General features: G+C 39.9%; 70 protein-coding genes and 3 pseudogenes (1 of these 73 cut by a window edge). 46 read left to right on the top strand and 27 right to left on the bottom strand.

Translation table 11 applies throughout. From position 1 onward, the window contains the following. Positions 1-429 precede the first annotated feature (429 nt). Both HCG69_RS03690 and HCG69_RS03685 read left to right on the top strand, forming a co-directional pair. A complete protein-coding gene (locus HCG69_RS03690; protein WP_221648899.1) occupies positions 430-720 on the top strand; it encodes a RyR domain-containing protein in 291 nt (96 codons plus the stop codon). Continuing rightward, the gene (locus HCG69_RS03685; RefSeq protein WP_221648898.1) at positions 721-2,805 is read left to right on the top strand and encodes a hypothetical protein; all 2,085 of its coding nucleotides are present in this window, start codon (positions 721-723) and stop codon (positions 2,803-2,805) included. Between the two features lie 101 nt (positions 2,806-2,906). On the opposite strand, the gene HCG69_RS03680 is transcribed toward HCG69_RS03685, so the two are convergent. The 8 genes from HCG69_RS03680 to HCG69_RS03645 all read right to left on the bottom strand — a co-directional run bounded on the left by HCG69_RS03680 (position 2,907) and on the right by HCG69_RS03645 (position 14,331). Further along, the gene (locus tag HCG69_RS03680) at positions 2,907-3,980 is read right to left on the bottom strand and encodes a carbohydrate porin (protein WP_221648897.1); all 1,074 of its coding nucleotides are present in this window, start codon (positions 3,978-3,980) and stop codon (positions 2,907-2,909) included. Between the two features lie 16 nt (positions 3,981-3,996). Next, positions 3,997-6,651 (bottom strand): magnesium-translocating P-type ATPase, encoded by a 2,655-nt coding sequence (gene mgtA, locus HCG69_RS03675; protein WP_221648896.1) that lies wholly within the window; start codon positions 6,649-6,651, stop codon positions 3,997-3,999. A gap of 122 nt (positions 6,652-6,773) precedes the next feature. Next, positions 6,774-8,141, bottom strand: coding sequence for an ATP-binding protein (locus tag HCG69_RS03670; RefSeq protein WP_221648895.1), 1,368 nt, complete (start codon positions 8,139-8,141; stop codon positions 6,774-6,776). Next, complete coding sequence (locus HCG69_RS03665; protein ID WP_221648894.1) at positions 8,138-8,824, bottom strand: response regulator transcription factor; 687 nt, start codon at positions 8,822-8,824, stop codon at positions 8,138-8,140. Before HCG69_RS03665 ends, HCG69_RS03670 begins: the two co-directional genes overlap by 4 nt. A 165-nt stretch (positions 8,825-8,989) precedes the next feature. Further along, positions 8,990-9,466: a copper resistance protein NlpE N-terminal domain-containing protein gene (locus tag HCG69_RS03660; RefSeq protein WP_007484795.1), complete on the bottom strand. Its 477-nt coding sequence runs from the start codon at positions 9,464-9,466 to the stop codon at positions 8,990-8,992. A 41-nt stretch (positions 9,467-9,507) separates the two neighbouring features. Then, positions 9,508-10,794 carry a hemolysin family protein gene (locus HCG69_RS03655; protein ID WP_221648893.1) on the bottom strand — a complete coding sequence of 429 codons (1,287 nt, stop codon included), beginning with the start codon at positions 10,792-10,794 and terminating at the stop codon, positions 9,508-9,510. A gap of 323 nt (positions 10,795-11,117) precedes the next feature. Beyond that, a complete protein-coding gene (locus HCG69_RS03650) occupies positions 11,118-11,912 on the bottom strand; it encodes a M48 family metallopeptidase (RefSeq protein ID WP_221648892.1) in 795 nt (264 codons plus the stop codon). Between the two features lie 43 nt (positions 11,913-11,955). Continuing rightward, positions 11,956-14,331, bottom strand: coding sequence for a TonB-dependent receptor (locus tag HCG69_RS03645; protein ID WP_221648891.1), 2,376 nt, complete (start codon positions 14,329-14,331; stop codon positions 11,956-11,958). 113 nt (positions 14,332-14,444) lie between these two features. Between HCG69_RS03645 and HCG69_RS03640 the strand changes: the two genes are divergently transcribed. Both HCG69_RS03640 and HCG69_RS03635 read left to right on the top strand, forming a co-directional pair. Next, complete coding sequence (locus HCG69_RS03640) at positions 14,445-14,876, top strand: DUF2007 domain-containing protein (RefSeq protein ID WP_221648890.1); 432 nt, start codon at positions 14,445-14,447, stop codon at positions 14,874-14,876. A gap of 30 nt (positions 14,877-14,906) precedes the next feature. Beyond that, positions 14,907-15,743, top strand: coding sequence for an alpha/beta hydrolase family protein (locus tag HCG69_RS03635; RefSeq protein WP_221648889.1), 837 nt, complete (start codon positions 14,907-14,909; stop codon positions 15,741-15,743). A gap of 336 nt (positions 15,744-16,079) precedes the next feature. On the opposite strand, the gene HCG69_RS03630 is transcribed toward HCG69_RS03635, so the two are convergent. Together HCG69_RS03630 and HCG69_RS03625 are read right to left on the bottom strand one after the other, a co-directional pair. After that, a complete protein-coding gene (locus HCG69_RS03630; protein WP_221648888.1) occupies positions 16,080-16,913 on the bottom strand; it encodes a DUF4595 domain-containing protein in 834 nt (277 codons plus the stop codon). A gap of 19 nt (positions 16,914-16,932) precedes the next feature. Continuing rightward, a complete protein-coding gene (locus HCG69_RS03625; protein ID WP_221648887.1) occupies positions 16,933-18,348 on the bottom strand; it encodes a S41 family peptidase in 1,416 nt (471 codons plus the stop codon). A gap of 123 nt (positions 18,349-18,471) precedes the next feature. Between HCG69_RS03625 and mnmA the strand changes: the two genes are divergently transcribed. Beyond that, positions 18,472-19,539 (top strand): tRNA 2-thiouridine(34) synthase MnmA, encoded by a 1,068-nt coding sequence (gene mnmA, locus HCG69_RS03620; protein ID WP_221648886.1) that lies wholly within the window; start codon positions 18,472-18,474, stop codon positions 19,537-19,539. Between the two features lie 81 nt (positions 19,540-19,620). On the opposite strand, the gene HCG69_RS03615 is transcribed toward mnmA, so the two are convergent. From HCG69_RS03615 to HCG69_RS03600, 4 genes are all read right to left on the bottom strand, one after another. Next, positions 19,621-20,286: a response regulator transcription factor gene (locus tag HCG69_RS03615; RefSeq protein WP_221648885.1), complete on the bottom strand. Its 666-nt coding sequence runs from the start codon at positions 20,284-20,286 to the stop codon at positions 19,621-19,623. A 13-nt stretch (positions 20,287-20,299) separates the two neighbouring features. After that, a complete protein-coding gene (locus HCG69_RS03610) occupies positions 20,300-21,859 on the bottom strand; it encodes an ATP-binding protein (RefSeq protein ID WP_221648884.1) in 1,560 nt (519 codons plus the stop codon). Between the two features lie 394 nt (positions 21,860-22,253). Next, positions 22,254-22,844 carry a DUF4251 domain-containing protein gene (locus HCG69_RS03605; protein WP_002561860.1) on the bottom strand — a complete coding sequence of 197 codons (591 nt, stop codon included), beginning with the start codon at positions 22,842-22,844 and terminating at the stop codon, positions 22,254-22,256. Positions 22,845-23,034: 190 nt separating this feature from the next. Beyond that, a complete protein-coding gene (locus HCG69_RS03600; protein ID WP_221648883.1) occupies positions 23,035-23,907 on the bottom strand; it encodes a VIT1/CCC1 transporter family protein in 873 nt (290 codons plus the stop codon). A 157-nt stretch (positions 23,908-24,064) separates the two neighbouring features. On the opposite strand from HCG69_RS03600, the gene HCG69_RS03595 reads away from it, so the two are divergent. Continuing rightward, the gene (locus HCG69_RS03595; protein WP_221648882.1) at positions 24,065-25,105 is read left to right on the top strand and encodes a sugar kinase; all 1,041 of its coding nucleotides are present in this window, start codon (positions 24,065-24,067) and stop codon (positions 25,103-25,105) included. Here HCG69_RS03595 and HCG69_RS03590 read toward each other — a convergent pair. The 5 genes from HCG69_RS03590 to HCG69_RS03570 all read right to left on the bottom strand — a co-directional run bounded on the left by HCG69_RS03590 (position 25,102) and on the right by HCG69_RS03570 (position 36,697). Further along, positions 25,102-25,536, bottom strand: a complete 435-nt coding sequence (locus HCG69_RS03590; protein ID WP_221648881.1) for a hypothetical protein — start codon at positions 25,534-25,536, stop codon at positions 25,102-25,104. The genes HCG69_RS03595 and HCG69_RS03590 overlap by 4 nt on opposite strands. A gap of 54 nt (positions 25,537-25,590) precedes the next feature. Next, positions 25,591-26,766 (bottom strand): MFS transporter, encoded by a 1,176-nt coding sequence (locus tag HCG69_RS03585; RefSeq protein WP_221648880.1) that lies wholly within the window; start codon positions 26,764-26,766, stop codon positions 25,591-25,593. A gap of 24 nt (positions 26,767-26,790) precedes the next feature. Next, a complete protein-coding gene (pbpC, locus tag HCG69_RS03580) occupies positions 26,791-29,073 on the bottom strand; it encodes a penicillin-binding protein 1C (protein ID WP_255585428.1) in 2,283 nt (760 codons plus the stop codon). A gap of 59 nt (positions 29,074-29,132) precedes the next feature. Then, complete coding sequence (locus HCG69_RS03575) at positions 29,133-34,739, bottom strand: alpha-2-macroglobulin (protein WP_221648878.1); 5,607 nt, start codon at positions 34,737-34,739, stop codon at positions 29,133-29,135. A gap of 209 nt (positions 34,740-34,948) precedes the next feature. Next, positions 34,949-36,697: a glycosyltransferase family 39 protein gene (locus HCG69_RS03570; RefSeq protein ID WP_221648877.1), complete on the bottom strand. Its 1,749-nt coding sequence runs from the start codon at positions 36,695-36,697 to the stop codon at positions 34,949-34,951. Between the two features lie 518 nt (positions 36,698-37,215). Between HCG69_RS03570 and HCG69_RS03565 the strand changes: the two genes are divergently transcribed. Further along, complete coding sequence (locus HCG69_RS03565; protein WP_255585409.1) at positions 37,216-40,197, top strand: hypothetical protein; 2,982 nt, start codon at positions 37,216-37,218, stop codon at positions 40,195-40,197. 628 nt (positions 40,198-40,825) lie between these two features. Here the strand turns inward: HCG69_RS03565 and HCG69_RS03560 are convergent. From HCG69_RS03560 to HCG69_RS03550, 3 genes and pseudogenes are all read right to left on the bottom strand, one after another. After that, positions 40,826-41,002: pseudogene (locus HCG69_RS03560) on the bottom strand (GGGtGRT protein); the annotation flags it as partial. 113 nt (positions 41,003-41,115) lie between these two features. After that, positions 41,116-41,748, bottom strand: coding sequence for a hypothetical protein (locus HCG69_RS03555; protein ID WP_221648875.1), 633 nt, complete (start codon positions 41,746-41,748; stop codon positions 41,116-41,118). A 114-nt stretch (positions 41,749-41,862) separates the two neighbouring features. Beyond that, positions 41,863-41,949, bottom strand: a pseudogene (locus HCG69_RS03550) (GGGtGRT protein); the annotation flags it as partial. A 609-nt stretch (positions 41,950-42,558) separates the two neighbouring features. On the opposite strand from HCG69_RS03550, the pseudogene HCG69_RS03545 reads away from it, so the two are divergent. The 8 genes and pseudogenes from HCG69_RS03545 to HCG69_RS03510 all read left to right on the top strand — a co-directional run. Further along, a pseudogene (locus HCG69_RS03545) lies at positions 42,559-42,836 on the top strand (UTRA domain-containing protein); the annotation flags it as partial. A gap of 325 nt (positions 42,837-43,161) precedes the next feature. After that, on the top strand, positions 43,162-45,267 hold the full coding sequence (locus HCG69_RS03540; protein WP_221648874.1) for an alpha-galactosidase: 2,106 nt from the start codon (positions 43,162-43,164) through the stop codon (positions 45,265-45,267). Positions 45,268-45,290: 23 nt separating this feature from the next. Further along, on the top strand, positions 45,291-47,675 hold the full coding sequence (locus HCG69_RS03535; protein WP_221648873.1) for a chondroitinase family polysaccharide lyase: 2,385 nt from the start codon (positions 45,291-45,293) through the stop codon (positions 47,673-47,675). Between the two features lie 56 nt (positions 47,676-47,731). Further along, complete coding sequence (locus tag HCG69_RS03530; RefSeq protein ID WP_221648872.1) at positions 47,732-50,467, top strand: glycoside hydrolase family 38 C-terminal domain-containing protein; 2,736 nt, start codon at positions 47,732-47,734, stop codon at positions 50,465-50,467. A gap of 186 nt (positions 50,468-50,653) precedes the next feature. After that, entirely contained in the window at positions 50,654-53,107 is a 2,454-nt protein-coding gene (locus HCG69_RS03525; protein ID WP_221648871.1) for a polysaccharide lyase family 8 super-sandwich domain-containing protein, read from the top strand. Between the two features lie 71 nt (positions 53,108-53,178). Further along, positions 53,179-56,214 carry a chondroitinase family polysaccharide lyase gene (locus tag HCG69_RS03520; protein ID WP_221648870.1) on the top strand — a complete coding sequence of 1,012 codons (3,036 nt, stop codon included), beginning with the start codon at positions 53,179-53,181 and terminating at the stop codon, positions 56,212-56,214. A gap of 26 nt (positions 56,215-56,240) precedes the next feature. Next, positions 56,241-58,727 carry a glycoside hydrolase N-terminal domain-containing protein gene (locus HCG69_RS03515; protein WP_221648869.1) on the top strand — a complete coding sequence of 829 codons (2,487 nt, stop codon included), beginning with the start codon at positions 56,241-56,243 and terminating at the stop codon, positions 58,725-58,727. A gap of 25 nt (positions 58,728-58,752) precedes the next feature. Continuing rightward, the gene (locus tag HCG69_RS03510; protein WP_370634115.1) at positions 58,753-60,909 is read left to right on the top strand and encodes a glycoside hydrolase family 31 protein; all 2,157 of its coding nucleotides are present in this window, start codon (positions 58,753-58,755) and stop codon (positions 60,907-60,909) included. 564 nt (positions 60,910-61,473) lie between these two features. Here HCG69_RS03510 and HCG69_RS03505 read toward each other — a convergent pair. Both HCG69_RS03505 and HCG69_RS03500 read right to left on the bottom strand, forming a co-directional pair. Further along, positions 61,474-62,484 carry a GGGtGRT protein gene (locus tag HCG69_RS03505; protein ID WP_221648868.1) on the bottom strand — a complete coding sequence of 337 codons (1,011 nt, stop codon included), beginning with the start codon at positions 62,482-62,484 and terminating at the stop codon, positions 61,474-61,476. 20 nt (positions 62,485-62,504) lie between these two features. Continuing rightward, positions 62,505-63,206, bottom strand: a complete 702-nt coding sequence (locus HCG69_RS03500) for an iron-sulfur cluster assembly scaffold protein (RefSeq protein ID WP_002561828.1) — start codon at positions 63,204-63,206, stop codon at positions 62,505-62,507. 223 nt (positions 63,207-63,429) lie between these two features. Between HCG69_RS03500 and HCG69_RS03495 the strand changes: the two genes are divergently transcribed. After that, complete coding sequence (locus HCG69_RS03495) at positions 63,430-63,834, top strand: HsmA family protein (RefSeq protein ID WP_221648867.1); 405 nt, start codon at positions 63,430-63,432, stop codon at positions 63,832-63,834. 395 nt (positions 63,835-64,229) lie between these two features. Here HCG69_RS03495 and HCG69_RS03490 read toward each other — a convergent pair whose 3' ends face one another. Further along, positions 64,230-65,960 carry a pectate lyase gene (locus tag HCG69_RS03490; protein WP_221648866.1) on the bottom strand — a complete coding sequence of 577 codons (1,731 nt, stop codon included), beginning with the start codon at positions 65,958-65,960 and terminating at the stop codon, positions 64,230-64,232. A gap of 408 nt (positions 65,961-66,368) precedes the next feature. Between HCG69_RS03490 and HCG69_RS03485 the strand changes: the two genes are divergently transcribed. From HCG69_RS03485 to HCG69_RS03460, 6 genes are all read left to right on the top strand, one after another. After that, positions 66,369-66,869, top strand: coding sequence for a DMP19 family protein (locus tag HCG69_RS03485; protein WP_221648865.1), 501 nt, complete (start codon positions 66,369-66,371; stop codon positions 66,867-66,869). Between the two features lie 81 nt (positions 66,870-66,950). Next, positions 66,951-67,784 carry a hypothetical protein gene (locus HCG69_RS03480; protein WP_195349217.1) on the top strand — a complete coding sequence of 278 codons (834 nt, stop codon included), beginning with the start codon at positions 66,951-66,953 and terminating at the stop codon, positions 67,782-67,784. A 32-nt stretch (positions 67,785-67,816) separates the two neighbouring features. Next, positions 67,817-68,362, top strand: coding sequence for a Yip1 family protein (locus tag HCG69_RS03475; RefSeq protein ID WP_221648864.1), 546 nt, complete (start codon positions 67,817-67,819; stop codon positions 68,360-68,362). Between the two features lie 7 nt (positions 68,363-68,369). Then, a complete protein-coding gene (gene smpB, locus HCG69_RS03470) occupies positions 68,370-68,822 on the top strand; it encodes an SsrA-binding protein (protein ID WP_002561821.1) in 453 nt (150 codons plus the stop codon). A 34-nt stretch (positions 68,823-68,856) separates the two neighbouring features. Then, positions 68,857-71,616 carry a methionine synthase gene (gene metH / locus HCG69_RS03465; protein ID WP_221648863.1) on the top strand — a complete coding sequence of 920 codons (2,760 nt, stop codon included), beginning with the start codon at positions 68,857-68,859 and terminating at the stop codon, positions 71,614-71,616. Between the two features lie 38 nt (positions 71,617-71,654). Continuing rightward, a complete protein-coding gene (locus HCG69_RS03460; RefSeq protein ID WP_370634114.1) occupies positions 71,655-72,227 on the top strand; it encodes a nitroreductase family protein in 573 nt (190 codons plus the stop codon). 76 nt (positions 72,228-72,303) lie between these two features. Here the strand turns inward: HCG69_RS03460 and HCG69_RS03455 are convergent, their stop codons facing one another. Next, complete coding sequence (locus HCG69_RS03455) at positions 72,304-73,701, bottom strand: transglycosylase SLT domain-containing protein (RefSeq protein ID WP_221648861.1); 1,398 nt, start codon at positions 73,699-73,701, stop codon at positions 72,304-72,306. A gap of 2 nt (positions 73,702-73,703) precedes the next feature. Beyond that, entirely contained in the window at positions 73,704-74,312 is a 609-nt protein-coding gene (udk, locus tag HCG69_RS03450; protein WP_221648860.1) for a uridine kinase, read from the bottom strand. Positions 74,313-74,420: 108 nt separating this feature from the next. On the opposite strand from udk, the gene HCG69_RS03445 reads away from it, so the two are divergent. The 24 genes from HCG69_RS03445 to HCG69_RS03330 all read left to right on the top strand — a co-directional run. Then, the gene (locus tag HCG69_RS03445; protein ID WP_221648859.1) at positions 74,421-74,717 is read left to right on the top strand and encodes a Dabb family protein; all 297 of its coding nucleotides are present in this window, start codon (positions 74,421-74,423) and stop codon (positions 74,715-74,717) included. Between the two features lie 55 nt (positions 74,718-74,772). Then, complete coding sequence (locus HCG69_RS03440) at positions 74,773-76,785, top strand: cytochrome c biogenesis protein CcdA (RefSeq protein WP_221648858.1); 2,013 nt, start codon at positions 74,773-74,775, stop codon at positions 76,783-76,785. A 293-nt stretch (positions 76,786-77,078) separates the two neighbouring features. Next, positions 77,079-77,681, top strand: coding sequence for an RNA polymerase sigma factor (locus HCG69_RS03435; protein WP_002561814.1), 603 nt, complete (start codon positions 77,079-77,081; stop codon positions 77,679-77,681). A gap of 189 nt (positions 77,682-77,870) precedes the next feature. Continuing rightward, positions 77,871-79,043: a FecR family protein gene (locus HCG69_RS03430; RefSeq protein WP_195349209.1), complete on the top strand. Its 1,173-nt coding sequence runs from the start codon at positions 77,871-77,873 to the stop codon at positions 79,041-79,043. Positions 79,044-79,174: 131 nt separating this feature from the next. Then, on the top strand, positions 79,175-82,687 hold the full coding sequence (locus tag HCG69_RS03425; protein WP_195349207.1) for a SusC/RagA family TonB-linked outer membrane protein: 3,513 nt from the start codon (positions 79,175-79,177) through the stop codon (positions 82,685-82,687). Positions 82,688-82,715: 28 nt separating this feature from the next. Then, positions 82,716-84,722 carry a RagB/SusD family nutrient uptake outer membrane protein gene (locus HCG69_RS03420; protein WP_221648857.1) on the top strand — a complete coding sequence of 669 codons (2,007 nt, stop codon included), beginning with the start codon at positions 82,716-82,718 and terminating at the stop codon, positions 84,720-84,722. A gap of 109 nt (positions 84,723-84,831) precedes the next feature. Beyond that, positions 84,832-86,094 (top strand): polysaccharide pyruvyl transferase family protein, encoded by a 1,263-nt coding sequence (locus tag HCG69_RS03415; protein ID WP_221648856.1) that lies wholly within the window; start codon positions 84,832-84,834, stop codon positions 86,092-86,094. 61 nt (positions 86,095-86,155) lie between these two features. Next, positions 86,156-89,254, top strand: coding sequence for an FAD-dependent oxidoreductase (locus tag HCG69_RS03410; RefSeq protein ID WP_221648855.1), 3,099 nt, complete (start codon positions 86,156-86,158; stop codon positions 89,252-89,254). Between the two features lie 19 nt (positions 89,255-89,273). After that, positions 89,274-91,286, top strand: a complete 2,013-nt coding sequence (locus HCG69_RS03405) for a glycoside hydrolase family 97 protein (RefSeq protein WP_221648854.1) — start codon at positions 89,274-89,276, stop codon at positions 91,284-91,286. An 8-nt stretch (positions 91,287-91,294) separates the two neighbouring features. Continuing rightward, on the top strand, positions 91,295-92,116 hold the full coding sequence (locus HCG69_RS03400) for a LamG domain-containing protein (RefSeq protein WP_195449802.1): 822 nt from the start codon (positions 91,295-91,297) through the stop codon (positions 92,114-92,116). Between the two features lie 5 nt (positions 92,117-92,121). Continuing rightward, positions 92,122-94,329 (top strand): glycoside hydrolase family 3 C-terminal domain-containing protein, encoded by a 2,208-nt coding sequence (locus HCG69_RS03395; protein ID WP_221648853.1) that lies wholly within the window; start codon positions 92,122-92,124, stop codon positions 94,327-94,329. Next, positions 94,326-95,654 (top strand): trehalase family glycosidase, encoded by a 1,329-nt coding sequence (locus HCG69_RS03390; RefSeq protein ID WP_221648852.1) that lies wholly within the window; start codon positions 94,326-94,328, stop codon positions 95,652-95,654. The genes HCG69_RS03395 and HCG69_RS03390 overlap by 4 nt, the downstream gene beginning before the upstream one ends. Before the next feature lie 92 nt (positions 95,655-95,746). Beyond that, on the top strand, positions 95,747-98,041 hold the full coding sequence (locus HCG69_RS03385) for a glycoside hydrolase family 3 N-terminal domain-containing protein (RefSeq protein WP_221648851.1): 2,295 nt from the start codon (positions 95,747-95,749) through the stop codon (positions 98,039-98,041). Positions 98,042-98,063: 22 nt separating this feature from the next. Then, positions 98,064-99,176 carry a glycoside hydrolase family 105 protein gene (locus tag HCG69_RS03380; RefSeq protein WP_221648850.1) on the top strand — a complete coding sequence of 371 codons (1,113 nt, stop codon included), beginning with the start codon at positions 98,064-98,066 and terminating at the stop codon, positions 99,174-99,176. A gap of 79 nt (positions 99,177-99,255) precedes the next feature. Further along, entirely contained in the window at positions 99,256-99,945 is a 690-nt protein-coding gene (locus HCG69_RS03375) for a polysaccharide lyase family 7 protein (RefSeq protein ID WP_221648849.1), read from the top strand. Between the two features lie 30 nt (positions 99,946-99,975). Then, positions 99,976-102,783 carry a glycosyl hydrolase 115 family protein gene (locus HCG69_RS03370; protein ID WP_221648848.1) on the top strand — a complete coding sequence of 936 codons (2,808 nt, stop codon included), beginning with the start codon at positions 99,976-99,978 and terminating at the stop codon, positions 102,781-102,783. Between the two features lie 31 nt (positions 102,784-102,814). Then, the gene (locus HCG69_RS03365; protein WP_221648847.1) at positions 102,815-103,990 is read left to right on the top strand and encodes a glycoside hydrolase family 5 protein; all 1,176 of its coding nucleotides are present in this window, start codon (positions 102,815-102,817) and stop codon (positions 103,988-103,990) included. 449 nt (positions 103,991-104,439) lie between these two features. Beyond that, positions 104,440-105,621, top strand: a complete 1,182-nt coding sequence (locus tag HCG69_RS03360; protein WP_221648846.1) for a leucine-rich repeat domain-containing protein — start codon at positions 104,440-104,442, stop codon at positions 105,619-105,621. A 109-nt stretch (positions 105,622-105,730) separates the two neighbouring features. Beyond that, positions 105,731-107,890: a cellulase family glycosylhydrolase gene (locus HCG69_RS03355; RefSeq protein WP_221648845.1), complete on the top strand. Its 2,160-nt coding sequence runs from the start codon at positions 105,731-105,733 to the stop codon at positions 107,888-107,890. Between the two features lie 7 nt (positions 107,891-107,897). After that, positions 107,898-109,628, top strand: a complete 1,731-nt coding sequence (locus HCG69_RS03350) for a hypothetical protein (RefSeq protein ID WP_221648844.1) — start codon at positions 107,898-107,900, stop codon at positions 109,626-109,628. 18 nt (positions 109,629-109,646) lie between these two features. Then, entirely contained in the window at positions 109,647-110,834 is a 1,188-nt protein-coding gene (locus HCG69_RS03345; RefSeq protein ID WP_221648843.1) for a glycoside hydrolase family 88 protein, read from the top strand. A 31-nt stretch (positions 110,835-110,865) separates the two neighbouring features. After that, on the top strand, positions 110,866-112,065 hold the full coding sequence (locus HCG69_RS03340) for an alginate lyase family protein (protein WP_221648842.1): 1,200 nt from the start codon (positions 110,866-110,868) through the stop codon (positions 112,063-112,065). Further along, positions 112,052-113,875, top strand: a complete 1,824-nt coding sequence (locus HCG69_RS03335; protein WP_221648841.1) for an FAD-dependent oxidoreductase — start codon at positions 112,052-112,054, stop codon at positions 113,873-113,875. Before HCG69_RS03340 ends, HCG69_RS03335 begins: the two co-directional genes overlap by 14 nt. A 43-nt stretch (positions 113,876-113,918) precedes the next feature. After that, on the top strand, positions 113,919-115,343 hold the 5' portion of the coding sequence (locus tag HCG69_RS03330; RefSeq protein ID WP_221648840.1) for a DUF4886 domain-containing protein. Its footprint extends 330 nt past the window's final position; only the first 1,425 of its 1,755 coding nucleotides appear in the window; it begins with the start codon at positions 113,919-113,921; the stop codon falls past the right edge of the window.

Genomic DNA, 115,343 nt, shown 5'->3' with positions numbered 1-115,343 from the left:
GAACTCACTAAATCCTTTAATAGGCTAACGACCTAAAATTCTAATTGGGACGATTCAACTGAAAAGGAAAGCAGGACTAATTCTGCGTATAGGACTTCTGCCTAGATAACGCAATAGGTCACCTGCTTTCCTTGGTTAACTTGTTTTAACTACAAAGATAATATTTCAACCTCTATTTATTATGATGCAAATCTAAAGGATTAACGCAGATTTTCACAAAAGGAAGCAAATGTATGATAAATAACTACAGTCTTTTAATCTGTGTTCATCTGTGTTAATCCGCGTTCCAACGAACCATCGCCTGTCGAACTTCCCTGTGCGGGAAGCACATTTTACGAGTGGGTTGGCAATATATCCTTCACATTAACGTTTTTTTATTAAGACACGAGAGATCAATACGATAATGATTGAATAAAAGATCTGTTAATTATGAAGAAACAAGAATACACACCGTCTCCTATAGATGTCAGCGATGTTCAGCTGCCGGAGGAATTGAAAAAACTATCCGAACTTTTAGCGAAGAATGTGCACGAAACCTGGTCTGAAGCCCGGATGAAGGAGGGATGGCGTTTTGGCCCGGAACGAAATGATGCCGCAAAAGAACATCCGTGTCTTATCCCTTTTGAAGAACTGCCGGATTCGGAAAAGGCTTATGACCGGATTACTGCCGAAGGAACACTTAAATTAATACTTTCACTGGGCTTTAAAATTACCAGGTAGATGGATGTTAAACGAAGAATCAGAGAAATTTTTTCCCAACAGGGAATAGATCGGATCATCTGTGGAGGTCTCTGGCCTCAGATTGGATTATTGGTATCTGTTATTGTTGTTGTCTTGTTCTTTGCCGGGCTTTGGGCTTTGTTGTTGAGGGTTAACCTGAACACCAGTGATGGATTCTGGGATAATATCTGGGCTATCTACAACAACTTTGTTGATTCGGGCAACCAGATTGTCGAAAATGAAGTCGGTAATCGTTTCTTTGCATTCTTTGTGAGTCTTTTTGGTTCCGTATTGATGGGCGGTGTTCTTATCTCTACCGTTTCAAATATTATTGAACGTCGGGTAGAGAGGGTTCGAAAAGGTGAGATGAATTATAAAGATATCAGGAATCATTATGTCGTTATAGGATATAGTGAAGTGACCTGTACGCTTATAAATAGATTATTGGAACGCACTACTGCCGGAGGAGAATGTCATACTGTTATTTTAATGACTTCACAACCCATTGATACTGTCCGGGCAAAGATCAATACCCGTCTGGATAGGTGTAAAGAGAAATTTTTGAAGCTCTACTTTGGGGAGTCGGATTCTATAGAAGATCTTTCCAGGCTAAACTTGGATGTAGTAAAGGAAGTGTATGTTTTGGGAGACCAGAATGATTTTGGGCGGGATTCAAAGAATATAACCAGCATCAAGCTCATTTGCCAATTACGTGGTGAGGGGCACGAGCTGCTTCCCGTTTATGTTCAGATAGACCGCATTCCCTCTTATTCTAATATTCAGAAGCTTTCTTTACCCAAAGAATACCTTTATTATACGAAGCAGCAAGAGAATAGGAAGAGGGATAGGCCGACGGAAGAAACAGGTGAAGCGGAAGCAGCAGGTAAGGTTGTTAGCAAACAGGTGATTGTATTCCGTCCTTTTAACTTCTATGAAAACTGGGCGCGTCGTCTGTGGAGCCTTTATGCACTTGAAGATACCGGAAGTCCGTATGCCCCTCTCGATTATGTTCCTATAACCAAAGAGAGTAAACAATATGTGCATTTGGTTATTGTTGGGTTCAATCGCATGGGGCGTGCTTTATTGCTCGAAGCCCTGCGTATTTGTCATTATCCCAATTACGATGAATCTTTGCCGGATGATCAACGTATTAAAACTAAAATAACGGTTGTTGATAAGAATATGCATTGTCTTCTGGATTATTTCCGGACTCAGTACCCCTACATCGAAAGTCAGATCAAGGATATCGATATTGATTTTCAGGACAGGGATATTTGCAATCCGGAGTTGCGGGAGCAATTGGCAAAGGCGGCATGTGATCCCAATCAGTTGCTGACCGTGGCCATTACTATTAAAGAACCGGATTTAAGTTTGTCTGTTGGATTGAACCTGCCTATCAATATGTATAAGTGTAAGGCACGGATTCTTATTCGTCAGGAGTTACTGCAGGGGCTGGGTGATTTGATTCGTTTTGACTCCGAAGTTAAATCGGTTGATGAAGAGAAAGGAGAAAAAAAGAACCGCTTTGAGTACGTACATATATTTGGCATGCTCGATAAAGGACTTAATATGGAAATGCTGAATGATACCATTCCGATGTTCATCAACGAAAACTACAATCGTAAAGGATTTATTTCAGATTTGTACCGGGCATATACCGGGAATAATGATGTGGAATACCGGGCATTGGAGGAGACGGCAAAGCAACACTGGTTTGAATTACAGGAAGTGATGCGTTGGTCCAATCGGTATCAGGTAGATATTTATCGTACTTACCTGCGTTCGATGGGGTATGATTTAAAGAAGAGTACCTCCAAAGTATATAAAGGATTTAAATTGTCTCTGTCTGAAGAGTGCATGAAAATATTTATGCAGACAGAGCACCTACGCTGGAATGCCGAACGTACAATTGCCGGATACAAGGCAGGTGAAGTAAGAGATTCGGTATATAAAATACATCCGCATATCCGCCCCTATTGTGAACTGTCGAAAGAGGTTCTGATGAATGATCAACGAGTGATAGATGCTTTGCCTAAACTGGTACAAATGGCAGGCTATGAGATTGTGGAGTTGCAATCGGTTTAATGTTACTGTCTCTTTTCTTAATTCGTCCTTTTAAAGAAAACAAACGCCCAACTGATTTACGGATTCCTCTCTTATCAGTTGGGCATATCACATTGGTGTGGTTAAAGTGGCAGACTGAATGCATATGAAGCTCGCAACATTCCAATAGAGAAAGTCCCTTCTCTGTTATTGATTAAATGGAAAGCCGGTTGCAGATTGAAATTTCTTTTCATACAGATCTTCCAGGTTAACTCGCAAGTAACTTCGCGTCCATATGTATATCGGGCACAATTGATAAACGTTCCCAATGCGTTCTCTTTAGAACTGAATACGATATTTGAGAGTGTTACTCCAAATCCTGTATATCGTTTGCATCCCATATTTATTGATAGGTTAGCGGAGTACTGTGCGAGGAGGTTTATCTCTTTTTGATTCTTTTTGAACAGGCATTGTTCAAGATAAAACCATCCGGAAAAGTTTATTTTCTTTTTTTCCAATGTTTGTTCTCCATTCTCATTATTATTATACAACCTATTATGTATAGTAAAACCACCAGAATACAAGCCATGATAAGTTCGGTTTTGTTGGTAAGAAAGTTCTGATATATTAAAAATACCTTCCCGAGAAGGACAGATAGAAAACACGCTGTTTCCTTTCTCAAATACTTTGTGAGCCACTCCGTTATAAAGACTGTACTGTAGCTGCCAGTGATTATTTATTTTATAATCCAGATGTATACACATTGCCGACAATGGATAATTTCCTAACGGATAATTGGCCGAAATAGTAGGGAAAATACCACAGGAACTGTTGGTAAACAGAGCTGTACAAGGTGACACGAAATAATCTTCATTGACATTGCGAATCCCGGTAAACAGTAATATATCTCTGATTTTTTGTGTATATCCTAAAATAGCTAATCCGTAAGCCATATTGGTCTCTTCTATATTAGAGAATGTCTGCCAGTTGTTGGCAATGGGCTGGGCACTGGTTTTAAATATATGGATTGAAGCATAATTAAATCTACCACTCTTTCCTATATCTATTGAAGTCTCAAATCTCAGGAGATTGACCCAGTTCGCCGAACTCTTGAAATTGTATTGTACCTCTGTCGTATATGTAGTACCAATTGTTTGAGCAGATATACAGGGAGTTATCCCTGTATATCCGGCCAATAACAGAATAATTTTTTTCATACTTTCGGGATAAGTTTTAGAGCCAACGTACAAATCGTTTAATATACCACACTTTTACAACTTGTGTCAATGCACAATAACTGAGCAGAATACCTATCAGCCAGGGAAAGTAGCTCAATGGCAGTGGCATAAGTCCTATTGAAGCACCAAACCTGGTGAAGGGTATCACGATACCTACAGCCATGATAAAGAAAGTGAGTCCCATTACCGGCCATGTTGCCCGGCTTTGGATAAAAGGAATTTTTCTTGTTCGTATCATGTGTACAATAAGGGTTTGTGAGAGTAATCCTTCAATGAACCAGCCGGACTGAAATAGGGTCTGGTGTTCAGGGCTATTACATCCAAAGGCATACCACATAACCAGATAGGTGATAATATCAAATATGGAGCTGATAGGTCCTATACATATCATGAAACGGCTTAGGTCAGAAGCATCCCATTTACGTGGCTTGCGTAGATATTCCGGGTCCATACGGTCAAATGGGATCGTTGTCTGTGATATATCGTATAGCAAATTCTGTATCAGTAAGTGAATGGGTAACATGGGTAGAAAAGGTAGGAAAGCGCTTGCTGCCAATACACTAAACATATTCCCAAAGTTAGAACTTGCTGTCATTTTGATATATTTGGTGATGTTGCCAAAAGTTTTCCGTCCTTCGAGTACCCCATCTTCCAATACCATCAGATCTTTTTCGAGCAGGATGATATCAGCACTTTCTTTTGCTATATCTACAGCTGTATCCACTGATATACCGACATCCGATTGTCTTAACGCTGCCGCATCATTAATTCCATCTCCCAGAAATCCTACTGTATTGTCTTGTTCTTGCAATAACAGGATGATTCTTGTTTTCTGTAGTGGCGTGAGCTTAGAAAACAGAGTTGTGTCCGGTAGATGCTCTTTCAGTTCATCGTCCGTCATTTTCTCAATATCCATTCCTGTCAGTGAATGAGATGTATTGATTCCTACTTGTCTTCCAATGGTTTTTACAATAGCTTCATTGTCACCCGACAGTACTTTTACTTCTACTCCATGTTCGTGCAGCTGCCTGATAGCGTTGGCTGCAGATGCTTTGGGAGGATCCAGAAAAGCCAGGTATCCGATAAGAACCATTTCCGTTTCGTCCCCGACCGCAAAGTCATGTTCTTTCTCGATAAAACTCTTTTGTGCTACTGCCAGTACCCGCATTCCTTCTTTATTCATCTGTTCGCTGATAGTGATTGCCTTTTGTCTGATTTCGTCCGTCATCCGGTGTACGGTTCCATCAAATTCGGCATATGAGCAGATGGCCAGTACTTCTTCCATGGCTCCTTTGGTTATGATCTGTCGTTTCTGCTGGTTATCTTCAATAACTACAGACATACGGCGGCGGGTGAAGTCGAAAGGTATTTCGTCTACTTTCTTGTAGGAATCTTTCAAGTGCTCCATTTGTAACTCTTTTACGTGTGACAAGATGGCTTTGTCCATCAGGTTCTTCAACCCTGTTTGGAAGTAACTGTTGAAGTAGACATGTCTCAGAATGCGTTTTTTTTCATCACTACTACCGTCAGCATTTATATATTTCTCTAATACGATGTTGTCACAGGTGAGCGTTCCTGTTTTGTCTGTACAAAGGATATTCATTGCTCCGAAATTCTGAATGGCATTTAGGTTCTTTACAATCGTTTTTTTCTTGGACATAGCAACTGCACCCTTAGATAGGTTGGCAGAGATAATCATAGGAAGCATTTCCGGTGTTAACCCTACTGCTACCGATACGGCGAAAATGAATGCACTAAACCAGTCTCCTTTTGTCACTCCGTTTATCAGAAAAACGAAAGGAACCATGACCAGCATAAAACGAATCAGCAGGAAACTCACTTTACTGACTCCTTTATCAAAAGCGGTTTGTGCCCGTACTCCTGTAATACTTTTGGCAATAGTACCCAGATAAGTGTTTATTCCTGTCTGGAAAACAATCCCCTTAGCCGATCCGCTTATTACAGTAGATCCCATATAGCAGATGTTATCCAGTTCCACCACACTTCCTTTGCGGTACTTGTTGTCTTTTGCTTCGGGATATTTTTCTATCGGCTCCGATTCTCCCGTCAGAGAAGATTGACTGATGAAGAGATCTTTGGATGCGATGATGCGTATATCTGCCGGAACCATATCTCCGGCGGCCAGGTATACAATATCTCCTGGTACCAGTTCTGTGATATCTATTTCTTCTTCGTCCGGTATGCCGATTCGTTTCACACTACAGGAATTCTTTACCATTTTCATTAGGGCATTGGTTGCTTCTCCGGCTTTCCATTCCTGCCAGAAACGTAGTACTGCACTGCATATTACCATAGAGGATATGATAATAATTCCGGTCCATTCTTGTTCTCCCGGTTCTGCCATCCATACGTCAATGACCAGTGAGATAACGACCAAGGCCGTTAATACTCCGATAAACGGATTGATGAACGCTTTGCAGAACACGATGATCGGACGTTTTTTCTGTTCATGAATCACCTCATTCTTACCATACAGTTGTTGCCGTACTTTTACTTCATCGTCCGTCAAGCCATACTTCGTAGTCTGGAAGTATGAATATGCCAATTTTACCGGTTGGGTAGCAGCCAGAAATACCTTCTCGGCATTAAACTGCAAATTCTGATTGTTCTTTTTCTTTCTCCGGATCATAATACTTTCTCTGTTTTAAACGGTTCATATTAAAGTTTTGACGGCACAAAAGTAGAAACGACTCCGTAAAGGAGCCGTTAGAGTATTATTAGAGTGGAATTAGAAAACTATTAGAGTTTTTCTCAGATGTGTGGTAATTCTACCGTATAAGTGGTGCCTTCTCCCAACTGGGAGTTTACTTCAATCTTACCATGATGCAGTGTTATTATTTTCTGAGTCAGTGACATGCCAATACCGTGTCCGTCAGTATAACTTCGGTTTGCTCCTCTGTAAAACGGAGTGAACAGGTGGGTTTTATCTTCGTCTGATATACCTATACCATTGTCTGAAAAACGGATAATGGAACTTGTTTGCCAGAAAGAAATCTGGATAAAAGAAGTCTGGTTCTTGGAGAACTTACAATTGTTCTCTATCAGGTTTACAAAAGCGGTCGTTAACAGATAACTGTTTCCGAGGACGGTAATCACTGAATCATCTTCAGCCTCCTGTTCAAAAATAAGTTCTACTTTATAGTTGGGATTAGCTTTCATAACCAACTCCCGTGCATCCAGCAATAATTCATCGAGGCGGCTATTTTCCATTTTTATCTGTTCGGGCAGATAGTCCGCCTTAGCCAGGTTTAATAATCCTTCTATGAGTTTCACAACACGATGAGAGTCATGTATAGCATTATTTATAGCCATTTCGTATTCTTGTGGTGTACGCTCTTTCAATAGGGCAAGCTCCAGTTCGGCTATCAGTGCTGCCATTGGTGTCCGGAGTTCGTGAGAGACATTGCTGACAAACATTTTCTGAGAACGAAAAGCCTTTTCCAGTCTGTCGAGCATTTGATTGAATGTGAGGCTTAGTTCTCCCAATTCATCTCTTTTCTTTTCAACCGGCAATCTTTTGTTGATTTGCTGGGCTGTTATACTTTCAACCTCCTTTACGATGTTAGATACGGGAGTCAACGCACTGCGTGCCAGCAGGTAACCTGCTGTTATGAGTATGCTGAGTCCCATTACCGAAAGGATAATCAGAATATCTTTTAGTGCTTTTTGATTTTCGTATCCGTAGCCGTCATAGGCAGCGGCTGTAATAATATAGGTTTGATCCTGAAAAATATACACCATCCCTATAGCCTGAAATTCACCCTGATAAAACTCTATTGACCTCTTTTTCAGAATTTGACTTATCATTTCCGGTGTTTCCTTTACGATGTCGTTTTGATAGGCGTCATGATATATCATCTCGAAAGAAGGGCTATAAACAGCTACCTCCACTTCATTGATAAACGCCGTGTTATTAATATAAATAGATTGCATCGTCCTTGCATCCACCTGATTTCTTAGAAATAGATGTGCTTTGGTTATACCCTCCTGCCTTAAATCACGAAAAAAGGTTTTACTGCGGCTATGCTCGCTGAAAAAATAAATAGCCAACATTGACAACAGAAAGATAGCTGCTGTCACGCTGGTGTATCGTAAGGTTAATTTGGTTCTGATTTTCATGTCTTATCAGTGAATATAAAGCCCATTCCTGCCTTGGTTTGAATTAACTTTATTTCAAAATTACGGTCTATCTTTTTACGTAAATAGTTGATGTACACATCTATAAAGTTGGTGCCTGTATCAAAATGAGTGTTCCATACCTTGTCTGCTATTTCTACACGGCTTAATACACGTTCTGCGTTTTCTACCATATAGACCAGTAAATTATACTCTTTAGGAGAGAGTTTTATTTCATACTCATTTCTGTATACGGTTTTACTTTTGAGATTAATCTTTAAATCGGCATAATTCAACTCTTCCGGTGCCTGCCGGACGTTTTCGGCAGAACGTTTTAGCAGTACATTGATACGTGCGTTCAGCTCTCTGAAATCGAAAGGTTTCACCATATAGTCATCTGCTCCGGCATCAAATCCTTCCAGTTTATCATCGGTAGAGCCCAGAGCAGTAAGCATGAGAATGGGGATTGACGGATTAATCTTTCTTATTTCTTTGGATAGTTCAAAGCCGTCTAGCTTGGGTAAAATTACATCCGAAATGACCAGATGAAATGTGTTTGACTTGAATATCCGTAACCCCATTATTCCATCAAACGCAACAACAACCTGATAGCCAGATTCTTCAAGTCCTCTTTTTAAGAGTTCGGCAACTCTCTGTTCGTCTTCAATAACCAATATCTGATACATAACTTCATGGATATTATTAAAGTATACAAAGTTAACTCATACTTTGCTGACTTTAATGCAACTTATTTATTATTTAACAGTTAGGGAGTAAATACTTTCTTGGGATAAAAATAAGGCTCCATGAGTATATACTCATGGAGCCTTTCTGGCTTTTATTTGTCTCTTTTATTTCACTCTTACGATGTCATAGTTCAAGTCGCTGACAGCTTCTTGCAGACTATCGTTTGATAATGTCAGAGTCGTATCATTGGCAATGACGAAGTATACGGGTTCGCTACCATCACTTGGGGTTAGTTTCAGAGCGGCTTTCTTTTTGTTTTTAACCGTTTTCTGAATCATCTGCGGCTTACCTTTTGAACTGAATGTTTTGTCTTTGCCCTGGCCTTCTGCATCCAGATAAGTCATATCCAGTGTGTAGGTAGTATCATTTGCATCGGCAAGCATATTGAGAGTCAATACGTAGCGAATACCCGGACCGTCAGCAGCAGGAAGGGTACCTTCATAAACTTCGGTTGCTTCTACTGTGGGTGACATTGCCTCAATGGCAAGACTGTCTGCTTCAGCCTCTGCGGCTTTGTTTGCTTTTGATTGGCATGATGCCAAAGCAGCTACGACGGCTGCCAACATAATTACTTTTTTCATTGTTAAGTGCTTTAAGTTAATATAAAAAGTGAGTTGCTTAATTACTCTTCTTCTTTTCGTATGACAAGCAGCTTATCAACTCGTCCGCGGTCCATATCTACTACTTCAAACAACAGATTTTTATAAGCGAAGGTATCTCCCGCCTTCGGAATACGTCCTATGAGGAACATTGCCAGTCCGCCTAAAGTGGTGAAGTCTTCCGAGTCTATATCGTCATAAGAGAGGATACCCATCTCTTCCATAAAATCACCTATATTCATCGAGGCTTCTACCAGCATAGAACCATCCTGTCTCCGCACAATCTCTTCTTCTTCCGTATCATCTTCTTCAAGAATGTCTCCAAAGATACTCTCGGTGAGGTCATGCAGGGTTATGATACCCTCTGTGCTGCCATACTCGTTAACAACAACTGCGAACTTGTTTTTGTTCTTCTTGAATAGCTCTAAAACTTTTTTAGCATACAAACTTTCGGGGATGAACAACGCCGGGCGGGCTATTTTACACAAGTCGAACTCCTGATGATTTCCTATCATCAGTATGATGTCTTTTACCGAAACAACGCCTATAATGTCATCCTTATTTTCGTTCACCAGCAGATATTTGCTGAAATGCTCATTGTCAATAATGCGCAATACTTCTTCTTTTGTTTCATTGGCAGACAAGACAACAATGTCACGGCGATGTGTCATTAGTTCATTGGCCCGTTTATCCGAGAAGCGGAACACATCTTTCAACATTTCTGTTTCATCTTTATCAATCACACCCTGTTCGGAGCTTTGGTGAAGAATCATTTTAAGCTCTTCTTGTGTCATCATGCGTTCTTCGCTTTTCAGTCCGATGAGCTTGTTGAGAAGGCGGGTTGAAATACTCAGCAACCATACAAAAGGGTAAGAGATTTTGGTGAGTAAAATCATGATGGGGCTTAACATCGTTGCATATCGTTCCGGATTACTCAGAGCGATAGATTTGGGTACCAGCTCACCGACAATCAATGAAAGATAAGTGATGACGGCTACAGTAGTAATCATTGCCAGGTTTTTAGCATAAAGTTCTGCTCCCGGAATCATAGCGAAGAGTGGCGCTACGTCATCGGCGATAGCTACACCACCGAAGGCACCGGATACAATACCGATTAATGTAATACCGATCTGAATAGTAGAAAGAAACTTTTCGGGTTCTTCCAATTGTTTCAAAACTCCGCGTGCAGATTTGTTCCCTTTTCCGGCAAGAGTTTCGAGACGTGCTTTACTTGAAGATACTAAGGCGATTTCGTACATGGCGAAGACGCCATTTAAGAGAAGTAAAAGAATAATAATTATAAATTCCATATAATATATGAATGATTTCTGTTCCGAAAATTACAAGAATCTATTGAATTAGTTTAGATATGGAATGTATATTAATGAATATTTAACTTTTACGGAGGGATTCGTCTAATTAAACAAAAAGAGTAGTCTCTACGACTACTCTTTTTAAGTAGTATTTCAAATTTAGTTCATACTATGACAGCGTTTTATTGAAACGCAAATGATCGCAAATTTTCGCAGATTAAATGGCTGCGCTATACTTGAGCGATGATATTCTTTGCGTGAATCTGCGATAATCTGCGTTTCAATAATAATATCATATAATTTAGAACGATTACTTACTTTTATTTCTTTGTATATTCATCAGCTTTAGCCTTCATACGTGCCACTCGTTTCTCTGTTTCGGGATGTGAAGAGAATAACTGGCGGAATTTAGAAGACTTAGGTGCATCTTCCGAAAGTTTGAGTAACTTACTCAAAGCATTGTACATGGCATACGGATCAATGTTATTTTTGATACAGAATTCAAAGCCATAATCATCAGCCTCATTTTCTTGTTTTTGTGAGAATTGTGCTCCTGCCAATGATTCGGCAAGTGCACCCAAATCAGAATCTGTCATTTTGGCTACCGTTTCACTGGCGGCACCCGCAGCATTCTTAGCTGCCGAACGTAAATAGGCGCTTTTCATAGCATCTTTAGAGTCGGTGTGGATGACGTGCCCTATTTCATGGCCAATTACAGACATTACCTCATCGTCTGTCATCAGGTCCATCAATCCGGCACAGATACGTACACTACCGTCACCACAGGCAAATGCATTTACATCTATTACTTCATAAACACCGAAGTTTACTTTCAGTCCGTCTACCTCTTTTATATTGCCTACCAGTTTTTCCAGTCTTTTGCCATATTCACTATCCGGTGCAGTCAACGGATTGTGGGTATCCATCCATTGCATATATTCCTTGCTCATAGCAGCTACGTCGGCATCCGACAGGGTGATGGCTTTTGCAGCATCGGTTCCGGCCTGTATAACTTTGCCTACATTGATCTTCTTTCCTCCGATCTTGAACTGAGCCGAAGCATTAAAACTTACTCCACAGATCAGTACAGCCATTAATACAAATCTCTTTTTCATATAATTTTCTGGTTTTTAATTAATAATATAGTTGATTTTCGTGTTAATATTCAAATGTAATGCCAAGTGTAGGCATCAGTGTACCGCTTTTTTGTTCGATATATTTCATTTTGTAACGTTGTTCGGGTATGGGTGCTGACGGGTTTTCAATGACTCCGGTACTCATATATATATCCGGTTGTTTGAAAGTACTCTTTGTCACATTTTGCAAATCGATGTAGAATCCCAACATACAGCGTTTAAGGTAGAATGTTTTATCTACCCGTACATCTATCTGTCCGAAAGCCGGTAAACGTCCCGTATTATATTTACTGTAATCATAGTAGGGTCTGCCTTGTGCATTCCATGCAGTGACTAAAGAAGATTTATCCGTATCATAAGGTGTATAAGGGGCACCTCCAATACAGCTTACTTTCATTCCGAAGCTCCAATGGTGTGGGAAGTTGTATGTTCCGCTCAGATTGAAGATGTAACGGTTGTCCCATGCTGAGGCGATGTATTCGTTTTCTTTATTGTTTCGGTATTCGCTCTTGAAGAGTGTGAAAGAGGAGGCTAAATTTAACTTTTTGGCAATGAGCCATCTCAATAATACTTCTACACCATATGAGCGACCCTGTGCGGTTGAAGCCAGTTCTTCGTTGCCTATCACTCCATAATCATTGCCTTTACAAGCAAGTGGGATACCGTCTGATACGGAGTAGGGGATACGGTCATATTCTTTATAGAATCCTTCGGCGGATAGTTCAAAATTACTACTTGTTTGCCAGCTTAGCCCTAAGCTACCCTGGCTGACGCTCATATAGCGAAGCCGTTTATTTATCAATTCTCCGCTGTTACCTTTGAAGCCAAGGCCGGTGTAAGGAGGCAACTGGTAGTATAATCCGGCACTACCACTGGCATATAACCCGTCTATAAGACGGTAGGAGAGAGACAAGCGGGGAGAAAGCTGCTCCGAAAGTTTGTTCATTCGTGACGAATAATTGTTGGCATCCGTACGTACGCCTAACGATGCGGTAAATCGTTCATCGGGTGATGCATAACTCATTGTTCCGAATATTCCCCAACGTACAAGCCCCAGTGCCGTATGATAGTCGAATGTTTCTCCTTTCTGAATATAGACACGCTGAAAACTGGTATTAGTATACTGGCTGTAGTCCAGATTCAGGCCCAAATTCACTTTCCATGCTCCAAAAGCAGAGCTATTCTCTAATCTTAATTTTGTCTCCTGCTCTACAGAACGGAGCCGGAGGGTAAGATTCTCTTCAGTGGATTCGTCATTGTGTAGATATTTGGTATTACGGTTGTTCAAATAGCTGTGACTGATAACCACTGACTGTACGTGTGCTCCTGCATAGTGGCGATAGACGGCTCCTAACGTGAATGTTTCCTGTTGTATTTTGGGGAGATAGCTTAATATGTATTCTGCTTTCTCGCCTTCCAGACTGGTGTTGAGTTTCATGTTATCAATACCGGCAAGCCCCAGCACTGTCAACTCATTGCGTTCATCAAAGCGGGTTTTCAGTTTAAATTGTGCATCCGTAAAAGTTGGGAGGAGAGGCAATCCCAGCATATCGAATAAGAATTGCAGATAGGACTGACGGACGGAAACCAGGTAAGAAGTCTTATTGCCCAGATGTCCGTTGGAGGCAAGCGATACTTCTGAAGCACCGAGGGTAGCTTTCAGAGAGTTCCGTTCCATATCTCCGTCGCGGAGTTTGAAATCGAGTACCGAACTGAGTGAATTACCCCGGTCGGCAGGAAAAGCCCCCGTATAGAAATTTACTTCCCTGATAAAATCGGCATTGATAATGCCTACAGGACCACCCGAGGCACCTTGTGTACTGAAATGATTGATGTTTGGTATTTCAACTCCATCCAGATAGAAACGGTTTTCGGAGGGCGAACCACCCCGTACGATGAGATCGTTACGGTATCCGGCAGGTGAAAAGGCTACACCGGGATACGACTGCACTACACGCGAGATGTCACGATTGGCTCCCGGACTTTTCTCTATCTCCTGCAATCCGATAATACGTAGTCCTACCGGACTTTCCAGGTCGCGCCGGAAGGGAGAGGCGGTAATAGTGACGCCCTCCAGCTCGGTCGGGTTTTCTTCTATCTCTATATCAATGTTGAGGTTTCTTGTAGAAAGGATATATTCGGAAGTTAGTGTGGTCTTATATCCTACGGCAGATGCTTGCAAACGATAGATACCGGGAGGGACCTCTTCGATGATGAAATGCCCGATGGAATCTGTAACGCTTCCCATACCTGTTCCTGTAATTAATACATTGATAAATTCCAACGGTTTACGACTGGTTTTATCAATGACCGTTCCCTTAATTTGGTGAACTGGTTGTGCTGTTATTGTAGCAAGAAGGCAGAAACAGAACAAGATAAATAGGAATCGTTTTTTCATTAGCTCGGGTTTGTTTTTTCTGATTGAAATGCAAAATTATATAAAAAATAGTTTGCTTCTTGTTTTTATCTGGTATTTTTGTTTCCTCTTAACTATTAAAGTCGGGTATAATTATGAAGACAGTCCGGTTAATTACATGCAATGATGCCATGCAAGCACATATCTTGCAGGGAGCTTTAGAGAACGAAGGAATAGATTCGTTGTTGCATAATGAGAACTTTTCGTCGTTGTTGAAGAGCTATGTAAGCAACATCTCCGGTGTTGATATATTTGTCAATGAAGAAGATTATGATCATGCTCTTCAGGTATTGCGTGACAATCAGAGTCTTCCAGAAGAATTGAAATATTGCCCGTTTTGCGGTTCGGCGGATATTGCATTTAAGTTACGAAAGGATGGATATGTGAAAGCGGCTTGTGCCGTTGTTTTCTCTTTGCTGGCCGCCACTCCTCCCGGAGATAATCATTGGACGTATGAATGCAGGCAGTGTAAAGCCTTTTTTGAGAGACCTGTTTCGGCTGCGTATAAACAAGATGAGGAATCATAACTTCAATTTAAATACAGAAATTTTAATACGATGAAAAGAAAAAGTTTATGGTTTGCCTGTTTGCTGTTACTGGCACTTCCGTTTTATGCAGCTCAGGTAGACACGGTGATGGTGCAAAGTCCTTCTATGAATAAGGGGGTACAGGTAGTGGTAGTTACTCCCGATGTTGCTTTGGGGAAGAAAGCTGTAGCGTGTCCGGTGGTTTATCTGCTTCATGGTTTTGGTGGCAATGCCAAGACATGGATTAATACGAAACCGGAGCTTCCGCAGATTGCCGATGAAAAAGGGATCATTTTCGTTTGCCCAGATGGTAAGAACAGTTGGTATTGGGACAGTCCGAAGAATAAAGATGTCCGTTATGAAACATTTATCTCCTCAGAGCTGGTCAGGTACATAGACGGGCATTACAAGACAGTAGCCGCACCTCGTGGACGGGCCATTACCGGACTTAGTATGGGTGGACATGGTGCGCTTTGGAATGCAATCCGCCATACCGATGTATTTGGTGCTGCCGGAAGTACCAGTGGTGGGGTAGACATCCGTCCCTTTCCGAAGAATTGGATGATGCCCGAACAATTGGGCGAAATGGAAACGAATAAAGAGGTGTGGGATCAACATACGGTTATTAATCAGGTTGATAAACTACAGAAGGATGATTTGGCAATGATAATAGATTGTGGAGAAGCCGATTTCTTTTTAGATGTGAATAAGAATTTGCACAAGCGTCTGTTGGAGTTGAAGATTGATCATGACTTTATCACTCGTCCGGGAGGACACAACGGGCAATACTGGAATAATTCTATTGATTATCAGATTCTCTTCTTTAGTAAATTCTTTAAGAAACAACTGCCGGCAGGGAAGAAATAATCACTGAAAAGCTTGACTTTTACATTTTAAAGCAGTATCTTTATAGATGTAATCATAAAGTAGATTCAGATAAACTGGATGTAAAGGAGGAAGCGAAGGCTTTCTCCTTTCTTTTTTATATACGCCTCTCAAACGGTGTGAGTAGGCTGTTGACAAGATTTTCCCCGATATTTATGTAATTTTTCCGGTATGTTACGGTTCATGACATACTATGTTATGATGCATATCATAGTATGTTGCGATGCATTTCATATTATGTTGTGACGTAACAGGTATTTTGTTGAGAAATAGCTACTTTTTAGTTAAGAATCAATAAATCTGCTCTTGACAAGAATTCTAATAAGACGTATATGCGTATTGAACGTAGCGGCTCCAACTACGACCGGATGATACGCTTGTTCTTCCTGTACAGTCAATAATGTATCCATTCTTATCTGCACTATAGCTGTACGTTGTGATTTCGTCACTACCCTCTATGTCTAAACGTCCCGGAAGTATAGGAAGAGGTGCTCCGAGAATATTGGCATATAAAGCTTCTGGGTGAAGAGATAGCGGATAACGTTCTGCTAAAAACAACCAGGGAAGCCGGCTCATCGTATTGGAGATACCGGGATAAGCACTATTAGTACTGGCGATAAATGTATTCTGATAATTGTTGGTACTTTCTGAGATGCTGATTGTTCCCTCCTGTAGAAATGTAATTGTGATCTCAGAATATGGTTTTCCATTAATATTTTCTTTAATTCCGGTGAGAACACCGTTTTCCGAGGTAGAATAACTAAATGTATAGGTACGGATATTTCCCCCGGGTTCGTTGCGGGTACAGCTCGTAGCGCGTCCTTCATCATCCATAATGTAAGTTGATTCGTTTCCTACTTCATCTGTAATGATTACTTTTCCTGCTTCATAACTAAGTTGTGTAGCTACAGTGTGTGTGTATTTTGCTTCCAACCACAAGTCTGTATAGGTTTGTGTGGTAGTGTGTTTCTGCAAGAGTTCGTTGCTAAAGGCAAATTCTTGTTTCGTGGTTACTTTTTCTGAACCACTGCCAGTGGTTTCCATTACAGTGAGAAGTTTTGTTCTGTTTTCAGTCTCTTCTTCGTCTTTATTGCAGGCAGCTACTAAAGATAGGAGAAACAATATAGACAAGTAGAGTCGTGTTTGTTTCATGGATTATTGGGTTCTGATTTTATTTTAGTTTTATTCCTCCTTTTACCCTGTAGCCTTGTGAGTGATATACATGTTTAAGCGTACGGGTTTCGGGCTTTTCTTCCGTTGTTCCTTCGTCCGGTTTTGGTTTCTCTTCTTCTTTGGGTGGATATGTGCCGTCAATAATGCCAAGGGCCATACTGAATAATGTCTCTTCTTTATCTCCTAAAGGCAAAAAAGTGACCAGATTCGTTAGGGAAGTTTCATCCACAGTATACTTAGCAGGGAAACTAACTCCACCATGCGATTTTCCGGCAATATTATAAACATCACATACTACCGGATTCAATGACCAACCATGCTTCGGATTAATAAAACTTTCTGTTGCTACTCCCGTGGAAGGTAAGGCTGCACCGAGGATCTCCCAATTGGCAACCGGATACAAACAGTCGTAGAATGTTCCTGCAACTCCGGTAGTAGTGCTACTGGTCAGTATATATCCTCCTTCAATGTTCATATTTACGCCACTACCTATTAAGTCCGGGTCGAAAAGCAGGCTAAAGTCTTTGTAGGACTGTTTGTTGTTATGCTTTAGTTCGGCAAAAATATGACCTACCGCCTCCTTTGGGGCCAGTAAAGAAGCTAATAACTGGGCACATTCCAATGAGCCTCCGGTATTATAACGCAGGTCGAGCACTACTTGGGTTACCCCTGCACTGGCAAATACGTGAGATATCTCACGAAGTTTATTATTGTATTTATCTTTCTCAGTAGCAGTACCTGCTGTGAAGTGGTTGTAGACTATATAGCCTACTGTTACCCCTGTGGCACTGGTTATTATTCTGTAGACAGGAATCGGGTCGTCTTCTACCATTCGTTCGGCTCCCATGTTTATGGTTCTGGTTTCTACCACTATTCCTTTATCCTTTTTAGTTTCGCTGTCTTTTTGTAATTCATACTTGCCCAAAGTGAGTTTCAAAGCATTACCCGATTGCAGGAGCAAGGTTTCATTCTTTTTGGTGATGTGTTTATCGTTTACTTTTATAATCCATTCACCACGTTGCAGTTTGGCATCTGCAGCTGGAGAACCGGGCAAAACATTTGTAACTAATGCATTGTAGAGTGTGTCTACATTTGAATTCTTTATTAGTGTATAGTCAAATCCATAATTGGGTAACTCCACTTTGTTCAATGTATCTATGTAGGAATAATTCTTATCGAGAGTGGTATAAATTAATTCCTTTAAGAATTGCGCGGGGGCAAGGAAGTATTTGTTGGGAGTCACTGTTGGTATTTCTTCGTACCAAAGATACTCTTGGCGCATCACGCTGTCTATCCAGGTATCCAGTTCTGTTTCGGCTGCATATTCCGGCCAGCGGTCTACTCCGCATGAAAACAGGGCAGAAGTCATCACGATGAACAGGGTAGGGGTGAACAGTATGTTTCTTATCTTCATATCTTTATCATCTTTAGAAGCTGCAAATGTAGGAAATACTTCGCTTATCTACCACATTTGTGGTATAAAAATGCCTTTAATGTGTGATAGCCTGTAAATGTTTTCGTCCCTATCTTTGCACGTATGAAGAATATAGCAGCTTTATTATCCGGTGGTGTAGACAGTTCGGTGGTTGTACACCTTCTTTGTGAGCAGGGTTACAAGCCGACTCTTTTTTATATAAAGATAGGTATGGACGGGGCAGAATATATGGATTGTTCTGCCGAGGAGGATATTGAACTTGCCACTGTCACTGCCCGTAAGTATGGTTTGCCTTTGGTTATAGTCGACCTGCATCGAGAGTATTGGGATAATGTGGCAGCCTATGCCATTGATAAAATAAAGAAAGGACAGACCCCCAATCCGGATGTGATGTGTAATAAACTGATTAAGTTTGGTTGCTTTGAGCAGCGCGTAGGCAAAGATTTTGATTTTACCGCTACCGGGCATTACGCTACAACCTTGCAAAGGGATGGTAAAACCTGGCTGGGTACAGCCAAAGATCCGGTAAAAGACCAGACCGATTTTCTTGCACAAATAGATTACCTGCAAGTGTCTAAGTTGATGTTTCCCATTGGGCATCTGATGAAAAATGAAGTTCGGGAGATAGCTCTGAAAGCCGGGCTTCCCAGTGCCCGTCGGAAAGATAGCCAGGGTATTTGCTTTTTGGGAAAGATAAATTACAATGATTTTGTGCGTCGCTTTCTCGGAGAGAAGGAGGGAGCTGTTATAGAATTGGAAACAGGTAAAAAGATTGGTACTCACCGAGGGTATTGGTTTCATACCATTGGGCAACGCAAGGGACTGGGCTTGAGTGGAGGTCCCTGGTTTGTGATAAAGAAAGATATACAGGATAACATTGTTTATGTGTCTCATGGCTATGGAGTGGAGACACAATTTGGTAATGAGTTTTCTTTAGGTGATTTTCATTATATAACCGATAATCCATGGCGGGAGAGTAAAGCCGAAGGAGTGGATATTACTTTCAAAATACGCCATACTCCGGAGTTTATTAAAGGAAAGCTTTTCAGGGAAGAGGGGCGTTATCGTATCCTTTCTTCCGAAAAGCTGCAAGGCATTGCTCCCGGACAATTTGGGGTGGTGTATGATGATGTGGCTGAGGTGTGTATCGGGAGCGGTGAAATTATTTAATTAATGGAAAATTGAAAGTTAGCTGCGCCACTATCACGCTGCATAGTAACTTTCAATTTTCAACTTTCAATTTTCCATTAATTAAATATAGTATTCTGCCAAATCCACAATTCCCGCCCGCATTGCATATTTGGTTGCTTCATGTACATTGTTTACGCCAAGTTTCCGGAATATATTCTTACGGTGACTATTGATGGTATGAAAACTCAGGTTCTTTTCGGTTGCAATCTCTTTGGTCGTTTTACCTGACGCTATTTCTTTAAGGATGTTTTTTTCTGTAATTGTCAGCAGATGATCTTCCTGCGTGTGAGTACCGGAAGAGGTCTGCTGGCTATTACCCGAAAGTAACAGATTGCTGACATGATTGCAGATGAAACGTTCTTTGCGCGAAGCACATTGCAGGGCAGTGAGTATTTCTTCTTTAGAATTATCCTTCATCACGACACCGAATGCCATGCTGCTAAACAGTATCTGACGAAGGAAACCGATACTTAATTCATCAGAGAACAATAACCAATCTACCTCTTTGAAACGTTCGCGGAGTACAATCAATTCATCTGCCCCGGCAAAATCAAATAAGGTATAATCTAAAATTACTACGGCCTGTGGATGCAGACGTAATTCTCTGATTAATTCTGCTTTATTATCTGCTGTCAGTAGCAGAGATACATCTTTCTGCTTGCTGAGCAGAAACATCATTCCTGCTTTGGTAATGTCTTGATTATCTGCAATGATATACTCTCTCATACTTCATTCCTTTTTATAAAGGTAACCATCGGCTGATATTTCTTTCGGTAGCACTAAACTCTACACCTATTTTTATCAGTTCACGTCCGTCTGCCTGGTATGGAATCAGATATCCTTTATCATCTATTTGCTGTAAGGCTTCTTCGGCTGTGCCATTGAGCTTGAATTCAAAAACATAGATGAATTTGGGAGTTTTTACTACAGCGTCTGCCCGTCCGCGTGCACTGCGTATTTCAACGTCAGTAAACTGGCCCATTAGTTTAAAGACAAGGTAGAACACTACTTGGTAATGACGCTCGGTTTTATCGTTCAATTCATAAGGGAAATCGGCAAAGAAGGCTTGCAGGCGGGTGAGGAAGGAGTTATAATTACCTGCACGTAACTCCTGGATAAATTTTCCGATGTAGAAACTTTGGTCATTGTTTGCCATAGAGGTGTAGAAGGGTACTAAAAAATTGATGAAGCCATATCGTACCTCATCATTCGGAAACTCCAACAGGTAGTTCCCAAATTCTTTATCATAGTCTTTTATCGTCAGATAGCCGCTCTGGTAAATCAATGGAATCGGGTTATTAGCATCTACTCTGTATTCTGTAAATGAAGAGGCAGAGGCTTCTACTCCGTCAATCAATGTACGCAGATCGTACTCACTTCTTTGCAACAGTTCCACAAGGAAAGTAGGAGTACCTGTCTGAAACCAGTAATTACTGAATTTATATCCGTCAAAAACGTTGAGAACGCTAAATGGATTGAATACTCCTTCTGTAAACTCGCAGAAATGATAGCCGTCATACAAAGCTTTCATCTTATGAAGTGTCTCTTCTGGAGTCAACTGATTCGTTTCTGCCAGTTTCTGTAGTTCCGGAGTAAAAGTATCGATTAGTTCTTGCTTAGTAATACCACATACTGTAGCATACTGAGGCTTCATGCTAATATCATTTAGTTGGTTCAGGTCACTGAATACACTTACTTGTGCAAACTTTGTCACTCCGGTGAGGAAAACAAAACGCAAATAGCGGTCGTAACTTTTTAGTACACCATAAAAGGCTTTTAGCGTCTGGCGATAATTATCCAGCAAAGACATATTGTCCAATGCTTGTAGCAAAGGCTTGTCATATTCGTCTACGAGTACCACTACGCTACATCCCGTTTGCTCACTGGCACGACTAATGACATAACCAAATCGTTCTTCGGGGCTACGATCTTTTTTCTCATTACCATACAGGCATTCCCATTTCTCCAAATGTTGGTTGAGTATAGCAATTAAATCGTCGGGTGTTTCATATTTCTTGGCATTTAAGTCCAGATGAAGTACCGGGTATTGTTTCCATTCTGTCTCTATTTGTTCAATAGCAAGCCCTTCAAACAATTCCTTTTTCCCTTTGAAGTAAGACTCAAAGGTAGAAAGCAACAAGCTTTTACCAAAGCGGCGGGGGCGGCTCAGAAAATAGGGCTTTCCTGTATTCGCTATTCTCCACACAAAAGCAGTCTTATCTACATATAGGTAATCATCTCTACGAATATCTTCAAAAGTCTGTATCCCGATAGGGAGTTTACGCAATACACTGTTCATGGTTATTTTTTTATTTATTGACCATTCAAAGATACTCATTATTTCCATAAACCATTTCCTGCTTGGGCTAAATTTAAAATACAATAGTAAGCATACAAAATTGGTTTATTGATAATCTGTGTTTGTAAATAGTGAGTGGGTTAAGGTAACGTGTTGATAATCAGTGTTTATAAAAGTGTACACTCTTGTACAACTAAAGTGTACATTCTTGTAGTACAAGGTTGTACACTTTTGCATAATATGATTGTACACTTTTGCAATCTCTCTTCATTTAATGAATGCAGATAGCTTAAATTACACAGATTTTAATAAAACAGAATAGGGTGATAAATAGAAACTATCTATTATCACCCTATAGTATTATTACTCTATAACTTTATGTTATATCATCTTCTTACCAAGAACGTCCTTTGAATACGTCTGACTGATCCAATGGTACAATATTACCGCTCAGTGTAATTGTATTGTTGTTAAAGTTCGGGTTTACAGTAACAGTGGCATTATTACCTCCATTGGTCAGTGAAATGAATATCTGAGCTGAAATTCCGATACCCTGTACACTGAATGAACAGTTAACATTACCTTTTTTGTCCGTTGTAATTTTCATATCCGATGCGTTACCGTCTACTGTTACACCACCAATTCCGTTAGGACCGGGGTATGGAGTATTGAAAGCAACTTGTACAGTAGATTTCTGACCATTCATCATCACAAAATTTGTAGTCGTTGATACAAAAGCACTCTGTCCGTTACGGAAGATCACCTGATCGGCTTCGAGCACGAACTGTTTGTTTTTCAGTGCTTGTACAGCCTGCTGATAAGCTACTGCGTCGGCTACTTGTTCTTCTGCTTTCAGTCTTGCTCTTTCTGCGTCTCTTTGTGCTTTACGATCGGCGCGACGTACGGCTCTTTCTGATTCCTGTGCATACATCATGGTAGATGCACTTACCAATACTAATGCTAATAATGCAATAAACTTTTTCATAACTTTTTTTTGTTTAGGTTTAATAACGTTGTTCGTTATTGCAAAAACAACATATATCAAAGATTGTTCATGAACATTTCACAATTTTATGAAGTAGTTAAGTTTGTCTATCAGTGGCAAGTAGTTTAGTGGTTATCACTTCATTAGTAGTTAAGTAGTGGATAACCTTGCCACTTGACTCCTGATTAATTCACACATCAATACCTGTGAATGTTTTCAGGGCATACCCTATAAGAAAGCTTATTCCGGCCACACTGAAACTGAGTACGGCCATTTCCATAAAACGTTTTCGGAAACTTTCACCACGTGCCACCGAGTAGTAATAATTGAACAATGCTATAATAATAAGTGCCATAGCCAACATTACTCCCAATGCTATCAGTACATTGCTGATTAGAATGAAAGGAGTTACCAGTGCAACTACCGTAATGATATAGGCAATACCTGTGTAGATAGCTGCTTTTGCCGGATGTTTGCTCTTATCGCCTTCCGATTTGGTAGACAGGTATTCCGATGATGCCATAGACAGTGCAGCAGCAATACCGGTAATACTTCCTGTTAGTGCTATCAGTTTATGGTCACTCAGTGCCAGGGTGAAACCTGCTAATGCTCCGGTAAACTCTACCAAAGCATCATTTAGTCCCAGTACCACAGAACCCATATACTCCAACCGTTCTTCGTTTATCAGCCCGATGAGCTTTTCTTCGTGTATCTCTTCTTCGCGTGACAAACGCTGCAAATCCTCACATTCCGTATACCGGGCATAGTCCTGATGGGCACTGTTTTCGCTGGATTCCATAAGTTTAATGGCAAATGTGATACCCAGGATACGCGCTAACCAGTAGTATTTGGTAATACGCCAGCGGTTGGGCTTCACTTCGGTATTCGTATACTTTTTGAGTGTATAGTAATGGGCTTTCTCTTCGGCAGAGATCAAGCGTAGTACCTTGCTGTTGGATGTATCTTTTTCAATAGAAGCCAGTCGGTCGTACACAATACTTTCAGTATACTCATTTCGCTGGAAACGAATAAACTTCTCGAGATCTTTTGAGGTTAAATTCATGTTATTTTATTTCTATATTTTAGCTTTCGGGCAAAGGTACTACAAATAGACTAAATGTATTCTCTATCTGTTAGTATAGCAATAAAATTTATTAAAAATTTGCGCTCTGTTGGATTTTTGATAGTACATTTGATCATTAATTGAAATTATTGATATCATGAAGAAGATAGTAACTTTTGGAGAGGTACTTTTGCGTCTTACCACTCCCGGTAATCTGCGTTTCTCACAATCCCGTGACTATGTAGCTACCTTTGGTGGCAGTGAAACGAATGTAGCGGTTTCTCTTGCCAACTTTGGGATACCGACCGAATTTGTAACCCGTTTACCCGATAATGATATAGCCCGTGCCTGTATCAGTGATCTTCGTTCACATGGACTCCGTACGGATGGTATTATTTATGGTGGCGATCGTATGGGAATTTATTTTCTTGAAAACGGGGCTTCTTTTCGTAACTCAAAAGTAGTATATGACCGATCGGGTTCTTCTTTCTCTACCCTTCGCCCGGGTATGATAGACTGGGAGGCTATTTTTGCTGATGCCGGATGGTTTCATTGGTCGGGAGTAGCCGCCGCTTTGTCACAGGACGGTGCCGATACTTGTCTGGAAGCTCTTCAGATGGCAGACCGGATGGGACTAACAATCTCTTGTGACTTGAACTACCGGAAGAACCTGTGGAAATATGGACGTACGGCAGCTGATGTGATGAAACCGTTAGTACAGTATAGTGATGTGATATTTGGTGCGGAACCTGAATATAAAGAGATATTAGGTATTGCTCCCGTAGGCTTTAAGGCTGTAAATACAGATTATCGACTCAATCTTGAAGGTTTTGAAGAGGTAGGAAAGCAAGTAGCAGAGCTGGTTCCCCGTTGCAGGAAGATGTTTCTTGAGCTACGCAATTCTTTATCTGCCAATCACAACTTGCTTGCCGCTGTGCTTTATTCCGATGGATCGTTAAAGCATACGGGGATTTATGACATTACTCACGAAGTAGATCGTGTAGGTACGGGAGATGCTTTTGTTGGCGGACTCATTTATGGTCTGCTCACTTATCCCGATGACGATCAGAAAGCATTGGATTTTGCGTTAGCAGCTTCCTGTCTGAAGAATACTTTCTATGGAGACTTCAACCTGGCAACTGTTGCCGAAGTAGAAGCGCTGATGAATGGTGACTCTTCTGGCAGGGTACAGCGTTAACTTCGGAGTAGATGGCGTCTTTGCCACCAGTAACGGATAAAGAGTACTCCGGTTGCGATCAGAGCCAATGACAATCCGGTATAAAATACGGATATGAAACTGGTGGGTAACAGGTGCAGACTTCGTATGCTGATGCCTAATGAAATCATGAAGATCATGACAATCCAGCTCTTTACATCGAAAAAAGAGAAGGGGCAATTCTTTTCCTGTTTCTTTTGGGTGATGCGTTCGGTATGTTTATAGTATAGTCTTCTGAATATAAGAATGAAGAATAGAAGGAACACTACTGTGGCTTCACCCATTTTGAACAGCCAGTATTGAGAATCATTAAGCCATGTCACGATTCCTATTCGCAGTATATTTGCTCCTGCCACTATCCATACGGTACCGGCAGTAATCAGTAAAACTTGTCTGTTGACTCCGTATTTCATACATTAAATTTATAGATTGATGCACTAAACAACAAATAGAACTACCATTTAGGTTCACTTACGTGAGAAAAAAGTGATAAATAATGAACAACTGGTCAACAAAACACCCGTACCTATAACTCCATACCAACCAAATGCCTGCCAGAAAGTACCTGCCAGAAAGGTACCCATTGAACCGCCAACAAAGTAAGTAGTCATGAAAATAGTATTGATGCGATTGGAAGCATTAGGACAAAGCTCAAAGATACTGGTCTGGTTGCTTAATTGAATGCATTGCATGCCAATGTCGATAATAATAATACCTGCTACGATGCCCAAATAGGTGTTTTCTCCTGCAAAGAGCAGAAACCATGCAAAAAGTATCAATCCACAACCGATAAAGTTGAACCGGCGGACGCCCACTCTTTTTACGTATTTACCTACCAGTGATGCTGATAATGCTCCGGCTATTCCACAGAGTCCTAACATACCGATAACATTGCTTCCGGCGTGGAAGGGAGCTTGCCCCATTTTGAATGCCAGGCATGACCACATGGCCAGAAAAGAGCCAAATGCCAGTGCTGCCCGTATGGAGTAGATTCGTAGCTGTGGGTATTCTTTCAGTAACAGAAACAGTGATTTCATTAATTCACCGTATTTCCCTTTGAATGTGGGTTTTATATCCGGCAGTACTTTAACAACTACAATTCCACATATCAGCATCAGGGCAGCAGCTATGTGGTACATTTCCCTCCATCCGAAGATTTCGCCGATGAACCCGCTGATTACCCGGGAAGCGAGAATGCCGGTCAGCAAGCCTGAAACGACAAGACCTACGTTTCGCCCTTTATTCTCAGGTCTGGAGAATTGCGAAGCTATCGGGATGAATATCTGTGGTATTACTGAACAAATACCCGTAAAAAGAGATGCTGTTAATATAACATGTATGTTCGGTGCCAGTGCAATAGTCAATAGCGAAACAATCAGTATTGCAAAGTTAATAATGATGATTTTCTTTCGTTGATACAGGTCGCCTAACGGGATGATAAATAAAAGCCCCAGTGCATATCCGATCTGTGTAATCATAGAGATCAGGTTTGTCTTAAACTCTGATACACCCATGTCGTGGCGTATCATGTTCAGTAAAGGCTGGTTGTAGTAAAGATTGGCTACTGATATACCGGCAACAATTGCCAACGTCCAAAGTATGGATGCCGGTAATCCTCCGTTTTCTTTTAAAGTCTGTTTCATGGGCGCAAAGATAGAGAATTGAGCCTACTCTACAAAGAAAGTCACCGAAACTGTATTTCCTTCATTGTCTACTGCCGTCATTGTGTGTTTTCCTGACGAGGGGAGTAGGGATATCTTGTGAAAATCCTGTGTCTCGGCCAGGTAGTTATTGTCTAAATGCCAATATACAGTAGCTTTGGGAACGCTATGCACCAGTTCAAAAGTCAGCTGGCTTTTGCTCCCGTCCATTTGTTTGGGCAGAAATATGCGGGCATTCATGGTGGGATAGACAAACTGCATCGGACGGAGAATATCTTCCCCGCATCCGGGTTTGAAGGGAGGCAGAGGTTTGTATTCCGGGTGGCGTTGTTTGTAATACCATTCCCAGACAGGCGGTAGGGTGAACCAATTCTTTTGAATGGTAGCCTCTGTATTGATGCAACTTTCGTAGATACGTTGAGTGCCGTCTGCCGATAGGTTGATTCGGTGGTGATAGGGACATGCTTCGGTTTTGAGTCCGGAAGGAAGTATCAGTATGGTGTCTGTCTCTTCACAGAAGCGTCCTTTCAGATGTCCGGACAGGTGACAAACTTCTGCGTCTACAAATCCTTCAGAAGGTCTGACGAACCAGGGAGACGATGGTAACAGATTGAATACGTCGAACATGACCGGCCCCGCAGTGCGTGCCCCGACAAGTCCCGGTTTACCTTCTCCGGTAGCATTACCCACCCATACACCTACGGCATAGCGAGGGGTGACTCCTACTGCCCATGCATCGCGAAAACCATAGCTGGTTCCCGTTTTCCATGCAATAGTTTGCATGGAAGGAATAGTGCGCCAATCAATTTCTTCCGGTCGGTTTACTTCTTTTATGGCATCAAAAGTCTGCCATACGGCACAGGGAGAAAAGGATGAGGTTGAAACTGCAGATGAGACATTGTAGGTAGAGTCGGAGAGTAATAAAGAGCAGCCGGTTTTATCCAATCCTTTCAGGCAGCGTGCCATGTCTGTATAGGCACAGGTGATATCCCACAAGGTTCCCTCGGCACCTCCCAGAATAAGGGAAAGCCCATAATGGGAAGCAGGGCGGGTAAGGGTACTGATTCCTGCTTGTTTCAGGAAGTTGTAAAACTTTGGGACACCGTAACGTTGCAACATTGTTACGGTAGGGATGTTGAGTGAACGTGCCAGTGCTTCGGAAGCAGGGACGGCTCCCTCAAACTGCTGGCTGAAGTTCTGTGGAGCAAAACCATTGATATTGATCGGGATATCAGGTAATAAAGTATGTGGAAGTATACTGCCTTCCTGTAACATAGCGTAATAAAGGAAAGGCTTGAGAATACTTCCCGTACTGCGGGGGGAACGGATGATGTCTACCTGATTGCCGCTGTTTGCTTTATTGAAATGTACATTACCGCAATAGGCTATGGGCTGATTCTTCTGAACATCAATGACCAGTATGGCTATGTTGCGGATATCACTACGGGAGAACTCACCATTCCAACGCTCTATCAGTTCTTCTATCTGCAGCTGTATTCCCCGGTCGATGGTGCTTACAGAATAGTTACCGTTTCTCGTCTGGTAGAAGTAGTCAGTGAGATGCGGAGCAATCTGTGGTAGTGGCTTGGGCTCTTGGGGCAATGGCTCGCTGAGGGCAAGTTCGTAGCTTGAATCATCCAGCACTCCTTTTGTGTGCAACCGTGTGAGGAGACGGTTACGTTTATCGAGCAATGCCTGCCGGCTTTTGGAAAGATGAATCATAGCAGGAGAATTGGGAAGTACGGCGAGCATAGCTGCTTCTGCCCATGACAGATCGTCTGCCGAATGGCCAAAATAACGCCAGGCAGCGGCATCCAATCCTACTACATTTCCTCCAAACGGAGCATGGGAGACATATAAAGAGAGTATCTTCTCTTTTGAATAACGGAACTCTAACCGGGTAGCCCATATCATTTCGATAAATTTCTCGCTGAAGGTACGGGGATTGTTGCGAGCCAGACGGATGGTCTGCATCGTAATTGTACTACCTCCACTGATAACTCGTCCGGCTTTTAGATTCTGATAAGCTGCTCTTCCTATTGACACTGGGTTTACTCCCCAATGGTGAAAAAAATGGTTATCTTCAAATTCAACGAAGCAGGCTTGTATCTTTGCCGGAGTCGTAGTACGGGGAGGAAAACGCCATTGCCCGTCCGGGGCAATACGTGCTCCGAGAAGCTCATTATTCCGGTCGGCCACAACAGTAGAGTAGGGTACATGGAATAGTTGCCGGGGAAGGCAAAAAATATACCCTATTAACAGGAGTGTAATAACCCCTCCCCCTATCATTTTACCCTTCTTCCTTCTCTTTCCTTCTCCCTTCTCCATTCTCCCTTCTCTTCCCCTCTCTATTCAACCATCGCTTTTCCGGCCTGAGTCCTTGCCTGTGCTCCGGAATCGTACATTGCTTCGCACTGGATAGCAGGTAATATGAAGGTTCCTGCATAGGTTGCCTGCAATCGTATGGTGAAGGTTTTAGACTGTCCCCGTTTCAGATTGAAATAGGTAAGTACACGGTCATCACGGATATCCCGATAGGTATAACTGTTGTTCGTATCAGTACTTGTGGCTTGTTCCGGGTAGTCTATCATACGTTCATTATATATCTCCCAACCCGATGGTATGATATGTGTCAGTGCCAGGTCGTTGTAGTCGGAAGTTCCACTGATGTTGGCTACCGTAACTACTGCCATAAAGTCTGTACCTTGTTTGATCGGATTTATGGAGATAGCTGTACCGTTCATATCAGTATATCTCACATCCAGACGTAAATTGTTTGCCATTGCAGGTAAAGTATCATTCAGTAATTGTGTCCGGGTGATAAGATCTACATTTAATGCTCCTTTTCCATTATTTTTCACTGTAACTTCACCTCCACCGGGAGCAGTGGCAAGTGTTTTCTCAAACACGGCTTTGGCAGATTTTACAGCGGGTTGTTGTTTACCATGCAGTGTCCACGAAAAGTCAAGTGTGCCTGATAGTTTTTCGGCCAATCTGCCCATTGCCATTAGAGCAAATGCTGTGGATTGGGTGTTGAACCACTCTTCACGGGATAAAGTTTGTGACACTCGTTGTGCCTGTGCAAACGCTTCCCGTTCGCGTCCCATTAATAGCAACGTTTCCAGTATCATAGATTCATCGCGGTCATAAGATCCGTATACATAACTTCCCGCAGAAGAGGAATAAGGCTCTACTGTAGTCTTGGCATTAAATACCAACTCATTAGCTGCTTTCATTTTTCCGTTTAAGGCGTATGCTGCCGCCAGTCTCCATTTAGCTTGTAAAGAGAGAATTTGTTCCATCTCCTTCAGGCGGTTCATGGCCCCGTGTTCCGGTGCTCCTGCCAATGCCAGTGTGTATAGTCTGAACGCTTGTTGCAAATCTGATTGCCAGTAATATCCGGTATCCTGTTGAGGTGTACGCCAGTTTTGTGCAGCCGAACGTTGGAAGCGCTTCCACTTATTGAGTACATTGGCATTTACGGCATATCCTTTTTCCTGTGCCATTACCAGGAACATTCCGGCGTAGGAGGTTATCCATTCGTTGGCAGAAGCACTTCCCGGCCAGTAAATAAATCCTCCGTTGGGTAACTGACGGGCATACAGTTGTTTGATTGCTTCCTGTACATTTGCCTTTATTTTTTGAGATTCGGCTTCGTCTACTGCTTTGAACTGACTGATAAACAGGAGTGGGAGAGCTTTGGAAGTTAGCTGCTCTGTACAGTAGTGCTGGTAATTATACAAGAAGTCGAATCTACGGCTGATATCTACCGACGGGATACGGGATACTTCTAACTTGACACTGTTTTCCGGTGAACGGCTGCCTAACCGATAAGAAAGCTCACAGCTTTGCCCGTTTTCTATCCATTTACTTTCGCGCAGTGTTACCGCCGGATTAGGATTGCGTACCTCTATCTCAATTGTTTCCGAAACTTTCTTTCCCGCTCCTTCGGCTGTTATGCGAAGGGCTGCTTTACCGGATTTAGTTCCGGTCTTTAGTTTGAAGAAAACTAACTGGTCACCCGGTTTTACGAATGAAACCGATTGTTGGGAGGCACCGCTGATTTGTGCACCACCCGATGCTGAAACGGATACTTTTACATTCTTCACTTCTTTCTCCATGGCAAATACATTGACCGGGAGTGATATCTCTTCTTGTGTACTGAGCACGCGGGGTAATGTTGAAAGAATCATGAGTGGGGTACGTACCGGAGTTGTCTTTTCTGCCCGTCCGTATGCTCCGTTTTCTCCTGCCACCACCATGGTACGTACTGAACCTACGTACATTGGAAGCGTGATTCGGTGTGTCTGGCTTTTACCCTTGCCAATACTGAACGGACCGATAAAACGTACTACCGGTTTGAAACGGTTTGCTTTGGTATCTGCCGGTTTTAATGTTTCATCACCTCCGGTACTGAACAGTGAATTGTAACTACCTGTATAGGCTCCCAACACATCGTCATACATGTCCCATGTACGGATGCCTAATGCTTCCCGTGCATAAAATTCATTCCACGGATCAGGTGTTTTGAAGTTGGTAAGGTCAAGTAGTCCATCGTCTACGATAGCCAGTGTATACGTCATTGGTTTACCTGTCTTTTCGCTTACCGTCACATTGAATTCCGTTTCGGGACGAAGTACATCGGGCATCTGAATTTGGGGTTGGAGTACGGTTTCTTTATTAGTCACAAATACCGGCATTACTCCGTACATGCGGATGGGTAAATCATTTACTGTTTGTGCATGTGGTTGCAGCAGGCTGATGTGCAGATAGACATTAGGTGCCATTTCCGGGGTCACTTTGAACTGATATTTGGTGTCTTCTTTACCAGATACATCCAACCATTCACGTTGTAATACCTCTGAGCCGTTTTCCAGAGCGATAAGTGCTCTGCCTCCTGCTGAGGCGGGGATGATGGCAGTTACCGTTTCACCTGGTTCGTAAGATTCTTTATCGAGAGAGAAAGCTAACATTTTGATACCACTCGGATCAGTCTTGCTGGAACGTCCACGCCATTCGGGCCAGTCTACGTAGACTGTACCTCCGGTAGCATGTCCGCTTTCTGTGTCTTTCACATACACCAGATAACGTCCCCAATCGGGATAGTTGATGCGGAATCTGAAACTGCTCTTTCCGTTTATGGTATTCAGCTTTCCGCTGGCCACAGGGGTATAAGAACTGCTGTTGACATAAGTCTCAAATGATTCTCTGGAACTTTCCCACCACCAGCTCCAACTGATGCGGTAAATCTTATATTCAAGTCCCGAACGATTCACTGGTTTTCCTTCCGGATTCACGGTGACGATGTCAAATACATGATCCTTATCTGTCTCGATATATTTACCTTTGGGCTGATTGAGATTGATACCTACGTACGAATTGAAAGGAGAAAACGGTACACTTGTTGTGTTGATACTTGCATCTCCGCCCGGTTCGAATACCCGGGTGGTAATATTGGCTTGTAGCATACCCGGTGCATTTCCCGATTCGGGTAGTTTGAGGGTGAACGATGCATTGCCGTTCGCATCCAGCATGCCGCTGAATACGTCCATGCGTGAAGAGGTGAACTCTGTTGCCGGATTATTGAATATATATTGCCCGTAATTCTTGAATTGCGTATTGACTTTGGAGAGTGACATTTCGACTTTTGTTTTCAGTCTTGAAGCCTGGGCACCTGTTAGCCATGCTGACGACAAAGTAGTACGTATCTCTCCATCCGTGGCTTTGAGTATCTCTCCCGGAAGCTGTAGATTGATTTTCAGACGGTTGGGCTTTACCGTTTCTATTCGTAGTGACTTGTGAAAGGCCGTTCCTCCAACCTTCACGTAAGCATTCCATAGTCCGGTAGGATCTTCTGCTCTTGTTGGTACGGCGAAAGTATACAGCCCGTTTACTCCGTTAGTGGAGATTAACTTATTGTAGAATTGTCCCCGCGGATTGTAAATTTCCAATGCTACGGGGTGTTTATCCGGTATCCGGTTGTTGCGGTCTTCAAGCATGAACGAAATGTGTAGTGTATCGCTGGGACGCCATACGCCTCTTTCGCCATATACAAATCCTTTTAATCCTTTCTGTATATCTTTACCGCCTACGTCAAAACGACTGACTGACTGTTCTTCCCCGTCTGCCACCCGTACATATGCTTTTTGCTTTCCGGCTTCTGCCACAACAATGAAAGGCACACCTTTAGTCTCAATGACAGTGAATCCGTTTTTGTCGGTTTCGGCTTTACCCACTGGCTGTAGCTGAAAATTGTAAGCTGTTACTATAGCTTTCTCTACTGGGGTAGTATCTAATATGTTATTTACAGTAATCCACAATTTGTTGACCGAGTTTCGCTTTACAATCATACCAAGATTGGATGCCAGAACATTACATGCAGCTGTTCGGTCTGCTCCCATATAGTAAGATATATGGCAGGGGTTGTCGCGCTCTTCCCAACGATATTGTCGCCAGTCCATTCCTTCGGAACCGTTGTAATAATAGTAGGTCTGCGGAGTATCCCACACAGCTTCATCTTCTTCTGACAGTTGTTCGGAGGATAGTTTTGTTAACTGGTCCGAACTTTCGGAGAATTGTAATTCTTTGTCATCTTCTCCGCATGGATAGGCCGAATAGGCTTGTTTGAACGAAAGGGTGATCCGGTAGATGGCTCCCGGTTCCTGATTGATCAGTCCGGAGAGGTCAATAGAATAATCTTCCCATTTGCGGATGTCTTTGGACGGGTCTTTATCCAGATGTAATGTCTTTTTATAAACCAACCGTCCGGACCGTCTCAATTCGTTGGAAGATGAAAGAGTGTTTGTCTGCATAAACATCAGTACATTGCTTTCAAATATACGGATCACATTCAAGTCAACAGCATGCAGGCTGACAGCCCGGAAAGGGATAATCAGATTTTTGGAGTCGGGCAAAATGGCAGCATCTGTACGTAGTTCCACTTGTGGTTTCAGGCTGGGTTGACTGAAGGAGATAGAATGGGAGGTGCCGAGTTTTTTTCCTTTCCTATTTTTTATGCCTTCATAGATTCTCAGTGTGAGTTTATTGGAGCGATTGGGCTCGAAGTATATGTTTACTTTGTCATTGATTACCTGAAATGTGTACGAAGAGAGTTCCGCGATTTCAATGAGTCCCTTTAGGTCCTGTGTGGTAGATACGGGATCGGAGAACGAAATTTGTATTCCGTTCTCTGGTTGCTCTATGCGTTGTGCAGACATGAAGCGGAAGATATCTTTTGCCGGAATGGTCACCTTCTCAACAATCTTCCGGTCTATACCTACCACTTTTCCGTTCAATGTTATTTCCAGATCGTAATCTTCCTGTGCTTTCGGTATACGGTTGATGTTGAAACTGTATCGCATCGGATTTCCTGTGCCTCCTACAGAAATGGCATAATCTGAAGAACCATTTCCATTAACTGAGATCATTTTCTCTACTTGTACGTTGTCAATCTTGTCGCTGAAACGTATTTCTCCTTTAACAGAAGCGTAATCGGGGGCAGCGGCAGTTATGTCGAGTGGTTCCATTGCCAATGAGAAATCCTTCTCTTGTACCCGAAATGAGAAATTAAACTCTTTCAGACGTTTGTCTACTTTTACAAAGTCTCCCAGTTGAAACGAAGCCTCATACATTGTTCCTGGTTTAAGCGCTCCTTCTTCGGGCAGGAATTCTATTGTATTATTGCTTATCCAATATGTTTTTCCTTTCAGTGAAGGCGAAAAGCGAAATGGATTCTCTTTGAGTTCGTTATTTAAATCTACTACGGGCTGATCTTGGGTCAGTTCTATTCGTATGGGTGAGGATTGCGATATTACCCCACCTGTATAGGCATTTACATAAGGTGTAAACTCCGAAGAAGGAACAAGTTCTTTCTGACTGCCTGCACATGAGCTCAGACTTATGATGATGAACAGAAGAACAGAATACGCGGCTGGAATCATTGTTGTTCGTTTCATGGTAAAGGTATTAAAAGTTTAGTGACCAAAGATAATGAAAATATGCTTTTTACTATATTGATTCATCTAAAAAAATGAAACAGTCTTTGATTGGGGGGATATCTTTTATCAGGGCAATCGCACCAATTTTAGGTTCAATTGACCATCGCTTGGCGTACCTCCCCGTGCGGGAAGCACTCAAAACTGATAAATAACTGAAGGATTTTTCTTTATTGCGGCAAGAATAAAATAAAATATTGATTTTCAAAAACTATTTTATAATTATTCTTTTCTATAAATTCATTTACCACCTGGCTCTTTTTATTACTTTTAAAAGTACCTGCTTCCACTCCGCAGTCAATCAGGTAGTTCTCATCCGGTGTTCCGAACTCTTTTCCTATGCTATCAAATTTTTGCCTTAATATAGCTGGGAGTGGACCTTTGTAATTGTTTAGTTTCTGTTTTAGTAGCGGTGCACTTAATAATTCCGGCCAGGAACATCCGATAAATGGTCTGGTTCGTGTCATATAATTAATGGCGGGTATACTGCCGTAAGCAAACAGGCAGTCATCTTCTTTAATATATGGTTTTATCCCTGCTAACAAGTCGTTCACTATCTCAGCTCTTTCATGGGAAGTATAAACATGTTTCGTTCTTTCGTTCCGGATCGAGAACCTCTTCTCGAAAAGTGGACCTCCGTCAAAGTATACTCCTTCAGTTATAGTTTTTACTCCGCATACCAGGATGTATATACCCAAAGTAAGCAATAGCGTTTTCCTTACCATTTGTACAGATAAAACGGGCGGAAGAATTTTGTTTTTTATGGAAAAGTAAAACGAGATGGCCATAGGTAATCCTAACCAATAGATAATACTTCCGTTATTGTACATTCCCCCATCACTGCCAAGTGGTATGATCAGGATCATAGAAAGTCCTGCCCATGATAACATCTTGATTGCTTTGTCATTATTCAAAAAGATATTTCCTGCTAACCCTATCAGACTGAAAGCACAGAGGATAATTACGGCATTTTCTCTATAGAAAAGAATGCCCAATACTATGAAAGCAATGATTCGGATAGGTAATTGTAACAGAGCATTTCTTACATATTTAAGAGACAATAGAAGAACAGCATAAAGTAAGAGTATTTTCGCTCCGAACTTGAAAACCAGATAGTAGATTCTCACCTGAGCAAATATCATATTGGCCAGGGTATGGGAACTTGTTCCGCTATCGTCTCCCGCAGCAGAGGTCAGTTCGTGCAAATTATGAATGAAATATTCATAATGCCCTAAAATTTTCATTAGTAAAATAACACCTATAATTCCTGTGATGAACGAAAGTGTAAAGATCAGGCATCTGCCGGCACAACGACGAGCACTTTCTTTATAATAAAGTTTATGCAGAATTATAAGCAGAATAATGCCATAATCGAGTATATTCGGAATACGTGCAAAGGTGTTTAATGCAACTATAATTCCACTGATAATGAACCATAGATTATTATTACTTCTTAGCCCTTTAAATAAATAAAACACAGCAAGTACATATAGAAGGCATGTCATCAGATCATTGTAGAAAGCCATAGGTAGACCTACATAAGAAATAATAACCAGTAAAACTCCAATGATTATAGCCGATACATGGATATGTTTACGGAGCAGTCTATATACCAGATAAACGGTAATCATATTGTTTACTACACCCAATAAACGTATATCGAATATCCCTGCATCAGGAAATAAAGCAATGAAAGTTCCTCCTACAACTCCGCTTAGATAGTACATGAAGTTATATTCCACACTTTCAGGAGCTTTGAAGATATGATCGTAGAAAGTCATATAGAATCCTGAATCACATAACTCGAAGCCCCAAAAGACAGATATTAATTGATAAACTATAAGGAGAAGACAAGTAATTCCGAAAGCTTTTCCCGGATTGTTTTCAATAAGATGATATAATTGAGAGATTGTTTTCATTAGAGAGAAGTTTATTATATATCCCTGATAAATGAGAACTCAGATTTAACTTTATACTTCTTTAATAAGAATCATATGCAAATATAGTCATTGTTGTTAACATAGCAACACAATGGAGAGTAGATTATCAGTGTATTGTTAATGTAGCTATGTATTGTTGGCAAAGAGAAATAACAGACATGATATACGTGAACTAGAGTTTGAAAAATTAGATATATGTTAAATAATAAAATATACTAATTGCATTTCTTAATGATTTTTTTGTTAATAAATTAGAGCTATGTGCCATCACTAATTTTACTTTTTATTTTTTTTTAACCATAAGCTACATTTGTTTTTTGTACATTTGAAATGATGCAGGATGATAAGATACATCTTTATGTTCGAATATTTTGGAAAAGAGAGAAACTCTTTTTTAGGTGTCATTGAGACAAAAACCAGTACATAGAAGAATTAAAACCAAGGATTATATGTTTATTAATAGACAAAGAATTTATTTGCCTCTATCTGTTCTATTTATGTTTTTATTGTTAACTTCTTGTTTTGACGAGAAGTTTGAAACGAATGCGAAGGAGGGTCATGTGACGATAACGGGTATTAATACCCGTAGTTATGAGGGCTCGAAGCCGGGAGATGGCATTGATGATAAAGTTGAAACGCTTCGTGTATTGGCATTTGATAAAGCTACTAATATATGTAAAAGTAATGTTTTTTATTATGGTGCTGTGTTGGCCGGAACTACCTTGCAGCATCCTATTAAACAAGGAGAATATAATTTTATTTTTCTGTGTAATGAACCTCTCTGTCAGGATATCCAAACATTACTTGATGGTATTAATCACTATGATGATGTAAAGTCAATTGCATATCCGGCAGAGTTTTTTAATTCGGATTATATTATTCCTATGATAGCAGAAAACGGAGGTGTAAAAGTGTTGGCCGGAGGAAAAATCGAAATAAACAGCGTTGTAAGTACAGAACTGGTTGTAAAATTAAGACGACTTGCTGCCCGTATTGATGTTGTCTTAAAATCTAAAATAGATTTGGGAGATTTCAATTCTACTGTATTCGAAGGGGTTACTCTCTCGAATCTTCCAGATCGCGTGTCGTTGGTACATGGCTTACCCAGTGATCCTGTATCTGGTTGGGTATATGATGATCCAACTTTAACTTACAATGGAACAGCGATAACCAGAAATGTAATACGTAAATTTACACTTAATGATAATGCCGGTTATTTTGAGATAAATCCGGCTTTTCTAACTTCTGCGGATAAAGCGAATGATTTGGTTTGGGCAGCCAGAATAAAAAGAGTAATCGTTCCTTCCAGTTATTTTGCGACAAAAACGATGGAAGCAAATGCAGTTGATTTTACAGTTAATATGATAAAAGATTATAGCCCTTCATGTAAATTGCAAATTTTATCTGATCCGGATTATAGATTACCGGCAAATGCCCGGCTCGATTTAACGGCTGTCATAAAAGCACCTTTGGAAGTAAATATAAAGCCTTCTCTATGGATTCCTGATGATAATGATTGGGAGATAGTGGATAATCGTATCTTAAATGTATCTCATAAAGAAGTTAAAATGACAGACTTGAACGGGGTTCGTATTTCTTTCTGGTCGAATATGCCGGTGGTACGAGTGTTGAATACTGTGCAAAAGCAGGGAGAGGCTACGAAGCGTATTACTAATGAGGTTTTTAACTGTTTGGCAATAGATGAAATCAATAATTCCAATCCTTACCGGTTTTATTTTGATCCGCTGACTGGTAGTGGTTATATGGATTTGTTGATTGATGGTACAAATACGGTTGTCGGTTCTCCACATATCAGAACTGAGAATATGACTGGTACGTATACGTTGACTTTGTCAGCGGAGGAACAAGATGGAAAAAATGCTTTGCAGCGGGAAATAAAAGTGGTGGTAACACAAGAAGGTTTACGCTTTGTTAATGATCCCACTAAAAACGGACAAGGTTTGTTTAATGGAGTCTTTTTTAAACACAATCAGAAAGGTGAACGTATCATTACTGGGCAACATGGTGTAAACTGGGACTGGTCAGTGGAGGTGCCTGCTGAGTTTCGGGATTGGCTGGTAGTAAGTGCAACCCCCAGTTTTGATCCGGGGGTAGGAACCGAATCACCGGAAGATGCTGAAAAATACCATGTAGTCCCAAATCAATATAAAGGGGAAACAGGTTATAATATTACAGGTCTTAAAGGTCGTATTTATTTCCGTATTGGCGTAAAAGAAAGCGCTAATTTTGTAGCAAATAAAGATGCAACTCCAAAGTTTGGATATGTTAATTTGAAATATCGCCTTTCTGCTACGTGGTCACCGACTATGATTATCTATGTCCGGCAGGGAGAAGCGCCACATTATATATATGGTCCGGATGATCCGATTCCGGGAGAAGTGTATAATGGCTGGAATGGTGGAACTTTGATAAGTTCAGAAGTCAGAGAGGATATGCGTCTTTTAGCTGCAGATTCGCGCAATCTTGGGGCTGCGGAGTTTTCACCTCTTAATTTAACAACGGAAGGATTGGCTGGAAATGGAAATCCTGCCCATGAAAATGTTGGTATAAGGGGGGCTCGTTTCGTTGATTTTCCTTCGCAGGCAGGTGCCTTTTTTCAGTGGGCGATAGATCTGGGATCTTCTACTGATTATAGTAGTTATTATCGTAGAGCTTATAATCCAACAAAATCATTGAATAGTACGGCTTTCCCGTGGGGATACGCTGAATTCCCTATTATGTGGGATGGAGCTACCGGCATATCAGTGTATAAAAGTCAATTTGAGGTCTGTCCTCCGGGATATCGTCGGCCTACAGATGGATATACGAATAAGATATCTACTAATGGATATTATCCTTATTTGCCGATTGCAGGCTCTTCTGCCACTGATTTTGAAAATCAGAAAGCGGATATAAAGTATTCTGAATTCAGAACTTCTTTATTCTTAGTGCCTTTTGCGGGGAATGCTTCTTCAAATGCTGATTATAAAACAACCTATGACAATGTTGTTTCAACCAATACAGGGCCGGGAACGTATCCTTATGGTAAAAGTGGAACAGCTCGTAAACAATTGAAAAACACATCTTTTACTTTTTATTCGGATGGTTTTTTTGACAGAAGACCTATAAAAGAAGCTTCTTCGGGTAACTATGGTGTGTCATTAAACAATAGTAGAGCTGCTTATCAGGGAGTACTATACTATAATTTTGATACTTCAAAGAAGATATATCGTTCTGTCTTTTTTCCGGCTACCGGTCGTTTGAATAATATGACAGGTAATCTGGAAAGTGCAGGTAGTACCGGTTATTATTGGTCGTCAAGTGTAGGACCTGGATACAATCGGAGTGAATTGATATCAGGAACAAGTGATAGAAGAATGCGTTATGGAGCCTGGTCACTTGAATCTTCCTATAATGCTCATAACATGAGACTTTCATATCAGGGATTTGCTCAGGCTATCCGTTGTGTGAGAGAGTAAAGTATATTCTATGATAAGTTTTTAATTAATAATATTCTGTGGAGAAGGCGTCGTTTTTATCTATGTCTTCTCTTTTATTTAAATAAATATTTATTTGATTCTTTATCAATTTTCAAAATAGTTTGTGTCAGTAATTCAATGGCATACTCTATATCTCTCCAGTCGCACATATCTGTATGCTCAATCAACCTCCTAAGGGGAGACTACTTTTGTGACAGAGATTGTTGATTGGTTTGTATTTAACGATAATTCAAGTTAATATATTGTATAACATTTTAGGGTGAAACTCTATAATTCTGTGGTCTTATGCAAGCCAAGTTTTAATAACTCTTTTCTTCTGTCTAATTTAATTATTGAAGATAAGTTGAGCTTGTTTCAATCACTTTTTTATCTATTTAATAATATTGTATATACTGGTATAGTCTAGTTTTCTGATGGTTCAATATTCAAACATAAACAGTATTTCTATTCTGATATCTTATAACGGTGCTAAAGTTCACAGTGGGTATATAAAGCTATTTTTATGCGGAATTGTACCTGTCAATATTCTGTTTCTTTTGCTTTATCGTCTTAAGTAATGGTTATCCTTGTTCAGTTACAGGGATTTAATCTATAGTAATTGCTTAAATTACTTGCCCAAAGCCTGAGCTACGTCAACCGCACAAGCCACAGTACAACCTACTATCAGATTGTTACCAATTCCTAAGAATCCCATCATTTCTACGTGAGCAGGAACCGATGAAGAACCAGCGAACTGAGCGTCTGAGTGCATACGGCCCATAGTGTCCGTCATGCCGTAAGAAGCAGCGACTCAGTATCTCTGCAAGGTTTAGCAATTAGCTATTAATCAATGCTATAATAGTCAAAGATAAACTCCTTGTTAATAAGTAAAAGAACGAATTATCAAAAAGGGCTGTATTATGGGCTAATTCCCTTTAGACGAGAGTAATCTTTATAGGATTGAGGCCTTAATCTGATTTGCGTATCAATGAAGTATAAGTCATTGTCTATTCCGTAAAGCACATTGTTAGGGACAGCATCAAACACTTCGTATTCTTCGTTATGGAATTCGTCTATGTAATCCATTTCAAAGCCAAGAGCTGTCATATATTCTACGATTTCATCTTCTGTAGCTTCACGCTCTGCTTGTATGTGAGGTTGGATTAGAACAGCACAAAACTCTTGCTGGCTATTATAGGCAAAGCCTATCATCTGATAGGGTACATTACTAAAGAACTTGTTATGTGCAGAGATGCGAATAAAGAAATTTCCTAAATCATCGCCTGCATATTCAAAGTTATTCAGCTTATATATGGTTGCTGCACCATCGTAAAAGACTTCATTCTCACCTCCTTTATCTAAATAGATGGTAGGGATGTGATTGAAGTCTATCCATAAATCATTTGAATTGGCGAATGAAATTAGTTCTTCGATTTGCCCTCTCTTATAGCTCTCTGTTGGTTCAAGCGTTCCTGCTGCTTCTTTGCTTCTTCTAACGATGCAGGCTGCTTGCTCCAAGATGCTATTGATTGGCGAGTACGCTCTATCCATTGCTTGTGAAATTCATTAATGTATTCCATAATTTGTTATGATTATGAGTTTATGCAAATGTAATCAATTTATGGTTATTGAACAACTTTACAAGTGATATGTTGAACGGGATTGCATCATTTCTACGTGAGCAGGAACCGATGAAGAACCAGCGAATTGAGCGTCTGAGTGCATACGGCCCATCGTATCTGTCATACTATGATAAATAATAGTATATTGCATCCCTGTAACCACTTACTAATCTATCATAGATCGTTATGTTATTGAATGGTCGTGAATAAGTCGCAAATAACTGACCACTAACCTTTGTTATTCAGTTGATTATTTTCTCTTATGGCTCTCTGATAGTCTAAGCGCTTCTACTGTTCGAGTACTAGAGTACTCCTGTGTTGACCATCTAAGATTACAAAGTAACCTTCTGCTTCTGTTAGAACTCTTGATTTACACCTGTGTAACTATTGCTATTTCCATATTTCCAGTATGTTAATCATCTCTCGATTGTATTTAATGAAACAGTTGTGAAACATTAAATTATCAAGTACAAAGGTAATTATTCTTGTAATACATCCCAACCCTGAACAAGCATCCCCGTCAACTTCGTAGAAGGAAATTTATCATAATTAGCTTTTCTCGTATTTATACTTGTTTTTAAATTTATATGTTCGCACATACTTTATATTGTGTAAATATATAGATTTTGTTTTTATATCAAAAAATTAGATTATTTTTTGATAAATCTTATATTTGCTGAAAATAAACCAATCCGGATAGATATGAAAATAGACCATAACAGCAATAAACCTCTTCATATTCAATCCAAATATTCCATTGACCGGGGAGGAAGATTATACACGCCAATTATACGATATGCTGGAAACTCAATATATATAGTGGCAAAGACCAGCAAGGAGGAGATTTCAGCGAGACTTGCAGGGGAATTTATTGCAGAAAAACTAGAGATCCAATCCAGTGATCCTATATTAATAAGGAAAAGATTTGTTTATGATGTGAACGGAGTACCTATTGAATATAACATCGGATATTACCGGGCGGATAGCTTTACTTACACAATAGAAGTGGAAAGGTAGAAAATATATTCATACATATTATTTATTATTGTTCAATACAAATGTACTTTTGTACAAAACTGGGTTCTAACTTACTTGTTATCAAAATCATTATTCTTTTGTAGCAGTAGTTTGTTACATTTGAAAGATATGCCGAAACAAGGAATATTCTTTTGTTCAAATAAAAAGAGTTATTTAAAGGAGTATACAATATTGTAATATTACTGAATAAAAAAGGTGTATTAAACGAGTTTCTTGTTTGTACATTTACAAAATGAAATGTAACCCCGGCTATATAGAATACACCGGTGTTGTAATGTAATTGTTTTTTTACTGTTTTTATGTCATGAGAATAACTAAAATATTTGCAGTACTAATTACTCTGTTTGCGACGGGAACGGTTGTACAGGGTAAAGAGAATATTTTCAAGCTTGAGAACCGCTTTCTTTCCAGACAGCTAAGTATTGAAGATGGTAAATTGAGAACTTTATTTATTGAAAACAAACTTGTTGGAGTAAAACTATCTCCTCTTTCGTGTAATGAATTTGCGTTACGCTTGTCTGATGGTACCGATAAAATCGGTACAGATCGTTTGGTCAATACTGAAGATTTTCGAGTAGAAAAGGTACAAAATTCATCTAATGATAAAGAAAAAAAACAGAGTTATCAGTTCGTATTATATAATAGTAAAGAAGATATGAAAATAATCTTGTATTACGAATTGAAAGAGGAGGAACCTTACTGTCGTAAGTTTATTCAAATTATACCAAACAAGGAGGTGACCATTGAGCAAGTTGATGTGGAATCTATAGCTTTGGAAGATGCTTTTCAGAATTATACAATAAAAAGTATTACTGCACAAGCCCCTTCGCAGTGGAAACCGGGGCTGGGACAACCGATTTACACATTGCAGACCGGTACATTTTGGGGGATGGAGTTTCCGGCGGCTTATAACACCGTAAGCAATAATCTTATATCTTGTAGCTATTTGATTGGAAAAACACTTCAAAAAGGAGAAATTTATACTTCATATAAAAGCGTGGTAGGTATGGCTGATGATGTCAAATATATAGACGATGCTTTCTATACTTATATTAAACGAATTAGGAAACGTCCTCTTCGCTTGCAGATTCAATATAACAGTTGGTTTGATTATGGAAATCGTGTAACAGAGAAACAGTTTATTTCAAGTATTGAGAAAATACAGAAAGAATTGGTGGTTGACCGTAAATGTCCTTCTCTTAGTGCGTATGTGATAGATGATGGATGGCAGGATATTAGTGCTACTGCTGACTGGTCAGATACCGTTTGGACAATAAATAAGACGAAATTTTCTCCTTATTTTTCCGAAAGTGTCAGTGCTGTACACAAAGCTAATTCTCGATTGGGTATTTGGTTAAGTCCGGCTTCCATATTAGGAGGACTTTCTATGGTTCCCAGAATGAAAGAATATGGATTTGAGTCACTTTCTTATGGCATGTCCATGACTGGAAAAACGTATATGGATAAGTTAGAACAGCGTGTGTGTCAATTGGCGGCAAAAGGAATTTCTTATTTCAAATTCGATGGACTTTTCGGACATCTCAACATCCGTGATTTTGAACTCAATGGTAGGGGGACTCCTGCTGTTCCTCAGCTTAACACGGAGGAATTTGCTTCTAACGATCGTAGGTTGAATACTTCCCGTTATGATGAAGTGAAATTATATTATATGACTGCTGCTACGGAAAGATTGATACACATGTTTGATCGTTTGTCTGAAATTAATCCTGAGATATTTATTGCCATTACGAATGGTGCTTATCTTAGTTCGTGGTGGCTGCAATATATTGATGTTGTGTGGCTTATTAATGCAGACGATGCGGCAGGAGGCAGTAACCGTACGGATGAATTAGTGTATAGAGACAATATTTACTATCAAATATGGACAGAAGAGAATACGAAGTTTCCTATAAATGCCATATTCAACCACGAACCTAAGAAAACTAAATTCGATGAAACGGCAGATTCATTTAAAAAATACTTATATATGAATTTGAGTCGTGGTACGGGATTTATTGAATTATATATTAAAACGCATCAATTGTCGTCAAGTGATTGGGATGTATTGGCGGAAGGATTGAAATGGAGTCATAAGTTCTTTCCAACATTCCAACATGTAAAGATGCACGGAGGTTCTCCAAAATATAAAGAAATATACGGATATAGCGGATGGAGTGACGAAATGGGGTATATCTCAATACACAATCCATCGGACAAAGCACAGAAGTATACATTTACATTGGATCGTGTCCTTGGGCTGAATCCGGATAACTCGACAGCTTTTCGTGTCTCTTCACCTATAAGCCAACTTAAAGAAAAAAATATGAAAGAGTTATATTGTTATGGAGAAACTGTTTCTATTGAATTGAATCCCGGAGAGATCGTATTGATAGACTTTGAAAGTAGATAATTGATTATTAAATAAATAGATTTATGAAACGTATACAGATAAATGGATGTTTTCTTTTACTTTGTTTTTGTTTTTTGTCTGTTTCCACAGTTTTTTCTTTTACATCTTCTTTGGAAAATGTACCGGAGGGAAAACGGGATTTATATCGATTGAGGAAACAGTTTCCATTGGTTTGCAACGAAGTAACAGATTTGGATTGGAAGGACTCTGAACGTATGGTTGGACTGATTAAGGTTCGTGCGACGGAAGTATTGGATAAGAAAGAGGCTATCCTTTTTTCGAAGTATGTACATGCCTGGGCTTCTGCCGCTATCTTAAAACATCCCGAAGGAGCTCATTTTAATGAATATATGGATGCTATTTTGGAAAATGGTGTTATTACCCGTATTCCCAAATTGGTATATAGCGACTATGGAATGGTGAGACAAATTCCTTTTCATTTGTTGGCAGCTTTGCCGGCTTGCAGTGACGAACAGAAAAGTCGGTTGATTGAAGTAATTAAACAAGTAGTGGAATTTGATCGTCTGCATCAAGGTGAGGCTATAATTAGGCAGAATGTGAATACGGATTATATGTATAATATGTTGCCACATTTGTTTTTTTGTGCATTGTATCAGCCTGATGAAAATCTGGCTGTCAGAGACATGAAGGCTTTCTCGGATTATTTGTCGGCCTGTACGCAATACACATGCGGTGATCGGGATGGGCTCAAAGTTGATGGGACTGGTTTTCATCATAGAACACATTATAATGGTTATATGTATGCTTATAAAACTTGGGTGGAATACATGTACCGATTAAGAGGAACGTCTTTTAAGATTCAGGTTGATGCTTATCGGAGGATGAAAAAGGCTGTAGTCAGTGAGTATTTGATGGCTACTTTACCAACGTCCGGTGATGCACATTACTTTGCTAATAGTATGGCAGGTCGTCATCCGTTTGCGGGCTTGAAAGTTGATTTTGGTGCTGAACTGTTCCGTAATTTGATAGAGATCGGAGGAGATTTGGAAGGAAAAGAGATAGATGAAGATTTGGCAGCTTATTACAATGCTTTTTTTGAAACGAATTATTATAAAGGAATTCGTCCTCATAAATTGGATGGATTTTATCAATTTAATTACAGCCCGGCAGCTGTTTATCGTTATGATAACTGGGTCGCTACTATGAGGTGTCCGACGACCCGCTTTTGGGGGGGTGAATTGTATAGTGGTACGAATCGTTTTGGTCGTTATCAAAGTCATGGTACCTTGGAAATTATGTACGACGGATCTTTGAAAAAGTCGGGATATCCGGATGGATGGGAACGGTTCAGTGGAGAACGAGGTGGTTGGGACTGGAACGTTATTCCTGGGGCGACAACGGTACATTATACCAATTGGAATGAGATGCTTCCCAATAAGGACAATACATCCCGTTTTGACCAGTGGGCTAAAACGACCAATTTTTCCGGTGCTTTGTCGTGGGGAGACTGCGGTATATTTGCCGCTTCATTCGACCAGGGTGATTATTGGGGAGGAAGACGGTTTGAGCCTACCAATTTGTCGTTCTGTAAATCGGTTTTTGCTTTTGATGGTATATTGGTAAGTATGGGGAGTGGGATCGGTTCATACGGAAATTATTCTGATGACTGGATTACTGCTACAAATCTGTTTCAGGCAATAGACTATAAAGAAAATAAAACTCCCGTTGTAAATGGAAAAAAATTGAAGAAGGGAGAAAGCTTGATTTTGTATAATGATAAGAATAACTGGCTGATAACTCCTTGTAGCACAGGATATATCATTCCTTCCGGAAATGATCCTTTGCAGGTTTCTTATAAAGATCAGTATACACCTGGTCCGGAAGGTATTACGGATTCGTCTTTTGGTACTCTTTGTGCAACTAAAGCATATTTTAATCATGGTATAAAGCCGATACGTAAAAAGTATTGTTTTGCCGTTGTTCCTACAGCGACTCCAAAGAGAATGTCAACCTATGCCAGGCAATTGTTTTGTAAAGAAAATGGTGCTTTTGACGTAAGGCAACATCAGGATTCGCTGCATGTGTTAAAGCATATCGCTTCTAATACGTTGGCCTATGCGTTATTTGCTCCTGCAAAATTTTTGCAGGAAGGCATGCTGTGTTCGGTAGATTCTCCACTTTTACTGATGGAGAGGGCAGAACCAGAAAATGAGATTTTAAAGCTTGCCGTGTGTAGTCCGGATTTGAGGCCTGAAATGACGGAAGACGGTAAGAAGTGGCATTCTGTTCCCACGGTTTCTACTTTGATTTTGAGGGGGGGATGGAAGTTAACCGGATCGTTCCCGAAGGGTGTTTCATCTTGTTCAAAGGTAGGGAATAATACCGAATTAGTCTTAATATTGAAAGACGGATTACCGCTTTACATTACATTGAAGTCTGAAGAGTAAATTTTAGAATTCTTGTTAATATAAATGTATGTGTATTGCTTAATTTATTGTATATTATGAGAAAAATAAAATGGTTTGTGTTTTTATTAACTTATTTTTGTGTCTATACTGGACATATAAATGCACAGGCAGACAATTACAAGAAACATGAAAATGACGATGTTGAACAAGTATCAACACAGGAAATGGACTTTTATTTAGTGTTCAAGAGTCATTTTGACATAGGATACTCGGCTTTAGCACGTGATGTAATTAATGAGTACCGTACATTCATGATCGACAAGGCAATGGATGTAATAGACAGGAATACCCATAAAATGAAAGACGAGCAGTTTGTGTGGACAATTCCCGGATGGCCATTAAAACAAATGCTTTGGGATAAACAAACTCCTGAGCGTAGATTGCGTATTGAAAAAGCTTTGAAAAATGGTAATTTGGTAACACATGCACTACCTTATACAACCCATACTGAAACTTTAGAGGTTGAAGACTTGGTTCGTGGACTGGGATATTCATCAATGTTGGCAAGGCAGTATGGGTTGGCACTTCCAATAGACGCAAAAATGACTGATGTGCCGGGGCATACATGGATTTTACCAACTATTTTGCATCATGCAGGTATCAAATTCTTTCACATGGGAGCTAATCCAACAAATCAGGAAATAAATGTTCCGACACTTTTTTGGTGGGAAGGACCGGATGGTTCGCGAGTGCTGACTATGTTTTCAAAAGGATATGGAGGAGGAATGTTCCCACCGGAAGGTTGGAAACATAAATCTTGGTTAACATTTGTACATGCAGGGGATAATGCTGGTCCACCGACTGCTGAAAAAGTGGAACAAACTATCAAACATATCAAAGAAAAATATCCGAAGGCCAAAATCCATATTGGGAAAATGGCGGATTTTGCAGAAGCCATCTTTACAGAAAATCCAACTCTTCCAATAATTAGAGGAGATATATCTGATAGTTGGGTACATGGAGTTATGTCCAGTCCCAATGCAACTCGTATAGCCCGTCGTGTCCGCCCTCTCATTCCGGCATTAGAAACATTGCATACTCAAGTAAAAGAATGGGGAATTATGTCCTATGAAATAGATGAAGAGTTAGCTTATGTTTATGACCAAAGCTTGATGTTCGGAGAACATACATGGGGATTGGCAAATCAGCATTTCGTACCGGGTATGATTGGAAAAGAGTGGAATAAAATGTATTTATCCGGTTTAAGTCCCACTTATGCACATATGGAGGAATCGTGGAGGGAACATGCTAATTACATCAATCATGCAGAACAAGTTCTACGCCCTGAACTGGAACGGGAATTATATACTTTGGCTGACAATGTGGCACAAGACGGTCTTCGCTTCGTGGTTTATAATCCTCTACCATGGCGAAGAAGTGGTATGGTCAATTTTGCAATGCCAACTCAAGGATCCATTCGGGCGGAGTATATAAAAGAAGTTGGTACAAATAAAATATACGAATTGAAAGTGTATGGAAATACGTCAAACCGCTTGGGTACATTTTTTGCAGAAGATATTCCCGCCAATGGTTATAAAACCTATGTCCTGACAGATAGAACTACCGAAAAGACATACAGTACACTGAAAGGTAATGAACGGGATAACTATATTGAAAATAAGTGGTATAAGATTACTTTTGATGTTCGCGAAGGGTGTATTAAAAGTGTATGGGACAAAATTAATCGTAGGGAACTGATCGATACTGAATCAACTAATAAATTCGGCTCATATATATATGAACGATATGATCAGAAACAGTCTTTACAATATCTGAAAGAGTATATTTTTGATGGTTATAAAAAATCGCATTATTCGATTACCGGTAAAGGCTCGTATTTGGACAAACAGGCAAAAGCATGTCACAAATCTCCACGACAGATGGAATTCTATGTGGAAAACCACAAATCATTCATTAAAGGTATGTTAATTCCTTCTTTATCCCTTGGTGAAGGACAGCATACGGCCGGTCTGGTAGTTACGTTGTATGAAAATCTTCCGTATATTGATTTAAAACTAAATGTGGTGAATAAACCTGCAACAGAAGAAGCTGAAGCCGGATGGTTGTCTTTGCCTTTCAAAATGGATAATCCGGAATATCGTATCGGACGGGTCGGGTCTGTCATTGATCCTACAAAAGACTTGATTGAAGGTAGTCAATTTAATTACATTTGGTCGAATTCCGGGATTATGATAAAAGATACGGATTATTCAGTCGGCATTTGTCCGTTGGACGCACCGGCCTTTGTAATGGGGAATTTGAATTTCATGCACTTTTCTCCCAAATATGAGAATCCCCAATCTCATATTTACTTAAACCTGTTTAATAATCGTTGGAATACCAATTTCACTTCTTTTTGGAGTGGAAATCTGACTTCGGAGGTTCGTATTTGGGTAAATTATGAACAGGATAACGATGAATCCGGCTTAATTACTCCAGCGTGGGAGGCTCGCTTACCGCTACAAATAGGAATTGCTACTACTCCTGGTGGAAAGTTACCTACAAGTAGAGAAGGAATAAAGGTTTCTCAAAAAGGAGTGTTAGTAACTGCATATGGCAAGAATCCAGATGGTAACGGAAAATTACTCCGCCTTTGGGAAAATGCAGGTAACTCAGGAGGATGTGAAGTAACTTTGCCGACTTTTGTTGATGGAATAGCGCAACCTGTCAATTTGAGAGGGGTGCCTGAAGGAATGCCTATTCCAATAAAACAAGGTACGTTTAAAATAAAATTGAATAAGTTTGCTCCTCATAGTTATCTAATCTGGTAAAACAATAAACGTATATTGTTTACTTAAGTACCGATACACCAATATACCGGTATATTACTTACCATGCAGCATATTGGTGTATTGTGTCAAATTGTCAATCTAAATTTTGGGATAAATATTAACCAATTTTATTATTTAACTTTGATATTTTTTAGTAAAAACAGAAATATTAGCAAAGATACGGAAATGAAAAAGGGATTTTTGATTTTATCGTTTTTGGTAATTAGCTTGACAGGCTATGGACAAAAAGCAGAAAAGCAAAGTGCTATTGATAATTGCCGTCGTTACTATAATGAAGGCTTGAGAGTAAGTGATAAAGAAAAGAAAGAAGCAATGAAAAAACTTCGTGTTGGTTTTGCAACGCACCCTTACCGTTATCACCAATTGGGGAAGTCTCTTACTGCTGAACAGTGTTTGGATATGATTGATACGAATGGATTTTTTGGAGATTTAAAGAAAAAGGAACAGGAATATCAGCAGAAAAGTGAGACCCAAAGACCTTTAAGAGAGGTGCAGAATATTGCTGCCGATGTAGTAGGTACAGCTTTGAGCCGCCTTTGGATAATCGGTGATGCTTATCGTAGAGGAGAATTATCCGCTGAAGTGGCTGCCTCGGATAAGGTATGGAAATCAATCATTCATTATACCGCTTTGGAGGCAGGACGACCTAATGAAACCACCCGTTTTCTTGATTCTTGTTTTGGCACTCCTACTATGGCTGTCAATATTTATTTTTGTTATCTTAATGAAATGGACAAAGCGGAAGCAGGAAAAGCAGGACGCTTGGTGACTGAAGCTTGTGAAATGTTAAAAACTGTAGGCCTGCAAGCTTGGACACAGCCTTATAGAAAAGATGAGACGGATAAGAATGTAGTGTCAGCAGAGCGCTTTCGTAACCATGTATGGTGGGTTGGAGGTAATGGCCTGGGATACCGTGCACTCTTGCCGGTAGCAGCTATGTTTAGTTCTATACCGATGGTTGACGTAGTGGCCGAGGTTTGTTTAGGTGCTATCAGCGTTACTTCACAGAACACTTATTATGAAGCATTTTGGAGAGAAGGGTTTACTGCTGACGGTGCAGGATGGGGACATGGTAATCAGTGCCTTATTTGGGGATATCCTATTGACGGGACAGGCTCTGCATTGAATATTTTGAATACCTTGAAAGGAACGCCATGGGAGAAGAAGTTAAAACCGGAGAATACGGCTGCACTAATGAACTTTTTCCGGGGAGGTAACTGGTACTATTATAAAGGATATCGTTTGCCATGCTTAGATCGATATTCAGCGGTTTATGATCCGAAAAGGAGGGCTATACCTTATGCTGGACTGCTGAATAATGTCGTGATGAATTGGAAAGACTCGTTTTCTCCTGAAGAACAACAGGAATTGTTACAGTTGAAACAGGAGGTGGACCGGAATGATATCAGGATGGGAAATTATTGTTCCGGTATGTATCAAGGTACAAGATGGTTCTTTAATAATGACGATTTGATAAAAAAAACACCGGATTACCATATCATGGTAAATATGGCTTCTATTCGTTGTGACGGTTTGGAGAGTGCTCCTTCTTTTGCTGATTGTTATAACTTCTATACAACAGACGGACTGACGTTATTCCAACGTTCCGGTGATGAGTATTTTAGAATTATGGGTGGTTGGGATGTGACAGGATATCCCGGAGTGACGGCCCGTGAAGGAATGGAAAAGCTGAATCCGGCTGAGAATTGGCGTGGATATTGCAGTAAACATAATTTTGCCGCCGGAGCTACAGATGGTGGAGATTACGCAGTGGGGGGATATATTTTCGAGAAAATGAATGCTTCAGACAAGGATGGAGTGAATGACCGTGGAAGTAGAGAAATCAAAAATTCTATTTTGTATGATTTCAAGGCCTATAAGGGGTATTTTATGTTTGGAGACTATTTTTTGGCCCTTGGAGCGGGAGTGACCAATGATAAACCGGAACTGGAGGGGAATATACGGACTACCATTGATCAGACCAGTCATCTGTCGGCAGTTTATCTTCTTGAGAATGGAATAAAGAAGAAGCTTGGTAAGGGGAGTAACTCTCTGAATGGAAATACGTGGATAATACAGGAAGGGCAGTTTGCTTACCGTATTTTACCGGAGTTTACGCAGAAAGCGTTTGTCACTTGTGAAAGTATAAAAGCCAGATGGGAACAGATGAATAATAATAATGAGAAAAAGAAAGGGCTTCCGAAGCGGATAGATATATTGCATGCGTGGGTAGATCACGGACAGACTCCGGTGAATGATACTTATGGATATGTTGTTTATGCCGGTAAAGGACAGCCGGAAGACAAACTCCCTTTCCGTGTATTACGGAACGATACATTGGTACAAGCGGCATGTTCTGTTGATGGGAAGATTATTGAAAGTATATTTTATCCGGGACACCGGGGACTGGAAGCTGATAATGTGTCTTTGACCGTTTCTGCGCCTTGTGCGGTATTGATAAAGGAAGAATCGGATAACTTTATTATAACAGTGACCGATGCTTGTATGAATACTGACTTGAATGAAATTGCGTTGTATTTTAATGGGCGCATTATTAATATTTCTGTTCCTCAGGGTGAACTCGGAGGGAAACCTTCAACGGTAATATGTAGTAAATAGAGTAGAAATATTGTTGTCAGGATTAAATGTTCGGCAGTGAACTTATTGTATAAAATAATATGTAGCAGATTATGAAAATAATCAATAAATATATTCAAGTGCTTATCTTTTTCTTGTGGGGGATGTCATTTATGGCTTCGGCACAGATTCTCAAACATGAGAGACTGTTTTCTTTTGAAGAACATACTGTGTCTGATTGTATTGAAAGCCGACAATCCACTTTCTCTATTTCTACTAAGCACAATAAAGACGGAAAGCAATCATTACGTTGGGAGTTTAAACCCAATGGAAGTTTATCTTTCAAAAAAAATCTCTGTTTTGAGAAAAAAGATCCCAAGGGAGAGGATTTATATTTATCTACTTTTATTGTATGGGTGTATAATGAACATGCGGTGGATAAGACTGTCCGGTTTGAGTTTTTGAAAGATGGGAAGGTCTGCACTTCTTTCCCTTTTTATATTAATTTCACCGGATGGAGAGCTGCGTGGGTAGCTTATGAGCGCGATATGCAAGGTACACCGGAAGAAGGTATGAATGAAATCCGTATAACGGCCCCTGATATGAAGGGTGAACTATATATCGACCATTTGATTACTGCAGCAAAAGTCGATCCTCGCCATCAGACACCGGATGTACAGGTTCCTTTTGTCAACAAGAAAACCATGAATCATTGGATGGTTCTGTATAATAAATCAAAATTACGGCCGGATATTGTACTCCGTCCCGTTACGGCAACGGATAAACAAGATTTTAAAGAGATTGAAAGCCGTTTTCGAAAGAAGATATATGAACCTCAGGATTTATCGGAACAAGAGATAATGGCTATCCGAAAAAAATATCAGGAATATGGAATTGAATATGTGGACGGATGTATTCATGGAGTACCTTTGTTTTTTAATGCTATTCAGGCTTTCGAGAGATTGTTTAATTTAACAGGAAAAGATGCTTCTCAAAAAGCAAGTGAATTGGGTGTTGCGATAAAAGATTATTTTAATTGGATGAAACGGGTTGCGGTTGCTTATAATAATGCTCCTGACAGTTTGATTAAAACTGAGATGAAAGATAAATTTCTGGCAATGTATGATCATGCTATAGATCAAGGGATAAACTATGGCAGTTGTTGGGGGAATATTCATCATTACGGGTATTCGATGCGGAATTTATATACTGCATGTTTCCTGATGAAGGAGGTGCTGCATGAGAACCAACGTCTGGACGAGGCTATGAAAATGCTTCAATGGTATGCCATTACGAATGATGTATTTCCTAAACCGGTTGGCAATGGTATCAATATTGACGTGCTCAATACACAGATTACCGGTCGTTTGGCAAGTATATTGATTATGAATGATACTCCCGAAAAGGTTCAATATCTGAAGTCATTTTCACGTTGGATGGATTATGCTTGTCGGCCATCAAATGGATTATCCGGTGGTTTTAAGGTGGATGGGAGCGCTTTCCATCACTGCAATAATTATCCGGCTTATGCCACAGGCGGATTAACCGGAGCTATCGATATGATTTATCTGTTAAGTCGTACTGGATTCGCCATTTCCGAACTGGCCCATCAGACTGTTAAAGAAGTACTTCTTACCATGCGTTTCTACTGTAACAAACGTAGCTTCCCTCTTTCCATGTCCGGACGCCATCCGAACGGGAAAGGGGAATTGATTCCTGAACATTATGCTATTATGGCGCTTGCGGGTTCTCCCGACCGTAAACAGGAAATAGATGCCGATATGGCCGGAGCTTATTTACGTCTGATAGAAAAGCCCTACGAATGTAGTAAACAAGAAAAGCAGTTCACAAGCTTATTGTCTGCTAAAGGATTTACCCCGGAGCAAGATCCCGAAGGTAACAAAGCAATGGGGTATGCATGTGTATCAGTGCAACGTCGGAACAATTGGTCGGCTGTAGCCCGTGGGCACTCCCGTTATTTATGGGCAGCCGAACAATATCTGGGAGCAAATCTTTTCGGACGTTACTTAGGGCATGGTAGCCTGCAAATCATGACAGCTCCCCAAGGAGAAGAAGTATCCTCTACCAGTGGCGATTGGCAGGAAGAGGGCTTTGATTGGGGACGTATTCCCGGAACTACAGCGATTCATCTTCCTGTAGACCAATTGGAAGCCAATGTTCTCAACGTAGACGTATTCTCAGGATATGAAGAAATGCTGTACTCGGACGAGGCTTTTGCCGGTGGTCTGTCACAGGAAGGGATGAACGGGAATTTCGGCATGAAACTTCACGAACATGACAAGTACAACGGTTCCCATCGTGCCCGTAAATCTTACCATTTTTTCGACGGCATAATCGTGTGTCTCGGTTCGGATATCGAAAATACCAACAATGATTATCCGACGGAAACCACCATCTTCCAGCTTGCCGTAAAGAATGATACCGACCGTAATTTCTGGAAAGCCTATGAAGGAAATGAAAAGTATTGGATAGACCCTGTCGGGACAGGTTATTATACGCCCGTAGCCACCAAATTCGAGAAAAATTTCCCACAATATTCCCGTATGCAGAATACTGGTAAAGAAAACTCCGGTGACTGGGTTACATTGACAGTAGACCATGGTAAAGCCCCTAAGGGAGCATCCTATGAATATGCCGTTCTTCCTCAAACCGACCAGGCGGTAATGGAAGCATTTATTAAAAAACCATCTTATAAGGTATTGCAGAAAGACCGTAATGCCCATATCGTATGTGATCTGAAGAGTAATACTACTTCTTATATCTTGTTTGAAACTCCGGATGTACTTCCGAAAGGCCTTGTACAAAAGGTCGATACTTCCTGTCTCGTTATGTTGCGTGAAAATAAAAAAGAAGCAATACTTACCGTATGCCAACCGGACTTGGCACTATATCGCGGTCCTTCAGACGATATATACGACGAACAGGGAAAACGTATCGAACGCAGTATTTACTCCCGTCCTTGGATTAATAATGAAAGTGCTGAAATTTCTGTTACCATTACGTTGAAAGGGCAGTGGAAAGTAACTGAAACACCTTATTGCAAGCTTGTTTCTGCTGATAAGAAACAGACTGTATTACGTTTTAGTTGTCGGAATGCAGCCGGTTTTGATGTGGTATTGCGAAAATAGAATTAGAAATTAGTTTCAAGTAAAGTATGAAAGTAAGAATTTTAATAGTCGTTTTATTTTGTTTACTGCCGGTTTTGGCAATGGCTGGAGACCGGTCGGTTGATTTTCATCGAAAGATTTATAAACTATGGTATGATTCACCGGCCCCGAACAATGGGGCGGTTTTTCGTCCGAATGAAAGTGACCGTCCTATTGACCTTGATTGGGAGAACTCCTCTTTACCTATCGGAAATGGGTATATGGGAGCATCCATCTTTGGGCGTATGGATACTGAAAGAATACAGATAACTGATAAGACCTTGCATATAAAGGGGTTGTGGGGAGTAGAGACACAGACGGCTTTTGCTGATTTGTATCTGGACTTTTTTCATACCACATATTCCCGGTACGAACGGAGTTTGACACTCAATGACGGAATTTGCAGGGTAAGTTATGAACATGATGGAGTTACTTATGAGCGTGAATATTTTGCGAGCTATCCGGATAATGTGTTGGCTATTAGGTTGACTGCGGATCAACCGGGAAAACTGACTTTTAATGTCCGTGCCCAGATACCTTATTTGGTACCTTTTGGAGTGCTTCAGCGTACCGATTCTGTAACTATAGGTTATTTGAGCGGGCCGACACAAACCCGTTTTAGTAATAACGGGCGTAGTGGGAAGGTTTGTGCGGAAGGAAACGGAATAACTTTGCGTGGGGAAACAGAGTATTTACGTATGATTTATGAAGGAGGCATAAAGGTGATTCCCTATGGAGGAAAGCTGAGTTCATACAGTGATTCTGATGGTGGTAATGGAATGATTCGTATTGAACGCGCAGATTCGGCACTTGTTTTGTTTACGTTAGGAACGAATTACCAATTGGACCATGCTGTTTTTTCTAATCCTCCTGCGAAGAAACTGGTTAATGGTATAGATCCGCATGAACAGATTGTGAAAACATTAAGGAAAGCAGAGGAAAAAGGATATAAGGAATTGTTAGAAAATCATCTTTCAGATTATAAATCCTTTTTCGACCGGGTTTACCTTGATTTGGGTGAAGAGTTGCCGCAGATAACGACTGACCGGTTATTGGCTGATTACAAAAAGGGGAAACAGAGCAATTATCTGGAAGAGTTATTGTTTCAGTATGGGCGTTATTTATTAATCAGTACTTCTCGGAAAGGTACCCTTCCACCTACTTTGCAAGGGGTATGGAATCAGTATGAGCTGGCTCCCTGGAATGGTAATTATACTCATAATATCAATATACAGATGAATTACTGGCCTGTCTTTAATACCAATTTGGCCGAATTGTTTGAAAGCTATGTTGATTATTATAAGGCTTATCGGGAAACGGCTGAACAGGTGGCATCAACTTATATTAAAAAATATCATCCCGAAGCTTATTCGCCGGAAAAAGGAGGGAATGGTTGGATTGTCGGAGCCGGGGCAGGTGCTTTTTTTATCGGAGCACCGGGTGGACATTCAGGACCGGGAACTGGTGGTCTTACTTCCAAGTTGTTTTGGGATTATTATGCATTTACTTCCGATATCGATATTCTGAAAGAAGTTTCATATCCGGCCTTATCGGGTATGGCACGTTTTCTTAGTAAAACTGTCTGTGATACATTGGGGTATGTTTTGGCTTATCCTTCTTCTTCTCCCGAACAGTTTAGTAAAATTACCGGAAAGCCTTATCCTTCATTAGGTTGTGCATTTGATCAGCAGATGATTTATGAAAACTATGCAGATGTTTTGGCTTCAGCCAAAATATTGAAGGATAAAGATCCGCTTTTGAGTAAACTTAAAAAGCAAATTAAGTATTTGGATCCGGTACTTGTAGGCAAGTCCGGTCAGATAAAGGAATATCGTGAGGAGGAATATTATGATGATATTGTCCTGGAAAAGAATCATCGTCATATATCTAATCTAATCGGGTTATATCCTGGTACGATAATTAACAGTAATACTCCTGAGTGGTTGAAAGCTGCTAAGACAACATTGGATTTGCGGGGTGATAATTTTACGGGCTGGTCACTGGCCCATAAGTTGAATTTATGGGCGCGTCTCAAAGACGGGAATCATGCCCATCAAATATTGCAGGATTTGTTGAAAACGTCTGTATTGGATAATTTGTGGACCAACTGTATTGCAGTTTTGCGCTCTCCTTATCAAATTGAGGCGAATTTGGGTAGTACGGCTGGTATAGCGGAGATGTTGTTACAAAGCCATGATGGAACTATTTTCCCATTGCCGGCGTTACCGAAAGCTTGGAAATCAGGAAAATATAGCGGTTTGGTAGCCCGGGGGAATTTTGAGGTATCCGTCTCTTGGGAAGAAGAACAATTGAAAAGAATAAGTATTAATTCTCGGAAAGGAAATCCTTGTGTTATAAGTTATCCGGGATTTGAGAAAGTGACTGTGACTGATACTAAAGGAAATATTATAAAATATCGAATTGAAGGAGTAGATAAGATTTGTTTTAAAACCCGTAAAGATGAGTCTTATTTAATTGAGTTGAATAAAAAATAAAGTTTGTGTTATCATGAAGAAATGTATGATCATGAAGAAGTGTATGATGGTTGTTATGCTGCTTTTGGGGACAGAGATACAACTTATTGCACAAATCAGTTGGGAGCAGGTGGTTCCCGGTGTATGGAAAGGAGTGGTGGGAACCCCTGAAAATTATTCTTTATTGAAAGCGGCAGGTGTTGCTCCGAAATTGGATGGCTTTAATCGGTTACCGGAAATGACACTGCCTGCATTGGCTTTTGAAATAGGAGGGAACGTACAAGATGGAAAAACTGTTTTGTATATTCCTTTGCAGCCAAAGGAACAATTATATGGGTTCGGACTTAATTTTCAAACAATACATCAACGGGGTAAGATTTTGAATTTACATGTGGATCATTATGGTGGCAGAGATAATGGTCGAACACATGCTCCGGTTCCGTTTTACATATCCAGTCAAGGATACGGTATTCTGGTGAATTCGGCCCGTTATTTAACCGTTTATGCAGGGAATGGTATTAAAAAAGACAGCCCCAATGCAGAGAAAGCAAAAGATCGTAATACGGATAAAACTTGGACTGCACAACCTTATTCGGATGCAGTTTCCATTTTGGTGCCTGCTCCCGGTGCCGAAATTTATTTGTTTGCAGGTCTTACCCCCATGGATGTGGTCAGACGTTATAACCTTTTATGTGGTGGCGGTACTTTGCCTCCTCGTTGGGGATTGGGATTTACACAACGTACACCGACACTTTATACATCGAGACAAGTGGAAAATGAAGTGGAAGAGTTCGAGCGTCATGGTTATCCGCTTGATTTTATCGGTTTGGAACCTGGTTGGCAAAGTAAAGCTTATCCGTGTACTTTGGAGTGGGATTCTGTACGTTATCCCGATCCGGTTGGTTTTGTAAAAAGGCTTATGGATAAGGGTATCCGTGTTAATTTATGGACCAATCCTTATATTTCACCTGATTCAAAATTATACAAAGATATGTATCCGGTTAGCGGTTCTCATACGGTATGGAACGGCATTGTGCCGGATTTGGCAAATGACAAGGCAAAACGGTTGTTTCAGGACAAACTGATACAAGAACATATCGGTATAGGAGTCAGCGGGTATAAAATAGATGAAGTGGATGGATTTGACCGTTGGATTTGGCCGGATGTAGCAACCTTTCCTTCGGGAATTTCGGCTGAACAAATGAGACAAACGTATGGAGTGTTGGCACAACGTACAACAAACGAACTTTTTAGAAAGTATAATAAACGTACTTATGGATTGGTACGTGCATCCAATGCCGGAGCAAATTCTTTCCCTTATGTGTTGTATAATGATTATTATAACCATTCTGATTTTATAACAGCATTGATTAACTCTGGTTATTGCGGTGTGTTGTGGACTCCGGAAGTACGTAGTTCTCATTCTGCGGAAGAATGGTTGCGCCGTTTTCAAACAGTTGTATTTTCACCGATGGCAATGATCGATGCATGGAATAGTGATACGAAGCCTTGGACATTTCCGGAAGTGGCCGAACAAGTGAAAGAGTATGCACTGCTTCGTATGCAGATGATGCCTTATTGGTATACAGAATTTGCCCGGTATCATTTTGATGGTATACCTCCTTTTCGGGGGATGAGTTTAGAACCGGGGTTTACTTTGGATGGGATGATAACCTCTGAACTGAAAGAGAAAAGTTTGGAAAATAATCCGTATCTTGAGGCGGTGACCAAAGAGATAAAAGACCAGTATATGGCAGGTGAATATTTGTTGGTTGCTCCGTTATTTACCGGACAGACAGAACGTAAAGTTGTTCTTCCGACAGGGAATTGGTATGATTTTTATACCGGTGCATACGTGGGTAACGGAGAGACGATTACTGTTGCACCAGGATTGGACCGTATCCCTGTGTATGTAAAAGACGGTGCAATTATTCCGATGATGGAACCAAGGCTTCATGCGCCGAAACCAGGCGAAAAGATAAGTTTGGAAATCCGTCATTACGGTAAAGCGGATGGTACTTACCATTTGTATGACGATGATGGAGAGACATTTGATTATGAGAAAGGAATGTATTCGTGGAGAGAAATCAGCGTGTCACATGATAGAAACGGAAAACCTAAGGGGTATATTTCAAAAGCCGAGAAAGGGAGACCGAATTCTATAGGGAAGATTACATGGCGTTTCATGACGGATACTTTTTGATAAAATGATATTTGGTATTAAATCGGTGAAATGGATTGATTGTGTGGATTTTATTGATCATTAATTTTGTTATAATCCCAATGAATAATAGAATAGTTGTATACTTATGATTTATATCCTGCAGTTCTTTATTTGTTAGTGGGATAAGTTTAATCTATTACATTATATGTGGAAAAAAGTAATATTATATTTTTTTTGGGGTGTTTTCATCTTATACCCGGGCAGATGACCTGATTACTATTAATTATAACATCCAGCCTGTTTACGGATACAGGCTGGATGGAACGCCTGGACGTATTGTAGAAATCAAATTGAAAGGTAAGAAGTTGCAAGGCGACTGCCTGATTGATGTACTAGCAAAAGGTTGTAAAGAAAAATTGTTTTACACTGAATGCAAAAGACTCCACGCATATAGAACTCCAGCATCCGATCACAGCTAATTATAAGAAGAATAGCAAGAGGAAATGAGTATCGGAATAGGGGATGAATATTGTAGATAACTTAAAATAAAAACCCCCATAACCTTATCAGTTACAGGGATTTAATATGTCGTAATCGTTATAATTACTTGCTCAAAGCCTGAGCTACGTCAACAGCACAAGCCACAGTACAACCTACCATCGGGTTGTTACCAATTCCTAAGAATCCCATCATTTCTACGTGAGCAGGAACAGATGAAGAACCAGCGAACTGAGCATCTGAGTGCATACGACCCATAGTATCTGTCATACCATAAGAAGCAGGACCGGCAGCCATATTATCTGGGTGAAGAGTACGACCTGTACCACCACCTGAAGCTACTGAGAAGTAAGGCTTACCTGCCAGTGTACGTTCTTTTTTGTATGTACCTGCAACTGGATGTTGGAAACGAGTAGGGTTAGTAGAGTTACCTGTGATAGATACGTCTACGCCTTCTTTCCACATGATAGCTACACCTTCGCGAACATCATCAGCACCGTAGCATTTTACTTTTGCACGTTCGCCATCAGAGTAAGCGATTTCGCGAACTACTTTCAATTCGCTTGTATAATAATCAAACTGAGTCTGAACATAAGTAAAGCCATTGATACGAGAGATGATCTGAGCAGCGTCTTTTCCAAGACCGTTCAGGATACAACGCAATGGTTCTTTACGTACTTTATCAGCTTTTGCAGCGATTTTGATTGCACCTTCAGCAGCAGCGAATGATTCGTGACCTGCCAGGAATGCGAAACATTTAGTTTCTTCGCGCAGCAACATAGCAGCCAGGTTACCATGACCGATACCAACCTTACGGTCGTCGGCTACTGAACCCGGGATACAGAATGCCTGCAAACCGATACCGATAGCTTCGGCAGCATCAGCAGCATTTTTGCAACCTTTTTTGATAGCGATAGCAACACCTACTACGTAAGCCCACTTTGCATTCTCAAAACAGATAGGCTGGGTTTCTTCACACGTTTTATAAGGATCAAGTCCGGCAGCTTCGCAGATTGCGTTAGCTTCCTCGATGTCTTTGATGCCGTTAGCGTTCAAGGCTTCAATGATACCTTTGATACGACGGTCTTGACTTTCAAATTTTACTTCTCTAATCATAGTTTCTTTTCCTCCTTATATTATTCGTGACGTGGATCAATGTGTTTAACTGCTCCCTGTTCTGCTGTTACGCGTCCGTATGTACCGGTTACTTTTTTCAAAGCTTCGTTAGCATCGGTTCCTTTTTTGATTTCGTCCATGAACTTACCCATGTGTACGAATTCGTATCCGCAGATTTCATCGTTCTTATCCAAGAAAATATTCTTGATATAACCTTCAGCCATTTCAAGGTAACGAGGACCTTTAGCCAATGTACCATACAAAGTACCTACCTGGCTACGGAGACCTTTACCCAAATCTTCCAGACCGGCACCGATGATCAGACCACCTTCTGAGAAAGCTGACTGAGTACGTCCGTAAACAATCTGTAAGAAAAGTTCGCGCATAGCAGTATTGATTGCGTCGCAAACAAGGTCGGTATTCAATGCTTCGAGGATAGTTTTTCCCGGAAGAATTTCAGCAGCCATAGCGGCTGAGTGAGTCATACCCGAACATCCGATAGTTTCAACCAGAGCTTCCTGGATTACACCTTCTTTTACGTTCAGAGTAAGTTTACAAGCACCCTGCTGAGGAGCACACCAACCTACACCGTGTGTCAGACCTGAAATATCAACAATTTCTTTTGATTTTACCCATTTTCCTTCTTCGGGTATGGGAGCCGGTCCGTGGTTAGGACCCTTCTTTACAACACACATGTGTTCCACTTCGTGTGAATAAGTCATAATTAGCTCTTTTTTAAGTGATATAATTAAAAATACGTAGTCACGATTCTCAAATCGCACGCAAAGGTACTCGTTTTATTGGTTTTTGCAAATCGGCTTTTATTACTTTTTTATGAAAAGAATGAAATAGAAGAGACGGGGTTCGTATATTGTAATGTGGAGATTACATTTTAATATCTGAACTATTCCTCCCAGAGTTTGTTGTTTTTTGAAAAATGTAATTATGGAACTTAATCAGATAGATATACACTATTTAATAGCAGCTATTTCTGTTATAACAGCTGCTTTGGTTTTCTACACGATAGGAGTGTGGGGAGAACATGTGCAGGGGAAACTTAAATTCTGGCACATATTGTTTTTTCTCTTCGGGCTGGTAGCAGATACCGTGGGGACGGGATTGATGAAGAGTATTGCTCATATGACTCATTTACATGATGAGATACATACTGTGACAGGTGTTATTGCCATTCTGTTGATGCTGGTACACGCTATGTGGGCTATCTGGACTTATACGAAGGGATCTGCTGCGGCGAAGGCTCATTTCAACAGGTTCAGTATTTTTGTATGGTGCATCTGGTTGATTCCTTATTTTATTGGAATGTACTTAGGTATGTCGCTACATCATTAAGCTAAAGTGTATTCTTTTTCGGATGACGGATAGTTGTCAAAAAAGTAATTATCTGTTGTCGGATGGAATAAAGAAGAACGATGATTTATCGTCTGTTTCTGTGTAATACGTTGATTCTTAGTTTACAAACTATACTATTCTTTGAGTGTAAAAGTACGTATTTAATAGGATGTTAAGTGCGTACTTTATGTATATAAACTATCGTATTTTTAGGATATAAAAGTACGTATTCTTGTTTGATAAAGATAGGAATGGAGATTCTTGTATTAATAGTGTTAAAGGATTTACGATTGGACGATTTACTATTTACGATTGAAATTACTTTATTTGTAATTAAGAGTAACTCTTCAATCGTAAATAGTAAATCGTCCAATCGTAAATCCCTTAGTCCCTCATTAAAGGACTTTAAAACTCTTTGTTTGCCTGTTATCAGTTACTCTGATAATAGCAGGCTGAAGGAGAGTGAACTCTTGTAGTGTACTGTTACTTGTCTGTGAACTTTGAAACCGTCCCATCAAGTCATAAATCTCGATGACACTTTTTCCTTCTAATCCTGAAATTACAATCTTATTGCCTTCTTTATGGAGAGACAGGCCGGGAAGGTCTGTCGCTTTTTCTATTCCTGTTGGTGTTCCTGTTAGCCCGAAGTCATCTTTGCTTGGCGACGATTCGGCATTTTCATATCCGGCTTTCATGAGTTCGTCTACCAGGCTGTTGATATATAGTTCCAGATAACAGTATCCGGTTTCAGGATCAATATCTTTGTAGGTCTTTCCTTGTGGAAGATATTTCGCTGCCCAATCATCGGGAATTCCGTCATTATTACTGTCCACAGGCTTAGCTGTCGAATGATATGTGATGTAGCCTTCACTATTAGTTTGTGAATCAATGAGTCCGTTACTACTCCCATTAGAACCTTCGAAAGTATAATTTCCATTTCTGACATCAGAGATAACACGAGCGTCTATTACATCACGTTTCAGGCTTGCCCCCACGTAGTCCAGTACTTTTTCATAGGCTGCGATTGCAGTATGGGTAGTGGTAGAAGCTGTTTCAAACTCTACGGGACTTTTGATATTTTCGATGTTTCCTTCGGGCAATGCACCATTATTGGTGTTCGGGTGAATGCCTACCCAATTGTCTGCATTTGTCTTGGCAATATTTGTTTTTGATTTACTGCTTAGCTTAGAACAGCTATCATCGAAATAGTTTCCTGATACATAGAATACTCCCCATACACCGGGCGCATTGGTTTGTGTCCCGTCGTCGGCATTCGGTGAAAAGATGCGGTAAGTAATGTTGTCTTTTGTTGCTGTCGAAGCACCTGGTTTGTAGTAGTTGTTAATGAAATTATAATTTCCTCCTTCTCCGGCATATCCACCATTTGTCGGTCCCCAGTTATAGAACACGTTATTACGCAAATCTACTATTTCATCATCCGGTCTTCCTGTATAGCGGCTACCGCAAAGCCGGGGTGTGCGACTCTTATGGTGCGCCAGCAGGTTGTGATGGAAGGTAGCACCTTCACCACCCCAAATACCACCGTATCCATGTGAACCCTTACCGTGTACCGAATTAGTGAGGCTCTCGCTTAAAATGCACCATTGCATGGTGAAATTTTTGTTTCCGTAGAAAGAAGAACATTCGTCGGTACTCCAACTCATAGTACAATGGTCTATGATTACATTACTCTGATTGCGTCCCCACATCGCATCATCTTCTGTTTTTTTCTCATCGCCCATCCGGCAACGAATGAAGCGGATGATAACATTGCTGGCTTTTACTACTACGGAATAGTTTTTGATACAAATACCATCTCCGGGAGCTGTTTGTCCGGCAATGGTTATATTATTATTTTTTATTTCGAGCGTACTTTCCAGAGCGATAGTTCCTGATACATCAAAAACAATAATACGGTTACTACTTTTAAGTCCTTCCCGGAGTGATCCTGCTCCGCTATCATTCAGATTGGTAACACGATAAACTGTTCCTCCTCGTCCACCTGTGGTGGTATACCGGGCAAATCCTTCTGCTCCCGGAAAAGCAGGTGTGTTTTGTGCATGGAGTCCACAGCCGGCTACCGTTGCCATAACTAATATGGAAAATAGAGTAATGATTCGTTTCATAACTGATTAATACTTTTGTTTTCTGCAAAAATCGGCATTATTTCTTTTTTGTATGTGGATATATTATTCTTCTATGTGTAAGTTTTGGCTTTTGTAAGCAAAAAGCCAATATATGTAATGCTCCGTAACAATATATGTGGCAGAGCATTACATATATTGATGTGCGCCATTACATCTGCATCCTATTACCGATAACTTGAATATTCTTATAATAAAATCCCCGTGTAATTAATAGAGGGTAGGGTACCCTACCCTCTATTAATTACACGGGGATTTTTCTTTTAAAAAAAGAAGAAAATACGCCTGCGCGCGCATATAATAATGTGAATATAAAATTTATGGACAAAAAAAGGTATTTCATTGATAAAGTTCGTAACTTTGCAACATTATATAAACAGGAACACATTTATGATAGAAGTAACAGATGCTGCTCTGCAAAAAGCTGCGGGTGAAGGGATGGATGAGTTTATCCAGGTATTTACTGATAAATATAAAGAAGTGATAGGCGGTGAACTGACTGCCGAAACGATGGCTTTGCTTACAGGTGAACAACATTCGCTGTTGGCCTATCAGATTTTTCGTGATGAGATTATGACGGGAGGTTTTTGTCAATTGATACAGAATGGTTATGGGGGATATATTTTTGATAATCCTTTTGCCAAAGTGATGCGTCTGTGGGGGGCTGAAGAATTTTCCAAATTGATTTACCGGGCGAAAAAGGTATATGATGCTCATCGTACTGATCTTGAAAAAGAGCGAACCGAGGATGAATTCATGGCAATGTATGAGCAGTATGAAGCTTTTGATGAACTTGAAGAAGAATATTTTGAGATGGAAGAACAGGTAACTGCGACAGTAGCAGGGTATTTGGATGATCATTTGGAGTTATTTGCAAAAATAATAAAGTAGTCGGTGCAGTATTTTTTAAGTATCTGCATTTACCTATTGTGAATTGGAATTTATATCTTTGCAAACTCTAATAATAGATTTATGAAACAAGTGAAAATTTTGATGTTAGCCCTGGTTGTATTGATGGGCGTTGGTTTTACTTCATGTATGAATGGAGAGAATGATACTACGGTAAGGGAAGATGCTTTCGTTAAAGTTGTTTCTTATATGGGAAGCACTTGGTTTGAAGACGCTAACGGATTTAGGTATTATCCTACTGACGCTTCTTTGGCTGCGATGAAGACTCAAATGGGCTTTGAACCGGTTAATGGTGGCATGGCATATGTGATCTATCAGTATGACTCAGCTACACAGACTAAAACGGCAACCTCAACTTCTTTGAAAGATTTGCAATTGTTGTATGCAACGAAGTTGGATGCTACTGTAGAATCAGTACAGCATAAACCTGAAGAAGGAGAGGAACCACTATCGAATGATTCAATAGCAAAAGCCCCTATCAGAGGTTTGGAGGGAACAATTAGTACTTCTTATGGAAATATTACGTACAAACCTATTATGTTTGATGAGAGTACATTATTGCTTCAGATTGATTACTTTATGGGACCGGAAGGTTTGTTATCTCACTATTTTACACTTGTTCATTATCGGGATGAGTCTGTTGATGAGAATACTATAAAGTTGTATTTGCGTCATAATAATGGAAAAGATACTTCTACCAGTTATACCAGCGTAAACTACTTAAATCAATATCCATTTGTATTCTATAAGGCATTCAATCTAGGAAAACTCGATGGGTCTATTAATGAAAATACAAAAATTATTATTGAGGTACAAGAGAATAATACCAATATAGATTTGGAGAGTGAGCAGACTAAAACTAAAACATACACAGTACAAATTAAGGCTAAAGAATAAATTTGAATTACAAAGAGTTATTTAAAATAGCAATGTCATTAATTTCCTCTCCGGCCAAGGCCTGGGAGGAAATTCGTTTGGAAGAGGATAGGCGAAAAGTCTTTGTGGCTTTTGTCTATCCTATGATTGGTTTATGTGGTCTTGCTGTCTTTATTGGTTCTTTATTGGCCAATGGATGGGGAGGTCCGCAAAGTTTTCAGATAGCCATGACGCAATGCTGTGCTGTGGCTGTGGCCTTGTTCGGTGGTTACTTTTTGGCGGCTTATGCCATCAACCAACTGAGGGTACAGATGTTTGGGATGTCAGATGATATCTCTCTGACTCAGCAGTTTGCAGGATACGCACTGGTTGTCAGTTTCCTGCTGAAAATAATTACCGGACTGTTGCCTGACTTTAGCATCATCGGCTGGTTGTTGCAGTTCTATATCGTTTATGTGGTATGGGAAGGTGCGCCGATTGTGATGCAGGTTGAAGAAAAGAACCGATTACGATTCACCATTTTGTCGTCTTTGTTGTTAATACTATGTCCGGCAGTGATTCAATTTGTGTTCAATAAACTAACAGCAATATTAAATTAAGAAAATAATGAAACTGGCTCCTGTAAATATAAAGAATAAACGTGCTACATTTGACTATGAGTTACTGGATACTTATACTGCGGGTATTGTGCTCACCGGAACGGAGATAAAGTCTATTCGCTTAGGAAAGGCAAGTCTGGTAGATACGTTTTGTTACTTTGCAAAAGGTGAGTTGTGGGTAAAGAATATGCACATTGCCGAATATTTCTATGGCTCGTACAATAATCATGCAGCCCGTAGAGACAGGAAGCTGTTACTCAATAAGAAGGAGTTGAAGAAGCTGGAACGGGGAACGAAGGAAACAGGATTTACCATTGTGCCCGTTCGTATGTTCGTCAACGAAAAAGGATTAGCTAAAGTTGTTGTGGCTTTGGCTAAAGGTAAAAAGCAATATGACAAGCGCGAGTCTTTGAAGGAAAAAGATGATCGTCGTGATATGGACCGGATGTTTAAGAGATAATAATGTGCCGATGTGCTAATATGCCAATGCACCAATGAAAAAGATGACTATTCCACAATTAATATCCCAGCGTATCCTTATATTGGATGGGGCGATGGGAACTATGATTCAGCAATACAACTTAAAGGAAGAAGATTTCCGTGGCGAACGTTTTGCACACATTCCCGGACAACTGAAAGGGAACAATGATTTGTTGTGCCTGACCCGTCCGGATGTAATTCAGGATATTCACCGTAAATATCTGGAGGCAGGTGCCGATATCATCGAAACCAATACTTTTAGTTCGACTACGGTTTCTATGGCCGATTATCACGTAGAAGAGTATGTACGTGAGATCAACCTTGCTGCTGTGAAACTGGCACGTGAAGTGGCGGATGAATATACAGCAAAGAATCCGCAAAAACCTCGTTTTGTGGCAGGTTCGGTAGGTCCTACCAATAAGACCTGCTCTATGAGCCCTGATGTGAATAATCCGGCCTTTCGTGCATTAAGCTATGATGGATTGGCTACCGCTTATCAGCAGCAAATGGAAGCTATGCTCGAAGGAGGAGTGGATGCCATTCTGATTGAAACAATCTTTGATACCCTGAATGCCAAGGCGGCCATCTATGCAGCAGAGCAGGCGATGAAAAAGACAGGTATTGAAGTTCCCATTATGCTATCTGTTACTGTTTCCGATACGGGTGGACGTACACTTTCGGGGCAGACATTGGATGCTTTCCTGGCTTCTGTGCAACACGCCAATATACTTTCGGTGGGACTGAATTGCTCTTTTGGTGCCAAGCAATTAAAGCCATTTCTTGAGCAGCTTGCCAACCGTGCACCTTATTACATCAGTGCTTATCCGAATGCCGGGCTTCCTAATAGTCTGGGTAAATATGATCAGACCCCGGCCGATATGGCTCATGAAGTAAAAGAATACATCCATGAAGGATTGATAAATATCATTGGTGGCTGTTGTGGTACTACTGACGCCTATATTGCAGAATATCCGGCCTTAATAGAAGGAGCAAAGCCTCATGTACCTGCTCCTAAGCCTGATTGTCTTTGGCTTTCGGGACTGGAATTGCTGGAGGTGAAACCGGAAATCAATTTCGTAAATATCGGTGAGCGTTGCAATGTAGCCGGTTCGCGTAAGTTCTTGCGGCTTATTAATGAGAAGAAATATGATGAAGCACTTTCTATAGCCCGTCAGCAGGTAGAAGATGGTGCGTTGATCATTGACGTAAATATGGATGATGGGTTGTTGGATGCACGTCAGGAGATGACAACTTTCCTCAATCTGATAGCTTCGGAGCCTGATATAGCTCGTGTGCCTGTAATGATTGACTCTTCTAAGTGGGAGGTCATTGAAGCCGGACTGAAATGCCTGCAAGGTAAATCGGTAGTGAATTCTATCTCTTTAAAAGAAGGAGAAGAGAAGTTCTTAGAGCATGCCCGCATTATTAAACAATATGGTGCTGCTACTGTGGTAATGGCTTTCGACGAAAAAGGACAGGCAGACACTGCTGCCCGTAAAATAGAAGTCTGTGAGCGGGCTTACCGTTTGTTGGTTGATAAGATAGGATTCAATCCGCATGATATTATTTTTGACCCGAATGTTCTTGCTGTAGCTACGGGTATCGAAGAGCACAATAATTACGCTGTCGACTTTATCAATGCAACCGGCTGGATTCGTAAAAATCTTCCCGGTGCACATGTGAGTGGTGGTATTAGTAATCTTTCATTCTCTTTCCGGGGAAACAACTACATCCGCGAAGCAATGCATGCTGTCTTTCTTTATCATGCTATTCAGCAAGGGATGGATATGGGAATTGTCAATCCGGCTACTTCCGTACTCTATACGGATATTCCGGCCGATGTGCTCGAAAAGATAGAGGATGTTGTTCTGAATCGTCGTCCTGATGCTGCCGAACGTCTGATCGAACTTGCCGAAGCGTTGAAGGCCGAAAAGAATGGTGAACTTTCAACTTCTAACTCTCAGTTTTCAACCCATCTGGCTTGGAGAGAGGGGACTGTGCAGGAACGTTTGCAGTATGCATTAGTGAAAGGTATTGGTGACTTTCTGGAAGAAGATTTGGCGGAAGCACTGCCACTGTATGATAAGGCAGTGGATGTGATTGAGGGGCCATTGATGGAGGGCATGAATCATGTTGGTGAACTGTTTGGTGCCGGAAAGATGTTTTTACCTCAGGTAGTAAAAACGGCTCGTACCATGAAGAAAGCTGTGGCTGTTTTGCAGCCTGTTATAGAATCGGAAAAACAGGAAGGAGCGCCTCCGGCCGGAAAAGTATTATTGGCTACTGTAAAAGGGGACGTACATGATATTGGAAAAAATATTGTTGCCGTAGTGATGGCTTGCAACGGATATGACATTGTAGATTTAGGGGTGATGGTACCTGCTGAAACGATTGTGCAGCGAGCTATTGAGGAGAAAGTAGATATGATTGGCTTGAGTGGGCTGATTACTCCTTCTTTGGAAGAAATGGTTCATGTAGCTATGGAACTTGAGAAAGTGGGTCTGGACATTCCTTTGTTGATAGGTGGTGCAACGACTTCCAAAATGCATACTGCTTTGAAGATTGCTCCTGTTTATCATGCTCCGGTGGTTCATCTGAAAGATGCCTCGTTGAATGCCGGTGTAGCAGCGCGTTTACTTAATCCGAAAGCAAAAGAGGAACTTGTTGGGGAGTTGGCAAAAGAATATCAGGAATTGCGTGAGAAGAGTGGCATGATGCGTCGAGAAACAGTATCGCTTGAAGAAGCACAAAAAAATAAATTAAACCTGTTTTAATTGATATGAGTATGAAAAGGATTTCCGCTTTGTTGTTGATGGCAGCTGTTTTACTGACTATCATTGTCTCCTGTTCTTCTGCTCCGCAAGGTGCAGCATCTGCTTCCGGTAATGCGGCTTTGGATAATATTTTTGCCCGCAAAAGTGTACGTACCTATCTGAATAAGGGGGTAGAAGAAGAAAAGATAGACTTGATGCTGCGTGCCGGTATGGCTGCTCCTTCGGGGAAAGATCAGCGTCCGTGGGAGTTCATTGTAGTAACCGAACGGGCTTCTCTCGATTCTATGGCTGCTGCTTTGCCTTATGCTAAAATGCTAACAGAGGCTCGTTATGCCATTGTTGTATGTGGCGATTCCACCCGTTCTTCTTACTGGTATCTGGATTGTTCAGCTGCTACGCAAAACATACTTTTGGCTGCTGAGAGTCTGGGGCTTGGTGCTGTCTGGACTGCTGCTTATCCCTATGAAGACCGTATGCAGGTAGTCCGTAAGTATACTGCTCTGCCCGAAAATATCTTACCACTGTGTGTTATTCCTTTCGGATATCCTGCTACTCAGCAGCAACCGAAACAGAAATATGATGAGAAGAAAATACATTATGAGAAGTGGTAAATAGTGATTAGTGATTAGCGATGAGTGATAAGTGATTAGCAAGCTGCGCAGCCCACTAATCACTTATCACTCATCACTAATCACTACTTTTTATTTTCTTCTTATACGATTCATACCTCGACATGATATCCTTCACAAAGTTATATGTTTCTATTCCACGGAAGTAACCGTTTTTACAAACGGGGTCGGTAAAGTATTCTTCATTACTTTTCAGCAGGATGTAGTTTTCTACATTATTGTCCCATACATTTTTATTTTTTCCATACTTATCAGCCAATGCAATGGCATCATATATATGTCCTAATCCGGCATTGTAGGATGCAAGAATGAACTTAATACGTTCCTGTTTATCGGGAATCATTTTAAGACTCCTGTCGGTGCTTGCTATATATTTCACAGCTGCTTTAATGCTTTCTTCCGGATTTTGTTCTTTGCCGGGAGGCAATCCCATCGCACGTGCTGTTTGAGGCATGAGCTGCATCAAGCCTTTGGCTCCTGCCCATGATACGGCTGTTGTATCAAAGTTAGATTCTGTATAGGCCAGTGATGCCAGTAAACGCCAGTCCCAATCTATCTCTTTGGCATACTTTTTAAATAGTTTATCATAATGAGAAATTTTTCCTTCACGTAATGAGAGGATAGGAGAGTGAGGAACTGCTTTACTGATTTCGAAGTATCGCTTCATACTGGCACTATAAGCCGGTGAAGTCATATTATCTTCGTGCCATTTGTCTGCGGCAGCAGCCAGTTGAGGACAGTCTTTCCGTACAGCCCATGAGGCCCGCTGATCAAAACTGATAGAGAGTTTAATATTCAGATTCGGATAATAAGTTGTGTTTAACTTTGCCAAATCGTTATCTGCCACTGTATAGGGGATTTTTCCTTGTGCTACTTGTGTGATGAGATCTTCGGTTGTGATGCTGTCACCTGTCACTTTATGGATCTGTATACCACCTCCCAGTTCACTGTTCAGATTGACGAGCCTGTCGTAGTATTTACCGGGTTTTACATATACATCTTTGCCGACAAGCTCCGTTACATCGGTTATTGGTTTTGTTTTACCATTGTTTCGTTGCACAATTACCTGATGCGTAATCACTTCCTCTCCACAATAAATCAGGCTATCTTTCAATTCTTTGGTGATAGGAAGATTGTATGCAATAAGATCACCCTCACCGGCGAGAAGCTTTTCAATTAATTCAGGTACATTTCGTGCTACTTCAATGCGTAACTTTACACCCAGGCTTTTGGCAAATTGTTCGCTTAACTCATATTGGAACCCCATTTCCTGTCCGCGGTAAATAAAATAGGTTGTTGAGCTGTATAATGTCAGTACAACCAGTTCACCGCTGTCTTTAATCTGTGCCAAATCATATGCTCCCACTTTCTCTGTCGGGTGGTGTCTGTGTCTACAGGCCAATACAGAAAAGAGGATGATGAAGAAGACAGGCAGTATAGAGCGCCGGACTGTCATTCTTATTTCAAATGTTTCTTAATATACATTGTCAGGATATCAATTGCCACATTATTATTACCTCCTTCGGGTACAATAAGATCGGCATATCTTTTGCAAGGTTCGATAAACTGCTGATGCATTGGTTTTAATATGCGCGTATAACGTTCCATAACAGCTTCAGCAGTACGTCCGCGTTCCACTACATCCCGTTGTATTACACGTATCAGACGTTCATCCGGGTCGGCATCTACAAAAATTTTAAGATCCATCATGTTACGCAGTTTTTTATCGCAAAGGGCAAGAATCCCTTCAATAATAACCACTTCACGCGGTTCAATATGTATGGTTTCAGATTGGCGGGTACAAGTAAGATAGGAATAAGTGGGCTGTTCTATGCTTTTACCTTCTTTCAACATAGAAACATGTTTTGAGAGCAGGTTCCATTCAAATGCATCCGGATGGTCAAAGTTGATATTCTGCCGTTCTTCAACAGGTACATGACCACTGTCTTTGTAATATGAATCCTGTGGAAGTAATACAACTTCACCGGCGGGTAGACTCTCAACAATTTTCCTTACGACGGTGGTCTTTCCCGAACCCGTTCCGCCTGCTATTCCTATTATTAACATCTGTTCATAGTGTATATTTAAAACAAATAGAGTAATTTTGCATTGATAAAGATAATGCAGCTTCTTCGGCTGACAAATATATAAACAATAAATTAAAATAGCAACGTTATGGTGAAACACATTGTATTATTTAAGTTAAAGGATGAAGTACCGGAAGCCGAGAAACTCATTGTGATGAATAAATTTAAAGAGGCGATAGAAGCTCTTCCTGCCGTAATTCCTGTTATTCGTAAAATCGAAGTGGGATTAAATACCAATCCGGGTGAGACGTGGCATATTGCGTTGTATAGTGAATTTGATAATCTGGACGACGTGAAGTTCTATGCTACTCATCCTCTTCATGTAGCTGCCGGCAAAATTATAGCTGAGGCAAAAGAGAGCCGTGCCTGTGTGGACTACGAGTAAGTAAGTGAACCAGAGCGTTTACATAACTGTTATAATTTAAAATACTGAATAGAGAATGAGAAAATTATGTTCTTTTTTGTTGCTGATGTTTGTTGTCTTGGCGGCTCATGCACAGATTCAAGATCCTGTAAAGTTTAAGACAGAATTAAAGGCATTGTCGGATACTGAAGGTGAAATAATATTTACTGCCGCCATTGATCCGGGATGGCATGTATATTCTACTAACTTAGGTGATGGCGGGCCTATTTCGGCAACATTCAATGTCGATAAAAAGAATGGTTTGGAATTGGTTGGCAAGCTGAAGCCGGTAGGAAATGAAATCTCAACATTTGATAAACTTTTTCAAATGAAAGTGCGTTATTTTGAGAATACTGCACAGTTTGTTCAGAAGATAAAGTTTATTGCCGGTACATATACTATTGAAGGATATCTGGAATATGGGGCATGTGATGACGAAAGTTGTTTACCACCGACACAGGTTCCGTTTAATCTATCAGGGAAAACTACCTTAAAGGTTACAGAAACGGTAGGAGACTCTAAAGCTGAGCTTCAAAAAGACGCAGAAGTTGAATCAGAAACAGTTACTACATCTGCAGACACTACTGCAATTGTAAAACCTGCTGTTTCTGCTGACATCCTTTGGAAGCCGGTTATTGATGATTTGCATGCTTATGGAGAAGAACATTCTCAGGAAGATATGTCATGGATTTATATTTTTATTACCGGATTCCTGGGAGGACTACTTGCACTGTTTACACCTTGCGTTTGGCCTATTATCCCCATGACTGTAAGTTTCTTCCTGAAACGTAGTAAAGATAAAAAGAAAGGTATCCGTGACGCTTGGACATATGGTGCTTCTATCGTTGTGATTTACGTTACATTGGGACTTGCTATTACGGCTATCTTTGGTGCAAGTGCATTGAATGCTTTGTCTACCAATGCTGTCTTTAATATTCTTTTCTGCTTGATGCTGATTGTATTTGCAGCTTCTTTCTTTGGTGCATTTGAGATTACGCTTCCTTCAAAGTGGAGCAATGCAGTGGATAGTAAGGCAGAAGCTACAGGAGGACTGATTAGTATCTTTTTGATGGCTTTCACTCTGTCACTGGTATCTTTCTCTTGTACAGGCCCTATTATTGGATTCTTATTAGTACAGGTATCTACTACAGGTAGTGTGGTAGCTCCTGCCATCGGTATGCTTGGTTTTGCCATTGCTTTGGCACTTCCGTTTACTTTGTTTGCTCTTTTCCCTTCCTGGTTGAAGTCTATGCCGAAGTCTGGTGGTTGGATGAATGTGATAAAAGTAACACTTGGTTTTCTCGAATTGGCTTTTGCTTTGAAGTTTTTATCTGTTGCCGATCTGGCTTACGGATGGAGAATTCTTGATCGTGAAACATTCCTGGCTTTATGGATTGTGATATTTGCATTGCTTGGTTTCTACTTGTTGGGTAAAATTAAATTTCCTCACGATGATGATGATACTAAAATAGGCGTATCCCGTTTCTTTATGGCGCTCGTATCACTTGCATTTGCAGTTTATATGGTACCCGGTTTATGGGGAGCACCGTTGAAAGCCGTTAGTGCATTTGCTCCACCTATGAAAACGCAGGATTTCAATCTGTATACAAATGAGGTACATGCTAAATTTGATGATTATGATTTGGGGATGGAGTATGCCAGATTGCACAATAAGCCGGTCATGCTTGATTTTACGGGTTATGGTTGTGTTAACTGCCGTAAAATGGAGCTTGCTGTGTGGACTGATCCGACAGTAAGTAAAATCATCAATGATGACTATGTATTGATCACTCTATATGTAGACAACAAGACTCCGCTTTCTGAACCGGTGAAGATTATGGAGAATGGCACTGAACGAACTTTGCGTACTGTAGGTGATAAATGGAGTTATCTGCAACGTGTGAAGTTTGGTGCCAATGCCCAACCCTTCTATGTGTTGATAGATAATGAAGGAAAACCTTTGAATAAGTCTTATGCTTATAATGAAGATATTCCTAAATACATCGAATTCCTGAGAACAGGGCTTGAAAACTATCGGAAGGAAAAATAATATGCTGATTATTCGATATGCCAATTGAATAATTTATTAATAGTGGAATCAGTGATTTCCTCTGATTCCTTATTAGATAAGATCAGATAAATGAATATGATGGTAATTTTTTCCATCTAAATTTTAGCTCTTTTTGAAAGTCATAAATTAGAATAGTGAGTAAATTTACTATTCTAATATATTGACTTTCAATTCACTTAAAAGAGATGAATGAGATAGCTGAATAATAATGTTTTAACTTATTAAATCAGCAGATGATTTACGATTACTGATTAGCATTAACAATATAAAGAATGTCAACCTTTGAATCTTATAATGAATTGGACTTATGGAAATTATTTCTTGAAGGGGATAAGGAAGCCTTTTCTGTCTTCTATCGTCACAATTATAGGAAACTCTATTCTTATGGTATAAGTTTAGGTATGGACAGTGAATTAATAGATGATATTATACAAGAATTATTTGTTAAACTTTATACTCGCCCTCAATTAATAAAAGATTTTTCTACTATTCAGGCATTTCTTTATGCAGCTGTGAGAAATGCCTTTGTTAATCATGAAAAACAAAGGAAAAAGTATTTGTATCTGGATGAATTTGAAAACTTTGAACTACCTTATTTTGTTGAAAACACCCAAATTGAAGATGAGGAAGAATTAAAGGCTTTAAAGGAAAAGATACATAGAATAATTAATAGTTTAACTCCTCGACAAAAAGAAATCATTTATTTACGATTTTTACATCAAAAAGAATATGAAGAAATAGCCCGGATTATGGATATGTCTGAACAGGCCGCGCGTAATCTGACATATAGAGCTATGGAAAAGATCAGGAAAGAAAATAATGATTTCTTCGTATTACTATTCATGATCGCTTTGTTCTCGGACTATCATTTCTAATGAGAAAATAATCTTTTCTAAAAAACAATATTATTTTTTATGTATTAAGTTTATTTGCTGATAATAAGGTGATTAAATGATATATTTGTGCCTGTAGAAGATATTTTTGTAGTATAGCTATAAAAAATGTCTTGTGTAGTGATTACAAAATAAAGATAGAATTGTACTACTAATAGAAATAAAGATAGAATGGAAAATAGAAACAACATAGAGTTTTGGATTTTTGATGAGAAACTTATCAATATTGCTAAGGAAAATGATCAAGAAGCCCTGAAGTGGATGATGGACCTTCATCCTGAGCAATGTGAAGTCATTGAAAATGCATTTCTTTTATTGCAGAATATAAAGGTTGAAGAAACTGTTGTTTCTGATTTGCAAGTTGAACGTAGCCTTAAAGGTTTTTGGGATCGGATTGATCGTAGAAAAAACAGAAGAAGGTTATATTGGATTTCAACGGCATGTGCAGCCTGTATATCTGTTATATTGGTAGTATCGTCATTATTATTAATGGGAAAAGATTATGTTGATAATAAAGAAGAGGTATTGGCTTTACTTGACTCAATACAAAGTACATCCAGTGAAATTCTTATTATTTCGGGTGGTTTAAGAACTGCTATTCCCAATAATGAAGTCATAAATCAGACGGCACAAGGGGATTTTGTTGTGGGAACTGAGAAGAAAATGAAATTCTCTGATTTGCAGGGAGAGATGATTCAGTTGGTTGTGCCGGTGGGCAAACGTACTGCTATCAGATTTAATGATGGTACGGTTGCCTGGCTTAATGCCGGTAGTAAGTTGTTGTATCCGAAGACCTTTTTAGAAGACAGACGTGATATATATATAGAAGGAGAGACATATCTGGAAGTAGAAAAAGATCAATCCCGCCCATTTTTTGTACATACGAAAGATTTTGATGTTTCTGTTTTAGGAACGAAGTTTAATGTGAGTGCATATAAAGAGGATATTCAAAAGTCTGTGGTATTAGTAGAAGGTAGTGTTGAAGTGGGATCGGATAATAACAAGTATAAATTGATTCCCAAGGAGGGCTTCTTTTATGCAAGGAATTCTTCGGTTGTCAAAAAGGTTGATACCTACGCTTATACCTGCTGGAAAGATGGTATTATGCAAATTCAGAATGAACCGTTGGAGCATATCTTTACCCGTTTAGAGAAATACTATGGAGTGAAAATTATATTTGATAGTTCCGTATCGAAAAAGAAATATATTGGAAATCTTAATCTTTACGATTCTATTAGTGAAGTATTACATAATTTGTCACATTCAACGCCCTTTACATTTGAATATAGTAAAGAAACAAATGTTGTGAAGGTTTATCAGAAAAAGAAACGCTATAGCAAATAAATAACATCTAATTAATTTTTTATTATTATGAGAAACTATCGTCTACCACCTTAGTATAGGGGATCGTATGCTTCTTTGGAAGCTTTTTTAGAGCTGTGATTTGAATTTATAAAATAAAAGCATAGATAACTATGAGGACACAAGTAAGTATTTATAAATGTAATTCCATTAAAAAATATATTGGATTTCAATTGCTCTGTTTCGTAATTAGTATTATAGGAAACACATTGAATGCGCAAAACACTCTTTCTCAAACTAATATTTCGCTGCAAGTACGTGATATTACTATTAAAGAATTATTTTCTACCATAGAAAAACATACAAATTATGTAATTCTGTACGAGGAAGATGTTCCTGTGAAAGAAAGAATATCTGTATTTGCTGAGAATAAAAGTGTAGAAAGTATTTTGAATGAAGTTTTAACTCCCCGTGGTATTAAATATTATTTGAACGGGAAGCAGATTATCGTTACGGTAGATAAGACTAAACAACAATCCAGGCAAAGTAATGCTAAGAAATCCTGGGTTAGTGGTACGGTTGTTGATATTGCCGGTGAAGCTATGATTGGGGTGACCATTGCTGTACAGGGTACTCAAACCGGTACAGTAACTGATGCAGATGGTAAATATAGAATTGAAGCCCAGCCGGGTGATATACTTGTATTTTCATTTGTCGGCATGAAAAAACAGGAAGTATCTTTTAACGGTAAAAAACAGGTTATTGATATAGTAATGGATGAGGAAACCAATTTGATGGATGAGGTTGTAGTTGTTGGTTTCGGAACTCAGAAAAAGGTGAATCTAACAGGTGCCGTAGGAGTAATAGAATCTAAATCATTGGAGGCTCGTCCGGTTGGAAATGCAGTACAGGCTTTGCAGGGATTACTCCCGGGACTTAATATTACGACCTCTAATAATGGTGCCGAATTAAATGCTACTCCTTCTATTAATATACGTGGAACGGCAACTATTGGTTCGACATCGAGTGGTAGTCCATTGGTGCTTATTGATGGTATGGAAGGTAGTCTTTCGAATATCAATCCGCAGGATATTGATAATATTTCAGTGTTGAAGGATGCGGCTGCTTCATCAATTTATGGTTCCAGAGCGCCATTTGGTGTAATTCTGGTAACTACTAAATCCGGAAAGAAAGGTAAGTCTACTGTGAATTATAGCAATAACTTTCGTTTTAAAACTCCTGTAATGTTACCAAAGATGGCTAATTCATGGGATTATATTAATTATTTCAATGATGCCAATTTTAATAATGCCGGTGCTTATCTTTATGATGATACTCAGGTACAAAATGTTTGGGATTATATGCACGGTACATTGAATGATGGAGGCATTCAACCGAATAGTAATGGAAAGTGGGATACCGGTACAGCTTATGCCAATGTGGATTGGTTGAGAGAGTATTATAAGGATTGGTCACCATCTCAGGAGCATAATCTGAGTGTAAGTGGTGGAACAGATAAGCTGACATATTATGTGTCGGCTAATTATCAGACTCAAGATGGATTTTTGCGTTATGGCACTGATAATCAGAAACGATTTGCAACAACGGGTAAGATTTCATCTCAGGTAACAGATTTTATTAAGATGGATTATACGACCCGTTTTTCACGTACTGATTATGGGCGTCCGAGTCAGATGTCCAGTAATTTCTATAATGAAGTACTCCGACGTTCGGTTCCGTTGATTCCGGTAACTGATCCGAATGGATATCGATTGGCAGATGTGACATATACAGAGCATTTAGAGAATGGAGGTAGAAGACAGGAGCAGAATGATGATTTATATCAGCAATTGAAACTGACGATTACTCCGGTTAAGAATTGGAATATAATGGCGGAAATGAATGCACGTATTACTAATGACTGGCAACATGAAGTTTGGAATCTGGTGTACGGGCATTATGCGACAGAGCCTTTGAAGACTTATGTATCCAATCTGAGCCAGAAGAAGAGTCGTGTATATGAGTATGCATATCGTGCTACTCACTTGACCCCTAATTTTTATTCTAATTATAATATTGCGTTAGGAGAACATAATCTGGCAGCAATGGTAGGATTTCAGTTAGAGTCTTATAAAAATCGCATGCTTAGCGGACAACGCAATGATTTAATATCCGATGATATTCCGGTTTTAGATCAAACTACTGATGTTGAGAATGCTACATTGAAGGGTAACTATAATGAATGGTGCACGGTAGGCTTCTTTGGCCGTATTAATTATGATTATAAAGAGCGTTATCTACTGGAAGTAAACGTGCGTAGAGATGGTAGTTCGCGTTATCGTCGTGACAAACGCTGGATAACTTCTCCATCTGCTTCTTTAGGTTGGAATATAGCGCGAGAAGAGTTTATGAAGGGTACGGCTGATTATATTCAACTGTTGAAGTTGAGAGCTTCTTATGGTGTTTTGGCCAATCAGAATGCTAAAAGTTATTACCCTACTTACCTCACAATGACAACTGCCGCAGGAAAGGGAGATTGGTTAATTGACGGTTTACGTCCTAATACAGCGGCTGCTCCAGGATTAATATCTACTTCTTTAACTTGGGAAAAGATTAAAACGTTGAATTTTGGTCTTGACTGGGGAGTACTAAATAACCGTTTGACGGGTTCTTTTGATATCTACAGCCGTACAACAAAAGATATGATGGGACCTGGAGTAGACTTACCCGGAACATTGGGAACAAGTGCCCCTGCAACCAATAACACAGATTTAGTAACTAAAGGTTGGGAATTGCAGATTGGCTGGAAAGATCGTATTAATGAGTTTCAGTATGGAGTGTCATTCAATTTATCAGACAGTAGAACGAAAATATTGAAATATCCGAATCTGACAGGTTCATTGAGTACTTATTATGAAGGACAAATTCTGGGAGATATTTTTGGATATGAAACGATTGGAATAGCAAAAACTGATGAGGAGATGGAAGCACATTTAGCTTCATTACCCAATGGTGGACAAAATGCCTTAGGCAGTAAGTGGGCTGCCGGTGATATTATGTATGCCGATACTAACGGTGACGGAAAGGTAAGTAATGGCTCAAATACAATTTATGATATGGGTGATTTGAGGAAAATAGGGAATAGTACTCCGCGTTTCCGTACAGGCATTAGTTTGGATGCCTCCTGGAGAGGTTTTGCAATTTCAATGTTTTGGCAAGGAGTATTAAAACGGGATTACTATCCGGACGCAAAGGTAGGTTCTGCATCTACTGATCTGAATTTTGTATTTTGGGGAGCAACGTCAGGTGGAAAATCCTGGTCTGTCGTTTTTGATGAGCATATGAATTATTTCCGTGATGAAGATAGTCGTTTGGGAGCTAATTATGACGCGTATTATCCACGGCCTTTGTGGGCTAATAAGAATAAATCCACTCAGACACGTTATTTGCAGAATGCTTCGTATATGCGTTTGAAAAACTTGCAACTATCCTATACTTTTCCTGCAAAATGGATGAGACGGGCATATATACAAAATCTGCGTTTATTTGTCTCTGGTGAGAATCTGCTTACATTTACTAAACTGTCTAAGACTATGGATCCTGAAACTGCCGGCATTGGTCTTAAGGGTGGTATGGTATATCCGTTGTCAAAGACCTATTCATTTGGCTTAAGTGTGACCTTTTAATAGAATATAAACCAGAAAATTTACAAATATGAAAAATATATATAGTTCTATTGCAAAGATAATAGCAGTCAATACTTTATTGTTTGCTATGGTTGGATGTGATGATTTCCTGGATGTAACTCCTCCATCTACTATATCTCCCGAGAAATATTTATGGGAAGAATCGCATCTTGCTGCATATACGATTAAATACTATACAAATCTGGATAGCTATACAGGTAATCCTGCTGATTCTCCTTATTGGAGTGATATATGTACGGACAATGCCGTAGGACGTAATGGGGATAACAAATTTATGCCGGGACAGATTAAAGTCGGTTCAACAGGAGGTTCATGGAGTTTCACAGATATCAGACCTTTGAATTTTTATTTGGAGACGGTTGTTCCTCGTTATGAGAAAGGAGAGTTGAAAGGAGATCCGACCAATGTTAAGCATTATATAGGTGAGGGATATTTTTTAAGAGCTTATGAATATTTTAAAAAGTTGAAAGCTTTAGGAGATTTTCCTATAATAACGACTACTTTGCCGGATGATTTGGAAACATTGACAGAAGCTTCCAAACGTAGACCACGTAATGAAGTAGCCAGGTTTATTCTGAGCGATTTGGATAAGGCGATTGATATGATGAAGAATACAGCTCCGCAAGGAGGTCGTACACGTTTGAATAAAAATGCGGCTCTGATAATGAAATCCAGAGTAGCACTATTTGAAGGTACTTGGCTGAAACATCATAAAGGAACGGCACATGTGCCTCTGGGACCTAATTGGCCCGGTAGCCAAAAAGAGTATTTGAAAGATTATCAATACCCAAGTGGCAGTATTGATGCGGAAATAGATTTTTTTCTGGAAGCAGCGATGGATGCAGCTCAACAAGTAGCTGATAAAGTAACATTGACTGTCAACAATAAGACAATCAGAGAGTCTGCTTCTCAAGCTGTTAATCCTTACTATGATTTATTTGCAAGTAAAAATCCTGCAGCATATCCGGAAGCTGTAATGTACCGGACTTATTCCATTGATTTGGCAACTCCGGTGAAACATGGATACAATGGTGGAGTTTATTATGGTTATTCTGTAGGATATACCCAGCAGTTTGCCGATGTCTTTTTAATGGAGAATGGTCTTCCGTACTATGCTACTGGCAGTAATTATAAAGGCGACGACTACATAGCCGATACTAAAGTAAATCGTGACTGGCGTTGGCGTTTGTTTATGAAGGCTCCGGGAGAGGTACGTGTATTGGAGAATATGTTGGTTGAACATGATGAGTTTCCAAGTCCTGCCGAGATTTATAGTAAAGATTATACGAAATCTACAACGACCGGTTATCTGTTGGGAAAAGGACAATCTCACGATTTCAATATGGTGTCCAGTGATATAACAGCTTTCGTTGTATTCCGTGCTGTTGAGGCTTATTTGAACTATATGGAAGCCTGTTACGAGAAGACTGGAAGGATTGATGCTAAAGCGGAGAAATATTGGAAAGATATTCGTAGACGTGCGGGAGTTGATGTGAATTATCAGAATACCATTGACCATACTAATATGGATATTGAAGCTCAGAATGATTGGGGAGCTTATTCCCATGGAGTTCTTGTGGATAAGACATTGTATAATATTCGTCGGGAGAGGCGTTGTGAATTTATAGGAGAAGGACGTCGTTATGAAGATTTAATCCGTTGGAGAGCATTAGACCAATTAAATCAGAACCCTTGTCTTCTGAAAGGTTGTAAAGTATGGGGACCGATGCAATCGCTATATACATCAAAACAATTATTGCATGATCAGGCTGCTGATAGTAAGAATATTATGTCGTCTCCAAGTTTGAGTGATTACTTAATACCATTGTCTGTTACTAAAACCAATAATTTATTCTTTGACGGTTTACGTTATTGTAGTGCTCATTATTTGGATCCGATTGCAAGAAAGCACTTCTTGTTGACATCACCGGATTCTCAAACGGCAGCAAACTCGGTTATTTATCAAAACCCGGGATGGTCTTTAGAGGCCGGAGAAGGGCCGTTAGACCTGTAATCTCTTTTTTTAAATTAAGATAGGGCATCAGGCCCTATCTTATCTGATTTTATTTGCCAAACGGGAGGATACCTGTTATTGGTATCCCCCAATATATCCATATTTGAAGATGAATTACTTAAAACGAATATTAATATTTCTATTTGTTGGATTGAGTTGTATAACCCTGAATGCAAAAAAAAGTGATCCTAAGACGATATTGGTTGTCTCGGGGTGGCAGGATGTGAATATAGGTGATATTGCTCATACTCCGGGACTACTACATATATTGGAAACCTATCTCCCGGACGCAAATATCATTGTTTGGGAAAAGAATGTTGGTAAAGAGGTGGAAGAATTCTTATATAAAAACTTTCCTAAAATAAGGATTGTACATGGGACTGTTGATAAGAATGCACAAGTGGATGCTCAGGAAGTTCTTAAAGCATTTCAAATGGCAGATTTAATGATACATAGTTCGGGACCTTATGTTGTGGGGCAGTATCATTTGGAAGCCTGGGTGAAATATACGAATGGAAAACCTTTTGGCATTTTCGGAACAACTATTCCCAAGGTAGATAACCGTTTAAAGAATCTTTTGGAACAGGCTGATTTTATTTATACCCGTGAGACGGCTTCCATAGATGTATTAAAGCAGGCGGGTATCACAGGTACTCATATCGGGTTTGTACCGGATGCTACATTTTTCTTTAATCTGCATGATAAGAAAAAAGGAAATGCTTTTTTGAAAGCAAATGGTCTGGAAAAGGGCAAATTTATCTGTGCCGTACCACGTTTACGCCGTACACCTTATTACCGGATAAAAAACAGGCATCTGTGGAGTGAAGCCAAAATATGCGAAGTGGAAGCATATAATAATAAATATAAAGAAGAAGATCATTCAAAATTGAGAGAAGCCATTATCAGTTGGGTACGTGAGACGAAAAATAAAGTGTTGGTTTGCCCTGAAATGACTTATCAGGTTGATTTTATGGATGAATTGCTGATTGATTCTCTACCTGCTGATGTAAAACCATATGTTGTGAAAAGAGGATATTGGTTACCGGATGAGGCTGCTTCTGTCTATGCTGCATCTTTTGCGGTATTAAGTTTTGAATGTCATTCTCCTATAATAGCGGCTGCCAACGGGATACCCTTCTTTTATTTAAGGCAACCGGATGATACCATTAAAGGACAAATGTATTATGATTTAGGATATTCGGATTGGATATTTGAAATAGAAGAGACAACCGGAACTCAAATAGCCAATCGATTGACTGAAATGGAAACCCATTATCCCGATGCAAAAAGAAAAGTTATAACCAGCCAGCAAGAGATCTCGGATATATATAAGAAAGCATGTGTACCGATTAGCAATCTATTGTATCAGTGAATAATAACACAAAACACATCTATATATAAATTGGTAATTTGAAGAATAAAAAATAAGGGGAATGAAAAGACGGGAATTTTTAAATATTGGTTTGTTGACTTTGGGCGGTGTATTGGTAGGGCGGAATTTTGCTTTTGCCGATGCACTTACTGAAACTCAGGAGGTATTTCGGAGAGCCGATCCTGTGTCATCATATGATATGATCATAAATGGAGCAGGTTTATGTGGCTTTTTTATTGCTTTGGAAGCTGTAAAAAAAGGGTTGAAAGTATTAATTGTAGATAAACGTACTTCTCCGGGATTTGATATTGCAGCCAAAAGAAAACTTTGGTTATCAGTTGAAGGGCTTGAAGAGTGGGATAAGAGTCTGCTTGATCTTTTTTTTCCGACAGATGAACAGGAAGAGAGTTTGAATAATACTTTGGAATCTCCGCGTAAGAGTCGTTCCGGAAACGAACTTCTTTTGTTTGCCGGTAGTATAAAGAAGGGTATGCTTCGCTCTTTATTAGTTAACCAGGTGGATGTATTACTAATGAATGATGTATGTGGTATATTAACGAATGACAGAAGTGAGACTTCTGGAGTGGTGGTTGCTTCCAAACATGGAGTTTTTTCTATTCCATGCAGGAGTTTTGTTGATGCTACTGATGGGGTTTTGTTTACCCGGGAATTATTTGCTCAGAAATACCAGATACGTGAGGCCGGATTTGTTCTCGAAATGGATTCTGTTCACAAAAACTCACTTGGCAAACTACATTTATCAGGGCTTAATCTGCTAAATGATACTGTAAGTGTACATGCAGGTAAAAAGGACAAAGATCAATATTTCGTAGAATATCGGTTTGCTACAGAAGATAATGATTTAAGTCATATTGAACAACGGGCCCGCCTACTCTCGGCAATGGTAAGTAAGCAAATCCGGGAAGCGGACCCGGCTTTTTCTAAAGCACGGACGCGATATGCCGCATTAGAATGTTCTTTAAATATTGAAGGGGAAATAGATTCTCGAAAGATAGGGATAAAGAACTACTACTATATGGAAAATTCATCAGAATTTTATACCTGTAAGACAGTTTGTGATATAAAGGAACAGGCAAAATCTTTGGTAGGAAAAATAGAGCAATCACCTGACATGAATTCTGTCTCTCAGGTTTATTATATTGGAGGGAAAGCCGACTGCAATGTAGTATCCGAATGCTATAAAGAAAATGGGTTTATGACTCCGTTATCTCCCTTTCCGATAGATATTCTGAAGTTGGATAAACACAAAACAGCATTATTGGTGGCAGGAGCCGGAACGGCAGGTGCAATGGCTGCTCTTTCAGCCTCTCAAAAACAGATTCAGACAGTTATAGTTGAATATTTTAATGAACTTGGGGGAACCAAAACAGTAGCAGGGGTAAATGGTTATTACAGGGGATATCAGGAACATAAGTTTATAAAAGAGTTAGAGCAAAAAATTAAGACTGTAGCTGCTGATACAAATTTTGTGACAACTTTACCGCGGAGTTATTACTATTTACAATCGCTTTTGGAACATAAATGTAAAGTCATCAATGGTGCCATATTATGTGCGGCAGAAGTTGATAAGACTAAACTTAAAAGCGTAACGGTTTGCCAGAATGGCAGGCTATATAAGATTTTGGCCGAGTTGACTATTGATGCAACAGGCGATGGAGATGTTGCTTATTTTGCAGGAGAAAATTATAGTGTAGGAGATTCACGGATGGGAATTACCCAGAATTATAGTCATTGGGACATTCCTTTTAAACCTAAAATAAAGGATTATAACCGTGATTATGATATTATTAATAACTGTGAGATACTGGAGACTCAACGTGGTTTGTATTTATCTCATTATGAATCTCATTTTTATGATTTTTATCCTATGTTGGCTATCCGTGAGTCGCGTAGAATAAATGCCGTGTACAATCTTAGTACCAGAGATATTATTTCCGATGCATGTTATGAAGATACGATTGCACAGGCAAGGAGTGATTATGATCCTCATTATTTTTCAAGTTCAGAGTCATCACGTTGTGGTTTTATGTTGCCTCATTTTGATAATATGTCCATGGTGAATATTCCTTATAGATCGATTGTACCACGGAAAATTGATGGTTTATTGCTTTCCGGAAAATCAATCGGACAGTCATATAAGGCTTTACAATTTACGCGTATGTCTGCTGATATAACTGTATTGGGATATGTGACTGGCATGCTTGCTGCTCAGATTTTAAAAAAGAAATGTAATGCGCGTGAACTTGATATAACTCCTGTACAAAAAGAATTAATAGCAAGCTCTTATTTACCAGCCGATGCAACAGTTGCCAGAAAAGTCGATTTACAGGATATAGTGGATAAACTGAGTACGGGAGACGAAACGGTTTTATTTAAATGTTGCATGCAGGAAAAAAAACTGATTCTTCCTCTTTTGCAAGCCACTTTCGAAAAGAGACCGGGAGTATTTCTGGCAAAGGCATTGGCATGGTTTGGTGACACGTCGGGAAGTTACTATATTATTGATGAATTGAAGACACTCTATAAACAGGAACAGCAAGAAGGACATGCTTCGAGTTATTTTGAAAAATATGATGATAAGTTACTTTATTGGCAAATTAATAAAGACATAGCTTTGTTGGGAATGATGCCTGCCACAGAGGATGGCAGTAAGACGATAAACTATATACTGGAAGAAACTAAGTCAGGAGGAGAAATGGTTGTATCCGATGATGCTTATACCAAGGGGCGTATCGATTTGCAATTAATCCCATATTATAACCGGATTGTGAATCTGTGTTTCTATCTGGAACGTAACCCGGATGTTAAGTTTATCGAGAATCTCGAGAAGCTGATGGATGATCCTAATATTAGAGGATATAAAACAAGCGAATACAATCAGACACGCTGGCGAATATACGGAGCCAATTTGGAACTTTTATTAGCTGCTGCTGCTATCCGTTGCGGTTCAACGAAAGGAACCGAGTGTCTAATTAACTATTTGGAAGATATCCACTCAAACTTCCGGTATTTTTCAAGAAATGAACTGTGTAGTGTTTACGGAAAAGATGGTGGGTATGATAGGGCTGCATGGCGTAAGTTGGTCAAGGATAAAAAGTCGTTCAAGGTATCACCCTTAAAGAAATCAATTGAAGTATAATAGACAAACTAATAAAAACATGAAACGAATTATATGGGTGTTTTTTTTCACCTTGGTGGCTTTTCAGCTTTCGGCAAAGAAATTCTATCATATAGAATCATCGGATAAGATGATCTCTCTGAAAGTGTATATTACTGATAAGGTAGAATATACAGTTTCTCATGGCGAAGATACCGTTTTAGAGAAATCACCTGTGTCTATGTCATTGACAGATGGAACCGTTTTTGGGGTGAATCCTGTTCTTAGGAAAGCCGAGATCAAGACGGTCAAAGAATACATAGACGCTCCGATTTATAAAAAGAAGGTCGTTGCGGATATTTACAATGGATTGCTCCTTAAATTCAAAGGAGATTATGCTCTGGAATTCCGGGTATATGATGATGGAGTAGCTTATCGGTTCATTTCTGAAAAGAAAGTGTCTTTTTGTGTACAAAATGAACAGGCTGTTTTTAATTTTCCGAAACAATCCAGGGCGTATGTGGCTTATGTCAGAGAGAATGGATACCATGCTGATAACAGAGGGAATAAAGGAACTTTTGAGGAGCAGTTTTTTAAGTCATTTGTGAATACGTACTCTTATATGAATTTATCAGACTGGAATCCGAAACGTCTTGCTTTTATGCCTTTATTGGTAGAACTGGGGCATGGAAAGAAGGTTTGCCTGACTGAAGCTGACTTATTGAACTATCCGGGCATGTATCTTAATAATTCAGGAGATTCTGATACTTTGGAAGGCGTTTTTGCTCCTTATCCCCGTACTGTGAAACAAGGGGGAGTTGAGAATATGCAGGAAGTTGTATTGACACGTGAAAACTATATAGCAAAGTGTGAAGGACACACGAATTTTCCGTGGCGTACTCTGATTGTTTCTGCAGAAGATGCTGAATTGGCAAATAGTGATATGGTATATCGTCTTTCAACGCCTAATCAGTTGGGAGATCTTTCTTGGATAAAGCCTGGTAAGGCTGCATGGGAGTGGTGGAATAGTTGTAGTCTTTATGGAGTAGATTTTATTGCTGGTATCAATAATGAAACTTATAAGTATTATATTCAGTTTGCAGCCGATAACAATTTAGAGTATATTGTAATAGATGCCGGATGGTATAAAGGTACTGATATCCTGGATGTGGTAGATGAACTGGACTTGAAAGAACTGGTCGAGTATGGAAGAGAGCGTAATGTCGGTATCGTCCTTTGGACGGGTTCTTACCCGTTTATGCAGGATATTGAAAAAGTCTGTAAGCACTATTCTGAGATTGGAATAAAGGGTTTTAAAATTGATTTTATGGATCGGGATGATCAGTCTATGGTTAATTTTCATTATAGTGCAGCAAAGACTGCCGCAAAATATAACCTTATCATTGATTTTCATGGGACTTATAAACCAACCGGATTGAACCGGACCTGTCCGAATGTATTGACTTTTGAAGCAGTTCAGGGGCTTGAACACATGAAATGGGCGGCTCCCAATGTCGATCAGGTCACTTATGATGTGACTATGCCGTATATACGTATGGTTGCAGGTCCTTTGGATTATACTCAGGGCACAATGCGTAATGCGAGCAAGCAAAATTATCGTCCGGTGAACAGTGAACCTATGAGTCAGGGAACAAGATGTCGGCAGTTAGCTGAGTATGTTATTTTTGAATCTCCTTTCAGTATGCTTTGTGATTCACCTTCTGCTTATATGAAGGAAACGGAATGTACCGATTTTATTGCCGGAATTCCTGTTGTATGGGATACTACTCTCGCTTTGAATGGAGAAATAACGAAGTTTTTGACTCTGGCCCGTAAAAAAGAGAATGTTTGGTATGTCGCATCGATTAATAACTGGGATACACGTAGCATAGAACTGGATTTGAGCTTTTTAGGTGAAGGCAACTTTAAGGCTGAGATATTTCGGGACGGATTAAATGCCGATAAAGTAGCGCGAGACTATAAACGGGAAGTAGTAGATATACCTTCTGAACGAAAGTTGTCGTTTACAATGGCTCCGGGTGGCGGATATATAATGAAAATATTTAAAGATTAGAAAGCCGGATGAGAGGAATTAATATTATTTCTATGTTAATTGGTTTTTGGGGATTTAATATATTTCCCATGTTGGCACAAACACAAGTAAAACCGGAAAGCGTCGATAATCTGATATGCTTCTGGAGTTTTATGGAAGAGAGTGGGACCGAAAGAATTTCTTCCGGACGTTGTCAATATGCCTTACAAGAAGGAACTCCTTTTATAGAAAGAGTAAAAGAGGGTGTTTTTGGTGAATATTCTGCACGGATAAAAGAGGGAGAATGGTTTTATATACCTCGTGCTCAATGTCCTGCATTGAACATTCATGGAAAGGAAGGAGAGGTGACTGTTGTTGCATGGATTAAGCGTGATGTGAAACAATACAGCCAATGTGAAGCGGTTGCCGGAATGTGGGATGAAACCCGGAAAAAGAGACAATATTGTTTGTTTCTGGATTTACGGATATGGGGCAGTAGTCAGCAAGTAGGAGGACATGTGTCCGGAACCGGAGGTGCTACCGAAGGATATAAATATTGTATGGACGCTGCGATTGGTAAAAGTAAGATTCCGTATTCCGAATGGGAGTGTATCGGATTTACTTATGATACGGAACAAGTTAGCGTTTATGTAAACGGATATCTGGATGTACGAAATGAACGTAATCCTTATAAGTATGATTTGGGGTTATTTGACGGAGGTTATCAGGGAAGTGATTTTACGGTTGGTGCAGTCAATCGTTCCGGGGAAATGGGAAACTTTTTTGTGGGACAAATCGGTGGACTGGCTGTATATGACCGTGCTTTGACGAAGGAAGAAATGCGCTATTTATCTTCAAATATAAATAAATAATTATTATGATACGGAAAATTCAATTATTGTTGGTTATCTCTTTTTTTTATGGGTTTAATGTATGGAGTCAAGAGAAGCTTCCGGTTTATCTGGATGATTCAAAGAGTATAGAACAACGGGTAGAAGATGCTTTGTCCCGGATGACTCTGGAAGAAAAAGTGGCTATGATTCATGCGCAGTCTAAATTCAGTACACCCGGTTGTCCGCGTTTGGGTATCCCGGAACTTTGGATAAGTGATGGTCCTCACGGAATAAGAGCAGAAATCAGCTGGGACAGTTGGGGGCATGCCGGTTGGACAAATGATTCTTGTACGGCATTTCCGGCGTTAACTTGTCTGGCGGCAACCTTTAATCCTGCATTATCATTAGAATATGGAAAAGCTATAGGAGAAGAAGCACGGTTTCGGAAAAAAGAAGTATTACTGGGACCAGGTGTGAATATTTACCGAACCCCATTGAATGGACGAAATTTTGAATATATGGGTGAAGATCCATATCTGGCTTCTCAAATGGTGGTTCCTTATATTCATGGAGTGCAACAGAATGGGGTATCAGCTTGTCTGAAACATTTTGCAGCTAATAATCAGGAACTTTGGCGTAAACGTATCAATGTTATAGTCAGTGAAAGAGCTTTGCGTGAAATTTATTTTCCCGCTTTTAAAGCGGGAGTTGAAAAGGGGCATGTATGGTCTGTAATGGGGTCTTATAATAAATATGAGAATCAATATTGTACACACAACGACTGGCTGGTTAATAAGGTATTGAAAGGAGAGTGGGGGTTCGATGGAGTGTTTGTATCCGATTGGGGAAGTACTCATGATACGGATGAGGCAGCATCCAATGGATTGGATATTGAGATGGGAACCCGTACCGATGGGTTGAATTATACGGAGAAAATGGCATATGATAATTATTATCTGGCAAAACCATATCTGGTAAAGTTACGGAATGGAGAGCTACCCATGAAGGACCTTAATGATAAAGTACGGCGTGTCTTAAGATTAAATTTCCGTACCAATATGAATCGTAATCGTGGTTATGGTAGTTTTAGTACTCCTGAACATCGTAATGTAGCACGCCGTATTGCTGAGGAAGGGATTGTTTTATTAAAGAATCAAGCGGATTTCTTTCCGATACCGGTCGGGAAGTATCAAAAGATAGCAGTGATTGGAGATAATGCAGTGCGTTCTTTGACTTTAGGAGGCGGTTCTTCCGAATTAAAAGTAAAAAAAGAAATATCTCCTTTAGAAGGACTTAAGGCACTTTATGGAGATGATAAAATTATTTATTCTGTCGGGTATACTTCCGGACCCAGTAAGTTCCATCCGCATCTGTTACCTCAACAGAAGGCTGATTCGTTAATTCAGGCAGCAGTCAATGTAGCGAAAGATGCAGATATTGTGTTGTTTTTCGGTGGGTTAAACAAGAATCAATATCAAGACTGCGAAGAGGTAGATCGTTTGGATTATAATCTTCCTTATAGACAAGATGATTTGCTAACAGCACTTTTGAATGTCAATAAGAATGTCGGTGTAATAATAATCAGTGGCAATGCGGTAGCCATGCCTTGGGTTAATAAAGTTCCGGCATTGATTCAATCGTGGTATCTTGGTTCGGAAGCCGGTCATGCTATTGCTGATGTGATAGCAGGAAACGTAATTCCAACAGGTAAGTTACCTTTCAGTATACCCGAAAAGTTGGCAGATAACGGCGCTCATTATTATGGGAAAAAGTCTTATCCTGGTGATACACTGAATGTGGTTTATCAGGAAGATATCTTGGTTGGGTATCGCTGGCATGATACTAAAAGAATTCCGGCATTATTCCCATTCGGTTATGGCTTGTCTTATACCACTTTTGAATATGGAAAAGTAACAACCGATAAGAAGGAATATTTTTCAGGTGATACGGTTAGAATTTGTTTTACTTTGACTAATACGGGTAAATCGGAAGGATCAGAAGTTGTTCAGTTGTATGTAGGACAGAATAAGCCTTCTGTTTTACGTCCGGTGAAAGAACTGAAAGCGTTTGATAAAATAAGGCTTCTTCCCGGAGAAAGTAAGGAAGTATCTCTTGCAATACCAGTGAAAGAATTTGCCTATTTCGATGATGTTAAAAAGGTTTGGATTGTGGAACCAGATTACTATACTTTATATTGTGGGGCTTCTTCAAGGGATATCAAGAGTACAGTAAAGATAAAAGTAAGGCAATGAAATTTCTTGTATGTTTTATCGGGCTGTTGCTTGGATTAGGAAATAAAGCCGATGCGCAGCAATGTGCTTCTATGGCAGATATAAAAAAAGTGCATGATTTCATTGCGGCTTCATGGAATAAAACGGTCCGTTTCAGCCCTGAAGATACGGGAACCTTGATTGGGTTACCGTATCGTTATACCGTTCCGAGTATGAATGACTCTTTTCAGGAAATGTACTATTGGGATACTTTTTTTACGGGGGAAGGATTGATAGCGGATGGTTATATCGATTTGGCTCAGTCGAATGTAGAGAATATGCTCTATATGGTTGAGCGCTATGGGAAGATGCTGAACGGAAACCGGACTTTTTTTGAAAACCGTTCTCAACCGCCATATCTGAGTAAGATGGTAGAATATATTTATCTGAAGACCCATGATAAAGAATGGCTGAAAAAAGTACTTCCCGGTTTGAAAAAAGAATATTTCTTTTGGATGACGCGACGTCTCACTCCTATTGGATTGAACCGATATTCAAATGAAGCAACCACTTCTGATAAAAAGAGAATCCTTTCTGTTTTGCAAAGGCGTTTGGGTGATGGCTTTCGTGATAAAATAGAACGGATGAGTGATGGAGAACGTCTGGAAGTGGCTTCTCACTATATTGCTGAGTGTGAATCCGGATGGGATTTTAGTCCCCGCTTTCAGACACGTTGTGAACATTTTTGTCCGATAGACTTGAATGCCAACCTTTATGGATATGAAAAGAACTTTGAGTTTTTTGCAAAAGAATTAGGCCTTAAAGAGGAGGCACAGCAATGGTATCAGAAAGCGGAACAACGTAAGGCATTGATACGAAAATATTGTAGGGATGATAATGACGGACTCTATTATGATTATGATTTTCTCAATGAGAAGCGTTCCGATGTTCTTTCGGCTGCCGTATTCAGCCTTTTATTTAATGGAGTTTTGTCCGATGAAGAAGCTCGCCGGATGATTCCTGCGGTATTGTGTCTATTGGAGTTTCGGTATGGTATATCTGCATGTGAGAATAAAGAGTATGGGATTGTTTATCAATGGTCGTATCCTAATGGGTGGGCACCACTGAATTATCTGGCAGTAAATGGGCTCGATCGGTATGGTTACAAAGAAGAAGCACTCCGTATTGCCCGAAAATATCAAATGGCCGTTGTGAATATTTATAAGACAACGGGTAATCTGTGGGAGAAATATAATGTGAATGAAGGTAATGTGAATGTTACAAACGAATATAAGCTACCTGCTATGCTTGGTTGGACCGCCGGAACATTTGTCTGGGTTTCTCAATATTTGGCTTTAGACAAATGATAATCGGGATGATTTGCCCGGATTGATTACAAAAGCCTTTATTGTTTGTAATACATATATAAAGGGAAAAACACTTTAAAGATTTATCCAAAATGAAACACGCTTTATTATTTTTGGTTGGGCTGCTATTTTCTTCTTTTTGTCAGGAGACGATTGATGAACGGTATTTTGACCCGTCACTTCCGATAGATAAACGAATATGTATCCTGATGCGGCAAATGACGTTGGAAGAGAAGGTTGCTCAATTGTGTCAATACGTAGGATTACAATACGGACGCAAAGACAAATCGATTGTATTTGAAAACGCTGATCCCGATATCCTTATTTCGAAACTGCTGGAATCCAATGAAATAGCCCGGAATATATCTTTGGGTAAAGTAGGGGCATGTTTACATGTATATAGTGTTGAAGAAGCAAATATCCTGCAAATGATAGCCCGAAAGAGCCGTCTGAAAATTCCTTTATTGATAGCTATCGATGCCGTTCATGGAAATTGTATGCATAGAGGTTGTACGGTTTATCCTACTTCCATTGGAATGGCTTCTTCTTTTAACCCGGTTTTGCTGAAAGAAATAGGTCGGCAAACTGCTGTTGAAATGCGATCTTCAGGAGTACACTGGACTTTTAACCCTAATATTGAATTAGCTCGTGATGCCCGTTGGGGGCGTGTAGGAGAGACCTTTGGAGAGGATACTTATCTGGTGACACAGATGGGGACGGCACTGATTCTCGGATTACAGGGAGAGAATGGTTTTGATGGTTCCGGAGTATTAGCTTGTGCCAAGCATTTTGTAGGTGGAGGAGAACCTGCCGGTGGAATCAATGCTGCACCTATGGATATGTCTGAACAGAAATTACGCGATTTGTATTTGTCCCCTTTTGCTGAGGCTATCGATAAAGCTCATGTGGCTACGGTTATGCCGGCTCATAATGAATTGAATGGCATTCCTTGTCATGCCAATCATTATCTGTTACAAGAAATTCTGCGAAATGAATTAGGCTTTCAAGGATTTGTGATAAGTGACTGGATGGATATCGAACGTTTGCATGAGATGCATCATTATGCTCCTTCCCAAGAAGAAGCGTTTCGTATGGCCGTGAAAGCAGGGGTTGATATGCACATGCAGGGAGATGGCTTCTTGGAAGCGATTGTAGAGGCAGTCAGGAATAAATATATTCCGGAAACAAGAATAGATTTAGCGGTTTATAAAATCTTAGAGACTAAATTCCGGTTGGGATTGTTTGAGAATCCTTTGGTTGATATTCCGGCTTCCCGTTCTCTTATCTATACAGAGGCTCATCAAGCTACTGCATTAGAAGCAGCAAGACAATCAATTGTTTTGTTGAAAAATGATAATTGTTTACTTCCGTTGAAACAAGAGCGGTATAAAAAGATTCTTGTTACAGGACCCAATGCCGATAGTCCGACGATAATGGGAGATTGGACTACGCGGCAGCCGGAAGAAAATGTGATAACTGTGTTGGAAGGAATACAACAACAGGCACCGGATGCTGTAATTGATACGGTTTGTTTTTCCAATAAAATAAGGAAAATGGATCGCGCATTGATTAAGGTTGCTGCACAGAAAGCAGTTGAAGCAGATATTAATATTGTCGTGGTAGGAGAGAATTCTGAACGGTATAACAGTGATCGTACTTGTGGAGAAAATTGTGACCGTGATAACCTGGAATTACCTACTCATCAACAGGAATTATTGGAAGCTGTATATGCTTCGGGTAAACCTGTTATTTTGGTTCTTCTTAACGGGCGGCCGTTGAGTGTTACATGGGCACAGCAACATATACCGGCCATTGTCGAGGCTTGGGAACCCGGAGGAATGGGTGGACGGGCTATAGCCGAGATATTGTTCGGAAAGGTTAATCCAAGTGGAAAGTTACCAATCACTTTTCCCCGCAGCGTCGGGCAGATTCAGACTGTATACAACCATAAAGCATCTCAATATTCCCGTAAATTCGCATTGACTACTACCGGGCCATTATATCATTTCGGATATGGGCTTAGTTACACAACATTTGAATATGGAAATCCGATTTTGTCAAAAGATACCATACATACCAATGAAGCAGTTACCGTATCTTTTGAATTAGCCAATACAGGTCTTTGTCAGGGTACAGAGATTGCTCAACTGTATATACAGGATGAGTATGGAACGGTTACCCGTCCGGTGAAGGAGTTGAAAGGGTTTCAGCGAATAACTTTAAATCCGGGAGAAAAGAAACGGGTGAGTTTCTTAATCACTCCTGATAAGTTAGCTTTTTTTACGTCAAGAAAGAAATATGAGGTTGAACCCGGTAGTTTTAAAATAATGGTGGGAGCTTCTTCGCAAGAACAGGATTTAAAAACTGTTTCATTAATAGTCAAATGATAATAACTTAAACAATTATTATATGAAGAAATACGCAAAACTTATATGGGTATGGAGTGTTTTGGGAATATTCCTTCCAGTGTGTCATGCTCAGGAGTGTCTTACAAAGTTTCCCGAAGAATGTAATCCGGAACGGATTGGTTTAAAACTTGCCGAACGTTTTTTGGCGAGTGGGCATATGAGTCCGAGGTTAATATCCTATCCGGAAGTCTGTACCTGGTATGGAGCTTTGAGATTTGCTGATGTGACGAATAATAAGGAATTACAAGATCGTTTGGAAGCACGTTTTCAACCACTTTATACGACAGAAAAACATTTATTTCCAAAGAAGAATCATGTTGATTTTAATATGTTCGGTAGTCTCCCTCTTGAATTGTATAATTTGACGAAAAATGTGAAATACTACGATTTAGGTATATCTTACGCCGATGCACAATGGGAACTTCCGGAGGATGCTACTCCTGAACAAAGAGCTTATGCCGCGAGGGGGCTTTCCTGGCAGACACGTATGTGGATTGATGATATGTATATGATTACCATTTTACAGTCAAAAGCTTATCAGGTGACGGGTGATTCTAAATACATGGATCGTGCTGCCAAAGAGATGGTAGCTTATTTAGATAGCATTCAGCAGCCTAATGGTCTGTTTTATCATGCTCCGGATGTTCCGTTTTATTGGGCACGTGGTAATGGTTGGTTTGCTGTAGGTCTGGCTGAGATGTTGTCTTATTTACCTGAAAAACATCCTGATAGGCCCCGGATTCTGAAAGGATATCTGAAGATGATGGAAACGTTAAAGAACTATCAGAATCCTCAAGGTACATGGTATCAGCTGATTGATAAGCCGGATACCTGGGTTGAAACATCGGGTTCAGCCATGTTCGTATATGCTATGATCCAAGGTGTAAGAAATGGTTGGTTGGATGTAAACGTGTATGGGAGTGTGGCTCGTAAAGGTTGGATCGGACTGATTCCTTATATCAATACTGACGGGGATATAACTGAAGTATGTAAAGGTACAGGTAAGAAGAACGATGAACAGTATTATTACGATCGTCCTCGTATCGTTGGTGATTTTCATGGTCAGGCACCTATGTTATGGTGTGCATACTCTTTGACTGAGGTAAACAGATAAGAGTTTACTTTACTTTTTTATCTGCTATTCTAAATAATGACAGATAAAGCCTTTTTAATTATAATTTAATTCTATGATTATGAAATTATTAAAAGCTGAGTGCTTATTGATACTTTTTTGTTTTGCTACGGGATTGTCTGCTTGCGGAGGAGGTGAAGACGAGCCAGTTGTAGATGACATTCCTGTTTCGGAACTGTATGGACCCAAACATGGTACGGGATGGGTAGAACAGGCATATGATTATTATATTCAAAAACCCTGGAATTTGAATCTGGAGGAGAGATACACGTATGATAAAGAGAATGACGAACATACATTTAAAATAATCAAGGGAGATGAACCCTTTAAGCAAGGTGATCATACTTCTCCCCGTTGTGAACTCCGTATGCGAAATGATTATACTGAAGGCAATCATCAATTTGAAGCCGATTATTATGTAGTGGAAGGAACACATCGTACCGCAGTGATGCAAATATTTGGTTATCCTGTTGCTATTAATATTAAAGCTTATGAAGAGAATGGAGGTACATTGAAGTGGCATGATTCTCATGATATTGTTTCTCCTGTCTACAATAAGTGGGTACATCTGAATGTGGTACATATGTTTACAGAACGTCAGATTTATGTTTATGTGGATGGTAAATTAATCCGTTCTTTTAGAGTGAAAGAAGATGCTCCTTCTTATTATTTTAAATGTGGGGTTTATTCAACAGTAAGTGAAGTAAGCGAGGTAAAAATAAAGAATATCAAATATTATTTCAAACCATAATAGAGGTAATTAAACTGCATAAATAAGAAGATGATGAAAATGATTGTTGTGAGATATTTGTTGCTTGTGCTGGGATGTGTAATCGTACCGAATAATATGTGGGGATTTGAGTTAGTGAGTACATCTACTCCGCTGACGGTATATCATTCACAGAATGAGGCCGATGTAGTTCATACTGCTGTAAACTTATTTATTGCTGATATGGAGGCAGTGTCCGGACAACTACCGGTAAAGACTGATTTGTTGAAGAATGCCCGGCTTCTGATTGGGACTTTGGGGCAAGAATATTCTTTTGACCGCTATTTATCCGACTGGAATATTCCCACAGATGATATTGCAGGTAAATGGGAAGCTTTTAAAATAAAAGTAGTGGAACGAAAAGACGTACAATATTTACTGGTATTAGGAAGTGATGCTCGTGGGACAGCCTATGGCATTTTAGAGCTATCACGTATTATGGGTGTTTCTCCCTGGTATTGGTGGGCTGATGTATCTATTGAGAAGCGTAAATCGTGTGTACTTCCTGCCGGATATGAAAATGTGCAGTCTCCTTCGGTTCAGTTTCGAGGTTTCTTTATTAATGACGAAGATTGGGGATTAGTTCCCTGGAGTACGAAAAATTTTGATCCTCAACCTCATACTACACTTGGGATAAAAACGTATGAAAAAGTTTTTGAATTATTGCTTCGTTTGCGGGCAAACACTTTATGGCCGGCAATGCATGGTTGTTCCACTCCTTTTTACTTTATCGACGGTGCCAGAGAGATGGCTGATAAATATGGTATCGTAATGGGAACTTCCCATTGTGAGCCATTGATGCGAAACACAAATGGTGAATGGGATAAAACCCGGAGAGAAGCATATAATTATGTGACTAACAAGGAAGAAGTACAAACCTTTTGGATGGAACGTCTGAATGAGTTGAAGCATTCGGAAAATATATATACTATCGGGATGCGTGGAGTTCATGATGGTAAAATGCAGGGTACCGGGAGCTTGGACGAACAGACACAGGTATTGTCTCAGGTGATAGCTGACCAGAGAACTTTGCTTACTCAATCTTTGGAAACCGATGTTACCCGGATTCCTCAGGCTTTCATGCCCTATAAGGAGGTGCTCGATATATATAATAACGGTCTTAAAGTACCGGAAGATGTAACGATTGTGTGGTGTGATGATAATTATGGTTATATAACCCGGCTGAATGATAAAGAAGAACAAAAAAGAAAGGGAGGAGCCGGCATCTATTATCACATTTCTTATTTTGGAAAACCTCATGATTATTTGTGGCTATATAGTACGCAACCAGCATTAATATATAAAGAAATGCGACAAGCTTGGGATTATGGAGTACGTAAGTTGTGGATATTAAATGTCGGTGATATAAAACCAGCCGAATATGGTATCGAATTTTTTCTTGATATGGCATGGAATATTAATAGTATCTGTCCAAATACAATTTCGGAACATATGACTCAATGGTTGAATCGTGAGTTCGGAAAGTCACTGGCCGGGCCATTGACAAAAGTCTTTGAAGAGTATTTTCATTTGGCAGGTGTTCGCAAACCGGAATTTATGGGCTGGAGTAAAGTACAGGAGTATCAAAAAGCTAAACGTAAAGGGGGAATGACCGAAGTGCAGGATAGCGAATTTAATCCTTTTATGTTTGGAGACGAGCTTCAAAGCAGAGTGAACTGTTATGAAGCTATGGTGCAATCTGTACTTGCATGTGCCGGACAGGTGCCTTTATCCCGTAAAGATGCTTACTTTGAACTGGTACAATATCCGGTTCTTGCTGCATCGGCAATGAATCGTAAACATTTGTATGCTCAAAAAGCCCGTTTATTTGCGACATATTACTATCCAGTGGCCAATGAATATGCCCGTAAAAGCCGTGAAGCATACAATGAGATAGCAGCTTTGACAAGGACATATAATAAGGATATTCAGAATGGGAAATGGGATGGAATGATGGACATGGCTCCTCGTAAACTACCTGTTTTTGAAGCGCCGGTCTTACCGGATGAAGTAAAGAGGAATCATTTGCTTCCGGCGGAAATCTGGATGGATGGGCACATAGGACCTTTAATACCGAATCAGCTAACAGAACTTCCTCTATGGAGTTTAGGGCAGGATGTTGAGTTACTTTTTTCCTTATTCAGCCGGGGAAACCGGAAGATTGACTGGAAAGTCATTGAACAACCGGTATGGCTGGATATTATAGAGAAAGAACGGGAACTACTATATGAAAAGACACTGGTATTGAAGGTGAAAGAGGAGAAAGTACAACTATTGAAAAACGCAAAACAGAAATTCCGTTTGCAGGTAGACGGGCAAACTTATGATTTTAACATATCGTTTGCTCGGTTACCTGACGGAGTAAAAGCTGAGACACGGGGAATGATTGCATGGAATGCGTCGGATTACAATGGAGAACCGGATGCTCAAATAATAAAAGGACTTGGACACAGCCAGTCGGCCGTACTGCTTCCAAAAGGTAAAACATTGACTTACGAAGTGTATACTGCATCTTCTGGTAACGCAGTATTGCGTACTGCTTTATTACCCGGACATACTGTGAATGGAGGTCATCTGCGATATTCGGTTTCTGTGGATGAATTGCCTTCCCGGATTGTAGCCTATGATGCTGTAGTAGGGACCGAAGAATGGAAAACAAATGTTCTGAGAGGGCAAACCTTGAAAGAAACTTTTTTTCAGCTTGATACTCCCGGAAAACACATTATTCGTATTAAGGCATTGGATAATGATGTAGTTATTGATCAATTAATGTTGGATTTTGATGTGGAACGAAAATTTTATCAGTTTCCTGTCAGATAGAGTACTAAATACAAATTTAAAATAGTGAACGATGAAAAGAAGAACTTACCGTACCCTTCTGATTTGTAGTGTTTTGATGGGATGTATGCTTTTGTTGGGGATTATTTCTTGTGGGAATGATGATAATACTCCGGACGAAACAGGTCCGGAGAACTCTGTATTGCCCGAAGTTGATTGGGAACACGATTCTTTTAAAATACTTAAAGGAGTAAATATTAGTGGCTGGTTGTCACAAACTTCTACGCGGAAAGTGGGAGTAGATGCTTTCTTTACTAAAAAAGATGCGCAGAAGTTGGCAGGCTGGGGATTCGACCATATCCGTTTACCGGTAGACGAGGTTGAGATCTTTACGGAAAAGGGTGAGTGGAAAGAAAAAGAACGTAGGCTGATTCATAAAGCTGTTGAGTGGTGTAAAGATTTGAATATGCGTGTTATTCTCGACTTTCATATTCTTCGTTCTCATTATTTTAATGATACGGAAAATATGACTTTGTGGAGTAGTAAAGCTGAGCAGGATAAACTATCTGATATGTGGAAAAAACTGTCTGCTGAGTTTAATCAATACCCCAACAGCCTTTTGGCATATGAACTTCTGAATGAACCGGTTCCGGATACTCCCGGACAATGGAATAAGCTGTCTTCCAGGCTGATAAATGAATTGCGCGTATTGGAACCGGATCGGATGATTGTGCTTGATGCAAGTAGCCATAGTTCGATTGGGGCATTGAGCACACTTGAAATTCCCCAGAATGATCCGAATATTATGCTTTCAGTACATTTTTATACTCCCCATTTATTAACGCATTATCAGGCAGGATGGTGGCCGGCATTAAAACGACTGACTATCAAATTACATTATCCGGGACAATTGGTATCCCGTCAGGATGTGGATACCATCCGGGACTCTGAAAATCTGCGGGTCGTAAATTATTATAATGGATATTATGACAAGGCTATTTTGACAGAAAAGATACAAATCGCATTAGATAAATCGAAAGAAACCGGATTACAGATACATATTGGCGAAGTGGGCTGTATAGAGAATACAGATCCTACGGTAAGACTGAACTGGATGGGTGATGTGGCAGCAATTTGTAAAGAACATGATGTTGCGTTTTCCGTATGGGGATATAAGGCCGGATTTGGTATAATGAATGATAATGGTACGGCTAAAGACCAGCGTGTGATAGATGCATTAACCCAATAAATAAGGAAGACTAAACGACGATAGCAGATTTATATACTTTCTTACAGTGATTGAATAATACTCTGCTGATGTTCGTCTCTATGTATTAGCCAGACAACACCCGGATGTTTTATATAACAACACCCGGATGTTGTTGTACAAAACATCCGGATGTTGTGAGGGTAAAGAAGTATACTTTTGTATAGTAAGATTATGTATAATCGATTACTACATATATAGGATTATAATCGATTAAAGTATATACTTGTTAGATTCGAACTATTAAGCTATTTTTTCGAATATCTGAAAAATAACTGTTAGATAGTGATTACATTTATATCCTTTGTTTGTAATATAGATATAAAAGGCTTGTCTACTATTAGAACACGCACCTTCTTAAAATAACGATATAGTGTTGCAACCTCTATTATATTTAAAAATTGTTCTTTTATTTAATCATTAAATTTATTATGAAAAAAGAAATTACACTTTTGGCTATTTCAATGTTTGTAGCGACGGGGATTAACGCACAGCAGGAATTAACAGTAACTCATACCACGGCAGGGGCCATGGAAGCTGAAATAAATGCGGCTTTAGGAACTACCGGAGCAGAAGAGATTCAGACTTTGATCATTAATGGAGATGCCAATGTGACTTATGAAGATTGTTCGGCCATCGCAGCAAAGTTTCCTACTATTTCTCTTAAAAAGCTGGATTTAGGTACTGCTAAATTTGAAAATGACAGTACTCCCGGTAATAAAGAAGGAGCAAGTACAGGAGCATTTGATATAAAAGGTAACGGAATGCAGGTAGAAGAAGTGGTACTACCGGCCGGTTTAAAGGTTATTGGTCCGCGTACTTTCCGGAAATTCAGCAAGATGAAGAAAATTAATTTGCCTAATACTTTGGTTAAGTTGGGGGAAGGATGTTTTACAGGTTGTGGCAGCCTCGATCTGGAAAAATTACCCGAAGGTCTGAAGACGATTGAAGGATATGCTTTTTATCAGGCTTATGCTATGAAATCATTGGAGGAACTGCCGGCTGGATTGGAGGGAGTACTTGGAGCTCTGTCTTTTGCTCAGACCTCTGTGGCAATCTCTTATATTCCGGAGGGTATTACAGAGATTGGAAGTTCTGCTTTTAATGCCAATACCCGGCCTGTTTCATTAACTTCATTAACGATGTATGAGAAGTTAGCAAAAATAGGTTCCAATGCATTTAAAAATCAGAAGATGCTGAATGATATTGAGTTAAATCGTATGACTCCTCCGGAAACAACAGAAGATGCCTTTACTGGTATAGAATTGGGAAAAGTGATTTTATATATTCCTAAAGGTTCCAGAGCTGCTTATGAAGCTGTGGCACCGTGGAATCAAATGGATATTTATGATGTTTTGGAACCACCTACGGGAATTGAGAATACAGAAATTACTGCTATTGGTATATACCCGAATCCTGTGGTGAACACAATTTCTATTTCTGTTCAGGATGCTGCTATGATAAAAAGTATAAAAATAATAGACTTGGCAGGAACTGTGGTGAAAAAACTGCTTCCTGAGGGAACACTCACTTTTGATGTTTCCGATTTGGTAAATGGTATGTATTTTCTGCAATTAAACGATGATACTGCAGTTAAGTTTATAAAGAAATAAATTAGTTTTTTGGGGTAAACAGATTCATACTAACGGCTTCATAGTAAAAGTGAAGCCGTTAGCTACTATCTTTTTGCTTTTAATTTTATCTCTTTTTATTATTTAAAGTATGAAAATAAAAAAAATAATCTCTCTGTTTTTTATCTTTTCTGTTTCGGCCACTTTACTTGCACAAAATTATCCGGTTACGCTTAGGGTAGTTGATAAGACATTCGGAGTACGGACAAGTAATGATATCAGTCAGGATGAGAAGAATATAGTTGCCGGTTTGAGTGAAGAACTGAAGTTTCAGGGACAAGGAGGAGGAAAATGGTATTATCCTCTGTTCAAGATGCCTGGAACTACAGGAGAAGTAGTGAAGAATGATACTGCCTGGATTTGGCAGGCAACGATTCAGGCCCCTATAGGTGAACATTCCTGGCGGCCATGTATGAAGTCGGCAGGTTATAATAGTTTGAACAAAGTGGTTGCTTACTACGGAGAGAAAGATGAGCTGACTTTTAATGTAGATGCTTCGGGGAAAGTGACCGGGACTACTGAAATAACGATTCAGGATGAAAAATATCCTGTAGTATTGAAAGTTATTGATAAGAGCAAAGGGGAAAAAACGAATGCAGGTACTTTCAGTGAAGAGAATATTTATTTAGTAGGAGGAAAGCCTAATGAGCCGGCTAATGCACGTACAAACCTGCAAAATGAATTTGTGTTTCATAATGCAATACCCAATTTTTCGGATGATAAATTTGACTTTGGCTCTGGAGTGAATATCGGAGTGTGGCTCTCGCAGACGAGTAACCGGGGAGGAAGTGCTATCAATTACTTCAAGAAAACAGATTTAAAAAAATTGGCAGACATGGGATATGATCATATACGATTGCCTGTTGATGAAAAAGAAGTTTTTGATACAGATTTGAATTTTAATCCGGAAACCCAGCAACTTATTCACGATGCTATTGCATGGTGCAAGGAGTATAATATGCGTATTATATTGGACATGCATATTACCCGCTCGCACTATTTCAATGATGATAAGAACTCTATTATATTATGGAAAGAACAGGCCGAACAGGACAAACTCGTTAATATTTGGGATAAACTGTCACAGGAATTCGGACATTATCCGATTGGTTTGTTAGCGTACGAACTTCTGAATGAAGCCAACGCACCGAATGCTGATGTGTGGAATAATTTGTCGGCGCGAATTATTGCCAAGATACGTGAACGCGAACCGGATCGTTATTTAATAGTAGGAGGCATCAGTCACAATTCGGCCAGTGCATTGTCTACATTAACCCTTCCTGAAAACGATAAGAAATTAATCCTTGCTTTTCATTTTTATTCACCACACCTGCTTACTCATTATCAGGCCAGTTGGATGGATGGTTTGAAAGATTTGGTTATTCCTTTGCATTATCCGGGGCAACTTGTTGCTAAAAAGGATGTGGATGCTATTAAAAATGAGAAACATAAGAGTGTTGTGAATTATTATAATGGCTTTTATAATAAATCTATTTTGAAGCAACAGATGCAAGTTGCTATAAATCGCGCAACTGAGTTAGGGTTGAAGCTGTATTGTTCTGAATATGGTTGTATCAGTAATACAAATAAAGAAGTTAAACAAAAGTGGATACGCGATGTGGCAGAGATTTTTCGGGAGAATGATATTGCATTTTCTATTTGGGGGTGGAAAGCTAATTTTGGTATATTGGATAATAGTGGGAATATCCGGGATCAACGGGTGATTGATGAAACGACCCGTGGACGAGGTACTAAATTCAATTTATTCCCTTCTACAGGGCATGTCGTTGAAAAAAATGATACAGCGTGGATTTGGTCCGCAGAAATAGAAGTACGTACCGGATGTTATTCATGGACTCCTTGTGCTTATTCTACCGGGAAGTCTATTAACGAAAGTATTTATCAATATGATACGAGTGAGGCTAATGGGGCATTACAGTTTGCTGTAGGTTTGAATGGTACAGTGTCAGGTAACACGACTTTGATCATTCCGGAAGGTGGTAGTGCGAGTTCACTTTCTAACGTAGAATATCCGGAGGAAATTAGAGTTTTCCCCGTCATATTTTCCGAGTCTGTTTCGATAAAAGGGGGGCAGAATAATATTAAGATGTATACTTTATCTGGTATAAAAATGCTGGAAAAAGAAACTTGTTCTGATATTGATATTAACACCTCTCATTTAGCCAAAGGATTTTATATTCTGGTTGTTGACGATAAATACAGTTATAAGTTAAGTAAAGTTGCAGAATAAGATAGGTATGAAAATTAACGCTGCTTCTATCTCATTTTTATTCCTGGCGAATGCGATAACTGCTAATAGTCCGGCCAAAAGCGTGAGTGGACAAATATCAGAGAATACCACATATCAACATTTTATTATGTATGGGCAGAGCTTATCAGTAGGAGCACAATCTTATCCGCTGTTATCGGTTGAGAACGTTCCGGGGAATTATATGCTTGGTGAACATATATGGATTAATTACTGGAATTCTGATAAAAGCAGAATAAATCCTTTGTTGGGAAAGCTGGCAAAACAGAATAGTGTGGGAGATACTGATTTATATCCATTTACAAGAGCGGGTACGATTACTGCCGAATGCCCTTTGTATGGCGTAGTGAACCATTTACAGAAAAAGATAGGAGGACGTTTTATAGCAACGTCTTGTGGTACGGGTGGTCGTTCTATAGAAGAACTTTCGAAAGAATCGGAAGTTCCTGGCCGTTGTCATTATGTGTCGGATTTTCAAAATGCATTAACCAATGCAGCATTGGCTGTACAATATGATAAAAGCACAATCTCCTGTCCGGCAATTTTCTTTATGCAAGGGGAAAATAATTATGAGAATAAAGGTTCCGGATTGATAAGCGGATCAAAATCAACTTCTGATAAAGTTGAATATAAGATGTTGCTGATAACACTGAAAAACAACATGCAAAAAGATATCATAGCAACTTATGGACAAACGGAAAAACCGGTTTTTATTACTTATCAGACGGGTTGCCAATATGGAAAAATAAAAGAGCTTCCTATTGGTATGGCACAATTGGAAGCGTCTAATGAAGAAGATGATATAATTTGTGCAGGTCCTGTTTATCCGATGCCTGATCGTGGTGGACATTTAGATCCGAATGGATATCGCTGGTATGGAGAAATGATGGCAAAGGTTTATTACAGAACACAAATCCTTGGGGAAGAATTCAAACCTTTACAGCCGGAAAAGATCATGCGGACTACCAATCCGAAACAGATTAAAATCCGGTTTCATGTTCCGGTTCCTCCCTTGGTATTGGACACATGGACAACCGGGGCTAAATTTAAGAACTATGGCTTTGAAGTCTATAAAGATGGGATAAAACAATCGTTGAGCAAGGTAGAAACAGAAGGGGATTGGGTTGTTTTAACAGCACAGAGAGATTTATCCGGGGGAAGACTTGAGATCATTTATGCAGGTATTGGAGAAAATACGGCCTTGACCAGAGGTCATGGTAATTTACGGGATAGTGATGATTATCCGGCTTACTTCACATACGTTGATCTGGATGCTAAAAACTTAACCGGAGAGTATATTTATTATCGTGAACCCGGTAACTCTTTAAGACCTGTAAATGAAGTTTGCTCCAGAGAAGGTAGCACTATTTATGGTCAACCTTATCCTCTGTATAACTGGAGTGTGGCTTTTTATTACACATTGAGTGCGGACGAACAGATTCATATTATTCCCGGAGTTTCTTCGGAGATAACTCGTTTGGAACAGATACCTCAGGAAACTAAGTTTATATTTACCCGGGACTCTTCCGGATTGGTTTTTCAAACAGAACATGCCGAAGATGTACGGATTGATATAGTTGATACTGTAGGACGTATAATAGAAAGCACAGAATTTAATGGTAGGCATCTGACATACCCTGTTCAGGATCTTCGGTCGGGAGCATATATTGCTATTGCTACTGTGAACGGACAATCGAAATGCTTAAAAATATTGAGATAAATCAAACAAAAATAAGATATGAGAAAAGAAATTTTGGCACTGTTGTTCATTGCGATTTTTATGGGTTGTGCTGGGAAAGATGAAATGGATGCAGTTATTGAGAAAGGACTGTCTGTTTCTGTAGAACAATCTAAATTAATGGCAAAATCCATATGGGAACAAAAGACTTTATTGCCGAGAACACTTGATAAAGAAGGAAAACTCATCACATCGGACTCGAAGTGGTGGACCAGTGGCTTTTTTCCGGGAGTACTCTGGTATCTGTATGAAGCAACGGGTGATACTCTTTTGAAAGAGTATGCTTGTGATTATACTTCCCGGGTGGAAAAGGAGAAATATAATAAGGGAAATCATGATGTAGGGTTTATGCTGTATTGTAGTTTTGGTAATGGATATCGTCTGACTGGTAATGAAAAATACAAACAGGTGTTATTAAAAGGTGCGGAATCTTTGTCTACCCGTTATAAAGATCATATCGGAGTCATTCGTTCGTGGGATTTTAATAGGGCGGTATGGCAGTATCCGGTCATTATCGATAATATGATGAATCTGGAATTACTTGAGTGGGCTTCAAAAAATTCAGATAATTCGCGTTTTGCATCTATAGCCCGTTCTCATGCGGATGTGACTTTGAAAAATCATTTTCGGGCGGATTATAGTTGCTGGCATGTGGTATCTTATGATACTATCACTGGGCAACCGGAAAAGAAACATACCCGGCAAGGTTATTCTCACGAATCTTCCTGGTCGAGGGGAGAAGCCTGGGCTTTATATGGTTATGTTATGATGTATAGAGAAACGCAACAACAACATTATTTGGCGCATGCGAAGAAAGTTGCAAATTACATTTTAACTCATCCGCGTATGCCCGAAGATGGTATTCCATATTGGGATTATGATGCTCCTGATATACCGGATACTTATCGTGATGCTTCTGCCGGAGCTATAATGGCTTCTGCTTTCATTGAGTTAAGTACGATGATTCAGGGTGAACTGTCCCGGAAATGTCTTATGATGGCTGAGACACAATTGAAAACACTTACCTCTCCCGAATACCTGGCGGAGCCGGGTACGAACGGAAACTTTATCTTAAAACACTCGGTTGGGAGTTTGATGGAACACTCTGAAGTCGATGTTCCTCTCACTTATGCTGATTATTATTATGTTGAGGCCTTATTGCGCTACCAGAAAGTAAAGTCCGAATAGATTTATAAAACCGAGATAAATGAATTTACGTATGAAATATATATTTTATTCTTTTTTATTTGCTTGTTTTTTCGGAGTTAAGTGTGTATTTGCCCAACAGCCTTCGCCTATGATAGGTTTTGACCTCTCAGAACTTATAGAGACGAGGGATGGTATAAAAAAAGGAGAAAGTTCACTTATTAAGTCCTACAATGATTTGATAAAAGAAGCGGATGCCTGTCTTGCATTGAAACCGGAGACAGTGACGGATGGTATGCTTCCCCCTTCGGGAGATAAACACGATTTTTATGCGATTGGAAAATATGCATGGCCTAATCCGAAAAGTGCCGACGGTATGCCCTATATTCGAAAGGACTGTAGTATTAATCCGGAAGCGAACGGTCCGAAATTTGATCTTGCCAGGTATAATAATACGGTTGATAGAATTAAGTTACTGAGTCTTGCCTGGTTTTACTCTCAGGATGAAAGATATGCGAAGAAGGCAACTCAGCTGCTGCGGGTGTGGTTTATTGATGAAGATACCCGGATGAATCCACATTTTAAATGTGCGTCTGCCCTTCCCGGAGTTTATAAAGGAATGGCGATCGGTATTATTTTTGGAGTGACATTGGTTGAAATGACAGATTGTGTGAAGTTACTTTCATTGTCTGAAAGTTGGACCGGTAAAGATGATACAGCTTTGAAACAATGGTTCTCTGACTATGTACAGTGGTTGCGTACTAGTAAATTTGGGATACAGGAAAAGAAAGCGCAAAATAACCATGGTACCTGGTACTCTGCACAAATAGCCGCTTATTCTCTGTATACGGGTGAGCTGGAATATGTAAAAGAAATGGTTGAATTTGGAAAGCAGCAGATACGGGAACAGATTGCACTAAATGGTAGTCTGCCACATGAAATGAAACGTGATTGGGCTTTTTCTTATTCGGTATACGGCTTGAGAGCTTTTACTGTATTGGCAGAATGCGGAGAACGTATTGGTGAAGATCTTTGGAATTATAAAACGCCTGATGGATACAATCTGCAATCTGCTTATTTGTTTTTGGCTCCTTATCTTTCCGGACAGAAAGAGTGGGAGTGGGGGAGTGTGCGTGAGAATGAGCAAACGGAACGGATCGCTTTGCCAATGATGAAAAGGGCGGCAAAGAAATATGACTCAACTATTCTGATGCAAGCCGTCAGGCATTTGCAGACTTTGTATGGAAAAAGTTTGAAGTATGATTGGATATAAAAAATATCTTGAAACGGGTATCCGCATTAAAAGGTTTATGTTTGTATGCATATGCCTTTTGTGGGGGATGATAATAACAGCCTATTGCCAGTCTGTTTTGGTAGAGGCCGAACTTTTTAAGAATAAAGGGGGCTGGTCGGTAGATACTCAGTTTATCGATCAGATGGGCTCACCTTATTTGTTGGCTCATGGTTTGGGGGAGGCGGTAGAGGATGCTGTAACCGAGGTGTTTTTTCAACAAACAGGCATTTACTATGTTTGGGTACGGACAAAAGATTGGGCACCCTATCCGAACGGACCTGGTAAATTCAGGATAGCAATTGATGGAGAAGAGTTGGAACAAACACTTGGAGCGTCAGGAGACGCTGAATGGAAATGGTATCAATGTGGAACTGTGTGTATAAATAAACAATTAACGGAAATTCGTTTGAAAGATTTGACAGGTTTTGACGGAAGGTGTGATGCTCTGTTTTTCTCAAAATCCAAAGATACTAAATTGCCCGATGATCCGGAAAGTTTACGACTTTTCAGACAGGAAATGCTTCGGTTACCGGCTCCGTATAATGAGGGTGAATATGATTTTATTGTCGTTGGAGGGGGAGTTGCCGGGATATGTGCTGCTATACAGGCTGCGAGATTAGGACTAAAGGTAGCATTAATTAATAACCGTCCCGTATTAGGTGGCAACAGCAGCTCGGAGATAAGAGTTCCTACAGATGGAGATCTCTTTAAAAACCGATATTCAAAGATTGGTGCTATTATGAGAGAGATTGATAATGGCTTTGCCGGGGTAGGCAATAAAGATGCTTCTACGTATAGAGATGACTGGAGGTGGAAGATTGTTAAAAATGAAAAGAATATTTCCTTGTTTGAAAATATGCATGTATATGCGGCCGATATGGATGGTTCTGTAATAAGCGGGGTAAAGGCTATAAATACAAATACATTGGAGATACATCATTTTGGAGGTCAATTGTTTGCAGATTGTACCGGAGATGCCTCTTTAGGTTTATTAGCCGGTGCTGATCATCTTTACGGCCGTGAAAGCAGAGCGCAGACAGGTGAACCGGAGGCTCCGGAACAGCCGGATGGACTGACTATGGGAACCTCTAATCAGTGGTATGCTACGTTAACAGATAAGGTTTCTGAATTTCCGATAGAAGAATGGATGTTGAAATTTACTTCGGATTATCATTTTGAACTGACAAAGTCGGTCTGGAACTGGGAAACCGGATTCGGGAATTTTCATACGGTAGAAGATGCCGAACGGATAAGGGATCATAATTTCAGAGCTATTTATGGTAATTGGGCATACCTCAAAACTTATATGAAAGATAAATATGGGAAGTACAAACTGGCGTATTTATCTTATAATGCAGGTAAACGCGAATCATACCGTTTAATTGGGGATGTTTTATTGACAGGTATAGATGTTAAGAATAAAGTGGATTATCCGGATGCGATTGTTACTGCTACCTGGGGAATTGATTTACATTATCCGGACAAACGAAATTCGAAGTATTTTCCCGGAGAAGAATTTATAGCATATGCAGTCCATCCGGATAAGCGGAAGGATGTGTATACTTTCCCTTATCGTTGTTTGTATTCACGTAATATAGAAAACTTGTTTATGGCGGGACGTAACATTAGTGTCACTCATATTGCATTGGGTACAGTACGTGTACAACGTACTACCGGCATGATGGGAGAAGTAATAGGATTGGCAGCCTTTTTGTGTTCAAAGAATCATTGTTCTCCCCGTCAGTTATATATAAATCATCTGAAAGAATTGCTTGATAGTGTATTATGATCAAGCCTTGCAGATAAGGTGTTTAATTTCAAAAGGTGTTAGAATGAAAAATAAAATTATACTACTGAACTTATATTTATTATTTTCTGCAGTTAGCTTTTCACTTTTTGCCCAACAGTCGGTGAAAGTTCTTGCTATCGGAAATAGTTTTTCAGCGGATGCTGTTGAAGAATTCCTGGATGGTTTGAGTACGGAAGGAGGTACGGAAATAACAGTTGCAAATGCTTTTATCGGTGGTTGTTCTTTAGAAAAGCATTGGGAAAATATAGAAAAAGATCTGCCGGTGTATTCTTATCGAAAAATAGCAGGAAGTAAAAAGACTATTTCTAAGAGAACATTGTTACAATGTATTCAGGATGAAAAGTGGGATTATATTACTTTTCAACAGGTAAGCACTCTATCGGGAGTGTTGTCCAGCTATTTCCCATATCTGACATATCTTGTAGATTACGTTAAACAACATGCTACTAATCCGCAGGTCAGATTTGTCATGCATCAAACCTGGGCATATCCTCAAAGTTCGTCAAAACCGGCTTTTGATACCTATAATAGAAAACAGATAGATATGTATGAGGCTATTGTCAAATCTGTATGGTCAGCTGCGGATTCTGTTGGGATTGACATGATAATTCCTTCGGGAACGGCTATTCAGAATGCACGTACAAGTGTTTTGGGAGATACTTTTAATAGGGATGGTTCTCATTTGAATAAGATTGGAAAATATACAGCGGCTTGTACCTGGTATGAAGCTCTTACTGGTGCCTCTCCGGTTGGAAATCGTTTTATACCGGGTTATTTTAATACCTGTCAGGTAACTATTGCTCAAAATGCAGCACATCTGGCATTACAAAATCCTAAACAAATATCTCCTATGTTAGCTTTTAAATGTCCGGATGCACCTAATAAACATTTAAAGCGAAGTGAACTTCTGTTATTTCAGTCCGGTTTTGAAGATACTGTTACCATAATACCTGCCGGACAATATAACCATCATATCGTAGGGAAGGAAAATACGTTGATAAAAAGCGATTGGGGAAGAGATATTGAATCAATCATGGATCGGGTTTCTGTCACTTATACGAAAGGTGATTCCACTCAACGTCTGGCGAGTATAGTATCTGATCCGGTTAACTCACATAACAGGGTTTTGCAATTTCTTATAAAAGAACCTTGGATGACTGATACGACAGAGAAAGCAAGAATACAATGTGATTTTTATGGAATTAAAAAAGGATTGAGGGAGTTTACGCAATCAATGAGAATTTATTTGCATGAGGATATGAGAGAGCTTTACAATTATCCGGATGTTATCAATTGGTTTACAATTGTTGAATTATGGAATAACGTTGCCTGGAGGCCAACGGTTCCTTATGGCGGGCGTGTTACTTTGGGAATAACTAAACCTGTTGTGGGTAAAGGGGAACTTTATTTTAAAGTGGATGCACAGGATATTGATCGTAGATTACCT

The organism is Bacteroides sp. K03 (assembly GCF_019734355.1).
Lineage (GTDB): Bacteria > Bacteroidota > Bacteroidia > Bacteroidales > Bacteroidaceae > Bacteroides > Bacteroides nordii.
The sequence above is the reverse complement of the archived record's forward strand: the minus strand, read 5'-3'. Positions and strand labels throughout refer to the sequence as shown.

What these genes read in the sequence shown, in the direction of transcription:
- HCG69_RS03690 (WP_221648899.1), top strand. Translation starts at nt 430, where the DNA reads ATGAAGAAACAAGAATACACACCGTCTCCTATAGATGTCAGCGATGTT.
- HCG69_RS03685 (WP_221648898.1), top strand. Translation starts at nt 721, where the DNA reads ATGGATGTTAAACGAAGAATCAGAGAAATTTTTTCCCAACAGGGAATA.
- HCG69_RS03680 (WP_221648897.1), bottom strand. Translation starts at nt 3,980, where the DNA reads ATGAAAAAAATTATTCTGTTATTGGCCGGATATACAGGGATAACTCCC.
- mgtA (WP_221648896.1), bottom strand. Translation starts at nt 6,651, where the DNA reads ATGATCCGGAGAAAGAAAAAGAACAATCAGAATTTGCAGTTTAATGCC.
- HCG69_RS03670 (WP_221648895.1), bottom strand. Translation starts at nt 8,141, where the DNA reads ATGAAAATCAGAACCAAATTAACCTTACGATACACCAGCGTGACAGCA.
- HCG69_RS03665 (WP_221648894.1), bottom strand. Translation starts at nt 8,824, where the DNA reads ATGTATCAGATATTGGTTATTGAAGACGAACAGAGAGTTGCCGAACTC.
- HCG69_RS03660 (WP_007484795.1), bottom strand. Translation starts at nt 9,466, where the DNA reads ATGAAAAAAGTAATTATGTTGGCAGCCGTCGTAGCTGCTTTGGCATCA.
- HCG69_RS03655 (WP_221648893.1), bottom strand. Translation starts at nt 10,794, where the DNA reads ATGGAATTTATAATTATTATTCTTTTACTTCTCTTAAATGGCGTCTTC.
- HCG69_RS03650 (WP_221648892.1), bottom strand. Translation starts at nt 11,912, where the DNA reads ATGAAAAAGAGATTTGTATTAATGGCTGTACTGATCTGTGGAGTAAGT.
- HCG69_RS03645 (WP_221648891.1), bottom strand. Translation starts at nt 14,331, where the DNA reads ATGAAAAAACGATTCCTATTTATCTTGTTCTGTTTCTGCCTTCTTGCT.
- HCG69_RS03640 (WP_221648890.1), top strand. Translation starts at nt 14,445, where the DNA reads ATGAAGACAGTCCGGTTAATTACATGCAATGATGCCATGCAAGCACAT.
- HCG69_RS03635 (WP_221648889.1), top strand. Translation starts at nt 14,907, where the DNA reads ATGAAAAGAAAAAGTTTATGGTTTGCCTGTTTGCTGTTACTGGCACTT.
- HCG69_RS03630 (WP_221648888.1), bottom strand. Translation starts at nt 16,913, where the DNA reads ATGAAACAAACACGACTCTACTTGTCTATATTGTTTCTCCTATCTTTA.
- HCG69_RS03625 (WP_221648887.1), bottom strand. Translation starts at nt 18,348, where the DNA reads ATGAAGATAAGAAACATACTGTTCACCCCTACCCTGTTCATCGTGATG.
- mnmA (WP_221648886.1), top strand. Translation starts at nt 18,472, where the DNA reads ATGAAGAATATAGCAGCTTTATTATCCGGTGGTGTAGACAGTTCGGTG.
- HCG69_RS03615 (WP_221648885.1), bottom strand. Translation starts at nt 20,286, where the DNA reads ATGAGAGAGTATATCATTGCAGATAATCAAGACATTACCAAAGCAGGA.
- HCG69_RS03610 (WP_221648884.1), bottom strand. Translation starts at nt 21,859, where the DNA reads ATGAACAGTGTATTGCGTAAACTCCCTATCGGGATACAGACTTTTGAA.
- HCG69_RS03605 (WP_002561860.1), bottom strand. Translation starts at nt 22,844, where the DNA reads ATGAAAAAGTTTATTGCATTATTAGCATTAGTATTGGTAAGTGCATCT.
- HCG69_RS03600 (WP_221648883.1), bottom strand. Translation starts at nt 23,907, where the DNA reads ATGAATTTAACCTCAAAAGATCTCGAGAAGTTTATTCGTTTCCAGCGA.
- HCG69_RS03595 (WP_221648882.1), top strand. Translation starts at nt 24,065, where the DNA reads ATGAAGAAGATAGTAACTTTTGGAGAGGTACTTTTGCGTCTTACCACT.
- HCG69_RS03590 (WP_221648881.1), bottom strand. Translation starts at nt 25,536, where the DNA reads ATGAAATACGGAGTCAACAGACAAGTTTTACTGATTACTGCCGGTACC.
- HCG69_RS03585 (WP_221648880.1), bottom strand. Translation starts at nt 26,766, where the DNA reads ATGAAACAGACTTTAAAAGAAAACGGAGGATTACCGGCATCCATACTT.
- pbpC (WP_255585428.1), bottom strand. Translation starts at nt 29,073, where the DNA reads ATGATAGGGGGAGGGGTTATTACACTCCTGTTAATAGGGTATATTTTT.
- HCG69_RS03575 (WP_221648878.1), bottom strand. Translation starts at nt 34,739, where the DNA reads ATGAAACGAACAACAATGATTCCAGCCGCGTATTCTGTTCTTCTGTTC.
- HCG69_RS03570 (WP_221648877.1), bottom strand. Translation starts at nt 36,697, where the DNA reads ATGAAAACAATCTCTCAATTATATCATCTTATTGAAAACAATCCGGGA.
- HCG69_RS03565 (WP_255585409.1), top strand. Translation starts at nt 37,216, where the DNA reads ATGTTTTTATTGTTAACTTCTTGTTTTGACGAGAAGTTTGAAACGAAT.
- HCG69_RS03555 (WP_221648875.1), bottom strand. Translation starts at nt 41,748, where the DNA reads ATGGATAGAGCGTACTCGCCAATCAATAGCATCTTGGAGCAAGCAGCC.
- HCG69_RS03540 (WP_221648874.1), top strand. Translation starts at nt 43,162, where the DNA reads ATGAGAATAACTAAAATATTTGCAGTACTAATTACTCTGTTTGCGACG.
- HCG69_RS03535 (WP_221648873.1), top strand. Translation starts at nt 45,291, where the DNA reads ATGAAACGTATACAGATAAATGGATGTTTTCTTTTACTTTGTTTTTGT.
- HCG69_RS03530 (WP_221648872.1), top strand. Translation starts at nt 47,732, where the DNA reads ATGAGAAAAATAAAATGGTTTGTGTTTTTATTAACTTATTTTTGTGTC.
- HCG69_RS03525 (WP_221648871.1), top strand. Translation starts at nt 50,654, where the DNA reads ATGAAAAAGGGATTTTTGATTTTATCGTTTTTGGTAATTAGCTTGACA.
- HCG69_RS03520 (WP_221648870.1), top strand. Translation starts at nt 53,179, where the DNA reads ATGAAAATAATCAATAAATATATTCAAGTGCTTATCTTTTTCTTGTGG.
- HCG69_RS03515 (WP_221648869.1), top strand. Translation starts at nt 56,241, where the DNA reads ATGAAAGTAAGAATTTTAATAGTCGTTTTATTTTGTTTACTGCCGGTT.
- HCG69_RS03510 (WP_370634115.1), top strand. Translation starts at nt 58,753, where the DNA reads ATGATCATGAAGAAGTGTATGATGGTTGTTATGCTGCTTTTGGGGACA.
- HCG69_RS03505 (WP_221648868.1), bottom strand. Translation starts at nt 62,484, where the DNA reads ATGATTAGAGAAGTAAAATTTGAAAGTCAAGACCGTCGTATCAAAGGT.
- HCG69_RS03500 (WP_002561828.1), bottom strand. Translation starts at nt 63,206, where the DNA reads ATGACTTATTCACACGAAGTGGAACACATGTGTGTTGTAAAGAAGGGT.
- HCG69_RS03495 (WP_221648867.1), top strand. Translation starts at nt 63,430, where the DNA reads ATGGAACTTAATCAGATAGATATACACTATTTAATAGCAGCTATTTCT.
- HCG69_RS03490 (WP_221648866.1), bottom strand. Translation starts at nt 65,960, where the DNA reads ATGAAACGAATCATTACTCTATTTTCCATATTAGTTATGGCAACGGTA.
- HCG69_RS03485 (WP_221648865.1), top strand. Translation starts at nt 66,369, where the DNA reads ATGATAGAAGTAACAGATGCTGCTCTGCAAAAAGCTGCGGGTGAAGGG.
- HCG69_RS03480 (WP_195349217.1), top strand. Translation starts at nt 66,951, where the DNA reads ATGAAACAAGTGAAAATTTTGATGTTAGCCCTGGTTGTATTGATGGGC.
- HCG69_RS03475 (WP_221648864.1), top strand. Translation starts at nt 67,817, where the DNA reads ATGTCATTAATTTCCTCTCCGGCCAAGGCCTGGGAGGAAATTCGTTTG.
- smpB (WP_002561821.1), top strand. Translation starts at nt 68,370, where the DNA reads ATGAAACTGGCTCCTGTAAATATAAAGAATAAACGTGCTACATTTGAC.
- metH (WP_221648863.1), top strand. Translation starts at nt 68,857, where the DNA reads ATGAAAAAGATGACTATTCCACAATTAATATCCCAGCGTATCCTTATA.
- HCG69_RS03460 (WP_370634114.1), top strand. Translation starts at nt 71,655, where the DNA reads ATGGCAGCTGTTTTACTGACTATCATTGTCTCCTGTTCTTCTGCTCCG.
- HCG69_RS03455 (WP_221648861.1), bottom strand. Translation starts at nt 73,701, where the DNA reads ATGACAGTCCGGCGCTCTATACTGCCTGTCTTCTTCATCATCCTCTTT.
- udk (WP_221648860.1), bottom strand. Translation starts at nt 74,312, where the DNA reads ATGTTAATAATAGGAATAGCAGGCGGAACGGGTTCGGGAAAGACCACC.
- HCG69_RS03445 (WP_221648859.1), top strand. Translation starts at nt 74,421, where the DNA reads ATGGTGAAACACATTGTATTATTTAAGTTAAAGGATGAAGTACCGGAA.
- HCG69_RS03440 (WP_221648858.1), top strand. Translation starts at nt 74,773, where the DNA reads ATGAGAAAATTATGTTCTTTTTTGTTGCTGATGTTTGTTGTCTTGGCG.
- HCG69_RS03435 (WP_002561814.1), top strand. Translation starts at nt 77,079, where the DNA reads ATGTCAACCTTTGAATCTTATAATGAATTGGACTTATGGAAATTATTT.
- HCG69_RS03430 (WP_195349209.1), top strand. Translation starts at nt 77,871, where the DNA reads ATGGAAAATAGAAACAACATAGAGTTTTGGATTTTTGATGAGAAACTT.
- HCG69_RS03425 (WP_195349207.1), top strand. Translation starts at nt 79,175, where the DNA reads ATGAGGACACAAGTAAGTATTTATAAATGTAATTCCATTAAAAAATAT.
- HCG69_RS03420 (WP_221648857.1), top strand. Translation starts at nt 82,716, where the DNA reads ATGAAAAATATATATAGTTCTATTGCAAAGATAATAGCAGTCAATACT.
- HCG69_RS03415 (WP_221648856.1), top strand. Translation starts at nt 84,832, where the DNA reads ATGAATTACTTAAAACGAATATTAATATTTCTATTTGTTGGATTGAGT.
- HCG69_RS03410 (WP_221648855.1), top strand. Translation starts at nt 86,156, where the DNA reads ATGAAAAGACGGGAATTTTTAAATATTGGTTTGTTGACTTTGGGCGGT.
- HCG69_RS03405 (WP_221648854.1), top strand. Translation starts at nt 89,274, where the DNA reads ATGAAACGAATTATATGGGTGTTTTTTTTCACCTTGGTGGCTTTTCAG.
- HCG69_RS03400 (WP_195449802.1), top strand. Translation starts at nt 91,295, where the DNA reads ATGAGAGGAATTAATATTATTTCTATGTTAATTGGTTTTTGGGGATTT.
- HCG69_RS03395 (WP_221648853.1), top strand. Translation starts at nt 92,122, where the DNA reads ATGATACGGAAAATTCAATTATTGTTGGTTATCTCTTTTTTTTATGGG.
- HCG69_RS03390 (WP_221648852.1), top strand. Translation starts at nt 94,326, where the DNA reads ATGAAATTTCTTGTATGTTTTATCGGGCTGTTGCTTGGATTAGGAAAT.
- HCG69_RS03385 (WP_221648851.1), top strand. Translation starts at nt 95,747, where the DNA reads ATGAAACACGCTTTATTATTTTTGGTTGGGCTGCTATTTTCTTCTTTT.
- HCG69_RS03380 (WP_221648850.1), top strand. Translation starts at nt 98,064, where the DNA reads ATGAAGAAATACGCAAAACTTATATGGGTATGGAGTGTTTTGGGAATA.
- HCG69_RS03375 (WP_221648849.1), top strand. Translation starts at nt 99,256, where the DNA reads ATGAAATTATTAAAAGCTGAGTGCTTATTGATACTTTTTTGTTTTGCT.
- HCG69_RS03370 (WP_221648848.1), top strand. Translation starts at nt 99,976, where the DNA reads ATGATGAAAATGATTGTTGTGAGATATTTGTTGCTTGTGCTGGGATGT.
- HCG69_RS03365 (WP_221648847.1), top strand. Translation starts at nt 102,815, where the DNA reads ATGAAAAGAAGAACTTACCGTACCCTTCTGATTTGTAGTGTTTTGATG.
- HCG69_RS03360 (WP_221648846.1), top strand. Translation starts at nt 104,440, where the DNA reads ATGAAAAAAGAAATTACACTTTTGGCTATTTCAATGTTTGTAGCGACG.
- HCG69_RS03355 (WP_221648845.1), top strand. Translation starts at nt 105,731, where the DNA reads ATGAAAATAAAAAAAATAATCTCTCTGTTTTTTATCTTTTCTGTTTCG.
- HCG69_RS03350 (WP_221648844.1), top strand. Translation starts at nt 107,898, where the DNA reads ATGAAAATTAACGCTGCTTCTATCTCATTTTTATTCCTGGCGAATGCG.
- HCG69_RS03345 (WP_221648843.1), top strand. Translation starts at nt 109,647, where the DNA reads ATGAGAAAAGAAATTTTGGCACTGTTGTTCATTGCGATTTTTATGGGT.
- HCG69_RS03340 (WP_221648842.1), top strand. Translation starts at nt 110,866, where the DNA reads ATGAAATATATATTTTATTCTTTTTTATTTGCTTGTTTTTTCGGAGTT.
- HCG69_RS03335 (WP_221648841.1), top strand. Translation starts at nt 112,052, where the DNA reads ATGATTGGATATAAAAAATATCTTGAAACGGGTATCCGCATTAAAAGG.